This window comes from Micromonospora sp. NPDC092111, from assembly GCF_044755745.1.
Classification (GTDB): Bacteria; Actinomycetota; Actinomycetes; order Mycobacteriales; family Micromonosporaceae; genus Micromonospora.
On sequence record NZ_JBIVRQ010000004.1, the window covers coordinates 187,111 to 281,974 of the forward strand.

The 94,864-nt window shown below is 73.4% G+C and carries 90 protein-coding genes, 3 tRNA genes, 2 pseudogenes and 2 riboswitches (1 of these 97 cut by a window edge); of the genes and pseudogenes, 47 read left to right on the top strand and 48 right to left on the bottom strand.

Going from position 1 to position 94,864, the window contains the following annotated elements:
* The 6 genes from ACIQG9_RS11460 to ACIQG9_RS11485 form a co-directional block, all read left to right on the top strand.
* Positions 1–391, top strand: partial view of a type II secretion system F family protein gene (locus ACIQG9_RS11460; protein WP_400400954.1) — the 3' portion only. 470 nt of this gene lie to the left of the window's left edge; only the last 391 of its 861 coding nucleotides appear in the window; its start codon lies beyond the left edge, outside the window; the stop codon is at positions 389–391.
* Positions 392–418: 27 nt separating this feature from the next.
* Entirely contained in the window at positions 419–610 is a 192-nt protein-coding gene (locus ACIQG9_RS11465; RefSeq protein ID WP_400400479.1) for a hypothetical protein, read from the top strand.
* 143 nt (positions 611–753) lie between these two features.
* Complete coding sequence (locus tag ACIQG9_RS11470) at positions 754–1,152, top strand: TadE family protein (protein ID WP_400400956.1); 399 nt, start codon at positions 754–756, stop codon at positions 1,150–1,152.
* Between the two features lie 152 nt (positions 1,153–1,304).
* A complete protein-coding gene (locus ACIQG9_RS11475; RefSeq protein ID WP_400400958.1) occupies positions 1,305–1,778 on the top strand; it encodes a TadE family protein in 474 nt (157 codons plus the stop codon).
* Positions 1,779–1,831: 53 nt separating this feature from the next.
* Positions 1,832–2,206, top strand: coding sequence for a hypothetical protein (locus ACIQG9_RS11480; protein ID WP_400400960.1), 375 nt, complete (start codon positions 1,832–1,834; stop codon positions 2,204–2,206).
* Positions 2,207–2,220: 14 nt separating this feature from the next.
* Positions 2,221–3,681 (top strand): LysM peptidoglycan-binding domain-containing protein, encoded by a 1,461-nt coding sequence (locus ACIQG9_RS11485; RefSeq protein WP_400400481.1) that lies wholly within the window; start codon positions 2,221–2,223, stop codon positions 3,679–3,681.
* Between the two features lie 568 nt (positions 3,682–4,249).
* On the opposite strand, the gene ACIQG9_RS11490 is transcribed toward ACIQG9_RS11485, so the two are convergent.
* Positions 4,250–5,101, bottom strand: coding sequence for a Rieske 2Fe-2S domain-containing protein (locus ACIQG9_RS11490; protein WP_400400484.1), 852 nt, complete (start codon positions 5,099–5,101; stop codon positions 4,250–4,252).
* Positions 5,102–5,593: 492 nt separating this feature from the next.
* A riboswitch (cobalamin riboswitch) is annotated at positions 5,594–5,742 on the top strand.
* 192 nt (positions 5,743–5,934) lie between these two features.
* On the opposite strand from ACIQG9_RS11490, the gene ACIQG9_RS11495 reads away from it, so the two are divergent.
* Genes ACIQG9_RS11495 through ACIQG9_RS11505 form a run of 3 tightly spaced genes read left to right on the top strand, consistent with a single transcriptional unit; the run spans position 5,935 to position 10,539 of the window.
* Positions 5,935–8,466 (top strand): ribonucleoside-diphosphate reductase subunit alpha, encoded by a 2,532-nt coding sequence (locus ACIQG9_RS11495; protein WP_400400962.1) that lies wholly within the window; start codon positions 5,935–5,937, stop codon positions 8,464–8,466.
* A gap of 41 nt (positions 8,467–8,507) precedes the next feature.
* A complete protein-coding gene (locus tag ACIQG9_RS11500) occupies positions 8,508–9,464 on the top strand; it encodes a ribonucleotide-diphosphate reductase subunit beta (RefSeq protein WP_400400487.1) in 957 nt (318 codons plus the stop codon).
* 13 nt (positions 9,465–9,477) lie between these two features.
* Positions 9,478–10,539 carry a DNA glycosylase AlkZ-like family protein gene (locus ACIQG9_RS11505; RefSeq protein WP_400400489.1) on the top strand — a complete coding sequence of 354 codons (1,062 nt, stop codon included), beginning with the start codon at positions 9,478–9,480 and terminating at the stop codon, positions 10,537–10,539.
* Positions 10,540–10,820: 281 nt separating this feature from the next.
* Here ACIQG9_RS11505 and ACIQG9_RS11510 read toward each other — a convergent pair whose 3' ends face one another.
* Complete coding sequence (locus ACIQG9_RS11510) at positions 10,821–11,054, bottom strand: flavin reductase (protein ID WP_400400491.1); 234 nt, start codon at positions 11,052–11,054, stop codon at positions 10,821–10,823.
* A 563-nt stretch (positions 11,055–11,617) separates the two neighbouring features.
* Between ACIQG9_RS11510 and ACIQG9_RS11515 the strand changes: the two genes are divergently transcribed.
* Together ACIQG9_RS11515 and ACIQG9_RS11520 are read left to right on the top strand one after the other, a co-directional pair.
* Positions 11,618–12,385, top strand: a complete 768-nt coding sequence (locus ACIQG9_RS11515; RefSeq protein ID WP_400400493.1) for a Scr1 family TA system antitoxin-like transcriptional regulator — start codon at positions 11,618–11,620, stop codon at positions 12,383–12,385.
* Complete coding sequence (locus ACIQG9_RS11520) at positions 12,376–12,567, top strand: DUF397 domain-containing protein (protein WP_400400496.1); 192 nt, start codon at positions 12,376–12,378, stop codon at positions 12,565–12,567. The genes ACIQG9_RS11515 and ACIQG9_RS11520 overlap by 10 nt, the downstream gene beginning before the upstream one ends.
* A gap of 1,116 nt (positions 12,568–13,683) precedes the next feature.
* Here ACIQG9_RS11520 and bluB read toward each other — a convergent pair.
* Positions 13,684–14,310: a 5,6-dimethylbenzimidazole synthase gene (gene bluB, locus ACIQG9_RS11525; RefSeq protein ID WP_400400499.1), complete on the bottom strand. Its 627-nt coding sequence runs from the start codon at positions 14,308–14,310 to the stop codon at positions 13,684–13,686.
* Positions 14,311–14,343: 33 nt separating this feature from the next.
* Positions 14,344–14,543: riboswitch (cobalamin riboswitch) on the bottom strand.
* An 86-nt stretch (positions 14,544–14,629) separates the two neighbouring features.
* On the opposite strand from bluB, the gene ACIQG9_RS11530 reads away from it, so the two are divergent.
* Positions 14,630–15,385 (top strand): crotonase/enoyl-CoA hydratase family protein, encoded by a 756-nt coding sequence (locus ACIQG9_RS11530; protein ID WP_400400502.1) that lies wholly within the window; start codon positions 14,630–14,632, stop codon positions 15,383–15,385.
* 25 nt (positions 15,386–15,410) lie between these two features.
* On the opposite strand, the gene ACIQG9_RS11535 is transcribed toward ACIQG9_RS11530, so the two are convergent.
* Complete coding sequence (locus ACIQG9_RS11535; RefSeq protein WP_400400504.1) at positions 15,411–16,895, bottom strand: dihydrolipoyl dehydrogenase family protein; 1,485 nt, start codon at positions 16,893–16,895, stop codon at positions 15,411–15,413.
* A 139-nt stretch (positions 16,896–17,034) separates the two neighbouring features.
* Entirely contained in the window at positions 17,035–17,946 is a 912-nt protein-coding gene (locus ACIQG9_RS11540; protein ID WP_400400507.1) for a phytoene/squalene synthase family protein, read from the bottom strand.
* A 65-nt stretch (positions 17,947–18,011) separates the two neighbouring features.
* Between ACIQG9_RS11540 and ACIQG9_RS11545 the strand changes: the two genes are divergently transcribed.
* From ACIQG9_RS11545 to ACIQG9_RS11585, 9 genes are all read left to right on the top strand, one after another.
* Entirely contained in the window at positions 18,012–19,166 is a 1,155-nt protein-coding gene (locus ACIQG9_RS11545; RefSeq protein WP_400400509.1) for a polyprenyl synthetase family protein, read from the top strand.
* Between the two features lie 28 nt (positions 19,167–19,194).
* Positions 19,195–20,676: a phytoene desaturase family protein gene (gene crtI / locus ACIQG9_RS11550; RefSeq protein WP_400400512.1), complete on the top strand. Its 1,482-nt coding sequence runs from the start codon at positions 19,195–19,197 to the stop codon at positions 20,674–20,676.
* Between the two features lie 4 nt (positions 20,677–20,680).
* A complete protein-coding gene (gene idi, locus ACIQG9_RS11555) occupies positions 20,681–21,301 on the top strand; it encodes an isopentenyl-diphosphate Delta-isomerase (RefSeq protein WP_400400514.1) in 621 nt (206 codons plus the stop codon).
* Positions 21,291–22,232 (top strand): MerR family transcriptional regulator, encoded by a 942-nt coding sequence (locus ACIQG9_RS11560; protein ID WP_400400517.1) that lies wholly within the window; start codon positions 21,291–21,293, stop codon positions 22,230–22,232. Before idi ends, ACIQG9_RS11560 begins: the two co-directional genes overlap by 11 nt.
* A gap of 73 nt (positions 22,233–22,305) precedes the next feature.
* Positions 22,306–23,094, top strand: coding sequence for a polysaccharide deacetylase family protein (locus tag ACIQG9_RS11565; RefSeq protein WP_400400519.1), 789 nt, complete (start codon positions 22,306–22,308; stop codon positions 23,092–23,094).
* A gap of 143 nt (positions 23,095–23,237) precedes the next feature.
* A tRNA-Glu gene (locus ACIQG9_RS11570) sits at positions 23,238–23,310 on the top strand.
* Positions 23,311–23,342: 32 nt separating this feature from the next.
* Positions 23,343–23,419 (top strand) — tRNA-Asp (locus ACIQG9_RS11575).
* A gap of 104 nt (positions 23,420–23,523) precedes the next feature.
* Positions 23,524–23,597, top strand: a tRNA-Phe gene (locus ACIQG9_RS11580).
* A 354-nt stretch (positions 23,598–23,951) separates the two neighbouring features.
* Positions 23,952–24,476 carry an SRPBCC family protein gene (locus ACIQG9_RS11585; protein ID WP_400400521.1) on the top strand — a complete coding sequence of 175 codons (525 nt, stop codon included), beginning with the start codon at positions 23,952–23,954 and terminating at the stop codon, positions 24,474–24,476.
* Between the two features lie 9 nt (positions 24,477–24,485).
* On the opposite strand, the gene ACIQG9_RS11590 is transcribed toward ACIQG9_RS11585, so the two are convergent.
* Positions 24,486–25,193, bottom strand: coding sequence for a DUF2786 domain-containing protein (locus ACIQG9_RS11590; RefSeq protein ID WP_400400524.1), 708 nt, complete (start codon positions 25,191–25,193; stop codon positions 24,486–24,488).
* 127 nt (positions 25,194–25,320) lie between these two features.
* Between ACIQG9_RS11590 and ACIQG9_RS11595 the strand changes: the two genes are divergently transcribed.
* Positions 25,321–25,734 carry a hypothetical protein gene (locus tag ACIQG9_RS11595; protein ID WP_400400527.1) on the top strand — a complete coding sequence of 138 codons (414 nt, stop codon included), beginning with the start codon at positions 25,321–25,323 and terminating at the stop codon, positions 25,732–25,734.
* Between the two features lie 29 nt (positions 25,735–25,763).
* Here the strand turns inward: ACIQG9_RS11595 and ACIQG9_RS11600 are convergent, their stop codons facing one another.
* The gene (locus tag ACIQG9_RS11600; protein ID WP_400400530.1) at positions 25,764–26,153 is read right to left on the bottom strand and encodes a hypothetical protein; all 390 of its coding nucleotides are present in this window, start codon (positions 26,151–26,153) and stop codon (positions 25,764–25,766) included.
* A 182-nt stretch (positions 26,154–26,335) separates the two neighbouring features.
* On the opposite strand from ACIQG9_RS11600, the gene ACIQG9_RS11605 reads away from it, so the two are divergent.
* On the top strand, positions 26,336–27,688 hold the full coding sequence (locus ACIQG9_RS11605) for an ABC transporter substrate-binding protein (protein ID WP_400400532.1): 1,353 nt from the start codon (positions 26,336–26,338) through the stop codon (positions 27,686–27,688).
* A gap of 58 nt (positions 27,689–27,746) precedes the next feature.
* Here ACIQG9_RS11605 and ACIQG9_RS11610 read toward each other — a convergent pair whose 3' ends face one another.
* Together ACIQG9_RS11610 and ACIQG9_RS11615 are read right to left on the bottom strand one after the other, a co-directional pair.
* Entirely contained in the window at positions 27,747–28,490 is a 744-nt protein-coding gene (locus ACIQG9_RS11610) for an enoyl-CoA hydratase/isomerase family protein (RefSeq protein WP_400400535.1), read from the bottom strand.
* Between the two features lie 52 nt (positions 28,491–28,542).
* On the bottom strand, positions 28,543–29,463 hold the full coding sequence (locus ACIQG9_RS11615; protein WP_400400538.1) for a 3-hydroxyacyl-CoA dehydrogenase family protein: 921 nt from the start codon (positions 29,461–29,463) through the stop codon (positions 28,543–28,545).
* A 168-nt stretch (positions 29,464–29,631) separates the two neighbouring features.
* On the opposite strand from ACIQG9_RS11615, the gene ACIQG9_RS11620 reads away from it, so the two are divergent.
* Positions 29,632–29,937, top strand: a complete 306-nt coding sequence (locus ACIQG9_RS11620; RefSeq protein WP_400400541.1) for a hypothetical protein — start codon at positions 29,632–29,634, stop codon at positions 29,935–29,937.
* 202 nt (positions 29,938–30,139) lie between these two features.
* Here the strand turns inward: ACIQG9_RS11620 and ACIQG9_RS11625 are convergent, their stop codons facing one another.
* Positions 30,140–30,919, bottom strand: coding sequence for a class I SAM-dependent methyltransferase (locus ACIQG9_RS11625; RefSeq protein WP_400400544.1), 780 nt, complete (start codon positions 30,917–30,919; stop codon positions 30,140–30,142).
* 43 nt (positions 30,920–30,962) lie between these two features.
* On the opposite strand from ACIQG9_RS11625, the gene ACIQG9_RS11630 reads away from it, so the two are divergent.
* On the top strand, positions 30,963–31,343 hold the full coding sequence (locus ACIQG9_RS11630) for a PPOX class F420-dependent oxidoreductase (RefSeq protein WP_400400546.1): 381 nt from the start codon (positions 30,963–30,965) through the stop codon (positions 31,341–31,343).
* Between the two features lie 82 nt (positions 31,344–31,425).
* On the opposite strand, the gene ACIQG9_RS11635 is transcribed toward ACIQG9_RS11630, so the two are convergent.
* A complete protein-coding gene (locus tag ACIQG9_RS11635; RefSeq protein WP_007073996.1) occupies positions 31,426–31,635 on the bottom strand; it encodes a BldC family transcriptional regulator in 210 nt (69 codons plus the stop codon).
* Between the two features lie 250 nt (positions 31,636–31,885).
* Positions 31,886–32,725, bottom strand: coding sequence for a hypothetical protein (locus ACIQG9_RS11640; protein WP_400400549.1), 840 nt, complete (start codon positions 32,723–32,725; stop codon positions 31,886–31,888).
* Between the two features lie 295 nt (positions 32,726–33,020).
* Here ACIQG9_RS11640 and ACIQG9_RS11645 point away from each other — a divergent pair, with 295 nt between their 5' ends.
* The gene (locus tag ACIQG9_RS11645) at positions 33,021–34,103 is read left to right on the top strand and encodes a Glu/Leu/Phe/Val dehydrogenase (protein WP_400400552.1); all 1,083 of its coding nucleotides are present in this window, start codon (positions 33,021–33,023) and stop codon (positions 34,101–34,103) included.
* 291 nt (positions 34,104–34,394) lie between these two features.
* Complete coding sequence (locus ACIQG9_RS11650; RefSeq protein WP_088976875.1) at positions 34,395–34,610, top strand: DUF3073 domain-containing protein; 216 nt, start codon at positions 34,395–34,397, stop codon at positions 34,608–34,610.
* 199 nt (positions 34,611–34,809) lie between these two features.
* On the opposite strand, the gene amcA is transcribed toward ACIQG9_RS11650, so the two are convergent.
* The 5 genes from amcA to ACIQG9_RS11675 all read right to left on the bottom strand — a co-directional run bounded on the left by amcA (position 34,810) and on the right by ACIQG9_RS11675 (position 39,489).
* Positions 34,810–35,043, bottom strand: coding sequence for a multiple cyclophane-containing RiPP AmcA (gene amcA, locus ACIQG9_RS11655; RefSeq protein ID WP_400400554.1), 234 nt, complete (start codon positions 35,041–35,043; stop codon positions 34,810–34,812).
* Positions 35,012–36,115, bottom strand: coding sequence for a cyclophane-forming radical SAM peptide maturase AmcB (amcB, locus tag ACIQG9_RS11660; protein ID WP_400400964.1), 1,104 nt, complete (start codon positions 36,113–36,115; stop codon positions 35,012–35,014). The genes amcA and amcB overlap by 32 nt, the downstream gene beginning before the upstream one ends.
* A gap of 130 nt (positions 36,116–36,245) precedes the next feature.
* On the bottom strand, positions 36,246–37,400 hold the full coding sequence (purM, locus tag ACIQG9_RS11665; protein WP_400400557.1) for a phosphoribosylformylglycinamidine cyclo-ligase: 1,155 nt from the start codon (positions 37,398–37,400) through the stop codon (positions 36,246–36,248).
* Between the two features lie 59 nt (positions 37,401–37,459).
* On the bottom strand, positions 37,460–38,998 hold the full coding sequence (gene purF, locus ACIQG9_RS11670; RefSeq protein WP_400400560.1) for an amidophosphoribosyltransferase: 1,539 nt from the start codon (positions 38,996–38,998) through the stop codon (positions 37,460–37,462).
* 167 nt (positions 38,999–39,165) lie between these two features.
* Positions 39,166–39,489 carry a sterol carrier family protein gene (locus tag ACIQG9_RS11675; RefSeq protein ID WP_400400966.1) on the bottom strand — a complete coding sequence of 108 codons (324 nt, stop codon included), beginning with the start codon at positions 39,487–39,489 and terminating at the stop codon, positions 39,166–39,168.
* Positions 39,490–39,671: 182 nt separating this feature from the next.
* Between ACIQG9_RS11675 and ACIQG9_RS11680 the strand changes: the two genes are divergently transcribed.
* Positions 39,672–41,936 (top strand): carboxypeptidase-like regulatory domain-containing protein, encoded by a 2,265-nt coding sequence (locus ACIQG9_RS11680; RefSeq protein ID WP_400400563.1) that lies wholly within the window; start codon positions 39,672–39,674, stop codon positions 41,934–41,936.
* A 70-nt stretch (positions 41,937–42,006) separates the two neighbouring features.
* On the opposite strand, the gene ACIQG9_RS11685 is transcribed toward ACIQG9_RS11680, so the two are convergent.
* The 4 genes from ACIQG9_RS11685 to purS form a co-directional block, all read right to left on the bottom strand.
* On the bottom strand, positions 42,007–42,762 hold the full coding sequence (locus ACIQG9_RS11685; protein WP_400400566.1) for a 2-phosphosulfolactate phosphatase: 756 nt from the start codon (positions 42,760–42,762) through the stop codon (positions 42,007–42,009).
* A 4-nt stretch (positions 42,763–42,766) separates the two neighbouring features.
* Positions 42,767–45,556, bottom strand: a complete 2,790-nt coding sequence (gene purL, locus ACIQG9_RS11690) for a phosphoribosylformylglycinamidine synthase subunit PurL (RefSeq protein ID WP_400400569.1) — start codon at positions 45,554–45,556, stop codon at positions 42,767–42,769.
* Positions 45,557–45,626: 70 nt separating this feature from the next.
* Positions 45,627–46,310, bottom strand: a complete 684-nt coding sequence (gene purQ / locus ACIQG9_RS11695) for a phosphoribosylformylglycinamidine synthase subunit PurQ (protein WP_400400572.1) — start codon at positions 46,308–46,310, stop codon at positions 45,627–45,629.
* Positions 46,307–46,570: a phosphoribosylformylglycinamidine synthase subunit PurS gene (gene purS / locus ACIQG9_RS11700; protein WP_400400575.1), complete on the bottom strand. Its 264-nt coding sequence runs from the start codon at positions 46,568–46,570 to the stop codon at positions 46,307–46,309. The genes purQ and purS overlap by 4 nt, the downstream gene beginning before the upstream one ends.
* A 469-nt stretch (positions 46,571–47,039) precedes the next feature.
* Here purS and ACIQG9_RS11705 point away from each other — a divergent pair, with 469 nt between their 5' ends.
* Together ACIQG9_RS11705 and ACIQG9_RS11710 are read left to right on the top strand one after the other, a co-directional pair.
* Entirely contained in the window at positions 47,040–47,723 is a 684-nt protein-coding gene (locus ACIQG9_RS11705) for a S1 family peptidase (RefSeq protein WP_400400577.1), read from the top strand.
* Positions 47,724–47,746: 23 nt separating this feature from the next.
* Positions 47,747–48,313: pseudogene (locus ACIQG9_RS11710) on the top strand (YbjQ family protein).
* A gap of 527 nt (positions 48,314–48,840) precedes the next feature.
* Here ACIQG9_RS11710 and purB read toward each other — a convergent pair.
* From purB to ACIQG9_RS11735, 5 genes are all read right to left on the bottom strand, one after another.
* On the bottom strand, positions 48,841–50,265 hold the full coding sequence (gene purB / locus ACIQG9_RS11715; RefSeq protein WP_400400580.1) for an adenylosuccinate lyase: 1,425 nt from the start codon (positions 50,263–50,265) through the stop codon (positions 48,841–48,843).
* An 85-nt stretch (positions 50,266–50,350) separates the two neighbouring features.
* A complete protein-coding gene (locus ACIQG9_RS11720) occupies positions 50,351–51,001 on the bottom strand; it encodes a hypothetical protein (protein WP_400400583.1) in 651 nt (216 codons plus the stop codon).
* A gap of 101 nt (positions 51,002–51,102) precedes the next feature.
* The gene (locus ACIQG9_RS11725) at positions 51,103–51,354 is read right to left on the bottom strand and encodes a hypothetical protein (protein WP_400400586.1); all 252 of its coding nucleotides are present in this window, start codon (positions 51,352–51,354) and stop codon (positions 51,103–51,105) included.
* Between the two features lie 92 nt (positions 51,355–51,446).
* Positions 51,447–52,337: a TNT domain-containing protein gene (locus ACIQG9_RS11730; RefSeq protein WP_400400589.1), complete on the bottom strand. Its 891-nt coding sequence runs from the start codon at positions 52,335–52,337 to the stop codon at positions 51,447–51,449.
* A 115-nt stretch (positions 52,338–52,452) separates the two neighbouring features.
* Positions 52,453–53,745 (bottom strand): acetyl-CoA C-acetyltransferase, encoded by a 1,293-nt coding sequence (locus tag ACIQG9_RS11735; RefSeq protein WP_400400592.1) that lies wholly within the window; start codon positions 53,743–53,745, stop codon positions 52,453–52,455.
* A gap of 56 nt (positions 53,746–53,801) precedes the next feature.
* Here ACIQG9_RS11735 and ACIQG9_RS11740 point away from each other — a divergent pair, with 56 nt between their 5' ends.
* The 6 genes from ACIQG9_RS11740 (at position 53,802) to ACIQG9_RS11765 (ending at position 60,405) form a co-directional block, all read left to right on the top strand.
* On the top strand, positions 53,802–55,256 hold the full coding sequence (locus ACIQG9_RS11740) for a 3-oxoacyl-ACP reductase (protein WP_400400595.1): 1,455 nt from the start codon (positions 53,802–53,804) through the stop codon (positions 55,254–55,256).
* Entirely contained in the window at positions 55,256–56,209 is a 954-nt protein-coding gene (locus ACIQG9_RS11745; protein ID WP_400400598.1) for a MaoC/PaaZ C-terminal domain-containing protein, read from the top strand. The genes ACIQG9_RS11740 and ACIQG9_RS11745 overlap by 1 nt, the downstream gene beginning before the upstream one ends.
* A gap of 81 nt (positions 56,210–56,290) precedes the next feature.
* Complete coding sequence (locus tag ACIQG9_RS11750; protein ID WP_400400601.1) at positions 56,291–57,043, top strand: NUDIX hydrolase; 753 nt, start codon at positions 56,291–56,293, stop codon at positions 57,041–57,043.
* On the top strand, positions 57,040–58,047 hold the full coding sequence (locus ACIQG9_RS11755) for a serine/threonine protein kinase (RefSeq protein ID WP_400400603.1): 1,008 nt from the start codon (positions 57,040–57,042) through the stop codon (positions 58,045–58,047). Before ACIQG9_RS11750 ends, ACIQG9_RS11755 begins: the two co-directional genes overlap by 4 nt.
* Positions 58,048–58,057: 10 nt before the next feature.
* A complete protein-coding gene (locus tag ACIQG9_RS11760) occupies positions 58,058–59,026 on the top strand; it encodes a hypothetical protein (RefSeq protein WP_400400606.1) in 969 nt (322 codons plus the stop codon).
* A 65-nt stretch (positions 59,027–59,091) separates the two neighbouring features.
* Positions 59,092–60,405: an adenylosuccinate synthetase gene (locus tag ACIQG9_RS11765; RefSeq protein ID WP_400400968.1), complete on the top strand. Its 1,314-nt coding sequence runs from the start codon at positions 59,092–59,094 to the stop codon at positions 60,403–60,405.
* A 72-nt stretch (positions 60,406–60,477) separates the two neighbouring features.
* Here ACIQG9_RS11765 and ACIQG9_RS11770 read toward each other — a convergent pair whose 3' ends face one another.
* Positions 60,478–61,116, bottom strand: coding sequence for a TetR/AcrR family transcriptional regulator (locus ACIQG9_RS11770; RefSeq protein ID WP_400400609.1), 639 nt, complete (start codon positions 61,114–61,116; stop codon positions 60,478–60,480).
* A 77-nt stretch (positions 61,117–61,193) separates the two neighbouring features.
* Here ACIQG9_RS11770 and ACIQG9_RS11775 point away from each other — a divergent pair, with 77 nt between their 5' ends.
* From ACIQG9_RS11775 to ACIQG9_RS11785, 3 genes are all read left to right on the top strand, one after another.
* A complete protein-coding gene (locus ACIQG9_RS11775; RefSeq protein ID WP_400400612.1) occupies positions 61,194–61,646 on the top strand; it encodes an SCP2 sterol-binding domain-containing protein in 453 nt (150 codons plus the stop codon).
* Position 61,647: 1 nt separating this feature from the next.
* On the top strand, positions 61,648–62,862 hold the full coding sequence (locus ACIQG9_RS11780) for an acyl-CoA dehydrogenase family protein (protein WP_400400615.1): 1,215 nt from the start codon (positions 61,648–61,650) through the stop codon (positions 62,860–62,862).
* A 161-nt stretch (positions 62,863–63,023) separates the two neighbouring features.
* Positions 63,024–64,589, top strand: a complete 1,566-nt coding sequence (locus ACIQG9_RS11785) for an AMP-binding protein (RefSeq protein ID WP_400400618.1) — start codon at positions 63,024–63,026, stop codon at positions 64,587–64,589.
* A gap of 120 nt (positions 64,590–64,709) precedes the next feature.
* Here ACIQG9_RS11785 and purD read toward each other — a convergent pair whose 3' ends face one another.
* The 3 genes from purD to ACIQG9_RS11800 all read right to left on the bottom strand — a co-directional run bounded on the left by purD (position 64,710) and on the right by ACIQG9_RS11800 (position 68,763).
* Positions 64,710–65,960, bottom strand: a complete 1,251-nt coding sequence (gene purD / locus ACIQG9_RS11790; RefSeq protein ID WP_400400621.1) for a phosphoribosylamine--glycine ligase — start codon at positions 65,958–65,960, stop codon at positions 64,710–64,712.
* Between the two features lie 391 nt (positions 65,961–66,351).
* Positions 66,352–67,272: a type IV toxin-antitoxin system AbiEi family antitoxin domain-containing protein gene (locus ACIQG9_RS11795; RefSeq protein WP_400400624.1), complete on the bottom strand. Its 921-nt coding sequence runs from the start codon at positions 67,270–67,272 to the stop codon at positions 66,352–66,354.
* A gap of 201 nt (positions 67,273–67,473) precedes the next feature.
* Positions 67,474–68,763 (bottom strand): adenylosuccinate synthase, encoded by a 1,290-nt coding sequence (locus ACIQG9_RS11800; RefSeq protein ID WP_400400627.1) that lies wholly within the window; start codon positions 68,761–68,763, stop codon positions 67,474–67,476.
* 123 nt (positions 68,764–68,886) lie between these two features.
* Here ACIQG9_RS11800 and ACIQG9_RS11805 point away from each other — a divergent pair, with 123 nt between their 5' ends.
* On the top strand, positions 68,887–69,978 hold the full coding sequence (locus tag ACIQG9_RS11805) for a hypothetical protein (protein ID WP_400400630.1): 1,092 nt from the start codon (positions 68,887–68,889) through the stop codon (positions 69,976–69,978).
* Positions 69,979–70,703: 725 nt separating this feature from the next.
* Positions 70,704–72,668 (top strand): chromosome partitioning protein, encoded by a 1,965-nt coding sequence (locus tag ACIQG9_RS11810; RefSeq protein WP_400400633.1) that lies wholly within the window; start codon positions 70,704–70,706, stop codon positions 72,666–72,668.
* A gap of 50 nt (positions 72,669–72,718) precedes the next feature.
* Here the strand turns inward: ACIQG9_RS11810 and ACIQG9_RS11815 are convergent, their stop codons facing one another.
* A complete protein-coding gene (locus tag ACIQG9_RS11815) occupies positions 72,719–73,147 on the bottom strand; it encodes a DUF3151 domain-containing protein (RefSeq protein WP_400400636.1) in 429 nt (142 codons plus the stop codon).
* A gap of 348 nt (positions 73,148–73,495) precedes the next feature.
* On the opposite strand from ACIQG9_RS11815, the gene ACIQG9_RS11820 reads away from it, so the two are divergent.
* Positions 73,496–74,701, top strand: a complete 1,206-nt coding sequence (locus ACIQG9_RS11820; protein ID WP_400400638.1) for an LOG family protein — start codon at positions 73,496–73,498, stop codon at positions 74,699–74,701.
* Between the two features lie 85 nt (positions 74,702–74,786).
* Here the strand turns inward: ACIQG9_RS11820 and fbaA are convergent, their stop codons facing one another.
* Entirely contained in the window at positions 74,787–75,809 is a 1,023-nt protein-coding gene (gene fbaA, locus ACIQG9_RS11825) for a class II fructose-bisphosphate aldolase (protein WP_400400641.1), read from the bottom strand.
* A 145-nt stretch (positions 75,810–75,954) separates the two neighbouring features.
* A complete protein-coding gene (locus ACIQG9_RS11830) occupies positions 75,955–76,338 on the bottom strand; it encodes a phage holin family protein (RefSeq protein WP_400400644.1) in 384 nt (127 codons plus the stop codon).
* Positions 76,339–76,466: 128 nt separating this feature from the next.
* Between ACIQG9_RS11830 and ACIQG9_RS11835 the strand changes: the two genes are divergently transcribed.
* Complete coding sequence (locus ACIQG9_RS11835) at positions 76,467–76,679, top strand: hypothetical protein (RefSeq protein WP_400400647.1); 213 nt, start codon at positions 76,467–76,469, stop codon at positions 76,677–76,679.
* 9 nt (positions 76,680–76,688) lie between these two features.
* Here the strand turns inward: ACIQG9_RS11835 and ACIQG9_RS11840 are convergent, their stop codons facing one another.
* Entirely contained in the window at positions 76,689–77,759 is a 1,071-nt protein-coding gene (locus ACIQG9_RS11840) for an LCP family protein (RefSeq protein ID WP_400400650.1), read from the bottom strand.
* A complete protein-coding gene (locus ACIQG9_RS11845) occupies positions 77,759–78,241 on the bottom strand; it encodes a SigE family RNA polymerase sigma factor (RefSeq protein WP_400400653.1) in 483 nt (160 codons plus the stop codon). The genes ACIQG9_RS11840 and ACIQG9_RS11845 overlap by 1 nt, the downstream gene beginning before the upstream one ends.
* A gap of 178 nt (positions 78,242–78,419) precedes the next feature.
* On the opposite strand from ACIQG9_RS11845, the gene ACIQG9_RS11850 reads away from it, so the two are divergent.
* Both ACIQG9_RS11850 and ACIQG9_RS11855 read left to right on the top strand, forming a co-directional pair.
* Complete coding sequence (locus ACIQG9_RS11850) at positions 78,420–79,949, top strand: LPXTG cell wall anchor domain-containing protein (protein WP_400400656.1); 1,530 nt, start codon at positions 78,420–78,422, stop codon at positions 79,947–79,949.
* 309 nt (positions 79,950–80,258) lie between these two features.
* Positions 80,259–81,065, top strand: a pseudogene (locus ACIQG9_RS11855) (DedA family protein); the annotation flags it as partial.
* Between the two features lie 309 nt (positions 81,066–81,374).
* Here ACIQG9_RS11855 and ACIQG9_RS11860 read toward each other — a convergent pair.
* The 13 genes from ACIQG9_RS11860 to clpB all read right to left on the bottom strand — a co-directional run bounded on the left by ACIQG9_RS11860 (position 81,375) and on the right by clpB (position 92,735).
* Complete coding sequence (locus tag ACIQG9_RS11860) at positions 81,375–81,752, bottom strand: helix-turn-helix transcriptional regulator (protein WP_007454255.1); 378 nt, start codon at positions 81,750–81,752, stop codon at positions 81,375–81,377.
* Positions 81,753–81,809: 57 nt separating this feature from the next.
* Complete coding sequence (gene pyrE, locus ACIQG9_RS11865) at positions 81,810–82,349, bottom strand: orotate phosphoribosyltransferase (RefSeq protein ID WP_400400659.1); 540 nt, start codon at positions 82,347–82,349, stop codon at positions 81,810–81,812.
* A gap of 167 nt (positions 82,350–82,516) precedes the next feature.
* The gene (locus tag ACIQG9_RS11870) at positions 82,517–83,326 is read right to left on the bottom strand and encodes an SDR family NAD(P)-dependent oxidoreductase (protein ID WP_400400662.1); all 810 of its coding nucleotides are present in this window, start codon (positions 83,324–83,326) and stop codon (positions 82,517–82,519) included.
* 9 nt (positions 83,327–83,335) lie between these two features.
* A complete protein-coding gene (locus tag ACIQG9_RS11875; RefSeq protein WP_400400664.1) occupies positions 83,336–83,971 on the bottom strand; it encodes a hypothetical protein in 636 nt (211 codons plus the stop codon).
* A 72-nt stretch (positions 83,972–84,043) separates the two neighbouring features.
* Entirely contained in the window at positions 84,044–85,003 is a 960-nt protein-coding gene (locus ACIQG9_RS11880; protein WP_400400667.1) for a hypothetical protein, read from the bottom strand.
* A gap of 153 nt (positions 85,004–85,156) precedes the next feature.
* Positions 85,157–86,725, bottom strand: a complete 1,569-nt coding sequence (locus ACIQG9_RS11885) for a polyamine aminopropyltransferase (RefSeq protein WP_400400670.1) — start codon at positions 86,723–86,725, stop codon at positions 85,157–85,159.
* A complete protein-coding gene (locus ACIQG9_RS11890; RefSeq protein ID WP_400400674.1) occupies positions 86,722–87,498 on the bottom strand; it encodes a hypothetical protein in 777 nt (258 codons plus the stop codon). Before ACIQG9_RS11890 ends, ACIQG9_RS11885 begins: the two co-directional genes overlap by 4 nt.
* Positions 87,498–87,920, bottom strand: coding sequence for a DUF350 domain-containing protein (locus ACIQG9_RS11895; protein ID WP_400400677.1), 423 nt, complete (start codon positions 87,918–87,920; stop codon positions 87,498–87,500). Before ACIQG9_RS11895 ends, ACIQG9_RS11890 begins: the two co-directional genes overlap by 1 nt.
* Before the next feature lie 40 nt (positions 87,921–87,960).
* The gene (locus ACIQG9_RS11900) at positions 87,961–88,386 is read right to left on the bottom strand and encodes a DUF4247 domain-containing protein (protein WP_400400679.1); all 426 of its coding nucleotides are present in this window, start codon (positions 88,384–88,386) and stop codon (positions 87,961–87,963) included.
* Positions 88,383–88,904, bottom strand: coding sequence for a DUF2617 family protein (locus ACIQG9_RS11905; RefSeq protein WP_400400681.1), 522 nt, complete (start codon positions 88,902–88,904; stop codon positions 88,383–88,385). Before ACIQG9_RS11905 ends, ACIQG9_RS11900 begins: the two co-directional genes overlap by 4 nt.
* A 2-nt stretch (positions 88,905–88,906) precedes the next feature.
* Positions 88,907–89,533, bottom strand: coding sequence for a DUF4178 domain-containing protein (locus ACIQG9_RS11910; protein ID WP_400400683.1), 627 nt, complete (start codon positions 89,531–89,533; stop codon positions 88,907–88,909).
* A gap of 87 nt (positions 89,534–89,620) precedes the next feature.
* The gene (locus tag ACIQG9_RS11915) at positions 89,621–90,004 is read right to left on the bottom strand and encodes a hypothetical protein (protein ID WP_400400685.1); all 384 of its coding nucleotides are present in this window, start codon (positions 90,002–90,004) and stop codon (positions 89,621–89,623) included.
* Positions 90,005–90,143: 139 nt separating this feature from the next.
* Positions 90,144–92,735: an ATP-dependent chaperone ClpB gene (gene clpB, locus ACIQG9_RS11920; protein ID WP_400400687.1), complete on the bottom strand. Its 2,592-nt coding sequence runs from the start codon at positions 92,733–92,735 to the stop codon at positions 90,144–90,146.
* Positions 92,736–93,031: 296 nt separating this feature from the next.
* Here clpB and ACIQG9_RS11925 point away from each other — a divergent pair, with 296 nt between their 5' ends.
* Entirely contained in the window at positions 93,032–93,532 is a 501-nt protein-coding gene (locus ACIQG9_RS11925) for a cation:proton antiporter regulatory subunit (RefSeq protein ID WP_088641912.1), read from the top strand.
* A 5-nt stretch (positions 93,533–93,537) separates the two neighbouring features.
* Positions 93,538–94,743 carry a cation:proton antiporter gene (locus tag ACIQG9_RS11930; protein ID WP_400400689.1) on the top strand — a complete coding sequence of 402 codons (1,206 nt, stop codon included), beginning with the start codon at positions 93,538–93,540 and terminating at the stop codon, positions 94,741–94,743.
* Positions 94,744–94,864: the final 121 nt, after the last annotated feature.

Consider the following 94,864-nt stretch of genomic DNA (forward strand, 5'->3'; position numbering starts at 1 on the left):
GGCCCTGCAGTTGTCGGCGGCGCACGGTCCGGTGCAGTCGCTGGAGCGCGCGGCGGCGGTCTGCGACGGTTGGGTCTTCGAGCGGATCCGCGAGTCCCTGCGGATCGCCCAGATGCAGATGCACTCACCCTGGGACGAGCTTCAGGAGCTGGCCGAGAAGATCGGCATCCCGGAGCTGGGCGACGTCGGCGCGATCATGCGGTCCTCCGGCAGCGAGGGCGCCCAGGTGCACGAGACGCTACGCAGCCGCGCCGAGTCGCTGCGGGACCAGATCCGCACCGACAACCTGGCCCGCGCCGAGGGGATCACCAGCCGGCTGGACATTCCCGGTTCGCTGCTGGTCTTCGTCCTGCTCGCGTTCGTCCTCTATCCGTTCGTCGCCCGCCTCTGAACAGTCTGTCCGAGAAGGAGCCCGGCCATGCAACTTGTCACATTCCTCTACGTCGCCACGGTGACCCGCCTGTCGGAGCTGCGCCGGGAATCGGAGCGCGGCGACAGCCCGGTGCCGACCGCGGTGATCATCGCCGGCCTGGTGGCGGCCGGGATCGCGGTCACCGCCCTGGTCACGACCAAGGCCAAGGCCTGGATGAACGGCATCCCGACCAAGTGATCCACACCCGCCCGGCAGAGACGTCCCGGGACCGGGCGGCCCCCACCGCCCGGTCCCGGGGCACCGTCCCGGCCACGCCCCCACCGGCGCGGCGGGCCGACCCTGGCCGGGCGGCGCACCCCGCGTCCCGGGTCCGCGCCCACCTGCGGGCCGTCCACCGCCGGCTCACCGCCGGGGGTACGGACCGGGGCGCCAACCCGGTTGAGCTGGCCGTCGTGATGCCGGCGGTGCTGGTGCTGCTCTTCGCCTCCGTCCAGGTCGCCGTCTGGTTCGTGGCCCGGTCGACCGCGTTGAACGCCGCGCAGAGCGGGGTGAACGCGCAGCGGGTGCTCCAGGCGCCGGCCGGGGCGGGCGAGGCCCGGGCCAACCGCTTCCTGCGCACGGCCGGGGACTGGCTGGTCGGCGCGAGGACCCAGTGCGCCGCCACCGCCACCCAGGTGACCTGCACGGTCACCGGACGGTCGCTGACCGTTGTCCCCGGCGTCCGGTTCCAGGTACGGCAGACCGCGCACGGCACGGCCGAACGCTGGACGACCCCATGACCGCCCACCCGGCCCGGCCCGCCTGGCCCGACCTGATGACCGCCGACGTCGACCGGCGGGCCCGGCCCGACCTGGTGGCCGCACGCACGGACCGGCAGGCCCGGCCCGACCCGGTGACCGCACGCACGGACCGGCAGGCCCGGCCCGACCCGATGAACGCCAGCCCGGCCCGGCGTACCCGGGGGTCGGTTTCGGTGGAGGTGGCCGTGCTGGCCCCGGCGTTCCTCACGCTGGTGGTGCTGGCCGGGGTGGTCGGCCGGGTCGCGGTGGCCGACCAGGCGGTGGAGGCCGCCGCCCACGACGCCGCCCGCGCCGCCTCGATCTCCCGCAACGCCAGCACGGCGGAGAGCGCCGCCCGGAACGCGGCCCGGCAACAACTCGACTGGCGGGGCCTGAACTGCACGGGCGCGCCGCAGGTCTCGGTGTGGGGGTCGACCCTGAGCAGCGACCACACGTCGCTGGGCACGGCGTTCGGCCGCCCACTGGGCGAGCCGGTCAGCGTCTGGGTCAGGGTGACCTGCACGGTCTCCTTCGCCGACATCCGCTTCCCCGGGCTGTCCCCGGGCACCAAGCGGGTCGAGGCGACCTTCGCCTCTCCGCTGGACCGCTACCGGAGCCGGCCGTGACCGCCCGCCGGGTACGCGACGAGGGCCGGATCAGCCTCTTCCTGGCCGTCACCATGCTCGGCGTACTGGCGATCATCGGCGTCGCGTACGACGGCGCGGGCCAGCTACGCACCCTGCAACGGGCCGACGACCTCGCCGCCGAGGCGGCCCGCAGCGGCGGGCAGGTGATCGACCGGGCCGCCGCGATCGCGGGTCGCCCCAAGGTGATCGACGAGCGGGGTGCCCGTACCGCCGTCGCGCACTACCTCGACGACAACCCCGACGTGACCCGCTACGCGGTGAGCTTCCCCGTGGTGGCCGGCGAGAAGCAGATCCGGGTCAGTGTCACCGTCGTCTACCGCCGGCACATGCTCGGCCTGATCGGCATGGCTCGCACCGTCACCGTCTCGGGCGAGGCCACCGCGCGCACGCTCACCGACAGACCGTAGGAAGGAAGGCCGCCATGACCGTACGGCGTGGTTCCGCCGCCCGACGTACCGGGCAGTTGCTCACCGGCTTCGGGTCGCTGGTCGTCCTGGTCGCCCTGCTGGCCGGCGCGCCGGTGGCGCTGCTGGCCTTCGCCGGTAACCCGCTGCCGGACCACCTGCCCACCCTCGCCGAGGTGGGCACCACGCTGACCAGCCGGGACGACGGTCAACTCTTCCTGCGGGCGCTGGCGGTGCTGGGCTGGTTCGGCTGGGCGACGTTCGCCATCTCCGTACTGGTGGAGTTGGGTGCCCAGGCGACGCGCCGGTCGACGCCCCGGCTGCCCGGGATGAGCCGGCAGCAGCGCGCCGCGGCGGCCCTGGTCGGCTCGGTCGCCCTGATCATCGCGGCGAGCCCGGCGGCGAGCGCGGCCGCGGCGCTGACCCAGCCACTGCCGGCCGCCGCCGGTACCGGCGTGGCGACCACGCTGACGGCACCGCACGCCTCCGGCCCCGCCCTCGCCGCTGGTCCTGTCCTCGCCACCGGTTCCACCCTCGCCGCTGGTCCTGCCCTCGCCGCTGGTTCCGCGCTCGGTGCCGGTCCCGCCGTCGCCGCTGGTCCCGCCCTCGCCGCCGGTTCCGCGCTCGGTGCTGGTCCCGCCGTCGCCGCTGGGCCCGCTCTCGGTTCGGCTCCTGGTGCCGGTCCCGCTCGTGGTGCTGCCCCCGACGCCGAACAGCCGGCGGCGAAGCCGGTGTACAAGGTGGCCCGGGGCGACTACCTGGGTGAGGTGGCGGAACGCTACCTGGACGACTTCGACCGCTACCAGGAGGTGGCCCGGCTCAACCACCTGCGCGACGCCGACCGGATCCGGCCGGGCCAGCTCATCAAGCTGCCCGCCGAGGCGGACGACGCGGGTGCCCGCCGGCACGCCACCGGGCACCTGGTGCCGACCACCCCCCGGAAGCCGTCCCCGCACCCCCCGGCGGCGACGCCCGGGACGCCGACGCCGGGCGGCCAGGCCGGGGTGCCGCAGCCGGGCGGCCAGCCCGGTCCGCAACAACCGGGCGGGACGGTCGCCTCGCCCACGCCGGGTAAGCCGACGCCGACCGGCAAGGTCGGGCCGGCCACGCCGCAGACCGCACGGCCGCAGACCGCCCAGCCGCCCGCGCACCCGCCCGCCGAGCGGCCGGCCGGGGTGCCGCCGGCGATGGCTGCCGGGGCCTCCCGGGCCGGTCAGGACAACGGGATCAACCGCCCGCTGGCCGTCTCGGCGGTACTGGCGGTGGCCAGCATCGTCGGCGCGCAGATCGGTGCGGTGCTCGGCCTACGCCGCCGGCCGGTCCAGGTGGTGGCCGGACGTACGTCGGCCGCCCGGATGTCCGCCGCCCGCACCTCCGGCGGTCGGCCCTCCGGCGGTCGGACGTCGACGGGGCGGACCATGGGCAGCCGAGCCTCCGCCGCCCGGGACCTGGTCACCGGCCGCCACCGCCGCGACTGACCTGGGGGTACGCGAGCAGCATGCGCAGCGCCCGACTCATCGACCCCGCGCCGACCAGCCGGGCGTGAGGACGCAGCAATCGCCCCGACCCGCCCCGGCCCGGCCCGGCCCGAGCGGCAGCTAGCCGGCCCGCTGCCCCTGACGCTCGACCTGCGTCGGGCGGCCCGGTCCAGTAGTGCCCGGACACCGCCGGGCGTCGCACCGCCAAGATCGTGCTCGATCCAGGATGTAGTGGCCTCCACGGCCCGGGATGCCACTACATCCACGTTCGAGCACGATCTTGCGGGCAAGCGGGCGGGCGACAGGCGGGCGGGCATCCGAACGAGGGGAGCGGGCTGGCGGGCGTCCCGGCGAACAGGCAGGCGGGCGGGCGAGGGAGCGGGCTGGCGTCCCGGCGAGCGGGCGTCCCGGCGAGCGGGCAACCGTCCCGACGAGCGAGCGGGCATCCCGGCGGGCGAGCGGGCGGGCGTCCTGACGAGCGAGCGGGCATCCCGACGAGCGAGCGGGCGTCCCGGCGGGCGAGCGGGCATCCCGGCGGGCGAGCGGGCGGGCGCGTGGGCGGGGCGGGTCAGGGCAGGCGGGTCTGGAGGATGTTGTCGACCACGCGGGTGGGCAGGATCTGCTGGTCGGTACCGGACGGCCCGTGCATGACCTCGCCGCCGTTGAGCCGGAACGCGGAGCCGTGCCAGGGACAGACCACGCACGCGTGCCCGTCGATCTCCTGCACCTCGCCCTCGCCGAGCGGGCCGCTCTGGTGCGGGCAGCGCTCCAGCATCACGGTGACCTCGTCGCCGTGCCGGTAGAGGATCACCGAGACGTCGTCCACCTCGCGGGTGATCAGCTTCCGCTGCGGGAGTTCGGCCAGGTCGGCCACCGGCTGCCACTGGTCACCCATCCGGTGCAGCTCGGAGACGCTCTGGCTGGCCTGTGCCCCCTGCTTGTACGCCAGGTGCCCACCGAGGTACGCCCCCGCGCTCGCCGCGCTCAACCCGAGGTACGCCAGTGCTCTACCGGTGCCGTGCCGGCCGCGCAGCCGGGCGGCGAGGGAGCCGGCGTACAGGGTCAGGCCGATGGTGTTGGCGGCGGCGTGGACCAGCCCGACCCGGCGCTGGTCACGGGAGAGCTCGGCCCAGTCGTTGAGCCCGGCGACGGCGGCCGGCACCGCGCTGACGGTACCGAGCGCGACCAGGGTGGTGGCCGCGCGCCGTTGACCGGGGAGCAGGTCGACCACCGCCGCGCTGAGCCAGGCACCCACCGGCACCTGCACCATCGCCGGGTGCAGCGGGTGGCCCAGGAAGACGCCGTGCAGCAGGTCACGGACCCGCTGGGGGCGCAGCGTCGCCTGCACGGCGCGTTGCAACCGGTCGCTCACCCGGTCCAGCGCGGTGGTCTGTTCCAGTTTCGTCATCAGCGCTCGCACGTTCCCCGACTTCCCGGCATGAGCGGCGGCAAACCGGGCGGCGGGGACGAATCCGTCGCGCCGCCGACCATCCCGGTGACCGGACGGCAACGGACGGCAACGGACGGCAACGGATGGCAACGGCTGGCACGGGAGGGCATCCATCGGGACCAGCGGGGCGTCCGTGTTCCTCGGGTTGGCCGCCGCCGTGCCGGTGACCTCCACGATCGGGCTCGGCTCGTGACCCAGCCAGGTCCGGACCAGCCCTTGCCCGCAAGACGCCGGGGTGGCCGGAAGGAAACCGCGCGCTGGTCGGCCGGGCGGTGGCCTGACGACGCCCAGCGACGGGTACGACCCGGCCGACTCCTGCCCGCAGGACGCGCCCGGCGGAGGTGACACGCCCACAGCATGTGGTGTGTTGGCTTTTTGCGACCCACTACATCTAGGATCACTGGCACTGCTGGTGCGACACGTGTGTCCGCCAGGCTCCGGCGTCCGCCAGGCGTCGGGCCGAACAGGGAACCCGGTGCGAGTCCGGGACTGCCCCGCAGCGGTGAGCGGGAACGACCGCCGTCATTCGAGCACTGGGCCCGACGGGGCCCGGGAAGCGACGGCCAGTAGGCCAAGCGCGGAGACGCGCCTGCCCGTGAGTCCGAAGACCTGCCAGCAGGGCGCGCCCGACCGGGTGCGCGTACCACCTCGGGGTCCCGTGGGAGGGCCGTCGAGCCGTACGGAGCACCGCCGGCACACCGACCGGCGGGGATCCGGCGTGCCGTCGTGCCCTCCTGCGGTCCCACACCGACGACCCAGGAGAGCACGTGACGGCGTCATCCACCCTCGCCCCCGTCGGGGCGCTGCGGGACCTGCTGCACCGGCACCACCACGACCTGCCCGACACCGACCCGGGGCGGATCCTCGCCCTGGTCGAGTCGGGGCGGACCGCCGACGCCGACCCCGGCGAGCTGACCGAGCTGGCCATCGCGGCGGCGGCCGGGCTGACCGCCGAGGAGCCGGCGTACGCGACGCTCGCCGCGCGCCTGCTCGCCGGGCGGATCGCCGACGAGACCACCGGCCAGGGCATCACCACGTTCGGCGACAGCGTCGCGGCAGCGTACGCGGAAGGGTTGCTGGACCCGGGCTTCGCCGGCTTCGTCGCGGCGCACACCGCCACCCTCGAAGCCCTGGTCGACCATGCCCACGACGACGCGTTCGAGTACTTCGGCCTGCGCACGTTGCACGACCGCTATCTGCTGCGCCACCCGCACACCCGGGCGGTGCTGGAACGGCCGCAGCACTTCTGGCTGCGGGTGGCGGCCGGCCTGTCGGACACCGTCGCGGAGGTTGGCGAGCTGTACCGGGCGATGGCCCGGCTGGCCTACCTGCCCAGCTCGCCGACCCTGTTCAACGCCGGGGCGCGGCACCAGCAGCTCTCCTCCTGTTTCCTGGTCGACTCGCCCCGGGACGAGCTGGACTCGATCTACGAGCGTTACGCGCAGGTGGCGAAGCTGTCCAAGTTCGCCGGCGGGATCGGCATCTCGTTCTCCCGGGTGCGCTCGCGGGGGTCGCTGATCCGGGGCACCAACGGCCGTTCCAACGGGATCGTGCCGTGGCTGCGCACCCTGGACGCCAGCGTGGCGGCGGTCAACCAGGGCGGCCGGCGCAAGGGCGCGGCCTGCGTCTACCTGGACACCTGGCACGCCGACATCGAGGAGTTCCTGGAGCTGCGGGACAACACCGGCGACGAGGCCCGGCGTACGCACAACCTGAACCTGGCCAACTGGGTGCCGGACGAGTTCATGCGCCGGGTCGAGGCGGACGCCGACTGGTCGCTGTTCGACCCGAAGGAGGTGCCGGAGCTGGTCGACCTGTGGGGCGACGAGTTCGACGCCGCGTACCGGGCGGCGGAGGCGGCCGGCCGGGCCGTCCGGACCCTGCCGGCCCGCACGTTGTACGGCCGGATGATGCGCACCCTGGCGCAGACCGGCAACGGCTGGCTGACGTTCGCCGACGCGGCGAACCGCACCTGTAACCAGGTCGGCAACGGCGGCGGGGTGGTGCACCACTCCAACCTGTGCACCGAGATCCTGGAGGTGACCAGCGACGACGAGACGGCGGTCTGCACCCTCGGCTCGATCAACCTGGCCGCCCACCTGATCCCGACGCCGACCGGCGCCCGCACCGACCCCGCCGCGCCCCACCCAGTCGCCGGAACCGGCGTCGACCCGGCGGGCCTGACCCCCGGAACCGGCCCCGACCAGGCGGAATCCGCCGCCGGAACCGGCTTCGACCGGGCGCAACCGGCCGCTTCGACCGGTGTCGACCGGCCGGGCCTGGCCGTGGACTTCGTCGGGCTGGCCGCGACGGTCCGGCTGGCGGTGGGGGCACTGGACCGGGCGATCGACCGGAACTGGTTCCCCACCGAACAGGCGCGCACCGCGCACCGGCGCTGGCGTCCGCTGGGGCTGGGCGTGATGGGGCTGGCCGACGTGCTCGCCTCGCTGCGACTGCCGTTCGACTCGCCGGAGGCGCTGGCGCTGTCCACCCGGATCGCCGAGGAGATCGCCCTCGCCGCGTACGACGCCTCCGCCGACCTGGCGGCGGCAGGTGGGCCGCACCCGGCGTACCCGCTGACCCGGGCCGCCGGCGGGGTGCTGCACCCGGACCACTGGCCGGCCGTCCGGCCGACCCGACCCGAGGCGTGGGCCGCCGTACGGGACAAGGTCGCCCGGTACGGGCTGCGCAACTCGCTGCTGGTGGCGATCGCCCCGACCGCCACCATCGCCTCGATCGCCGGCTGCGCCGAGTGCGTCGAACCGCTGGTCTCCAACGTCTTCAAGCGGGAGACGCTGTCCGGGGAGTTCCTCCAGGTCAACCGGCACCTGGTTGCCGACCTGAAGCGGCTGGGCCGGTGGGACGCGGCCACCCGGGACGCGATCAAGCGGGCGGACGGCTCGGTGCAGGGGCTGGACCTGCCGGCGGCCCTGAAGGCGCTGCACCGCACCGCGTGGGAGTTGCCGCAGAAGGCGCTGATCGACCTGGCCGCCGCCCGCGCGCCGTACGTGGACCAGTCGCAGTCGCTGAACCTGTTCCAGGCCAGCCCGACCATCGGCCGGCTCTCCTCGATGTACGCGTACGCCTGGCGGGCCGGGCTGAAGACCACCTACTACCTGCGCTCCCGCCCGGCGACCCGGATCGCCCAGACCACGGTCGCGGCGACACCGGCCACCGCCCCGATCCCGGCCGACCTTACCGGCCCGGCCGACCTGACCGGCCCGGACGGCGTTTCGGCGCGGGCCACGTCCGCCCTGCTCACCCTGTCCGTCGGCGAGAGCGACGCGGTCGCCTGCTCGCTGGAGAACCCCGAGATCTGTGAGGCCTGCCAGTGACGACGCTGCTCGACCCCGGTATGGATCTGACCCTGCGACCGATGCGCTACCCCGACTTCTACGAGCGGTTCCGGGCCGCGATCCGCAACACCTGGACGGTGGAGGAGGTGGACCTGGCTTCCGACGTACCCGATCTGGCGAAGCTGTCGGACGGCGAGCGGCACCTGGTGCACCGCCTGGTGGCGTTCTTCGCCACCGGCGACTCGATCGTGGCGAACAACCTGGTGCTCAACCTCTACCAGCACGTCAACGCCCCGGAGGCCCGGCTGTACCTGTCCCGCCAGCTCTACGAGGAGGCGGTGCACGTCCAGTTCTACCTGACCCTGCTCGACACCTACCTGCCCGACCACGACGAGCGGGTGAAGGCGTTCGCGGCGGTGGAGCACATCCCGTCGATCCGCGACAAGGCGGAGTTCTGCTTCCGCTGGATCGACTCGATCGGGGCGCTGCACCGGCTGGAGAGCCGGGCGCACCGGCGGGCGTTCCTGCTCAACCTGATCTGCTTCGCCGCCTGCGTGGAGGGGCTGTTCTTCTACGGCGCCTTCGCGTACGTCTACTGGCTGCGCTCCCGGGGGTTGCTCTCCGGGCTGGCCACCGGCACCAACTGGGTGTTCCGCGACGAGTCGATGCACATGGAGTTCGCCTTCTCGGTGGTGGACACCGTCCGCGCCGAGGAGCCGGCACTGTTCGACGACGAGATGGCCGACGAGGTACGGCGGATGCTGGACGAGGCGGTGGCGGCGGAGCTGGCCTTCGCCCGGGACCTGTGCGGCGACGGCCTTCCCGGGATGAACACCGCCGACATGCGCCGCTACCTGGAGTACGTCGCGGACGCCCGGCTCGCCCGACTCGGCCTGCCCCCGGCGTACGGGTCGACGAACCCGTTCCCGTTCATGGAACTCCAGGACGTACAGGAGCTGACGAACTTCTTCGAGCGGCGGGTGTCGGCGTACCAGGTGGCGGTCGGCGGGGAGGTCAGCCTGGACGACGACTTCTGAGTAGCCTTCCGGGATGCCTGCCCATCGGCTCACCCGGGACGAGGCCCGACGCATCGCGGTCCGGGCCCAACTGCTGGACGTACACCGGCCGGCGGACCTGGCGACGGTCCTGGACCGGTTGACGTTCCTCCAGTTGGACCCGACGGCGGCGGTGGCGCCCAGCGCCGACCTGGTGGCGTGGAGCCGGCTGGGTGCCGGGTACCACCCGGACCAGCTCCGCCTGGCGGTGGAGCGGGACCGGACGGCGTTCGAGCACCGGGCGATGGTGCGGCCGATGGCCGATCTGCGGCTCCACCTGGCCGAGATGGCGGCGTGGCCGGCGGACGCGCGGCGGCGGGACTGGCTGGCGGCGAACGACTCGTTCCGCCGGTACGTGCTCGACCTGCTGCGCGACTCCGGCCCGCTGCTCTCCCGGGACGTACCGGACCGCAGCGTGATGCCGTGGCCGTCGACCGGCTGGACGAACAACCGCAACGTCACCCAGATGCTGGAGTTCCTCGCCGCCCGGGGCGAGATCGCCATCGCCGACCGGATCGGCCGGCAACGCCGCTGGGACCTGGCCGAGCGGGTCTACCCCGCCGGCACCCCGGTCGTCTCGGCGGACGAGGCGCGCCGGCTGCGGGACGAGCGGTGGCTGCGAGCGCTGGGCATCGCCCGCCCGTCGGTGGTCGGGGAGGCCGGCGAGCCCGCCGAGGTCGACGGCACGTCGGGCAGGTGGCGGGTCGACCCGGCCGCGCCGCACCAGCCGTTCGCCGGGCGTACCGCGCTGCTGTCGCCGTTCGACCGGCTGATCCACGACCGCAGGCGGACCCTGGAGCTGTTCGACTTCGAGTACGTCCTGGAGATGTACGTACCGAAGGCGAAGCGGCGCTGGGGCTACTTCGCCCTCCCCGTACTGCACCACGACCGGCTGATCGGCAAGGTCGACGCGACTGCGGACCGCAGGGATGCGGTGCTGCGGGTGACCGCCGTCCACCGGGACGTCCCGTTCACCCCGGCGATCGCCGAGGCGGTCGACGCCGAACTGTCGGCGTTGGCGTCCTGGCTCGGCCTGGCCGAGGTACGCCCCACCTGACGCGTGGTCGTCGCCGAGTCCCCACCCGCTCCGGAGTGGGCAACTCCGGCCGGTCCGTGCCGGCGACGTCCAAGCGGTCCCGGCGGTCCCGGGGTGCCGAGGTGCCGGTCGTCCCGGGGTGCTGGCGTCCCGGCGGTGCTGGCGGTCCCGGGGGTGCTGGCGTCCCGGCGGTGCTGGCGGTCCCGGGATTCCGGGGGTTCCAGGGGGTGCCGGGGGTGCCGGAGTCCGTGTTGGACACGCCCCCGTTGGCTTGCCGTGACAGGCCGCCCGGCCTGCCGTCGTCACCTGTCCCCCGACCACCGCGCCCGCGCCCAGGTGAGGAAGCGCCTGGTCAGTTCCTCGGGGACGACGTGCCCGTTGAGCTGGGATAGCTGCGCGCCGGCCTCCGCCATCAGGGTGCTCAGGTAGACCAGCAGGGCGGTCCGGTCCTCGCGGTACTCGACCAGCAGGGCGAGCCGGGCCGGCTGGCACGGCCACTCCGCGCCGCAGCCCCGGCACCGCCACAGTGGGCGCATCGGCAGATGCGGTCGGGCGGCCCGGTTCACGCCGTCACCCCGTGGTCGAGGTAATGCGGCTGGCGGTGCTGCCGTGGGTGAGCCGGCTCAGGCTCACGGCGCAGTAAGCGGATCCGCACTGCGGGTCTCCCTTCACATCAGGGCCGGGGCACCCCCAACCTGGGCCGGGAGGATCCCGACCTGGTCAGCCGCCCCAATCTGGGCCGGACCACCCCGACCTGAGCCGGGCCACCCCGACCTGAGCCGGGCCACCCCGACCTGGGCCAGGGAACTCCCGACCCGAGCCGGGGAACTCCCGACCCGAGCCGGGGAACTCCCGACCCGAGCCGGGGAACTCCCGACCTGGGCCGGGGAACTCCCGACCTGGGCGGGAATCCCCACTGGGGGCCGGGGCCACCCCGACGTCGTCGGCGGGGCAGCCCTGGTACTGACGCCGACCGCCGGGCTCGCTCACCTCCACCGGCCGCGCCGTCCTCTGCGGACCACCCTGCCGTGAGTGGTCGGACAGATACACGCCGTAAGGGTATGGTCGACAGATATTTGGGACGTCCGATGGAGGGGCCGTGAACGATGCGCTGCGCTCAGCGCTCAACGAGACCGGATACACCACCGAATCCCTCGCCGAGCGAGTCGGAGTCGACCCGAAGACGGTCGGTCGCTGGTTGAGCGAAGGGCGGATCCCCCACGCCCGGCACCGGGTCGCAGCGGCGGACGCCCTCCGCCGGGACATTGCAGACATCTGGCCGGACACTTCAAGACGTCGTGAGCCGGTGTGGTTCCGCCCCTGGCAGGAGATCGAACGTGAGGCGGTGTCGCTGCGGTCGTTCGAGTCTGTCGTGCTCCCCGGCCTGCTCCAGACCGAGTCCTACGCCCGAGCGGTCCTCATCGGCGCCGGCACCCTGCCTCGGGGCGATGTCGAGCGGCACCTCGCCGCCCGGCTCGCCCGCCAGGCCATCCTGAAGCGGGAAGATCCGCCCCAGCTCACGGCCGTCGTCGACGAGGCGGTCCTGCGCCGACCGGTCGGCGGACGCGGAACGATGCACGAGCAGTTGCGCGCCCTCATCGAAGCCTGCCGCGAACCGCACGTCAGGGTGCACGTCGTGCCCTCCACAGTGGGCTCGTACGCCGGCCTGAACGGCCCCTTCGTGGTCGCCACCTGCCCGGACCACCGGCTGGCCGGCTACCTCGACAACCAGCTCCAGGGACAAGTGGTTAGCGATGTCGATGACCTCGCGGCGATAATGGCGGCGTGGGAGAACGTGCGTGGCGAGGCGCTGTCCCACTGGCAGTCAGTCGACCTCATCAGGGAAGTGGCGGAGACATGGAGCTGAGAGACGCGCGGTGGCGGAAGAGCAGCCGCAGCAGCGGCAACGGCGGCAACTGCGTCGAGGTCGCCGACAACCTGCCCGGCATCGTCGCCGTCCGCGACTCCAAGGACCCCGACGGCCCAGCCCTCACCTTCGCCCCCGTCGCCTGGCACACCTTCATCACCCAGGTCACCCGCCGGGCCTGACGTCCCGTCCAGCACCCACCGGGCCCACCTCCCCCACGGCGCCAACCCCACGGGGCTCACGTCCCGCACAGCGCCAACCACCCGGCGGGCGTCGCGCGCTGTCGTGGTACCTGGGTATGCGCGATCCGTTGACGTCATCAGCTCTATAGCGTCCGCATCCGTCCACCCGAAGACGGGAGACGTACCCGGAGATCCAGGGGCGGTCGGCGGCCCACCCCCAACGTCCTTTCGGCCGGCCCAACCCCAACCGCCCCGCTCCGCTCCGCCCCGCCCGCACCGTCGTGACCCGCTCCCGGCTCGCTCGCAGAATCCACACCGCAATCGGCGCCCCGCCCCGGCCCCGCCCCGACCCGACCCGCCCCGACCCGCCCCGACCCGCCCCGACCCGCTCCGTTCCGGCCCGACCCGACCCGCTCCGTTCCGGCCCGACCCGCCCCGACCCGCTCCGGCCCGCCCCGACCCGCCCCGACCCGCTCCGTTCCGGCCCGACCCGCCCCGACCCGCTCCGTTCCGGCCCGACCCGCCCCGACCCGCTCCGTTCCGGCCCGACCCGCCCCGACCCGCTCCGTTCCGGCCCGACCCGCTCCGTTCCGGCCCGACCCGCCCCGTTCCGGCCCGCCCTACCCCGACCGGCGGCTTGATCAACTCCATGCCGGGGATATGGCGGCATCCGGGCCACGCAGACACCACCACATCGCCGAAACGGCGTCGGCCGCACCAGCCCAGGGCCACGAGACGCGCGGGGCTCCCGGGGGCGGGGACACGGGAGCACGGGCACGGGGAAACGGGGCACGGGGAAGCGGGCACGGGGAAACGGGGCACGGGGAAGCGGGCACAGGGACACGGGCGCGGGAGCACGGGCACGGGGAAACGGGGCACGGGGAAGCGGGCACAGGGACACGGGCGCGGGAGCACGGGCACGGGGAAACGGGGCACGGGGACGACGGCCGATGCTGACGAACCAGAGCTCGCTCGCTACGCACGGTCGGCGAACCGTAGCTCCGCCGCCACGGGAGCACCGGGCACGGGAGCACCGGGCGCAGGGACGGGGACGGGATGGGACGGGGACGGGACGGGGACGGGACGGGGACGGGGACGGGAGGCGGGACGGGGGCGTTAGGGGGTGGTGGTCCAGCGGTCGGTGTGCAGGGCTGCGGCCAGGGGGCGCTTCTGTCGCCAGCCGTGCCGGGCCAGGTCGGGTACGGATTCCAGGTGCGTCACCGGGCCGACGCAGAGCCAGGCGACCGGCCGGACGCCCGGGGGGATGCCGAGCAGGTCGGCCAGGAACGGCTCCCGGTAGAAGGAGACCCAGCCGACGCCGAGACGTTCGGCGGTGGCGGCCAGCCAGAGGTTCTGGATGGCCAGGCAGACCGAGTAGAGGCCGGCGTCGGCGATGGCGTGTCGGCCGAGTACGGCCGGCCCGCCCCGGGACTCGTCGTAGGTGACCACGATCGACAGGGTCGACTCCAGCACCCCATCGATCTTGATACGGGCGAACCGCTCGGCCGCCACCCCGGTCAGGGTGGCGGCGAAGACGTCCCGTTCCCGCTGGACGTGCTGGTGGAAGCGTCGGCGCAGGTCGCCGTCCCGGACCAGGACGAAGTCCCACGGCTGGGTGTAACCGACACTGGGCGCGGCGTGCGCCGCGTCGAGGATCCGGTGCAGGGTCCCGTCCGGCACCGGTTCCCCGGTGAACTCGGCCCGGACGTCCCGGCGGCGGTGGATGGCGGTGTACAGGTCCACGGCAGGCTCCCGCTGCGCTCGGCCCACCACGCGGGTGGGCGGTCGACGCGAGGCCGGTCTTCGGACTCCCGGATCGACGCCGCACCGTCCGCCTTCCCAGCCGTACGGCCAGTGGCTGCGCTGTCGCGCGTGGACGGTGGCTCCCCGGTCACCGCGGCGGGCCCGTGCCGGAGTCGCACCGGCTTCCCAGATTCTCCCCGCTCGCGCGGGGCACCTCGCATGGTCGTTGCCGACGCAGATGCTAACGGTGCCCCGTCGGGCCGGCGTTCCGGCGTCGACACCCTGGCGTCGCCGCGCGGGCAGCGGGCATGCTGTCCGGATGGCCGTACACGTCACGCACGACGGACCGGTGACCACGGTGATCCTCGACCGGGCGGCGTCGCGCAACGCCGTCGACGGCCCGACCGCGCGGGCCCTCGCCGACGCGTTCCGCGCCTTCGAGGCCGACCCGGACGCCCGGGTCGCGGTGCTCTGGGGTGCCGGCGGCACGTTCTGCGCGGGCGCCGACCTCAAGGCCATCGGTACGCCCAGCGGCAACCGGGTCGAGCCCGAGGGCGACGGCCCGATGGGCCCCACCCGGATGTCGCTGTCCAAGCCGGTCATCGCCGCGATCTCCGGGTACGCCGTGGCCGGCGGCCTGGAGTTGGCGCTCTGGTGCGACCTGCGGGTCGCCGAGTCCGACGCGGTGCTCGGGGTGTTCTGCCGACGGTGGGGGGTGCCGCTGATCGACGGTGGCACGGTACGGCTGCCCCGGCTGATCGGTGAGAGCCGGGCGATGGACCTGATCCTCACCGGGCGGCCGGTGCCGGCCGCCGAGGCGTACGCGATGGGGTTGGTCAACCGGCTGGTCGAGCCGGGTGCGGCGCGGACGGCGGCCGAGCGGCTGGCCGCCGAGATCGCCCGCCACCCGCAGACCTGCCTGCGCAACGACCGCGCGTCGATGCTGGCCGGCGGCGGCCTCGCCGAGTCCGACGCGCTCGCCACCGAACTGGCGTACGGGATGGACTCGTTGGCGGCGGACGCCCTGGCCGGCGCGGCCCGGTTCGCCGCCGGCGCCGGCCGGCACGGCGGGTGAACCGGGCCGGGCGGGCCGGGGTGGCTCAGCTCAGGTCGGCCAGGGCGCTCTCGATGGCCCGGTGGAACGTCGGGTACGCGTAGATCATGTGCCGGAGCTGGCTGACCGGGACGGCCGCGTGCACCGCCACGACCAGCGCGGACAGCACCTCGCCACCGGCCGGGCCGACCGATGTCGCACCGATCAGCACGCCCTGGTCGGCGTCGGCCACCAGTTTGATGAAGCCCCCGGCGTCGGTCTTGTGGATCCAGCCCCGGGTGGACGACGACAGCGGGGTGAACCCGACCTGCACGTTGATGCCCCGCTCACGGGCCTGCTTCTCGGTGAGCCCCACCGCGCCCACCTCCGGATCGGTGAAGGTGACCCGGGGCAGCGCCCGGTAGTCGGCGCGCGGAACGGTGCCGGCGGCACCGCTCGGGCCGGCCGCCCCCATCGCGCCCCCGACCGCGCTGGCCGCGCCCATCGCACCGCCCACCACGCTGGCCGTGCCGCTGGCGTCCGGGCCGCCCTCGGCCCGCCGGGCGTGGTCGAGCACGTCGGCGACCACGATCGCCGCCTGGTACATGGCGATGTGGGTGAACGCGCCCTCGCCGGTCACGTCGCCGACCGCCCAGACCCCGTCGGTGACCCGCAGCCGGTCGTCCACCGGCAGGTAGCGCTGGGCGGCGTCCACCCCGATCGTCTCCAACCCCAGTTCCGCCAGGTGTGCCCGGCGGCCGGTGACCACCAGCAGCCGTTCGGCGCTGAACGACCGCTCGCCACCGTGCAGGGTGAACGTGGTGCCGTCGTGGCTGACCCGCTCGGCCTTGACCCCGGTCCGGATCTCCACCCCGTCGGCGCGCAGCGCGGCGGCGGCCACCTCGGACGCCTCCGGCTCCTCGACGGCGAGCACCCGGTCGGCCGCCTCGACCACGGTCACCCGGACCCCGAACCGGGCGAAGACCTGTGCGAGTTCCAGCCCGATCGCCCCACCGCCGAGGACCAGCAGGCGCTCCGGCAGCTCCGCCACCTCGATCGCCTGGTGGTTGGTCCAGTAGGGGGTGTCGGCCAGCCCGTCGATCGGCGGGATCGACGGGCGGGTGCCGGTGCCGATGACCACGCCGTACCGGGCCTGGAAGACCTGCTCGCCGACGCGGACCCGGCCGGGGCCGTCGAGCCGTCCGCTGCCGCGCAGGAACCTGCCGCCCTTGCCGGTGAACCGGTCCACCGCGGCCTGGTCGTTCCAGGTGTCGGTGGCCTCCTCCCGGATCCGCCTGGCCACCGGCGCCCAGTCCGGCTGGACCTGCGCCGACCCGGCCAGCTCGTTGACCCGCCGCGCCTCGGCCAGGGCGTTCGCCGCCCTGATCATCATCTTGCTCGGGATGCAGCCCCAGTAGGGGCATTCCCCGCCGACCAGGTCCCGTTCGACGCCGACCACCGTGAGGCCGGCCTCGGCGAGTCGCCCGGCCACCTCCTCGCCCCCGACGCCGAGCCCGACCACGACCACGTCCACCAGTTCCGGCTCCGCCATCCCGCCAGCATTCCGCACCGACCGGGGCACGGCCACCGGTCCGCGCCGGATTTACCGCACCGGGAGGCCACCGACGGGGTACCCCACCCCGGACCGCCCCCGCTTCGTGCTCGGCGACGGCGAGCCTCGGCGCGGCCGGTCAGCGCAGCGCCGGTCCGGGCACCACGACCGGGGTGCCGGTGGGGGTGAGCAGGGCGCGGGCGGCCACCGCCAGCCGGCGACGCTGCGGCACCAGGGCCCGCCGGACGAACACGTCGTACCCCCGGGCGGCGACCTCGTCGAGGATGCCGCCGTAGAGCGCGTACGCGGTGCGCATGCACGCCTGGGAGGCCGGGGCGAGCAGGGTGATGCCGGGCGCGGCGGCTTCGTAGTGGGCCTGGGCGCGGGTCACCTCGTACTCGATCAGCTCGCGGATCCTCGGGCCGGCCCGGCCGGCCGCCCGGGCGGCGAGCAGGTCCGCGCGGGTGAGGTTGAACTTGGCCAGGTCCTCGTCGGGCAGGTAGGTGCGGCCCCGGTCGAGGTCCTCGGCGACGTCCCGGATGAAGTTGGTGAGCTGGAAGGCGAAGCCGAGCTGGCGGGCCGGTTCGCGGGCCGCCGCCGGGTCGGAGCTGCCGAGGATGGGCAGCATCATCGTGCCGATGACCGCCGCCGACCCCTCCATGTAGTCGAGCAGGTCGTCGTAGCTCGGGTACGACCTGACGGTCAGGTCCATCGCCATGCTGCGCAGGAACGACGCGAAGTCGGCCCGGTCCAGGTCGAAGATGGCGATGGTGTGCAGCACCGCCGGGAGCAGCGGGTCGTCGACCGGCTCGCCGTGCAGACCGGCCACGAAACGGGACCCCCAGGCGTCGAGCCGGGCGGCGCGTTCGGCCGCCGGCAGGTCCTCGGTGCGGTCCACGATCTCGTCGGCGTACCGGGTGAATCCGTACAGGGCATGCACATGCCGCCGTTTCCACCCGGGCAGCAGCCGGGTGGCGAGATAGTAGGTACGCCCGTGTCGTCGGTGCAGGTCCTGGCAGCGGGCATAGGCAGCGGTGAGATCGGTGTCCACCGGACCTCCTCAGGATTCGACGCAGAAATCGACGCAACTCGCAACCCTAGGGTACGCTCGCCCTCATGGCCAACGACGCAGTTGCGGGTAATACGCTCCGCGTCGCGCCGGCACAGCCGGGAGCGACGGACGATCCGGTCCGGGGCGTACTGGCCGCGTTCACCACGGACCTGACCACCGCGGTCGACGAGACCCTGGCTGCCTTCCTGGCCAGCGAGGTCGACTCGCTGACCGAGATCGACGCGGCGATGGGCGGCTTCGCCGCGACGGCGCGCGACTGCGTGCTGGCCGGCGGCAAGCGGGTCCGCCCCACCTTCGCGTACTGGGGCTGGCGCGGCGTGGTCGGCGGCGACGGGCCACTGCCCTCGGTGCTGCCGGCACTCGCCGCCCTGGAACTGCTGCACACCTTCGCACTGGTGCACGACGACGTGATGGACGCCTCGGACACCCGGCGCGGCCTGCCCACGGCACACCGGGCCGCCGCCGCCCGGCACGTCGCGGCCGGGCACACCGGCGACCCGGACCGGTTCGGCGAGACGGTCGCCGTGCTCGTCGGCGACCTCTGCATGGTCTGGGCCGACCGGCTGCTCGGCCACGCCACCGTGCCGCCGTCCCGGCTGCTCGACGTACGGCGCTGCTACGACCAGATGCGCGTCGAGACGATCGCCGGGCAGTACCTCGACGTGCTCGGCGAGAACGACGCGGCGAACTGGTCGGTGGACCGGGCCCTGCGGGTGGCCCGCTACAAGACCGCCAGCTACACCGTCCAGCGTCCGCTGCTGTTCGGCGGCTGCCTGGCCGGCGTCGACGCCGACGCCCCGCAGATCGCCGCGTACACCCGCTACGGCCTGGCCGTCGGCGAGGCGTTCCAGCTCCGCGACGACCTGCTCGGCGTCTACGGCGACCCGGCGACCACCGGCAAGCCGGCCGGGGACGACCTGCGTACCGGCAAGCCGACCGCGCTGCTGATGCTGGCCCGCCAACTCGCCGGCCCGACCCAGCGGCGGGCGCTGGACCGGGCCGGCACCGCGACCGGCGACCGGGAGGTGGCCCGGCTGGCCGAACTGGTCGCCGACACCGGGGCCGTCGCCCGGATCGAACGCATGATCTCCGACCGGGTCGCCGAGGCGCTGACCGCGCTGGAGACCGCGTCGATCGACCAGCCGGCACGCACCGCGTTGACCGTGCTCGCCACCGCCGCCACGATGCGACGGGCATGATGGGCAACTTCGCGAAGGAGGTGGTCACGTGCGGACCGTGAACGGACGTACGGACCGGGTGGTGGTCGTCGGCGCGGGCCTGGGCGGGCTGGCGTGCGCGCTGCACCTGGCCGGCAGCGGACGGCAGGTGACCGTGCTGGAGCGCGAGCCGGTGCCGGGCGGCCGGGCCGGCCGGCTGGGCGTCGACGGGTACGAGTTCGACACCGGCCCCACCGTGCTCACCATGCCCGACCTGATCGCCGAGGCGCTGGACGCGGTCGGCGAGGAACTGGCCGACTGGCTCGACCTGACCCCGCTCGACCCCGCCTACCGGGCCCACTACCCGGACGGCTCGACGCTGGACGTGATCACCGACACCACCCGGATGGCGGCCGAGATCTCCCGGGTCTGCGGCCCCCGCGAGGCCGACGGCTACCTGCGGTTCGTGGACTACGCGCGGAACCTGTGGCGCTGGGAGCGGGCCGACTTCATCGACCGCAACCTGGACGCGCCGACCGACCTGCTCACCGGCAACCTGTTGAAGCTGCTGGCCAACGGGGCGTTCCGGCGGCTCCAGACGAAGATCAACCAGTTCTTCGCCGACCCGCGTACCCAGCGGATCTTCTCCTTCCAGGCGATGTACGCCGGCCTCGCGCCGCACGACGCGCTGGCCATCTACAGCGTCATCGCGTACCTCGACTCGGTGGCCGGGGTCTACTTCCCGCGCGGCGGCATCCACGCGGTCTCCCGAGGGATGGCCGGCGCCGCCGAGAAGCACGGCGTGCAGATCCGGTACGGCACCACGGTGACCCGGGTGGAGACCGCCAACGGCCGGGCCACCGGGGTGGTCACCGCCGACGGCGAACTGGTCCCGGCCGACGTGGTGGTGCTCAACCCGGACCTGCCGGTCGCCTACCGCGACCTGCTGCCCGCCGGCCGGCAGCGGAAACTCACCTACTCGCCCTCCTGCGTGGTCCTGCACGTCGGATCGACGCAGGGGTATGAGAAGATCGCCCACCACAACATCCACTTCGGGCGGGCGTGGAAGGGCACCTTCGACGAGGTGATCGGGCGCGGTGAGCTGATGAGCGACCCGTCGCTGCTGGTCACCAACCCGAGCCGGACCGACCCGTCGGTCGCCCCGGCGGGCCGGCACACCTACTACGTGCTCGCCCCCGTGCCCAACCTCGACCGCGCCCCGTTCGACTGGCGGGGCGACCTCGGCCGCCGCTACGCCGACCAGCTCGTCGGGACGCTGGAGGAACGCGGGTACGTCGGCTTCGGTGCCGGCATCGAGGTGTTGCGTACGATCACCCCCGCCGAATGGGAGGAACAGGGTATGGCCGCCGGTACGCCGTTCGCCGCCGCGCACAGCCTCTTCCAGACCGGGCCGTTCCGCCCGTCGAACCTGCACCGGAGCCTGTCCAACGTGGTCTTCACCGGATCCGGCACCCAGCCCGGAGTGGGAGTGCCGATGGTGCTGATCTCCGGCAAGCTGGCCGCCGGCCGCATCACCGGCCTCGGCCGGTGATCGCGTGAAGTCCCGGGAAGCTCACCTGGTCGAACTGGTCGACGACGCCGGTCAGGTGCTCGGCGAGGCCACCGTCGCCGCCGCACACCAGTCGCCGGGCCGGCTGCACCGCGCCTTCTCGGTGCTGCTGGTCGCCCCGGACGGCCGGGTGCTCCTGCAACGACGGGCCGCGGTGAAGACCCGGTTCCCCCGGCGCTGGGCCAACTCCTGCTGCGGCCACCCGCAGCCGGCCGAGTCGCTGGCGGAGGCCGCCAACCGGCGGCTCGCCGAGGAGCTGGGCGCCGACCCGGTGACGCTGACCGAGGTCGGCGTCTACCTCTACTACGCCGAGGACCCGGTCACCGGCCGGGTCGAGTTCGAGTACGACCACGTGCTGCGGGCCGACGTGCCGGCGGACCTCACCCTGCGACCGGACCCGGACGAGGTGTCCGAGCTGCGCTGGGCGGACCCGACCCGGCTGATGGCCGAGATCGACGCCGACCCCGGCACGTACGCGCCCTGGCTCGGCGGGGTGGTGAGCCGACTGCTGCGCCCGACACGGCCGACCGGCGACGCCCCCGCCGGCACCGACCTCCCGTCCGACCCCAGGGCGGACGACGCGTCGGAGCGGTCGGGTGGCCAATGAGGCGCTGAGCGCGGGGGCCGTGGCACGCCGACTGGGCGTGGCGGTCACCACGCTGCGCACCTGGCACCAGCGCTACGGCCTCGGTCCCAGCCAGCACGTCCCCGGTCACCACCGGCGCTACACGCCGGCCGACCTGGCCCGTCTGGAGATCATGCGCAGGCTCACCGCCGAGGGGGTCACCCCGGCCGAGGCGGCCCGCTGGGCGAGGCAGAGCCCGACCGCCGGCCCCGGCGTGGGGCTGCGGCTGCGTACCGGAGCCGGCCGGGACGGCGGCGGACAGACCATCCCGGTCGGCCGGGCCGGGCCGGTGGCCCGGGGGCTGGCCCGCGCGGCGATGCGGCTGGACGCCGCCGGAATCGGCGAGACGATCTCCCACGCGCTGGCCGCCGACGGGGTGGTGGCCACCTGGGACGGGCTGCTCCGGCCGGTGCTCGCCGGCATCGGCGAGCGGCACGCCGCCACCGCCGGGCTGATCGAGGTGGAGCACCTGATGTCCCGGTGCGTCTCCGAGGCGTTCGCCACCGTCGCCCGGTCCGGCCGGCCCACCGGCCCGGCCCGGATCCTGCTCTCCTGCGCCGACGAGGAGCAGCACACCCTGCCGCTGGAGGCGCTGGCCGCCGCGCTCGCCGAGGCGGGCGTGGCGTACCGGATGCTCGGCGCGCGGGTGCCGGTGGCGGCACTGGTCGAGGCCGTGAACCGGACCGGGCCGGCCGCCGTGGTGGTCTGGTCGCACCTGCGCGCCACCGCCGACCCGGGACAGCTCGCCGCCCTGCTGGCGGTGCCGCGCCGGCCACTGCTGGTACTCGCCGCCGGGCCGGGCTGGCGGGCCGACACGCTGCCCGCCGGGGTGGTCCGACCGGTCGACCTGGCCGAGGCGGTCTCGCTGGCGCTGGCCGTCCGGGACTCGTTGGACCAGTCGACGGGGGACTGACCGGGCCTGACGAAACGGGACAACATGAACTACCGTCGGGTCCGTCCGCGTACCCCCACCCCCCGGAGTGACGATGCGTTCACGCCCCGTCCTGGCGGTTCTCCTCGGCCTGCTCCTGCTGGTCGCCGGCTGCGGTGACCAGCACCGGACCACCCGGCCTGCGGCGGCACCCGCCCCGACGGCCAGCACACCGGAGCCGGCCCACACACCGGCACCGACGCCGTCGCCCACCAGCAAGCCCAAGCCCCGGCTGCGGCCGAAGCCGAAGACCCTCCCCGCCGGCCTGCGCCGGGCGACCGGGGTACGCGCGGTGGCGCTGACCTTCGACGACGGCCCCGACCCGACCTGGACGCCGAAGGTCCTCGACCAGCTCCGGGCGGCCCACGTCAAGGCGACCTTCTGCGTGGTCGGCACCCAGGTGCGCAAGCACCCGGAGCTGGTGGCCCGGATCGTCCGGGAGGGGCACCAGCTCTGCAACCACAGCTGGCGGCACGACTTCGACCTGGGTCGCCGGCCGGAGGCCGAGATCCGGGCCGACCTGGTCCGCACCAACCAGGCCATCCGGAAGGCCGCCCCGGGAGCCAAGGTGCCGTTCTACCGCCAGCCCGGCGGCCGGTGGACGCCGGAGGTGGTGGCGGTGGCCAAGCAGCTCGGCATGCGGGCGCTGCACTGGACCGTCGACCCGCAGGACTGGGCGAAGCCCAGCTCGGCCACGCTCACCAAGCGGGTCGAGCGCGCCGCCCGCCCCGGCGCGATCGTGCTGATGCACGACGGCGGCGGTGACCGGAGCCGTACGCTGGATGCCGTGCCGCACGTCATCCCCGACCTGAAGCGGCGCTTCGGCATCGCACCACCGCGCTGAGCTGGCCTTTTGCGCGCGAGTGTGCCGGCGGCCATACCGGTTTGGTCGACCGACGGGGGATGACATATGCTTCTCATGCCTCCGGCGGGGCCGGATGGGAGCAAGTCCGCTTGAAGTTGCGAGTGTGCAATGATGGCGGGGCCGCCCTCATCGTCTAGCGGCCCAGGACGCCGCCCTTTCAAGGCGGTAGCACGGGTTCGAATCCCGTTGGGGGCACGGTCCGGCTCTGCCGGATGCAACATCAGCTAGGTCCTGTGGAGCAGTTGGAGTGCTCGCCGCCCTGTCAAGGCGGAGGTCGCGGGTTCAAGTCCCGTCAGGACCGCCAGCGCCGACGCCGCGTGCACCATTGCGCGGCGTTCTGCGTATGGGGGGCGTGTCACCCCGTCGGCGGAGAACCCGTCCGGCGGGTAACATGTCCCGAAGCACCACGGCCAGGTAGCTCAGTTGGTACGAGCGTCCGACTGAAAATCGGAAGGTCGGCGGTTCGACCCCGCCCCTGGCCACATAGCCTTTCGCCGGGCTACAGAAAGCGGTGACCTGCGGAAACGCGGTCACCGTTTTCGTGTGTCCGGACTCTCCCAGCCCGGCCACCGAAAGCCGACGGCCTGGCGGACCCCTGAGGCCCAGACCGACCGGACGACGTCGACCCCCGGCACTGAGATCCACACCAGGTCGCCGACGTGGCGGCTTGCGGGCCGCGCCGACCCCGCCACGTCGGCGATCTGGCGTCGAGCCCGGCGGCCACCCGTCCCGGCGGCGTTGCCCGCTGCCGCCCCGGTCGGTGCGGGATCGACTGTCTGGAAGCAGCCTGTACGCGAAGCTGCACACCGATGCATCAGCCGGTATGGTCCGGGCCTATGGGGCAGGAGATGGCGGATCCGGAGGGCGTCCGTCAGGACGTCGACCGGTACTCGCTGCGCTGCGCGCTCCTCGCCCCGGCCACCGCGGAGCAGGCGTTCGCGGTCTTCACTGGCGCGCTGGCCGACTGGTGGGTACGCGAGTACACCTGGTCCGGGCCGGCGGCGCTGGCCGAGCTCGGGATGGAGCCACGGGCCGGCGGCATGCTCTACGAGATCGGACCGTACGGCTTCCGGGGCGACTGGGGTCGGGTGCTCACCTGGGACCCGCCCCGCCGGCTCGTCTTCACCTGGCAGCTCGGCCCCGACCGGGTGCCGGTGCCCGATCCGGCCCGCGCCAGCGAGGTGGAGGTGCTGTTCCTGCCGGACGAGTCGGGGCAGGTCCGCGTCGAGTTGGAACACCGGCACTTCGACCGGCACGGCGAGGCCGCCGAGGGTTACCGTGCCGCGCTGACCGCCGGCTGGCACGAGCTGCTCGGCCGCTACCTCGGCACGCTCACCCGCCGCGTCACCGGCGCGAGCTGAGCCGGCCGGTCAGCGGGCGATCCCGCGTTCCTTGGCCGGCCCACCCACCACACCGGACCCGCCCAGGTCCGCCCGCTGGCCGGCCGCCGCGCCCGCGTGGAAGCCGGAACCGGCGAGGCGGCGGGTCGGGGCGGTCCGCAGCCGGGGGTAGACCTCGGCGACCCGGCGGGCCACCCGGTCCGAACGGTCGGCCAGCACCAGGGCCACCGAGGAGGCGTCCCGTTCGGCCGCCGCGACCGTCTCGGCGGTCCGCAGCCGCTCCCCGACCACCCGGGCGAAGCCGGCCAGCCAGGACCGGCGGAACGCCGCCGGGTGCTCGCCGGGCGGGACCACCGTGCCGGCGAGCCCGTGCGCGGCCTGCACCAGCAGCGAGGTGAAGAGCAGGTCGACCCGCTCCAGGTCGCTGGCGAAGCCGAAGAGGTGCATCGCGAAGCCGCTGCCCTCGTGCCGGCGTACGCAGCGGCAGCGCAGTGGGTCGGCCACCGCCGCGAGCAGCCCGGCCTTGTCCCGGGCGTACGGGGCGACGACGTCAACCACCCGGTCGCCGACCGGGTCGGTGGCCGGGTCGCGGGCGGCCAGCAGCGCCCGGTCCACGCCGTACCGGGCGATCAACTCGGTGGCCTTGGCGGTGAAGGCGGCTGCCTCGGCGGGCGTGCAGGCCGGGTCCTCGGCCTGGGCCAGCAGCTTGCGCACCTTGCTGAGCATCGCCTCGGACATCCGTCACAGGTACCACAGCAGCTTCCCGGGTCTGTCACAGCGGGGCCAGAGATCGACGGCTATCATCGCCACCCATGGTGCCCTGTACGCACCCCAGGTCCGTCCCCTCTTCCCCCGGAGGCTCCGCATGACATCACCGGTCGCCCGGCTGACGGCAACCACGGCCGCCCTGTCCCTGCTCTGGTACGGCACCCCCGCCCAGGCCGCCCCGGAGACGAATCTGGCCGGGTCCACCGCCACCTGTTACGGCGGCGCGGTCCGCTCCTACTTCCAGACCGGCGGCTGGGGCGGCGACGCCGGCCCCTACCAGGCGAGCACCCGGTGCCGGGACGTCAACGTCCGCAACGCCAGCGAGTTCGGCACCGAGGCGTGCGTGGTCTTCATCGACCGCACCAACGCGTGCAACTACCTGACCTACCTGCCGGCGAAGTCGAACTGGATCACCATCGCCACCGACGTGCGCGACGGCGCGAACTTCAAGGTCCGCTTCTCCAACCTGCGCTACGAGTACGAGCCGTTGGTGGCGTACCACGCGTTCTGAGTCCGGTCGGCGCGGCGGACGCCGGGACGTCAGGCGGACCGGCTGCGCAGGGTGGCCACGGTCGAGCCGGCGAGGGTGAGCAGGCAGTCCGGTAGCTGGCCGTCGGCGACGGCCGCCCCGAAGAGCGCCTCGCCGGTGTCGGCGTCGTGGTTGGCGTACGCGCTGACGAAGCGGGCCACCCAGCGGGTGTCGTACCCCGCCTCGTCGATGCCCGGGAAGTCCAGCGCGCAGGCGCCGGACGGGGGAGCGTCGCCGACCATGGCGGCGGCGAGCGTCCAGGCGACCGTGTACGCCCCGGCGAGGCCGGACCGGTCCACCACGGCGTCGAAGGTCCCCACCACCGCGTCACCGTCCCCGGCCAGCGCCGAATGGAGCACGGCGGTCGCGTCGGCGAGCGTCTGGTCCCCTACGTCGGTCACCTGGGGCACAGTAGGGGGCCAGGTCAAGCGACGGACCGCCGAAACGGTGACCACCTGCCGAGACGTCGTGACGGAGCGTACCGGCGACTGTCGGGCCGACGACGAGGGCCGCCTCCACGGTCACACGGTTCCCTTCGGCACGCTATGGTGCGCACCGGACCTTCGCCGGAGGAAGGACGACCATGCTCGTTACACGCGGCCCGCGCGCAGCCATCCTGGCGGCCTGCGCGTCGTTCCTGCTCGTCACCAGCGCATGCGGGACGACCGACAAGCCCGAGGAGTCGGCCACCACGCAGGTGCGCCTGTACGGCACCGACGGCAACATGCTCAACTCCTTCGCCACTGAGCTGAAGGACCGGGCCGACCTCGTCGACGGCATGAAGGGCACGACCCCGCTCACGCCGCTCACCGAGGACTTCAAGCAGCGGCTACGCTCCGTCGACCCGAAGCTGAGTGACTTCCTCTACTCGGCGGAGTCGTACGACGCGGTCATGATCAGTGCACTGGCCGCCCAGCTCGCTGGCAGCACCGACCCGGCGGACATCGCCAAGCAGATCGTCGCGGTGACCACCAGCGGGCAGCGCTGCATGGACGCGGCGACCTGCCTGGCCCTGGCCCGCAACGGGCAGGACATCGAGTACCGTGGCCCGTCGCTGTCCCGGGCCGGCTTCACCGACGTCGGCGAGCCGGCCACCGCCAGCTACGCCACGATGCACTTCGACAATCAGAAGATCAACGACGCGAAGACCGAGTTCGTCGGCGCCGGGGACGAGTCCGGGGCCAGCACGAAGGCCGCGCCGAAGCCGAAGAAGCAGCGGGGCGGGCGGGGCGACCGTAGCGACGGCTCCCCGCTGATCCTCGGTGGCCTGCTGCCGAAGACCGGTGACCTGGCCATGGCCAACCCGCCGCTGGTGGCCGGCGCGGCACTGGCGGTCAAGGAGATCAACGCCGCGGGCGGCGTGCTCGGCGATCCGGTGGTCTGGTTCGACGGTGACGACGGCACCAACCCGGACGTCGCCAAGGCCACGGTGGCCTCGCACATCAGGAACAAGGTGCAGGTCATCATCGGGGCGGGCGCGTCGGGCATCTCCCGCGCGGTGCTGCCGGACGTGGTGGCGGCCGGGCGGATCCTCTTCTCGCCGTCCAACACCGACTCGGGGCTGAGCCAGGCCGACGACAACGGCCTGTACTTCCGCACCGCCCCGCCGGACAGTCTCCAGGGCCGGGCGCTGGCCGACGTGATCCTCCGCGACGGGCCGCACAAGATCGCGGTGGTGGCCCGCAAGGACTCGTACGGCGAGGGTCTCCAGGAGACCGTCCGCGCCGAACTGGAGCGGGCCGGGTTCGGCGACGACCGGGTGAAGCTGTTCACCTACGAGCCCCCGGCCGACGCCAAGGCCCCACCGGTGGACTTCGCCGGCCTGGCCGGCGACATCAAGGGCTACCACCCGGAGGCCGTGCTGGTGATCGGCTTCGCCGAATCCGCCGGGCTGATCAAGGCCCTGGCCGACGCGGACGTACCGATCCGACACTGACCCACCACCAGGGCCGCACCGGAACCCGGTGCGGCCCTGGTCCCGTTTCCAGGGGCGTTCAGCGCGGCCGGCGACGCTCCAGGAACTCGGTCATCCGCCGCCGCTTCTCCTCGTCCTCGAACAGCACCGCCTGGCTGACCAGGTCGAGGTGCGGGTGGGCGGCCGGTGGCGCGTCCACCGCCAGCTTGGTCAGCCGCAGTGCCAGCGCCGAACCCTTCGCCATCTCGTCGAGCAGCCCGTGTGCGGTGGGCAGCAGCTCCACCGGCTCGGCCACCACCCGGTTCACCAGCCCGATCCGCAGCGCCTCGTCGGCGTCGACCCGGCGACCGGTGAAGAGCAGCTCCTTGGCCCGGCCCTCGCCGACCAGCGCCGGCAGCCGGTGGGTCGCCCCCGCGCCGGCCAGGATGCCCAGCCGCACCTCCGGCTGACCGAAGACGGCCCGGGCCGTGCACACCCGCAGATCGCAGGCGTACGCCAGCTCCGCGCCGCCGCCCAGCGCCGGACCGTCCACGGCGGCCACGGTCGGCATCGGCAGGGCCCGGATCCGGGCGAAGGCCGCCGAGTTGATCGCGGCGAGGGCGTCCAGCCGGCCCCGCTCGCGGAGCTGGCCGATGTCGGCGCCCCCGGCGAAGACACCGTCCGCGCCGCCGGTGAGCAGCAGCAGCCGGGGCCGGGCCTCCAGCTCGGCGCAGACGTCGTGCAGCTCGCCGATCAGGTCGGCGTCGATGGCGTTGCGCTTCTCCGGCCGGTCCAGCGTCACCACCAGCCGGTCGGGCAGCTCCTCGACCCGCAGCCCGGTCACCGGGTCGGCCTTCCGGTCGCGGCGGCGGGGCTCGCCGGCGCAGTCCCGGCGCTCACCGGGACAGCCCTTCCCCGGCGGTGGTCGGCGCGTCCTCGTCCCGGCCGGCGCCCTCCAGCTCGACCCGCCGGCCGTCCACCCAGCGGTAGAAGCCCTGGCCGGACTTCTTGCCCAGCTTCCCGGCGGCGACCATCTCGACCAGCAGCGGCGGCGGCGCGAACCGCTCGCCGTACGCGGCCTGGAGGGTGCGGGCGATGTCCAGCCGGACGTCCAGCCCGACCAGGTCGGTCAGCTCCAGCGGGCCGACCGGATGCCGGTAGCCGAGCACCATCGCCTTGTCGACGTCGGCCGGGTCGGCCACCCCGTCGGCGACCATCCGGATCGCCTCCAGACCGAGGGTGACGCCGAGCCGGGAGGTGGCGAAGCCGGGCAGGTCGCGTACCACGACGGGGTCCTTGCCGAGCCGGCCGGCGAGCGCGACGGCGGCCTGCGTGGTCTCCGGCGCGGTGGCCGCGCCGACCACGACCTCCAGCAGGGCCATCGCCCAGACCGGGTTGAAGAAGTGCAGCCCGAGGAAGGACTCCGGGCGGGCCAGCCCCTCGGCCAGCTCGCCGATCGGGATGCTGGAGGTGTTGCTGCCCAGCAGTGCCGGACGCAGCCGCTCGGCCGCGCCGAGCACCGCCCGCTTCAGGTCCGGCCGCTCCGGCACCGCCTCGACGACCACCTCGGGTTCCGGCGCCACCTCGCCGAGCGCGGCGCGCAGGGTGACCCGCGCCCGGTGTGCGGCGGCCTCGTCGGCGCCGAGCTTCCCGCGCCGTACCGCCCGCTCCCACAGCTCGTCGAGGCGCGCGGCGGCGGCCTCGGCCCGACCCCGGTCCACCTCGACCAGCTCGACCGCATAGCCCGCGCCGGCGGCCACGTAGGCGATGCCGAGCCCCATCGTGCCGGCCCCGACGACGACAAAACGACTCATCACGCTCCCTCGCTGCGGGCGGTGGCGCACGGGGTCTCCGTCCTGCCGTGCCGCTCGCTTCGCTCGCTCATGGGTGCGACCCTATGCAGCACCGTCGCGGCCGGTATGCGTGGGGGATCACCGGACCGGGTACAGACGGCCCACAACGTCAACGGAAGGAAACGAGTCGACATGAGCCAGGCACCGCAGACCGTGGACGGCACCGGCGGCACCGACGACCCGGTGGTCGTGGAGACCCGCGGCGACGAGCGCGTCGACCTGCTCCGCGCCGACACCAACAACGACGGCAAGACCGACGTGTGGGTGGTGGACACCGACGGCGACGGCCGGGCCGACCTGTTCCAGTTCGACACCGACGGCGACGGCAAGGTCGACATCACCATGGTCGACATCGACGAGGACGGCACCCCGGACGAGGTGGTCGACGGTGACGGCGGCCTGCCGCCGGAGCAGCTCCCCCCGACCGTCCAGGTCTAGCCGTAGGGACCGGCACCGTCGTCGTCGCGGGTGCCCTCGCCGGATCCGCGCGCCCGGCCGAGCGCGCGCTCGGAACGGGCACCCGGCCGGCGAAGATCGCCACCGCACGCGGGAGGCGACCAGTCTCGAAACGGGTATGCCGCTGCGTCATATTCATGCCGGAGCGGCATACCGGTCTTCGGGATGATCCCTACGAGCGGCGTCAGCCGGCCAGTCGCAGGGTGGCCAGATAGTACGGGGCGTCGCGGTCGTCCACGTCGGTCAGCCGCCAGCCGGTGCCCCGGACCAGTTCGGCCAGTTCGTCGGCCGAACAGACCAGGTAGTCGAACCATTCGGTGCCGAGTTCGCGGTAGCGCAGCCGCAGTCGTAGCTGCCCGCCGAGCCGCCCCCGTCGCCGGTTGAGTTCGTGGTAGCCGGTGTGCAGCGGGTCCGTCGTGCCGTACGGGTCGGTGCCGTGTGCGATGACCTGCGCCCCGGGCCTGGCGAGGGCGGCCAGCGCGGCGAGGAACGCCGGGGCCCGGTCCCGCCCCTCGAAGAGTCCCAGGTTGTTGCCGAGCAGCAGGAACGTGTCGTACCGCCGGCCGTCGGCGACGTGCTCGTCGACCGTGCCGAGGACGAGGTCACGCACCCCCCGGTGGCGGCAGACCCGCAGCGCCCCGGGCGAGGTGTCCAGCCCGGTGACCGGTACGCCGCGTTCCTGGAGCACCAGCGCGATCCGGCCGCCGCCGACGCCGACGTCCAGGGTGGCGCCCCGGGCCCGGTCCACCGCCCGGTGGTCGTACGGCTGCCAGTGTTCCGGACCCTCCAGGTAGTGCGCGGCGGGCGCCCCGTTGACCAGCCCGTCGTCCCGCTCGATGATCTCGATGACCGGCCGGGGCAGCCGGCCGCCGACCAGCGGCCGGGGGCCGATTCCGGTGTGCACCGCGTAGGCGTCGCGCAGCAGCTCCCCGAACACGTCGCCGAGCTGCGGTTCTCCTGTCACGACGTGCACGCTATCGGGGGGCCGCCGCCGTATCCTGGGCGACGTGACCGAGTTGGACCGCCTGGCGGCGGAGAAGTACGTCCTGCTGACGACGTTCCGCAGGGATGGTCGCGCGGTGCCGACCCCGGTGTGGTCGGTCCGTGACGGCGACACGCTGGCGATCTGGACGGCCGCCGACTCGGGGAAGGTCAAGCGGATCCGACGGGACGGCACCGTGACGGTGGCCCCGTGCGACGTGCGTGGCCGGCCACACGGCGAGGCGGTGCCCGGCCACGCGGTCCTGTGCGGGCCGGCGGAGAGCCACCGGGTGCGTGACCTGATCAAACGGAAGTACCGGCTGCTGGGCCGGCTGAGCCTGCTCGGCAGCCGGCTGCGCCGGGGCGAGGCGGGGACGATCGGGATCCGGGTCACCGTTCAGGAGTGAGCACCCCGGACATGGTTCAGGGGCGGTGGATCGTCGCCACCGCGACGCCCGTCCGCCCCTGACACCGGAACTCGCTGACCGGTCAGTCTCCCTGTCGCTGCTGGGGAATCTGTCCCTGCAACAGGGCCCGCACCTCCGACTCGCGGTACCGACGGTGGCCGCCCAGAGTCCGGATCGCGCTGAGCTTCCCCGCCTTTGCCCACCGGGTCACCGTCTTCGGGTCGACACGGAACATCGACGCCACCTCGGCCGGCGTGAGTAGCGGCTCTGGTTCGTGCGTTCGCGATGCCATCGGTCACTCCTCCACATGTATAGACATCGGCCGGGGTCCCGCCGGCCGACGCGTCTCCCATGGTCCGGCTAGTCCCCGATGTCCGACATGGGCCGAACGGCCGAAGGTCCCTAGACGGACGGATGAACCATGCCCGATTTATCTGACTTTTACACGGCAGAAACTACCTTATTCGGACTCATGGTCACGGTTCGTGATGCGTCAAATACGAGACTGTCTCATGGCTGACACCTCGTTGGGCGCTTCGTGGTCAGTTGCACCGCTCCAGCAACTGCACCGCCCGCCACCGGGCGACCAGCCGGTCGTACGCCGCCGACGCCTCGTCCGCCTCACCCCGGGAGAGCCCGGCCAGCCCCGTCGCGACCAGCTCCGGCGAGTCGTCCCCGGCCAGCGTCTCGTCGGAGAGCAGCGCCACCAGGCCGCCGTAGTCCAGCTCGACCACCGAACGCGGGTGGAACTCCTCCAGCCAGCGGGCGGCCTCCTCGACCGCCTCGGTGATCGGCGCCTCGCCGATCGACTTGCGCAGCACCGACAGCGCCCGGGAGGCCCGCCGACGGGCCTTGGAGATCTCCGTCCGGTAGCGCAGCGCCCGCCGCTCCGGCTGGGTCACCAGGTCCCGCTCGCCCGGCTCGAAGAGCACGAACCAGCGCAGCGGGACGCCCCAGGTGGAGATCTGCTCGTGCAGCCGGGGCACCCCGTGCTCCAGCACCCGGGCACCGCTGCGCCAGTCCTCCACCACCGCCTTGGCCTGCCCGGCCAGGACCGGCGGCACGAACGCGTCGGCGATCACCGACGGCACGCCGTCGCGGGCGCTCAGCGCCGCCTCGGCCACCCGGATTCGCAGGTTCCACGGGCAGACCAGCAGGGTGTCGTCGAACTCCAGCACGTACGCCTCGTCCGGCAGGTCGGGCAGTCGGGTCCACCCGGCGCCGAGCGCCTCGATGACCGAGGTGCGCTGCCGGCCCGGCCCCTCCAGCGGGGCCACCGCCCGCCCCTCCCGCACGTAGCGCCGCCAGTACGACTGGCGGTCCCGGTCGAAGGCGGTCAGCGGCTCGTACACGCGCAGATAAGAAGCGAAGAGCGACGGCACGGCGCGATCCTCCCACGAAACCGCGCACCAGCGCCGCTGCCGGTCGTGCGGGGCCGTGCCGCGGATCGCACGGGCGGACGCGACGCGGGGCCGCGACGGTGGCCACCCCGGCCGGCCGCGACCGGGGCCCGTGACGTGGACCCTTACGCAGCCGTGACGTGGACCGTAGCCAGCCGTGACGTGGACGACAGCACGTCCCCCGGACGATATTAGGCTCAGCAGGCCGGCAGCATCCCCGCCGGCAACCAGCCAGGTCCGCGCCCCACAAGGACGCACACCGACACAGGAGCAAGTCATGGGCGTATTCGCCAGCACCGACGACCCGGGATCCACCGGTCACGAACAGGTCGTCTTCTGCCAGGACAAGCAGACCGGCCTCCGGGCGATCATCGGCATCTACTCGACCGCGCTGGGCCCCGCCCTCGGCGGCACCCGGTTCTACCCGTACGCCAGCGAGGAGGCGGCGCTGGCCGACGTGCTCGACCTGTCCCGTGGCATGGCCTACAAGAACGCCCTCGCCGGGCTGGACCTGGGCGGCGGCAAGGCGGTCATCTGGGGTGACCCGGAGCAGATCAAGGGCGAGGCGCTGCTGCGCGCGTACGGCCGGTTCGTGGAGACCCTGGGTGGGCGCTACTACACCGCCTGCGACGTCGGCACCTACGTGACGGACATGGACGTGATCGCCCGCGAGACCCGCTACGTCACCGGCCGCAGCGTGGAGCACGGCGGCGCGGGCGACTCGTCGGTCCTGACCGCCTGGGGCGTCTTCCAGGGCATGCGGGCCGCCGCCGAGCACGTCTGGGGCTCCCCGACGCTGAGTGGTCGCCGGGTCGGGGTGGCCGGCCTGGGCAAGGTCGGCAAGTACCTCGTCGGCCACCTGATCGCCGACGGCGCCGAGGTGGTGGCGACCGACCTCAACCCGAAGGCGCTGGAGTGGGTACGGGCCAACCACCCGCAGGTCGAGCTGGTCGAGGACGCCTCCGCGCTGGTCGCCGCCGACATCGACGTGTACGCCCCGTGCGCCCTGGGCGGCGCGCTGAACGACGACACCGTGCCGGCGCTGCGCGCCCGGGTGGTCACCGGCGCGGCCAACAACCAGCTCGCCCACCCGGGCATCGAGAAGCTGCTGGCCGACCGGGGCATCCTCTACGCCCCCGACTACGTGGTGAACGCCGGCGGTGTGATCCAGGTCGCGGACGAGATCGAGGGCTTCAACTTCGACCGGGCCAAGCTGCGGGCCACCCGGATCTACGACACCACCCGCGAGATCCTCCGGCTCGCCGACGACGACGGCGTGCCCCCGGCGGTGGCGGCGGACCGGCTGGCCGAGCGCCGGATGGCCGAGATCGGCCGGCTGCGCTCCATCCGACTGCGCTGACCGACCGTCCCGGGGTGCGGAGCTGTCCGCATCCCGGGACACCCGCGCGGTAGCATGCACTCAACGCGGCTTTCGTGGCGTTCTGCCCGGTGTCACGGCCGGACCTGGCAACCGCTCCTTACCGGGTACACTCGGTGACGTCCGGATGACTGCGACGCGCAGGGCCGGCAGACGGTAACCCGAGGTGCCGAACGGTGGCATCCCCATGTACCGTAAGAGCCACGAGAGATGCCTGACGTCATCGGGGCCCGCCTTCGGGCTGCCCCGCATTCTGTGCGAGGGGGTCGAGCCATGGGGCGCGGCCGTGCTAAGGCCAAGCAGACAAAGGTGGCCCGGGAGTTGAAGTACCACTCCCCGAACACCGACCTCACCGCCTTGCAGCGCGAACTGGCAGGTGCTGGTAAGTCTGAGCACAACTTCGACGACGACTACAAAGAGTATGTCGACGACGATGATGAGGATCACGCGGACGACGACCCGGACACCTGGGTTCCTCCGACCCGTTGACCTCCGGTCACATCTGAGCACGCGGCAACTCCCCGCGTGCTCACGCATGTGCCCGACCAAAGCGGCGCCACCACCGACGATCAGGGACCTCGCCATCCCGGAGCCTGCTCCGGCCGGCCGGCAGGGTCCCTGATCTCGGCGTGTTCAGCTCGGTGTCATCCATCGCCCTGGGTCGGGCCCGCCCGCCCTGGGCGTCCGCCTAGCGCGGGCGGTTGTTCCAGTTGTAGAAGGTCGGGATGTTCTCGAAGTGGTTCCACGCGCACACCGCGCTGGTGCCGTCGCCACCCGACACCTCCGCCCGGGAACGACGCGCGGCCTCGGCCTCGTGGAGCAGGGCGGCGAGTCCCGGGGCGGCCTCACGCACCCGGTCGGCGACCGGGTCCGTGCCTCCCCCGACGCGCTCAGGCTGCCGGTGACTGGTGGTCTCGGGCATGCTCCAACACTCCCTCCAGTAGGCGGATCTTGCTGTTGCGGCAGTGCTCGGTCTCCGTACCGTCGAACCTTCCCTGCTCGAAGTAGCGGTTCGCCGCGTGGCCGCCACCGCAGAAGCCGAAGTAGGCGCAGGACGAGCGACACGCCTCGACCCCGGCGAGGAACTCCCCCACCCAGGGCGTGCCGGCCGCACCGGCCAGGATCTCGGCCAGCGGGGTGGCCAGCACGTTGCCGCTGCTGAAGTCGCCGTACCGGGGGTCGGTGAAGCCGGCCAGCTCCGGGGAGAGCACGGTCACCGAGCCGTCGTACCCGATCGTGGGGATCGGATCGAGCTGCCGGGGCAGCAGGTCGCCCTCCGCGCCGGTCAGCACCGCCGCCGCGTAGCGCAGCGACCACTCCACCTCGCGCAGGTGGATCCGGGGTGCCCGACGCCAGGCCGCCACCAGCTCCGCCCAGAACGCGGTCACCACGGCCGGGTCGTGCGCGTTGCTGCGGGTGTTGATCCCCTCGGTCTCCTCGATGTTCACGCCGAGCACGTCGCAGCCCAGCTCAAGGAAGTAGTCGTACAGCTCGGTGGCGAGCCCCGGGGCCGGCCGGCCCACCACGGCCAGCGCCGAGAACGGCAGGCCGTGCCGGCGCAGCGCCTCGACCCCCCGGACGATCCGGTCGTACGCGGGCCGGCCGGCCCGGGTCACCCGGTCACCGTTGCGCCCCCGGGGGCCGTCCACGCTGACGCTCACCCGCACCCCGTGCTCGACGAAGAACGCGCACCAGGCGTCGTCGACCAACGTGGCGTTGGTCTGCACGTGGTGCTCCACCTCGGCGCCGAACGGGGCGATCAGCGCCGCCAGGTGCTCCCGGCCGGCGGCGAGCGGCTCCCCACCGTGCCAGACCACCGAGAACCGGCCCCGCGCCGCCCACGGGTTCACCGCGGCGGCGACCGCCTCGGCCACCGCCACCGGCATCCGCCGGTCGGCCGCCCGGTGCGGCAGGTAGCAGTACGCGCAGTCCAGGTTGCACAGCGTCGTCGGTTGCATCACCACGTACGACGGGACCGTGGCGATGCCCCGCATTCCCGTCACGGACTGTGCCCGAGCAGCCATCGGCCCTCCTCCCCGTGCCCGAAGTGTCCTTCAGGCTAGGCGGCGATGGCTATCCGGGTGAACCCCCGATCAGGTGTCCGGCTGATCACCAGGAATGTGCTCAACCGCGGGTGTGCTGACCGATCATCTGGACGTTGCCGGTGCCCTCGATGATCTCGCCGGCCTGCCAGGCGTCGACACCCCGGCCGGCCAGGGTGGCCAGCGCGCGGTCGGCGTCCTCGGCGGAGACGATGGCGAACATGCCGACACCCATGTTGAAGGTCGACTCCATCTCCGGGTCCTCGATCCGGCCCTTCGACTGGATCAGGTCGAAGATCGGCTGCGGCTTCCAGGTGGACCGGTTGACCACCGCGTCGACGTGCTCGGGCAGGACCCGGACCAGGTTGCCCGGGATGCCGCCGCCGGTGACGTGGGCGATCGAGCGCACCTCCGCCTCGGTGATCAGCTTGAGGCAGTCCTGCGCGTAGATCTTGGTCGGGGTGAGCAGTTCCTCGCCGAGGGTGCGCTGCCGGCCGAAGTCGTCGATCACCACGTCCAGCCGCATCCGACCGGCGCCCAGCAGCACGTGCCGGACCAGCGAGTAGCCGTTGGAGTGCAGGCCCGAGGAGCGCATCGCGATCACCACGTCGCCCACCTCCACCCGGTCCGGGCTGAGGATCTCGCTCTCCTCGACCACGCCGACGCCGGTGGCGGAGACGTCGTACTCGTCCGGACGCAGCACGCCCGGGTGCTCGGCGGTCTCGCCGCCGAGCAGCGCGCAGCCGGCGTACCGGCAACCGTCGGCGATGCCGGCGCCGATCTCGGCGACCCGGTCCGGCACGACCTCGCCGGTGGCGATGTAGTCGAGCAGGAAGAGCGGCTCGGCGCCGCAGGCCACCAGGTCGTCGACGACCATCGCGACCAGGTCGATGCCGATGGTGTCGTGGATGTCGAGCTGCTGGGCGATCACCAGCTTGGTGCCGACGCCGTCGGTGGAGGAGGCCAGGATCGGATTCTTGTACTTCTTGGTGTCCAGCCGGAACAGGCCGGCGAAGCCGCCCAGGTCACCCATGACCTCGGGGCGTCGGGTCTGCTTGACCTTCGACTTCAGCAGCTCGACCGCGCGGTCGCCCGCCTCGATCGACACCCCGGCGTCGGCGTACGAGACCGAGCGCTTGCGCGTGCTGCGACCGGTACCCGCGGTCCAGGGCTGCCGGTCGCCGCCGGCACCGGTCGGGCTGCTTCCTGCGCCGTTGCGCTCGGACACGTGCGTCACGGTTCTCCCCTTTGTGGTTCTCGGCACCGTGCCGGCGGTGGCCGGACGGCCCCGGTGTACTACGGGCGGTGGACGGTAGCGCCGCCCGGAGTGGCGACGAGCGGTGTGGCGGTGTGCCCCGGGACGTCCGGGGCGCCGGCGACCCGCCGCCCCACTCCTTCGAGCACGTGCTTACCGATCAGGTTCCCGGCCGGCAGGTCGATCGGGTACTCCCCGTCGAAACAGGCTCGGCACAGTCGGGTCTTGGGCTGCTCGGTCGCGGCGATGAGACCGGGAAGCGAGACGTAGCCGAGGGTGTCCGCACCGATCGAACGCCGGATGCCCTCGTTGTCCAACCCGTTGGCCAGGAGTTCGGCCCGGGTGGCGAAGTCGATGCCGTAGAAGCACGGCCAGTTGACCGGCGGGGAGGAGATCCGGACGTGGACCTCCAGCGCGCCCGCCTCGCGCAGCATCCGGACGATCGCCCGCTGGGTGTTGCCCCGCACGATCGAGTCGTCGACCACGACCAGCCGCTTGCCCCGGACGTTCTGCCGCAGCGGGTTCAGCTTGAGCCGGATGCCGAGCTGACGCAGGGTCTGCGACGGCTGGATGAAGGTGCGCCCGACGTACGGGTTCTTCATCAGGCCGGCGCCGTAGGTGATGCCGGACGCCTCGGCGTAGCCGATCGCGGCCGGGGTGCCCGACTCCGGCACCGGGATCACCAGGTCGGCCTCGACCGGGTGCTCCTTGGCGAGCTGACGACCGATCTGCACCCGGGCGGCGTGCACGTTGCGGCCCGCGATGGTGGCGTCCGGGCGGGCGATGTAGACGTACTCGAAGAGGCAGCCCTTCGGCTCCGGCGCGGCGAACCGGCTGGACCGCAGGCCGTTCTCGTCGATCGCGATCAGCTCGCCCGGCTCGACCTCGCGGACCACGCTGGCCCCGACGATGTCCAGGGCGGCGGTCTCGCTGGCCACCACCCAGCCGCGCTCAAGCCGGCCGAGCACCAGCGGGCGGACCCCGTGCGGGTCGCGGGCGGCGTAGAGGGTCGACTCGTCCATGAAGACGAAGCTGAACGCGCCCCGGAGCTGCGGCAGCACCTCCAGCGCGGCGGCCTCCACCGACAGGTCGGGGCGGCTGGCCAGCAGCATCGTCACCAGCGAGGTGTCGTTGGTCGCGCCGTCGGCGACCAGGCCCCGCCCGGCGACCTCCTTCTGGAGCTCGGCGGTGTTGACCAGGTTGCCGTTGTGCGCCAGGGCGATGGTGGTGCCGGAGGTGGTCGACCGGATGGTCGGCTGGGCGTTCTCCCAGGTCGAGCCGCCGGTCGTGGAGTAACGCGCATGGCCGATCGCCAGGTGGCCACGGAGGCTGGCCAGGGTCGGCTCGTCGAACACCTGGGCCACCAGGCCGAGATCCTTGTAGACCACCACGCCGGACCCGTCACTCACCGCGATGCCGGCGGCCTCCTGGCCGCGGTGCTGGAGTGCGTAGAGACCGAAGTAGGTGAGATTGGCGACCTCCTCGCCAGGGGCCCAGACGCCGAAGACGCCGCAGGCGTCCTGTGGGCCGGGTCGCTGGGGGTCAAGGTCGTGGCTCAGCCGGCCATCGCCTCGGGGCACTGCCGCTCCCTCATGCTGGTCTGGACTGGCCTGGCGGAACCGGGGGGCTGCTCCACGCTTGTCGGCCGGGGACCACTGTCGTCACCTGACAGTGTACGCGAATCGCAGTCGATACAGAAAGTCACGATTCCGCTCCAGCTAGTCACCATTCTGAGCGAAACGTGCAGCTAGAGCGGCAGATGACCGGAGAGATCCGCCCGATTTCCGCTCACCTGTACGCGACCGTCCGTGACCGCCTCCGTCCAGGAAAGTCGGCCGGTGGCCAGCGCCAGCCAGGTGGCCGGATCGGTCTCCACCACGTTCGCCGGGGTGCCCCGGGTGTGTCGAGGACCCGGAACGCACTGAACTGCACCGTAAGGTGGGACACGCACCTCCACCGATCGGCCGGGGGCACGCTCCGCGAGGGCGGTCAGAAGGGTACGGACCGCCTCCCGGTACACCGGCCGTTCGGGCGTACGCCCCTCATCGAGCGCCGTCAGCGCGGCCACCACCGCCGAGGACTTAATGTACGGAGAGGACACGACGGGACGATACGACCCGAGCCCACCGGGTGCCACGCTGGCCCCTGGGTCGCGCCGATCCGGTCAGACAAGGCATAGTTGCCGACGGCGTATTCGTACCGTGATGATCCCTGGCCCAACCACCGGGGAAGTCAGACCGGAAGGCGGTGGACGTGTCAACACACCGACGTGCCTGGAAGCAGCGGGCCGGTGTGGTCGTAGCGCTGGTGGCCGGCGCCCTGCTCACCGCCCCCGCCACACCCGCCCTGGCAGCCACCGCCTCCGTCCAGCCCGGATCGGTGACCGTCAACGCCGGCAGCGACACCACCGTGACCGTACAGGTCACTCCGGGTGACGGTGACCAGAACGCCCAGATCAGCCTGACCGGCCTCCCCTCCGGGGTGAGCTGCTCCGGTTGCGGCCAGATCAACCTCAACGGCAACCAGACGAAGTCGCAACTGCTGACGCTGCGGGCCAACGACAACGCCGGGGACGCCAACGCGAGCGTCACCGTGCAGGTCCGGCCGGACCAGTCCAACCCGACCACCGCCAGCTTCCAACTCACCGTCAAGGGCAAGGCGGCCCCCGCTCCCACCGAGCCGCAGGACAAGCCGACGGTCAAGTCGGTCTCCGGCAAGGTGGTCGTGACGGCCACCGGCGACCCGGTGCCGAACGCGGTGGTGGGGCTGGAGGATCCGACCGGTCGCCAGTTCAGCACCACCAGCGACGGCAGCGGCAACTTCCGGATCACCGGATCCAGCTCGAACCCGATCGCCCCCGGCACCCTGGTCCTCGGTGCCAGCAAGGACGGCATCGTCTCGACCAAGACGGTCAGCGCGAGCGCCGGGCAGAGCCTGAGCGGCCAGCGGGTCAGCCTGGCGCTGAAGGTCGAGGTCAGCCCGAGCGCCACCCCGTCGACCTCCGCGGAGGCCACGCCGACGGACGAGGCGACCGACGAGGCGACCGACGAGAGCGCCGAACCGACGACCGCCGGGCAGCAGCAGGCCGCGTCGAAGGACGACGACAGCGGCTTCGGTTCCTTCCTGATCATCCTGCTCGGCGGCCTGCTGGTCGCCGCCGGTGTCGGCACCATCGTGCTGCTCTGGATCCGGCGCAAGAACGCCGACGACGGGGACGGACCGGGCGGCGCCGCTGCGGCGGGTGCCGCCGCCGGCCCCCGGGGTCCGCGCGGCACCGACGACCAGACCCGGGTGGTGAACCGGGTCGGTGCCGGGCCGGACCCGACGATGGTCGGCAGCTCCGCGCTGAGCGACGCGCCGACGATGATGCACCGGCCGGTCGTCGACGACGTCCCGCCGGACCCGTACGGCGCCCCGCCACAGTCGTACGGCGCGGCGCAGGGCGGCGGCTGGGCCGGCAGCGGCTACGGCGACGAGCCCCCCGCCCAGGGTGGGTACGGCCAGCCGGGCGGCTACGGCAACGCCCCCTCCTCCGGCGGCGGGTACGGCGCAGCGGGTGCGGCAGGTGCGGCAGGTGGCTACGGTGCCGCCGCCTCCCCGGCCGGCGGCTACGGCAACGCCCCCGCCTCCGGGGCCGGCTACGGCAACGCCCCCGCCTCCGGTGGCGGCTACGGTGCCGCCGCCTCCCCGGCCGGCGGCTACGGCAACGCCCCGGCCTCCGGGGCCGGCTACGGCGGCCGGGACTACGGCGCGACCGCGGCCGGCGGCTACCCGCAGCAGGAGCAGGGCGGCTACGGCGAGCGCTACGACGAGCCCACCGGCCGGTACACCGGCGACAGCACCCAGTACGCCCCGGCGGCCGACCCGTACCCGACCAGCACCTACCAGCCCGAACCGGAGCCGTACGGCCAGGCCGGCGGCGCGGGCGGCTACGGCCAGTCCGAGCCCGCCGGGTACGGCCAGTCCGAGCCCGCCGGCTACGGCCAGTCCGAGCCCGCCGGGTACGGCCAGTCCGAGCCGGCCGGGTACGGCCGGGGCCAGGAGCCGACCGGCGGCTACGGCGGCAGCAGCGGCAGCGGCTACGGCCAGCAGGGCGGCGGCTACGAGCAACCGGCCGGCGCCCACCAGAGCGGCGGCTACGACGCCACCGGCCAGCAGGGCTACGGCAGCCAGCACGGCGGGTACGACCAGCGCGGTGGTTACGACCAGCCGGCCGGGGGTTACGACCAGCCGGCCGGCGCCCACCAGGGCGGCTACGACCAGCGTGGTGGCTACGACCAGCAGGGTGGCTACGACCAGCCGGCCGGCGGCTACGGCTCCCCACCGGGCGGGTACGGCCAGCAGGGTGGCTACGGCCAGGAACCGCCGCAGCAGCGCACCGGCGGGTACGACCAGCAGCAGGGCTACGACCAGCAGCAGGGTGGCTACTACGGCGACCCGGCCCAGCCCGGCCGGGGTCGTCCCGACAGCCCGCCCCAGGAGCGTGGCGGACGCCGCCTCGACTGGCTGGACGACTGACCCACAGCGATACACCGACGGGCCGCCCGGATCACCGGACGGCCCGTCGCGTTCTGCTCGGGAATCCGGGTCAGGCCGGGGAGAAGACGCCCTGGCGCAGCACCGGCACCACGTCCGAGACGCCCACCTGTACGGCGACGTCGACGTCCCCGGCGAAGCCGCCCTCGATCAGCTCCCGGCCGGAGACGCAGCCCCGTACCGCCGCCGGCACGTCGGGGGTGCTGGCCAGCGCGGCCAGCGCCATCGCCGCCTCCACCGAGAGCCCGCCCGGCACCCCGGAGATCGCGTCCAGCACGCAGGCCGCACCCAACTGGTCCTCCACCGACGGGCGCAGCGTGCCGTCCGGCCAGCGTTCCCCGGCGGCGACCACGCCCACCGGGGCGTCCCTCGCGCCGTACCCGTGGCGGCGCAGCCAACGTCCGACGGCGCGGGCGTTACGCAGACAGGCCGCGACCACCGGTAGGCCGGTGGCGCTGGCGGCGGCGCTGATCGCGGAACCGTTCGGCGACGGCAGCACCAGGTCGGCGACGACCGGCGCGGTGGCCAGTGCCGCCGGGGAGAGCGACCACGGATGTTCCGGGGTCGTCTGCCGGCGGCCCACCGCGGCGACCGCGCCGACCCGCAGCGCGTAGTCGGCCGCCTGTTCCCCCCAGGGGAACGGGTGCACCCGCATACCTCGGCCGACCGCCACCTCGACGGCGGTGGTGAACGAGAGGACGTCCACCACCACCAGGACGGCGCAGACCCGACCGAGTTCCGCCGCCCCGGTCAGCCCCCAGTCGAACCGGGCACCGGATCCGGGCTGGACGTGGACGGCCGCAGCCAACGCCTCAGCGCTGATCGGGAGCGGAGGACTGCTCGTCGCCGCCGTCGGCCTGGGCCGCCGGAGCGTCGGGAGCCGTCGCATCTGCGCTGACCTCCGTGGTCGGCTCCCGCTCGGCGGCCGGCTCGCCGGCACCGGTCGGCCCGGCCGCCGGGGCGGCGTCGGGCGTGGCCTGCTGGATCGGGGCACTCGGCACGGACGCGGCGGCGACCGGGGCGGCCACCACCTCACCGGCCGGGTCGTCCGCGTCGGCCGGCTGTTCGCCGGTCGGCACGTCCACCGGCTGCGCGGCGGTGGCCGGCGCGACGGTGTTGGTGCCGGTCCGGGTCGCCTCGACCTCGACCCGGGCCGCTTCCAGGCCACCGAAGAGCCGGGGCAGGGTCGCGGTGTGCACGGCCCGCAACTCGTCCAGGTCAATCCGGAACTGGCCCTGCACCTCCAGGGCGCCGCTCGCCGGGTCGGTCACGCCGATCCGCTCCCACGGCACGCCGCGCTCGGCGCACAGCGCGGTGAACGCCTTCTCGTGCCCGCGCGGGACGGAGACCAGCGCCCGGCCGGCCGACTCGCTGAACAGGAAGACGAACGGCAGTGAGCCGTCGGCGAACCGCTCCGGCAACCCGATCCGGGCGCCGACGCCCTTGCGCAGGCAGGACTCGACCAGGCTCTGGGCCAGGCCGCCGTCGGACAGGTCGTGCGCGGAGCTGAGGTGCCCCACCCGGGCCGCCTCGGCCATCAGCTCGGCGAGCTGGCGCTCCCGGCCCAGGTCGACCTGCGGCGGCATGCCGCCCAGGTGCTCGTGGGTCACCCAGGCCCACTCGGAGCCGGAGAGCTCCACGTGCGTGTCGCCGAGCAGGTAGAGCTGGTCGTGGTCGCCGCCGGCACGCGGCACGAAGCCCATCGGCACCCGGTCGGCCACGTCGTCCAGCACGCCCAGCACGCCGACCACCGGGGTCGGGTGGATCGCCGCCGCACCGGTCTGGTTGTAGAAGCTGACGTTGCCGCCGGTCACCGGGATGCCCAGCTCCAGGCAGCCGTCCGCCAGGCCGCGCACGGCCTCGGCGAACTGCCACATCACGCCCGGGTCCTCCGGCGAGCCGAAGTTGAGGCAGTTGGTCACGGCGATCGGCTTCGCGCCGGTCACCGCCACGTTCCGGTACGCCTCGGCGAGCGCCAGCTTCGTCCCCTGGTACGGGTCGAGGCGGGCGTACCGGCCGTTGCCGTCGACGGACAGGGCGACCCCGAGGCCGGTCCGCTCGTCGATCCGGATCACGCCGGAGTCCTCCGGCTGGGCCAGCACGGTGTTGCCCAGCACGTACCGGTCGTACTGCTCGGTCACCCAGGTCTTGTCGGCCAGGTTCGGCGAGGCGATCATGCGGAGCAGGGTCTCCCGCAGCGCCTCGGGCGTGTTCGGCCGGGGCAGCGTCTCGGCCCGGTCGGCCTGGAGCAGGATCAGGTCGGCCGGCTCGCGCATCGGGCGGGCGTAGACCGGGCCGTCGTCCACCAGCGAACCCGGCGGCACGTCGACCACGGTGTGACCGTTCCAGGTAACCAGGAGCCGTCCCGGCCGGCCGTCCTCCGCCGGCGCGGTGACCTCACCGATCGCGGTGGCCAGCACCCCCCACTTCTCGGCGGTCTTGAGCACCGCCTCCAGCTTCTCCGGGGTCACCACCAGCAGCATCCGCTCCTGGGACTCGCTGGCCAGGATCTCGTGCGGCTCCATCGACGGCTCGCGGAGCGGGACCCGCTCCAGCCAGACCCGCATGCCGGTGCCGGCCGACGCCGCAGTCTCGGTGAGCGCGCAGGTCAGGCCGGCGCCACCGAGATCCTGGATGCCGACGACCAGCTCGGCGTCGTACAGCTCCAGGCACGCCTCGATCAGCAGCTTCTCGATGAACGGGTCGCCCACCTGCACCGACGGGCGGCGCTGCTCGCTGCTCTCGTCGAAGGTGGCGCTGGCCAGCACCGACACACCGCCGATGCCGTCCCGGCCGGTCTTGGCGCCGAGCAGCACCACCACGTTGCCCGGCCCGGCGGCGTCCTTCTTCTGCAGCCGGTCGACCGGCAGCACGCCGAGGCAGAGCGCGTTGAGCAGCGGGTTGCCCTGGTAGCAGGGGTCGAAGACCAGCTCGCCACCGATGTTGGGCAGGCCCAGGCAGTTGCCGTAGCCGCCGACACCGGCGACCACACCGGGCAGCACCCGGGCGGTGTCCGGGTGGTCGGCCGCGCCGAACCGCAGCGGGTCCATCACCGCGACCGGACGGGCGCCCATCGCCAGGATGTCCCGGACGATGCCGCCGACCCCGGTCGCCGCGCCCTGGTACGGCTCGACGAAGCTCGGGTGGTTGTGCGACTCGACCTTGAAGGTCACCGCCAGCTCGTCGGAGACCCGGACCACGCCGGCGTTCTCCCCGATGCCGGCGAGCAGCCGGTCGCTCGGCGGGGCCTTCTCACCGAACTGGCGCAGGTGCACCTTGCTCGACTTGTAGGAGCAGTGCTCGCTCCACATGATCGAGTACATGGCCAGCTCGGCCTGGGTGGGACGGCGGCCGAGGATGTGCCGGATCCGGTCGTACTCGTCGTCGCGGAGGCCCAGCTCGGCGTACGGCTGGAGCTCGTCGGCGGTGCCGGCGGCCTGCTGCACGGTGTCCACGCCGTCGACCCACGCGGGCGCCGGACCGTCGTTCCGGCCGGCCTCAGCCGGGCCGCCCGGCGGCGTCACGGCCGCACGCGGCTCCGTCGGGTCCGCCGGGAAGTGGCCCGGTGTCTCCCGTACGGCCGGGTCCTGATGGGTGGTCATGACCTCTCCTCGCTGCGCTCGTACCCGCCCGTGGGGCGGTGGAGCCGACCGATGATCCTGCCGCGCACCGTCACGCCGGCGTCCCCACCAGGTGCTTGAGCACCGAGGTGAAGAAGCTGAGGCCGTCCAGGGAGGGGCCGGTGAGCGCCTCGACCGCGTGCTCCGGGTGGGGCATGATGCCGACCACGTTGCCGGCGGCGTTGGTGATCGCCGCGATGTCCCGCTGCGAGCCGTTGGGGTTGCCGCCGACGTAGCGGGCGACGACCCGGCCCTCGGCCTCCAGCTCGTCGAGGGTCGCGGTGTCCGCGACGTAGCAGCCCTCACCGTTCTTGACCGGGATGAGGATCTCCTGGCCGGCCTGGAAGGCGTTCGTCCAGGCGGTGCCGGCCGACTCCACGCGCAGGACCTGGTCCCGGTTGCGGAAGTGCAGGTGCTGGTTGCGGGTGAGCGCGCCGGGGAGCAGGTGGGCCTCGCAGAGGATCTGGAAGCCGTTGCAGATGCCGAGCACCGGCAGGCCGCCCCGGGCGGCGTCGACGATCGTCTCCATCACCGGGGCGAACCGGGCGATGGCGCCGCAGCGCAGGTAGTCGCCGTAGGAGAAGCCACCCGGGAGGACGACCGCGTCCACCCCGTGCAGCTCCGCGTCGCCGTGCCAGAGCCGGACCGGCTCGGCACCGGCGATCCGGACGGCCCGCGCCGCGTCCCCGTCGTCGAGCGAACCCGGGAAGGTCACCACACCGACGCGGGCGGTCACGAGTGCGTGCCCACGGTCTCGTCGGCGTCGACGACGCGGACGGTGAAGTCCTCGATGACGGGATTGGCGAGCAGCTTGTCGGCGATCTCCCGGGCCCGGTCCAGGTCCGGTTCGCCGGTGAACTCGATCTCGATCCGCCTGCCGATCCGGACGGAGGCGACGTCACTGACGCCGAGCCGCGGCAGCGCGTTTGCGACGGCCTGGCCCTGAGGATCGAGGATCTCGGGCTTGAGCATGACGTCGACGACGACGCGAGGCACTGGGCACTCCTGACTGTGTACGCAGTTGGGTGCCGGCCCACTACGGGCGAGCGCAGCCAGCGTACCTGGCAGATTCCGCTACGGACGCACCGGCCGGGGGCAGTTCAGGCAGTGATCAACATAACCGACCGTCCGGACGGACGGCCGGTTACCGGTTCGTTGCCGGTCCGATGCGAATTCGTTGCCTGACACCGCCACGCCGACTCGACACAGCCCATCTGAGCAGGGAATTCGTCGTCCGACAGCGGGACTGAGACCAGTATCCGACAAACACCGGCGAGCCCGCTGCGAGCCACCCCTGTCACATTGGCTCACCTCGATCACACTCTTGTGAACCGGGCTCCCGCCCCCTAGCGTGAATCGCCAGACGTCGATGTCTTGTCGGCGTTCTCGGCGGGCCACCCCCGCCCGCCGACGGCCGGTTCCGCCCGGCGACCCCGGGCCAACCCCGCGTAAGGAGTCCCCCGACATGCGTCTCCGTTCCGCGCTCGCGGTACTGACCACCGCCCTCGCCGGCGTCCTCGTCGCCTCCTCCGGCGCCACCGCCGCCCCGGCCGGCCCGCAACCGATCATCGGCGGCAGCACCGTCTCCTCCGCCCCGTGGGCCGCCGCGGTCTTCAGCAACGGGTCGTTCACCTGCTCCGGCAGCGTCATCGCCGCCCAGTGGGTGCTCACCGCCCGGCACTGCGTCAGCGGCACCATGTCCGTCCGGGTCGGCAGCGTCTACTACGCCTCGGGCGGCACCACCCGCACCGTGAGCGCCTCCTACACCCGCTACGACCTCGCCCTGCTACGGCTCTCCAGCTCGGTCACCAACAGCCCGGTCAGCCTGGCCAACAGCAACCCGCCGGTCGGCTCCACCAACTCGATCTACGGCTGGGGCATGACCTGCTACAGCGGCTGCGGGGCGTCCAGCCAGCTCAAGACCGCCTCGGTGCAGGTCACCAGCACCAACGTCACCGACGCGTACGGCGGCCAGGCGATCCGGAGCACCCGGATCAACGGCAACGCCTGGCGCGGCGACTCGGGCGGCCCGCAGTTCTACAACGGCCTACAGGTCGGGGTCGCCTCCACCGCCGACGGGTCGAGCATCCAGAACTACGGCAGTGTCGCGTACAACCGGGCCTGGATCACCTCGACGGCCGGTGTCTGACGATTCGCGTCATCGCGGCGCGGATGGCCGGCAGAGCGCCGACCGTCCGCGCCGCCTCGATTTGCAGCATCCGCTCGGCTGAACACGGCACGCGTTGACGCCGCGCGGCGACTGACAGCATCGGAACCGTGCTGGTCGTGACGACGGATCAACTGCCCGGCTACGAGATCCGCCAGATCCTCGGCGAAGTGGTGTCGTCGATGGCGCGGACCCGAAACCCGTACCGCGAGGGGGTCAAGAACCTGCGGGGCGGCGCGTACGACCCGATGGCGCCGGACAACCTCACCCGCTGGCGTACCGACTCGGTGGCCCGGCTCGGCGAGGAGGCCCTCCGGATCGGCGCGAACGCCGTGGTGGGGATGCGCTTCGACAGCCGGGACTGCGGCGAGATGTGGATGGAGATCTGCGCCTACGGCACGGCGGTCATCGTGGTACCCAAGGTCCCCGACGTCATGCCGCACGACCAGCCGCTGGTCGCGGCCGAGACCGCGCAGGAACCCAGCTTCACCGAGGCCCCCGGCGGCATCGCCGAACCGGCGAGCGCCCCCAACCTCTCCTCCGCCGCCGAAACCCCCACCCGCGACTCCTGACACCACCGTTTCCCACCGTCCCACCGGCCCCACCGGCCCCACCCGGCGGCTGGCCGGACGGCCAGGCGGGCCGAGCAGGCCGGCAGGCATTGGCCCGGTGATCAAGAGGTTTGCGTCATTTCGATCTCCAACGGTGACGCAAACCTCTTGATCACCGCGAGAGTGCAGGAAAGGCGGGAAGGCGAGGGGCAGGAAAGGCGGGCAGGCGGGCGGACGGCACCGGGCCGGGCCGGTGGGCCTGGACGGGCGGACGGGCAGGCAGGCAGGCCCGCCGGCCGGCGGCCGTGATCAAGAGGTTTGCGTCATTTTCGATCACCAATGTTGACGCAAATCTCTTGATCAACGCGACCCAGGGCATCGCCGCGACCCTGGCCATCGCCGGGAGAGGGGCATCGCCGCGAGAGGGCATCACCGCGAGAGGGCGCGAGAGGGCGGGGAACGCGAGAGGGCGGGGAGGGGGCCGGGCCAGGTCGTTGCGGGTTGCCGTCCAGCCGGGTGGGAGTGCGCCGGTTGGGGTGGGCTCGCGGTTAGAGGATGGGGGGTGGGGAGTAGGTGGCGGCCTCGGGGTGGGCGGTCACGACTGCGGTGATGCGCCTGGTGATCGCGTCGACCTGGGCCTGGGCGGCGCCGGTGAAGGTGGTCGGGTCGGCCACCAGGGTGTCGATCTCGCTGCGGGTGAGTCCCAGGCGGGCGTCGGCGGCGAGGCGGTCGAAGAGGTCGTTGTCGGGGGCGCCCTTCTCCCGCATGGCCAGTGCCACGGCGACCGCGTGCTCCTTGATCACTTCGTGCGCGACCTCCCGGCCGACGCCCCGGCGTACGGCCGCGACCAGGATCTTCGTGGTGGCCAGGAAGGGCAGGAAGCGCTCCAGCTCCCGGCTGATCACCGCCGGGTACGCCCCGAACTCGTCGAGCACGGTGAGGAAGGTCTGGAACAGCCCGTCGGCGGCGAAGAAGGCGTCCGGCAGGGCGACCCGGCGGACCACCGAGCAGGAGACGTCCCCCTCGTTCCACTGGTCGCCGGCCAGCTCGCCGACCATCGACAGGTACCCCCGGATGATCACCGCGAAGCCGTTCACCCGTTCCGACGAACGGGTGTTCATCTTGTGCGGCATGGCGCTGGAGCCGACCTGGCCCGGCTTGAAGCCCTCGGTCGCCAACTCCTGACCGACCATCAGCCGGATCGTGGTGGCCAGCGACGACGGCGCGGCGGCCACCTGCGCCAGCGCGGCGAGCACCGCCATGTCGATCGAGCGCGGATAGACCTGGCCGACGCTGTCCAGCACCCGGGAGAAGCCCAGGTGCTCGGCGACCCGGCGCTCCAGCTCGGCGACCTTCGCGGCGTCGCCGTCGAAGAGGTCGAGCTGGTCGGCGGCGGTGCCCACCGGCCCCTTGATCCCGCGCAGGGGATACCAGTTGATCAGGTCTTCCAGCCGCTCGTACGCGATCAGCAGCTCTTCCGCCGCCGAGGCGAAGCGCTTGCCCAGCGTGGTGGCCTGCGCGGCGACGTTGTGCGACCGGCCGGTCAGCACCAGGCCGGAGTGCTCGTGGGCGAGCCGGGCCAGCCGGGCCAGCGCGGCGACCACCCGGTCCCGGATCAGCTCCAGCGAGGCCCGCACCTGGAGCTGCTCGACGTTCTCGGTGAGGTCGCGGGAGGTCATCCCCTTGTGCACGTGCTCGTGCCCGGCGAGCGCGCTGAACTCCTCGATCCGGGCCTTCACGTCGTGCCGGGTGACCCGCTCGCGCTCCGCGATCGAGGCCAGGTCGACGTCGTCGACCACCCGCTCGTACGCCTCGACCACCCCGTCGGGGACGGCCACGCCGAGGTCACGCTGGGCCCGGAGGACGGCGAGCCAGAGCCGCCGCTCCATCCGTACCTTCTCCTCCGGGGACCAGAGGGCGACCAGCTCGGGTGAGGCGTACCGGTGGGCGAGCACGTTCGGGATCGTCGTCACGTACCTCATCCTCCCGCACCCGGAGACCGCCACCCGAGCCAGGTCACCTCGGGATCCACGGACCCGTGCGGGTGCCGGCGGAGGGTCACACCCTCGGGATGTCGTGCACCGGGGCGCTGACCGAGATGGTCTTGGACTGCTTGCCGTGGGCGTTGCGCACGGTCAGCGTGTACGTGTGCTTCTGGATGTCACCCTCGCCGCCCGAGCAGGGGAAGTTGAAGCTCTCGCTGCCCGCCGCCGGGTAGTCGTCGGCGTAGATGCCGGGGCCGTCGACCGAGAGGGCGACGGAGTCGACGTTGCCGGCCTTCCACTCCACCAGGACCGGGCTGCCGGCGATCGGGTTGGCGCTGGTCCCGGCCGGGCAGGACGGCTTGTCGGCGACCCGGAAGTAGCTGATGGTGGGACCGCTCGACTTCGTGCCGGACTGGCCGCCGCTGCTGCCGGTGCCGCCGCCGGTCGACCCGCCGCCGGTCGAGCCGGTCGACCCGCCGCCCTTCGACCCGCCGCCCGGCGCGCCGGCGCCGGTGGTCGCGCCGGCACCGGCGCTGCCGTCGTCGAAACCGCCGCCGGCGGGGGCCGTCGCGGCGGCCGAGCCCAGTACGTCGGACGGCTTCTCGCTGATCGTGTCCGCCGCGCCGGGCTGCTGGGAACCCGTGCCGGTGGGGGTGCAACCACTGGCCGCGAGCGCGGCGGCCAGGACGACGACGGTGATTCGGAGCGCGGCTCGACCGGGCATGACCACTCCTAGCGGGGGCGCCGGCACCGGCACGTCCGGGCGGGCTGACGTCCACGGTAGGTAGGTCCGACAACACCGTTGCGACCTGCGCGGACAGTGCGTCAGTGGGGAGCGGGGCGGCCGGTGAGCGCCCGCCACAGCCCGGCGGATGCCTCCGCCTCGGTGTCGAGGACCTGGCGTACGTCGTACACCCCGCGCTCGTAGGCGCCGATCTCCCAGCGCCCGTCCGGGGACCGGCGGAGGAACCAGAAGTCGGGCGGGACGGGCACGTGCTCGTGCACCCCCTCGATCTCGAAGGCGTCCGGCGACAGTCCGGTCGTCAGCAGGGCGTTGCGCACCTCGTGCCGGTCCATTCCCGACCTCCACTTCTCGTCCGGTCGGGCCGGCCGTCGCCCGGGGGGAGCGACCGCCGGCCCGGCTCACTGCCGTCCCGGTCTACCGGGGATCAGCAGACCTGCCCGGCGGACACGCCGCCACCACGCTGACCCGGCGCGGTGTCCACCGCGCACGGAGCGGCCAGGTACTCCTCGACGAGGTAGTCGTGGTCGATCAGCCACTGGACGTTCAGCGTCGACCCGGCCTGCGGCAGGTACGCCGGGTTGAGCTGGAACTGGGTGCCCAGGCCGGGCTGGGCGAACCACGGCGCGATGGGGCCGGAGTCGACGTCGAACGGCTTGAGCACGCAGTAGGTGTGGTAGTTGGCCAGCGGCGCGGCCGACGGGACACCCGGCGGGGGCGGCGGGAGCGGCGGCGTGTTCAGGCTCTGCGGGGCCAGCGAACGGGAGCTGAACGGGGTGCCGAGCGGGGCCAGGAAGGCACCCCCCGGAAAGCCGAACCGGTCGAGCCGGTACCCGGTCAGCATGGTCTGCCGCTGCTTGATCGGCTCGCCGTGCGGGCCGAGGAGGTAGCCGCTCTCCGGCGGGAAGAGCAGCGTGGCCGGGTTGCCGGTGGTGTAGTTCACCAGCCACCGGCTCGCGGTCTGCGCGCCGAACCGCTGGTAGCCGGCGAGCAGCGGGCCGACCGGTGACTCCTGCGGAAGCTGGGCCGGGCCGAGCAGCCGGTTGTTGTCGTGGAACTGGGTGGTCGCCGGCGCGTTCGGCGGCAGGCCGGGACGGCAGAGGCTCCGCGGCGGCTCCGGCTGCGGAGCCCGGCCGCCACCGGCGAGGCCGGGCTGGCCACCCGGCGGGCCGGGGTCGCCGCCTGGTGGGCGCGGACCGTTCTCGGTGAGGGCGACGGCCTGGGCCGCCGCGACCGGGGCGGACTGCTGGGCGGCACCGGGGAACAGGACCAGGGTGGCGCCGGAGATGACGGCGAGCAGCCAGCGTCTGCGTTTCACTACAAACCTCCCGACGAAGGACGATCAGCGCCTTCATCGTCGGGAGATCAGTAGATGAAAAGGAGGTTTTGTACGTTTCGTCCCCCGAAGGGGGCGGCGCGCGGGTAGGCCGGAATCAGCGTTCCAGGATGGCCGTGACGCCCTGCCCACCGGCCGCGCAGATCGAGATCAGCCCCCGGCCGCCGCCCTTCTCGGCGAGCAGCTTCGCCAGGGTGGCCACGATCCGGCCGCCGGTGGCCGCGAACGGGTGGCCGGCGGCGAGCGACGAGCCGTTGACGTTGAGCCGGTCCCGGTCGATCGAGCCGGGCGGGGCGTCCAGCCCGAGCCGGTCCTTGCCGAACTCCGGCGACTCCCACGCGGCCAGGGTGGCCAGCACCTGCGAGGCGAACGCCTCGTGGATCTCGTAGAAGTCGAAGTCCTGGAGGGTCAGCCCGGCCCGGCCCAGCATCCGGGGCACCGCGTACACGGCAGCCGTCAGCAACCCCTCGTCACCGTGCACGAAGTCGACGGCCGCCGTCTCGGACCAGGAGAACCAGGCCAGCACGGGCAGGCTGTGCTCGCGCGCCCACTGCTCGGAGGCGAGCAGCACGGTGGACGCGCCGTCGGTCAGCGGGGACGAGTTGCCGGCGGTCATGGTGGCCTGGTCGGCGTCCGGCCCCCGGGTACCGAAGACCGGCCTGAGCGAGCCGAGCTTCTCCAGGCTGGTGTCCGGCCGGAGGTTCTGGTCCCGGGTCAGCCCCAGGTACGGCGTCATCAGGTCGTCGAAGAAACCCCGGTCGTACGCGGCGGCGAGGCGCTGGTGCGAGCGGAGCGCCAACTCGTCCTGGGCCGACCGGTCGATCTGCCAGTACGCGGCGGTGCGGGCGGCGTGCTCGCCCATCGACAGCCCGGTCCGCGGCTCGGCGTTGCGCGGGATCTCCGGCTTGAACGGCTGGTGCGGGCGGAGCTTCGCGGCGATCTTCAGCCGCTCGCCGAGACTCCGGGCGCTGTTGAGCCTCAGCAGGGTGCGGCGCAGGTCCTCGTTGACCGCCAGCGGCGCGTCGGAGGTGGTGTCCACGCCACCGGCGATGCCCACCTCGAGCTGCCCGAGGGCGATCTTGTTGGCGACCAGGATGGCCGCCTCCAGGCCGGTGCCGCACGCCTGCTGGATGTCGTACGCGGGGGTGTGCGGGTCGAGCCGGGAGCCGAGCACCACCTCACGGGTGAGGTTGAAGTCCTTCGAGTGCTTGAGCACCGCGCCGGCCACCACCTCGCCGACCCGCTGGCCGGCCAGCCCGAACCGGGCGACCAGCCCGTCCAGCGCCGCGCCGAGCAGGTCGGCGTTGGACGCGCTGGCGTACCGGGAGTTGGACCGGGCGAAGGGGATGCGGTTGCCGCCGATGACCGCCACCCGCCGGATGCTCTGCACGATCCCGCCTCCGTTTCAGGACTTGCCCACAACCTACTGGCCAGTAGGCTACGCCTATGACCGACAGGTACGCGAGCTTCGTCCGAACGGGGGCCGGCCGCGCGCTGGTCAAGCGCCTCGGGCTGCCCGACCCGCCGCGACTGCGCCGGCACACCCCCGGCGACCCGCTGCTCCCCGGCCCGGCGCTGCTCGGCGCGGCCACCGGCGGCCGGCTCGCCGAGCCGGTCGGCAGGATCCTCACCGCAGCCGGGGTCGAACTACGCGACCAGACCGGCACCGTTCCACCCGACCCCACCGCCGGCGGCGAGCAGCGCACCCCCGCCGCCGGGGCCGGGCAGGGCCGGGAGGCCGTCGACACACCGGCCGGCGACGCGCCCACCCGGCCGGCCCGGTTCGGCGCCCTGGTGTACGACGCCACCGGCATCACCGACTCCACCCAGCTCCGCCAGCTCTACGACTTCTTCCACCCACCGGCCCGCGCGGTGCTGCCCGGCGGCCGGGTGATCGTGCTGGGCACCCCGCCCGCCGAGTGCGGCTCGCCCCGCGAGGCGACCGCCCAGCGGGCCCTGGAGGGGCTCACCCGCAGCATCGGCAAGGAGTTCGGCCGGGGCGTCACCGCCCAACTCGTGTACGTCACCTCCGCCGGGGACGCCGGCACCCTGACCGGCCTGGAGTCGACCCTCCGGTTCCTGCTCTCCGGCCGCTCCGCGTACGTCTCCGGGCAGGTGGTCCGGATCGGTGCCGGCGGCCCCGGCACCCCGGTCGGCTGGGATCGGCCGCTGGACGGGCAGGTCGTCCTGGTCACCGGCGCGGCCCGGGGCATCGGCGCGGCCGTGGCCCGGGTACTGGCCCGGGACGGCGCGCAGGTCGTCGCCCTGGACGTCCCGGCGGCCGGGGACGCCCTCGCGGCGGTCGCCAACGAGATCGGCGGCACCGCCGTGCAGCTCGACCTCACCGCCCCGGACGCCCCCACCCGGCTCGCCGACCACCTGGCCGACCGGCACCGCCGGGTCGACGTGGTGGTCCACAACGCCGGCATCACCCGGGACCGGACCCTCGGCCGGATGGACGCCGACCGGTGGGACTCGGTGATCGACGTCAACCTCTCCAGCCAGGAGCGGATCAACGACGTACTGCTGGAGCGGGGGCTGATCCCGGACGGCGGCCGGCTCGTCTCCGTCTCGTCGATCGCCGGGATCGCCGGCAACCGGGGCCAGACCAACTACGCCACCAGCAAGGCCGGGGTGATCGGTCTGGTCGACTCGCTCGCCCCGGCGCTGGCCGCACGCGGGATCAGCGTCAACGCGGTCGCCCCCGGGTTCATCGAGACCCGGCTGACCGCACGGATCCCGCTGGTGATCCGCGAGGCGGGTCGCCGGATGAACAGCATGTCGCAGGGCGGCCTGCCGGAGGACGTCGCCGAGACGATCGGCTGGCTGGCCTGGCCGGCGTCCGGTGCGGTCGGCGGCAACGTGGTCCGGGTCTGCGGCCAGAGCCTGCTGGGGGCGTGATGGCCCGGCGGAGGGAACGACCGGAGGAGACCCCGGCCGGGGAACTCTCGGTGCACGACCTGATCGACGGCCCGACCGGGGACGGGTCAGCGCAGCCCGGCCGGACCCGGGTGGAGCTGCCCCGGCTGCCGGCTCCGGGCGCGCTCTACCGGCGGGCACTGCGCGACGCGGTGCCCGGCATCGGCCGGTCCCGCCGCCCGGACGCCGTGCCGGAGGTCGAACTGGCCGTCGCCGGGGTCACCGTCGACCGGGCCCACCTGGCCGACTACGACCGGGTCTGCGGCTTCCGGCTCGCCGACACCCTGCCGGCGACGTACCCGCACGTGCGGGGCTTCCCGCTGGCGCTGCGACTGATGACCGCGCCGGAGTTCCCGATCCCGCTGACCGGGGTGGTGCACGTGGGCAACCGGATCACCGTGCACCGTCCGATCTCGGCCGACGAGACGCTGGACTTCGTCGCGTACGCGGAGAACCTGCGACCGCACGAGCGGGGGCGGCAGGTCGACGTCGTGCTGGTCGGCTCGGTGGACGGCGCGGAGGTGTGGCGCGGGGTCTCGACGTACCTGGGGAGGCGGCGCGCGGCGGGCGGCGGTGCCCGGCGGGACCCGGGTGAGCGGCCTGCCGCGCCGGCCGCCAGCGCGCAGTGGAGGGTCACCCCCCGGGTCGGTACGGACTACGCCCGGGTCTCCGGCGACCACAACCCGATCCACACCTCCCGGCTGGGGGCGCGGTTGTTCGGCTTCCCCCGGCCGATCGCGCACGGGATGTGGAGCAAGGCCCGCTGCCTGGCCGCACTGGCGGGCCGGCTGCCGGAGGCGTACACGGTGGAGGTGGCGTTCAAGCTGCCGGTGCCGCTGCCCTCGACGGTGGCGTTCAGTGCCGTCCCGGGCTGGGACTTCGCCCTGCACGACGCGCGGACCGGCCGTCCGCACCTGGTGGGTGCCGTCCGCTGACCGGAGCGGAGGGTTGCCCACCGCTCCGCCGTGAGCTAGGTTGTTCTCAGCTTGAGTTATTCTCGGATTGAGAGGGATGCCGTGAACGAGCAGGACTTCCTCGCCGCGTACGACCCCACCGCCTACCCCGCGATCGCGGTCACCGTCGACGTGGTCGCGCTGACCATCCGCGACGGCGCGCTGCACCTGCTGCTCATCCGGCGGGGCCGACCCCCCTACGAGGGGCACTGGGCGCTACCCGGCGGCTTCGTCCGCCCCGACGAGGACCTGGCCACCGGCGCCCGCCGGGAACTGGCCGAGGAGACCGGCCTCGGCGGCGAACGGCTGCGCCGCGTCCATCTCGAACAGCTCGCCAGCTACGGCACCCCCGACCGGGACCCCCGGATGCGGATCGTCTCCGTCGCCCACCTCGCCTTCGCCCCCGACCTGCCCGACCCGGTCGCCGACACCGACGCCGACGACGCGATCTGGCTGCCGGTCACCGCGCTGAGCAGCCGGCAGCTCGCCTTCGACCACGCCCGGATCATCGACGACGGGCTGGAACGGGCCCGGTCCAAGCTGGAGTACACCCCGCTGGCCACCCGCTTCCTCGAACCCGAGTTCACCATCAGCGAGCTGCGCGGCGTCTACGAGACGGTCTGGGGACACCCGCTGCACGCCGGCAACTTCCACCGCAAGGTGCTCTCCGTCCCCGGCTTCGTGGAGGGCACCGGCGCCAGCACCGAGCGCGGCGGCGCCCGTGGCGGTCCCCGCGCCAAGCTCTACCGGGCCGGCGACGCCCGGCTGCTCCACCCGGCGCTGCTGCGCCCCGCCCGGGAGGAGACCGTCCGGTGAGGACCGACGAGGCGATCGGCCTGGTCGCGGCGGCCCGCACCGACGCCGAACTGTTCGGCGTCGACGCGCCGGCCCACCGCTACCGGGAGCTGGTCGCGGCCCTGCACCCCGACCGGCTGGGCGCGCTCGACGCCCGGGTACGCGCCGACGCCACCGACGCCTTCGTCCGGGTCACCACCCGGTGGCGGGCCGCCCGAATGCCGTCGTCCGGGCCGGCCACCGAGGGGTCGGTGGTGGTCCTCGGCGGGTACCGGCTCGGGCCGCTCGCGTACACCGGGGACCTGGCCGACCTCTACGACGTCGGGGCGGACCGGCTGCTCAAGCTGCCCCGCGACCCGGCCGACAACGACCTGATGGCCCGCGAGGCGCACGCCCTGCGGGTGATCGAGGAGCGGGGCGACCCGCGCCACCTGCCGTACGTGCCCCGGCTGGTCGACACCCTCCGGCACCGGGATCCGGCCAGCGGCGCGGAACGGCGGATCACCGTGCTGGCCGCCGTACCCGGCCTGCACAGTCTCGACGCGGTACGCCGGGCGTACCCGGACGGGCTGGACGCCCGGGACGCGGCCTGGATGTGGCGGCGGCTGCTGGTCGCCCTCGGCCTGGCCCACCGGGCCGGCGTGGTGCACGGCGCGGTGCTCCCCCGGCACGTGCTGATCGAGCCGGACGGCCACGGCCTGGTGCTCGTCGACTGGTGCTTCTCGGCGGTCGACGGCGGGACCGTGCCGGCGCTGGTCCCCGGCCACGAGGACTGGTACCCGCCGGAGGTCACCGCCCGGCGGCCCTGCGGCCCCGGCACCGACCTGGCCATGGCCGCCCGCTGCATGACCTGGCTGATGGGCGACCGCGCCCCGCGCGAACTGCGCGTCTTCGCCGACGGCTGCCGCCGTCCGGCCCTGAACGCCCGTCCCGACGACGCCTGGCGACTGCTCGGCGAACTGGACGAGGTGCTGCACCGGCGCTACGGGCCGCGCACCTTCCGACCCTTCACCCTCAACCCCTAGGGAGGCTGCCATGGGCAGCGGAATCTGGTCCACCGACGTGTACGACGCCGCCGACCGCTACCGCCGGGCCACCGGCACCAGCGCGTTCTCCTACAGCGACAGCGGGGCGAGCACCGTACACCCCGCGCTCGACCCGCGCGGCGCGGTACGGGAGAGCCGCGACTCCGCCGAGCACCCGCAGTCGACGGCCATCTCGGTGCTGTTCGACGTGACCGGCTCGATGGGGCACGTGCCGCGCACCCTCCAGACCAAGCTGCCGCAGCTCCTCGGGCTGCTGCTGCGCCAGGGGTACGCCCGCGACCCGCAGCTCATGTTCGGCGCGATCGGCGACGCCACCTGCGACCGGACGCCGTTGCAGGTGGGGCAGTTCGAGTCGGACAACCGGATGGACGACGACCTCGGCCGGATCGTGTTGGAGGGCGGCGGTGGCGGCCAGATGACGGAGTCGTACGAGCTGGCCATGTACTTCATGGCCCGGCACACCGTCACCGACTGCTGGGAGAAGCGGGGCCGGCGCGGCTACCTGTTCATCATCGGCGACGAGCTGGCGTACCCCCGGGTGAGCCGGCGGGAGGTGAGCCGGCTGATCGGCGACGACCTCGGCGAGGACGTGCCGCTGCGGCAGGTCGTCGACGAGGTGACCCGGCGCTGGGACACCTACTACCTGCTCCCCGCCGGCAGCCACTACGCCGGCAACGCGAAGGTGCTGGACTTCTGGCGCGGCCTGCTCGGGCAGAACGCCGTCGTCCTGGACGACCTGGACGCGGTCTGCGAGACCATCGCGCTCGCCGTCGGCCTCGGCGAACAGGCCATCGACCTGGACGAGGGGCTGCGCGACCTGGACCGGGCCGGTTCCACGGCCACCGGCACGGTGTCGAAGGCGCTGGCCCGGCTCGGCGGCGGACGACGGACCGAGGTGTCGACGCTGCCGACCGGCACCGGGCCGGCACGCCGGAGCCGTGGGGTGACCCGGCTGTGAACGCGACCCCCGGCCCCGCCACCGGGCGGCCCGAGCCGGTGCCGTCGGGGCCGGGGCGGCACGTGATCGTGGTCGACCTCGGCTACGGCGACGCCGGCAAGGGCACCGTCGTGGACTGGCTCTGCGCGACCCGCCCCGTGCACACGGTGGTGCGCTTCAACGGGGGCGCGCAGGCCGCCCACAATGTCGTCCTGCCGGACGGTCGGCACCACACGTTCGCGCAGTTCGGGGCGGGGACCTTCCGGCCCGGGGTGCGGACCCACCTGGCCCGGCAGGTGGTGGTGGACCCGCTGGCGCTGGCTGCCGAGGCAAACCACCTCGCCTCGGTGGGGGTGCTCGACGCGCTCGACCGGCTCACCGTCGACGGGGAGGCGCTGCTGGCCACCCCGTACCACCGGGCCGCCAACCGGGCCCGGGAGATCGCCCGGGGAGCTGACCGGCACGGCTCCTGCGGGCTGGGGGTGGGTGAGGCGGTCGCGTACGGCCTCACCCACCCCGACGTCGCGCCCCGGGTGGCCGACTGCCGCACCCCGGAGGTGCTGCGTCGGCGGCTCACCGCGCTGCGCGACCGGCTCACCGCCGAGCTGGGCCCGCTGGACGCGCCGCCGGTGGCGGACTGTCTACCGGCGTTCACCGGCTTCGCCGACCGGGTCTCGATCGTGGACCGCTCGTACCTGGCCGGGGTGCTGCGGACGGGGACCTGCGTCTTCGAGGGGGCGCAGGGGGTGCTGCTGGACGAGTGGCACGGCTTCCACCCGTACACCACCTGGAGCACCACCACGTTCGCCAACGCCGACGCGTTGCTCGCCGAGGCGGGGCTGGCCGGGCAGGCGCGGCGGCTGGGCGTACTGCGCACGGTGACCACCCGACACGGACCGGGTCCACTGGTCACCGAGGATCCGGCGCTACGGCTGGCCGACCCGCGCAACCCGACCAACCCGTGGCAGGGCAGCTTCCGGTTCGGCCACTTCGACGCCGTCGCCCACCGGTACGCCCTCGACGTGGCCGGCGGGGTGGACGGCCTCGCCCTGACCCACCTCGACCTGGTCGGCCCGGACCCGGCCGGCTCCGGCCTGCGGCTCTGCCGCCGCTACGCCGACGTCGACCGGCTGGTGCCCGGCCCGCCCGGCGACCTGGACCGGCAGGCGGCGCTCACCGCCCGCCTGCGGCGGTCCCGCCCGGTCTACGACGACCCGCCGGCCGACTGGCCGTCGGCGGTGGCCGGGGCGCTCGACGCCCCGGTGGTCCTCACCTCGCACGGTCCGACCGCCGCAGACAAGACGGCGCACGGGCACTGCCATCGGCGTGGCGATTCCTCACGGACCTTTCCGCCCCATCGATACAGCACCCGCTCGGAGCGGTATGCCAATCTGGCATGAAGATGCCGGATTGGCATACCGCTCGCCGCCACCACCGGTGCGAGGCTGTCCTGCCGGATGAGGTCGACCCGGTCAGTCCACCCGGGGTCGCCAGGTGGCACCGGCGAGGAGCTGGCCGGCACCGAGCCAGGCGACGTTCATCATCCGGGTGGCGGTCTTCTCCGGGTCGGCCTCGGGGTGATCGGCGAGCCAGTCCGCGAGCGACTCGGAGGCACCGACCAGGGCGTACGCGACGACCTCCAGTTCGGTCTCGGCGACCTCACGGCCCTCGGCGCGCAGCGCGTGGTCGAACATTCCGGCGACCACCTCGACCAGCCGGGCGCGCATGGCGGCCAGCTCACCGGCGAACGGCTGGGAGCCCCGGGCCTGCCGGTAGAGGACGGCCCAGCCGTCGCGGTGCGCGCCGACGAAGCCGAAGAAGGCCCGCAGCCCTCGCCAGAGCCGCTGGTCGGCGGGGAGGTCGGGGTCGGCGGCCCCGGCGATGGCCTCCACCATCCGGGCGGTCTCCCGGTGCAGGCAGGCGATGAAGAGCTCCTCCTTGGTGCCGAGGTACGCGTAGACCATCGGCTTGGAGATGCCCGCGTCCTCGGCGATCTCGTCCATGCTGGCGGCGTGGAAGCCGCGCCGGGAGAAGACCCGGACGGCCGCGTCGAGCATCTGCTGCTCGCGGACGGCCCGGGGGAGACGCTTGAAGGAGGGTGTGCTGGACACTCTTGCAAGCATACCTACTCGTGCGTAAGGTTACGCTAGAGTAACCAAAACGGCTCGCCCCGAGAGGTGCATCCCTGATGTCTGACTTCGACCCGGCCAACTTCGCCAACGTCGGCCCCAAGGAGTTCGCCCAGTTGGTCAAGTCCACCCCGGACGACAAGATCGCCGAGGTGATGTCCGGCGACCTGCGCGGCAAGGTGCTCGGCGAGGTCTTCGGGCGGATGCCGCAACTGTTCCGCGCCGACCGGGCCGGCTCCACCAACGCCGTGATCCACTGGAACATCACCGGCCGCCCCGACGGGGGCACCGACACCTACGAGGTGGCCATCGCCGACGGCGCCTGCACCGTCAACGAGCCCCCGCAGCACGACCCGAAGCTCAGCCTGACCATGGGCCCGGTCGAGTTCCTGAAGATCGTCTCCGGTGGCGCCAACCCGGTGATGATGTTCATGACCGGCAAGCTGAAGGCCAAGGGCGACCTGGGCCTGGCCGCCAACATCGCCAACCTGTTCGACATCCCCAAGGGCTGACATGGCTGAGTTCTCGCTCGACCTGAACGAGGAACAGCGGGATCTGCGGGACTGGGTGCACGGCTTCGCCGCCGACGTCGTGCGCCCGGCCGCAGCCGAGTGGGACGACCGGGAGGAGACTCCCTGGCCGGTCATCCAGGAGGCGGCGAAGGTCGGCCTGTACGGCTTCGAGTTCCTCGCCACCTGCTGGGCCGACCCCACCGGCCTCTCCCTGCCCATCGCCAGCGAGGAACTCTTCTGGGGTGACGCCGGCATCGGCCTGGGCATCTTCGGCACCTCCCTCGCGGTCGCCGCGATCTACGGCACCGGCACCCCCGACCAGCTCGTCGAATGGGTGCCGCAGTGCTACGGCACCGTCGACGAGCCGGCCGTCGGCGCGTTCTGCACCACCGAACCGGAGGCCGGCTCCGACGTCGCGGCGATGCGCACCCGCGCCGTCTACGACGAGGCCACCGACGAGTGGGTACTACGCGGGCAGAAGGCGTACGCGACCAACGGCGGGATCGCCGGGGTGCACGTGGTCACCGCCTCGGTCGAGCCCGAACTGGGCTCGCGCGGGCAGGCCGCGTTCGTCGTACCGCCGGGGACCGCCGGGCTCACCGCCACCCGCAAGCTGCGCAAGCTGGGGCTGCGCGCCTCGCACACCGCCGACGTCTTCCTCGACGACGTACGGGTGCCGGGCCGCTGCCTGCTCGGCGGGCGGGACGCCCTGCTGGAACGGCTCGACCGGGCCCGCTCCGGGCAGCGCGCCTCCGGACAGGCCGCGATGCGCACCTTCGAGCTGTCCCGGCCCACCGTCGGCGCGCAGGCGCTGGGCGTGGCGCGGGCCGCCTACGAGTACGCCCTCGACTACGCCAGGGACCGGGTCCAGTTCGGCCGGCCGATCATCACCAACCAGGCGGTCGCGTTCGCCCTCGCGGACATGAAGATGGAGATCGACGCCGCCCGACTGCTGGTCTGGCGGGCCTCCTGGATGGGCCGCAACAACCGGCCCTTCACCGCCGGGGAGGGCTCGATGTCCAAGCTCAAGGCGGGCGAGGTGGCCGTCGCGGTGACCGAGAAGGCGGTCCAGTTGCTCGGCGGCGCGGGCTTCCTCCGCGATCACCCGGTCGAACGCTGGTACCGGGACGCCAAGATCTACACCATCTTCGAGGGCACCTCGGAGATCCAGCGGCTGGTCATCTCCCGGGCCATCTCCGGCGTCCAGATCCGCTGACCGTCCCGGCCGGCCGACCGGCCGGTCGTCCCACGTACCCGTCGGCGGCCCCGCCAAGCACCGGCCGGGCCGTCCGACGGGGACGGGCACATGATCGAAAGGTGGACCCCTGGTGAGGGGCCCCGAGTGGGCCCCCACGCACCCCGAAGGAGGCTCGCCGGATGGACCTGCCGTTCATCGTCGCCACGTTGACCAAGCGGGGACTGCTCACCCCCGGCCACCCCGTCCGGGTCGCCGCGCAGCTCGGCGCGCTGCGCAGGTGGGGCTGGGGAATGGCCGGCGAGCTGCGACAGGCCGCCGCCCGGGACCCCGACCGGGTGGTCGTCGTCGACGAGCACGGCACCACACTCACCTACCAGGAGCTGCTCGGCCGGGCCGAGCGGCTGGCCCGCTCACTGCGCGCCGGGCTCGGCGTACGGGCCGGCGACCGGGTCGGGCTGCTCTGCCGCAACCACCACGGGCTGATCGAGGGAATCGTCGCCGCCACCCTGCTCGGCGCGGACGCGGTGCTGGTCAACACCGGCCTGTCCGCCGCGCAGCTCGCCACGGTGGCCGAGGAGCAGCGGCTGCGGGTGCTGGTGCACGACGCCGAGTTCGCCGAACGCGTGCTCGGTGTCCCCGCCGAGGTGCGGCGGGTCGACGAACGCGGCCTAGCGGAGCTGATCGCCGCCGCGCTCCCCGGCGACCGGCTCACACCGCCCGAGCAGGACGGCCGGACCATCGTGCTGACCTCCGGCACCACCGGCACCCCCAAGGGTGCCCGCCGGCCCGTCCCGGGCGGCTTCGGCCCGCTGGTGTCCATCATCGACCGCATCCCGCTGCACGCCCGGGACACCGTGCTGATCGCCGCCCCGATCTTCCACACCTGGGGGTACGCGGCCCTCCAGGTCGCCTTCGCGCTGCGCGCCACCATCGTGCTGCACCGCCGGTTCGAGCCGGCCGCCACGCTGGCCGCGCTGGTGACGCACCGGTGCCAGGCGCTCTTCGCCGTACCGGTGATGCTGCAACGCCTGCTCGACGTGCCGCCACCGGACCCACGGCCGGCGCTGAAGGTGGTCGCGGTCAGCGGCTCGGCGCTGCCCGGCGGCCTCGCCACCCGGTTCATGGACGCCTACGGCGACGTCATCTACAACCTGTACGGCTCGACGGAGGTCTCCTGGGCCTCCATCGCCGGCCCGGCCGAGCTGCGGGCGGCACCCAGCACCGCCGGTCGGCCACCGCACGGCACCCGGCTGGAGATCCTCGACCCTGACGGCAGCCCGGTGCCGGCCGGGCAGGTCGGCCGGATCTTCGTGGGCAACGAGATGCTCTTCGAGGGCTACACCTCGGGCGCGAAGCGGGAGACGCAGGACGGGCTGCTCGACACCGGCGACCTGGGCCGGATCAACGCCGAGGGGCTGCTCTTCGTCGACGGCCGGGCCGACGACATGATCGTCTCCGGTGGGGAGAACGTCTTCCCGTCCGAGGTGGAGGACCTGATCGCCCGGCTGCCCCAGGTCCGCGAGGCCGCCGTGGTCGGCGTCCCCGACCCGGAGTACGGGCAGCGGCTCGCCGCCTTCCTCGCCCTGCACCCCGGGGAGACGCTCGACCCGGAAGCCGTCCGCGAGTACGTCCGGCACTACCTGGCCCGGTTCTCCGTACCCCGGGACGTGGTCTTCGTGAAGTACCTGCCGCGCAACGCCACCGGCAAGGTGCTCACCCGGGAGTTGCACCGCTACTACGGCTGAGCTGGGGGGAGCCCCGGAGTCGACGACGGGGGCACGCCGGGGGCTCTCCCGGATGCCTGCGAACCACCGGCCGACAGGCTCGACGCCGCACTCGGGCTGCTCTGACCCGTCAGTGGTCCGTCAGTCGGGGACGGTGATCCGGCCGTCGATCGCGGCGGCGGCGATGTCGGTGCGATGGTGGGAACCGGCCAGCTCGATACCGCGTACCAGGGCGTAGGCGGCGTCCCGGGCGGCGGTCAGGTCCGGGCCGGTGGCCGTACCGCAGAGGACCCGGCCGCCGGCGGAGAGCAGGGCGCCGTCGGCGGCCCGGCGGGTGGTGCCGGCGTGGATGACGCCCGGGTGGTCGGCACCGGTGATCACGTCACCGGTACGCGGCGCGGCCGGGTAGCCCTCGGCCGCGACCACGACGGTGACGGCGGCACCGGCACGCCAACGCAGCGGCGGGTGCGCGGCCAGCGTGCCGGTCGCGGCGGCGTGCAGCAGACCGGCGAGCGGGGTCTCCAGCAGCGCGAGCACGACCTGGGTCTCCGGGTCGCCGAAGCGGGCATTGAACTCGATCACCCGGGGGCCGGCGGCGGTGAGCGCCAGCCCGACGTAGAGCAGCCCGGCGAACGGGGTGCCCCGGCGGCGCATCTCGGCCAGCGTCGGGTGGACCACGTCGGCCATCACCTCGTCGACCAGGCCGGGCAGCGCCCACGGCAGCGGCGCGTACGCCCCCATGCCCCCGGTGTTCGGGCCGGCGTCGCCGTCACCGACCCGCTTGAAATCCTGGGCCGGCAACAGCGGGACGGCGGCCTCGCCGTCGGTCACCACGAAGAGGGAGACCTCGGGCCCGGCCAGGTACTCCTCGACCACCACCCGGCCGCACTCCTCGGCGTGCGCCAGCGCGACGGCCCGGTCGTCGGTGACCACCACACCCTTGCCGGCGGCCAGCCCGTCGTTCTTCACCACGTACGGCGCACCGAACTCGTCGAGCGCCCTGGCGGTGCTCTCCCCATCGGCACAGGTGTACGCGCGGGCGGTCGGCACCCCCGCCGCCGTCATGATCTCCTTGGCGAAGGTCTTGGAACCCTCCAGCCGGGCCGCCTCGGCCGACGGCCCGAACGCGGGGATGCCCTTGGCCCGTACCGCATCGGCCACCCCGGCGACCAGCGGCGCCTCCGGACCGATCACCACCAGGTCCGCCCCGGTCTCCACGGCCAACGCCGCGACCGCGGCCGGGTCATTGGCGTCGACCTGCCGCACCTCGGCCACCTTCGCGATCCCCGGGTTGCCGGGTGCCGCGAGCAGAGCCTCGACCGACGGATCCTCGACAAGCCCGAGGGCGAGCGCATGCTCCCGCCCGCCACCACCCAGAAGAAGTACGCGCACGGCGACGAATCCTACCCACCCGCACCCGCACCCTCCCGTCAACACCCAACCGACCCACCCCCGGAACACCCGCCGCGCGCCTCCGGGCGTGCCGTCGCGCCGTCGCGCCTACGGGCGCGCCCGTCGCGCCTACGGTCGCGCCGTCGCGCCTACGGGCGCGTTGATCAAGAGGTTTGCGTCAGAGTTGATCTCCGGGTTGACATAAAGCTCTTGATCAACACGTGGGGAGACGCTCCTGAACCATTCGCGCGGTCAGCGCCGGCGACCGGGAGGGGACGGGGGTGGGGGCGGGAGGGGGTGCGGGCGGGGGTGGGGGTGGGGTGGAGTGCGGGAGGGAGTGCGGGAGGGGGTGCGGGAGGGGGTGCGGGAGGGGGTGCGGGAGGGGGTGGGGTCAGGGGTTGGCGGCCAGGGCCTGGCGGATCGTCCAGGGGATGTGGTCCGGGCGGAGGGCGTCGGGCCAGGTGAATCGAAGTATCCGCCAACCCGCGTTGACCAGGCGGTTCTGCCGGCGGCGGTCGGCGAAGAGGGCCTCCGGCGTACGGTGCGGGCCGCTGCCGTCGGCCTCGGCGATCAGCCGCGCGGAGCGCCAGCCCAGGTCACCGACGCCGAGGAGGTGGCCGTCCTGGTCACGGACTTCCAGTTGCAGCACGTCGGGCGGGACACCGCCGTCGACACATCTCAGCCGCGCCAACGTCTCCAGCGGGGACTGGGCCCGCCCGTCCGCCTCGGCGAGATGGTCCCGCGCGGCCGGGGCACCTCGTCGACCTCGGATGAGCGTCGGCGCCATCGCCAGATCCTCCGGTGTGACGAGTCCGCGGTTCAACGCCGAGTCGAGCACGGACACGGCCGGGTACCGGCCCTGCCGGAGAATCACATCCGTCACGGTACGCAACGGTGACGTGGTGGGAATGCCGGCCACCTCGACGATGTCGCCGACCGCCGTGGTCAGTTGGTGGACCACGAGAGTGGGATCAGTGTGTCGCTGCGGCCTGGGCCGGTCCACCGGCACGGATACATGGATGGCGGAGCTTCGGCGCAGCCCGGCGATGCCGTGCAACTCCAGTGCGGTGTCGAAGGCGGCGAAGGCTCCCGGGCCGAGGCTGGCCACCGCGGCCCGGACGCGGGCCCGGGTGGCAGCCGCACCGTGCAACTCCCCGACCGGCGCGAAACAACCGCGAGCCAGCCGCGTCCACCGGCCGGAGCGCCAGAGTTGCCGGATCTGGTCCCGGGTCAGCCCGGCCGCCAGCGCCTGTTTGGTGGTGATCATCCCGTCCTGCCCGGCAGCGACACGACGGACGAGCTCGAGCGGCATCACCGCCCCACCCTCACCCAGCACCCCCAAAACCCTCGACCCCTGTGGACAACCCTGTGGATATCCGGGGAGAGCTGTGTGGTGATCAAGAGGTTTACGTCAACCTGGAGCGAGCTCGTGACGCAAACCTCTTGATCACCGCGCGGAGGGGCGGGAGGCGGGAGGCGGGGGGCGGGAGGTGGGGGTGGGGGCGGGGTGGGGTTAGGGGAGGAGGGGGTGGCGGAGGACGTTTTCCTCGCGGCCGGGGCCTACGCCGACGACGCTGACCCGGGTGCCGGTGATCTCCTCGATGCGGGCGATGTAGTGGCGCGCGTTCTCGGGGAGTTCGTCCTCGGTCCTCGCCTTGGTGATGTCCTCCCACCAGCCGTCCAGCTCTTCGTAGATCGGGGTGGCGTGGTGGAAGTCGGTCTGGGTCATCGGCATGTCGTCGAAACGCTCGCCGTTGATCTCGTAGCCGACGCAGATCGGCACCTTGGCCATGCCGGTGAGCACGTCCAGCTTGGTGATGACGAGGTCGGTGACCCCGTTGAGCCGGCAGGCGTACCGGGCGACGACGGCGTCGAACCAGCCGCAGCGGCGCTCCCTGCCGGTGGTGGTGCCGTACTCGTGGCCGACCTTGCGCAGGTGCTGGCCGTTGTCGTCGAACAGCTCGGTCGGGAACGGACCGGAGCCCACCCGGGTGGTGTACGCCTTGCTCACCGCGATGACCTTGGTGATCGCGGTCGGCGGGATGCCCGCGCCCACGCACGCCCCGCCGGCCGTCGGGTTCGACGAGGTGACGAACGGGTACGTGCCGTGGTCCATGTCGAGCATGGTGGCCTGGGCGCCCTCCAGCAGCACCGTCTCGCCCCGGTCCAGGGCGTCCCAGAGCATCACCCGGGTCTCCGCGATGTACGGCTTCAGCCGCTCCGCGTACTCCAGGTACTCCTCGATCGTCGCGTCGACGTCGATCGCCTTGCGGTTGTAGACCTTGAACAGGAGCTGGTTCTTCTCACGCAACGCGAGTTCCAGCTTCTTGCGCAGAATGCCCGGGTCGAGCAGGTCCTGGAGCCGGATGCCCATCCGGGCGACCTTGTCGCCGTACGCCGGGCCGATGCCCCGACCGGTGGTGCCGATCCGGGACGAGCCGAGGTAGCGCTCGACCACCCGGTCCAGCGCCCGGTGGTGCGGCATGATCAGGTGCGCGTCGCCGGAGATCCGCAGCCGGGAGACGTCCACGCCGCGCTCGGCGAGCCCGTCGATCTCGGCGAGCAGCACCTTCGGGTCGACCACCACGCCGTTGCCGATGACGATCATCGCGCTCGGCGAGAGCGCACCCGACGGCATCAGGTGCAGCGCGTACTTCTGCCCGTCCGGGGTGATCACCGTGTGGCCGGCGTTGTTGCCGCCGGAGTAGCGCACGACGTAGTCGACCCGCTCACCCAGCAGGTCGGTAACCTTGCCCTTGCCCTCGTCGCCCCACTGAGCACCGATGAGCACGATCGCTGGCATCTCTTCCGCCTCCAGAAGGCTCGGGTGCCAGGTGGCGACCGGTTGGCGAGCCCGGGGTGTCAGGCTAACAAGTAGTGACGGCGCAGCCGGCAGGGGTTCGCGTCGAGAGGCAGGAGGCCCGGAGTGTACGACGTGGTGCTGCTCACCCTCGGCTCGGAGCGGGACGCTCCCGGTGGGGGCTGCGGCAGCGGCGGATCCTGCTGCGGCGGCACCTCCGAGGCAGCCGGAGAGGCAGCCGGAGAGGCAGCCGGAGCAACCGCCGGAGGGGCCTCCAGACAGACAGCCGGAGGAGCCGCCGGCGAGGCGGCCGGGGCAGCGAGGGAACAGTCCGACGAAGGCTGCGATAGGCCGCGCGTACCCGTGCTGGCCTGCGCGGACGCGCTGACCGCCCGGGGTGCCCGGGTGGAGACCGTGACCGCCCGCTCGGACGCCGAGGTCGACGAGGTGCTGGCCCGGCTGGACGGCCCGCCCCGCCCCGACGGCCTCACCTGGCCCGACCCGGACGGCAAGACCCGGCTGGTCGTCGCCACGGCCAGCGACGCCCAGTTGCGCGCCGTCGTACGCCGGCTGGTCCGCCGGTACGCCCCGCCGCCCAGCCGCCGCCCGGCGGACCTGGCCGGCGATCGTACGGTGCCGGACCTGCCGCCGATCGGCGTACTGCCGCTCGACCCGGCCCGCAGTGGGACGCCCCGCGACCTGGCCGGGCAGCTCGGCCTGCCCCGTGACCCGGCGGCGGTGGCGGCGGCGGTGCTCGACGGCGACGTACGCCGGCTCGACCTGCTGCGCAACGACGCCGGCTCGGTGACCCTGGACGGCGCGCTGGTCGGCGCGGCCGACGACGCGGGCCGGCCGCTGCACTGGCGGGGCCGGGTCGAGGTGGACGACGCGGTGCTCTCCGACGGCGCGGACCCGATCCTGGCCTGCGCGATCGGCAACGCCGGCGGGTACGCGACCCTCGACTCGCTGCCGCTGCTCACCGCCCCCGACCCGGCGGACGGGTTGGTGGAGGTCGCGGTGGCCGTTCCCGTGGTGACCCGCTCGGCGTTGGGCAGGAAGAAGATCCGGTTCGAGGTCCGCCGGGCCCGGGGCCGGGCGGTGGCCGTGATCCCCCGCGACGAGAGGGTGCCCTTCCTCGACGACGGTGTCGAGGGCGAGCTGAGCCGCAAGCGGTCCTGGTGGACCGAGCCGGCCGCCTGGGCGGTCTTCACGGGCTGACCACCGACCCCGGTTCCGTTACGCTCCGTCACTGGAACGGGACGGCCTATCCTCGGCGGGAGGAATGGGGAGGAACCGTGGTGGACGAGAACGCCGACCGGGCCCGACTACCCGGGCAGCAGCCGGTGCCGGAACGGGACATCGAACCGCTCTGGCCACCCGACCCGGTGCCCCACCGGGCCGGTGAGCCGGCACCGGTGTACCCGCCGACGGCTTACCCGTCGCTGGCCGCCGAGGTCGCCTCGACGCCGGCCGACAACGGCTGGGCCCCGCCCGGCGACGGCTGGACGCCCGACCGGCCGGACCCCACGCCGCCCACCCACCCGGGCAGCCCGCACGGGTACGACGATCCGTACGGCGCGTCGTACCGCCACCCGGCGCCGGCCGGCCCTCAGCCGGCCACGTACCCACCTGCGGCATCCAGGCCGGCCGCCCATCCCGTACCGACCGCCACCGGGGACGGGGTGCGGCCGGCACCTGGACCCTTCCCCGTGTCCACCCCGGCCGGTCCGCCCCCCGTCGGCCCCCCGCCCGTACCGACGGACCACCCGGTCCGCGCCGACCGCACGACGCCGACGCAGCACCCGACACCGACGGAACGTCCAGCGTCGACGGAGCGCGTGGCACCGACGGAGCACCCGGCGTCGACGGAGCACCCGGCACCGGAACGCCCAGGGCCGGCGGAACGCGCGGCACCGGGTCCCCGACCGGGCCAGTCCGCTCCGGTGGACCTCGATCTGCCCTTCACCCTGGACCAGTCGCTCGCCGGACCGGCGCCGACGGCGACCGGGCCCGACCGGTCGCCCGGGGTGCCCGCCCGGCCCGCCGGGCCCGCCGACCGGCAGCACGGCGGCGATCCACGACAGCCGCTACCGGACCCACGGAACGGCACCCGGCCCGCCCCGGCGAGCCCGTCGACCACCCTGCACGAACCGACCCACCCCGACGCCCCGCCCCACCCGGCCGACCGGGGCAACGCGGACACCCCGGCCCACCCGACCGAACGAGGCAACGCGGACACCCCGGCCCACCCGACCGACCCCGACCGGACGGGTAGCCCACCCGTGATACCGGTCCAGAACGGTGGGCGGGGCGAGTCGCCGTGGGCGCTGCCGCCCCAGCGGCCCTCGGCCGGGATCGAGGAGGCCACGGGCGGCACCGCCGACGACAGCCCACCAGCCCCGAGACTCGGGCCCTTCCCGCCCGCCCCGGGAAACCCGGCGACGCCACCCGGGCCGCAGCCGCCGACGGAGTACCCACCCGGCCCCGCGCTCGCGGTCCCGCCGGCCCGGACCGGTCCGCCGCCGGCCGCACCCGACCCGACACCGTCCGTGCCGTCGGCACGGACCGGCCTCGACCCGACGGCGGGGGTAGCGCCGGGACGGACCGGCCCCGACCCGACGGCGGCGGTAGCGCCGGGACGGACCGGCCCCGGACCGGACCAGACCGGCGCGCAGCCGCCGGTGGCGTACCCGCCGGGGCCGGGCGGGACGGCGGTGCCTCCGCAGTCGGCACCCGTACCGACGCAGTTCCCGCCCGCCCCGGAACCGTTCCCCACCGGGCCGGGCCCGATGGGGTCCGGGCCGGTGCCACCCGAGACCGGGCCGGTGCCGTCGGGACCGCAGACGTGGGGGCCGCAGCAGTCCCCGGCCGGCTGGTACGGCCCACCCTGGCCGGAACAGCCGGGGCCGGCCGGGGTGCCGCCGGCGGACCGACCGGCCCCGGTCGGCTACCCGGATCCGGTCTGGTCGCCGGAGGGCGGGATCGCGCCGACCGCCGAGGACTTCGCCCGCCGCCGGCAGATCCGGCCGGCCGACCCGATCGCCACGATGGGCGTCCGGGCGGTGGTCAACAAGATGGGGCTGGTGAAGCTGCCACCCGGCCGGCACGAGCAGGAACTCAAGCGGGACATCGAGATGGTCCGCCGCAACTTCGGTGGGCTGCGCCAGGTGACCGTGGTCAACCCGAAGGGCGGAGCCGGCAAGACGGTGGCCATCCTGCTGCTCGCGATGACCTTCGGCCAGAAACGCGGCGGGTACGTGCTGGCCTGGGACAACAACGAGACCCAGGGCACCCTGGGGATGCGGGCGCAGCAGGACTTTCACTCCCGTACGGTCCGGGACATGCTGCGCGACCTCGGCCAGTTCCAGGGCGCGCACGGCCGGATCGGGGACCTGTCGCAGTACGTCCGGTCGCAGGGCGAGGGGATGTTCGACGTGCTCGCCTCGGACGAGTCGGCCACCGGCGGCGAGATGCTGACCGCGGCGGCGTTCGCCGAGATCCGCGAGGTGGTCAGCCGGTTCTACAAGCTGATCTTCGTGGACACCGGCAACAACGTCCGGGCACAGAACTGGCAGGCCGCGATGGACGCCACCGACCAGCTCGTGGTCACCATGTCGGCCCGCAACGACTCGGCGGAGACGGCCGCCCGGATGCTCGACCACCTGGAGCAGAGTGGCCGGCAGCGGCTCGTCCGGCAGGCGGTGACGGTGGTGTCGATGCCGCCCTCCCGCAAGGAGATCGACCTGCCGGCGATCCAGGAGCACTTCGCCGCCCGGACCCGGGCGGTGCTGCTCGCGCCGTACGAGCGGTTGATCGACACCGGCGAGCCGATCCGGTACGGCGGGCTCACCTCGGCCACCCGGGACGCCTGGCTGAAGATCGCCGCAGCGGTCGCCGAAGGGCTCTGAGCTGGCCCGACGGCCGGCCCGGCGGGTACCCGGGCCGGCCGTCGACGGGGTCAGGCGCCGGCGAGGGCGTCCCCGGCGGCCGGGTCGCAGTCGCGCAGGAACTGGGCGCAGCGGGCCGCCTCGTCCGCCTCACCGATCTCACCGGCGGCCCGGGACAGGACGTACAGGCAACGGAGGAAGCCCTGGTTGGGGGTGTGCGCCCACGGCACCGGCCCGTGCCCCTTCCAGCCGCTGCGCCGGAGCTGGTCCAGGCCACGGTGGTAGCCGGTGCGGGCGTAGGCGTACGCCGAAACGACCTGGCCGGCGTCGAAGGCCCGGCTGGCCAGCGCCGCCCAGGCCGCGCTGTGGGTGGGAAAACGGGCCGCGACCTCGGCGTACGCCTCGTCGGTGCCCTGCTCGGTGGCGGCGGTCAGGGCGTTGTCCGCGTCGTCGTGCGCGGGCAGGAGGGTGGCCGGAGGCTCCGGCAACAGGTTCTGCATCGCCCCATTCAACCCGCTTCGCCCAGCGACACGCGAGGGGGTCGGACCGGTACGGTGGCTGAACGGTGGAGGCGTCCGTCACGCCTGCGGCTCGGCCAGGCGGCCCTGCGGTTCGGGTGACGAGCCCTGCGGTTCGGACGGGCGGACCCTGCGGCCCCACCGCCGGACCCTGCGGCCCATGCCGGCGGCAGTTGATTTCCACTACAACTATTGGTCCGGAGCCTCCCCAGGACCCGGTTACGCAGGAGCCCGGTGCCTCGGCCCCGGGCTCCTGTCGTGTCCGGAACCACCACCGGGCCGCGCCGGGCCTGCTTCCGGCGGGTTGCCCGGCCGGGGCAGGATGGCGGGGTGCCGACCCCACCTCCCGCGGACGTCATCGCGCCGCACGACACCAGCCCCGACGAGATCGAGACCCGGGCCGAGTTCGACCGGCACCTGGCCGGCGGCAGCCTGGCCGGGCTGACCGTGCAGGGGCTCCGCCTCGACCTCGACCCGGTCCCCGACCTGACCGCCGCCGAGGTGGCGGGCACCCTCTTCGTGGGCTGCCGGTTCGCCGACCGGGAGGTCGGCGCGGACCTGGTCCGGCGCGGCGCGAACGTGGTGCCACCCTTCTCCGGCCTGCCGTACCCGACCCAACCGGCCCATCTCTACACGCCGGAGGACCTGGCCGCCGGGTTCACCGGGGCCGGCTTCACCGGGATGTACGACACCCGGGTGTACGAGCACTTCCGCGCCCACGGCGGCGCCCTGCCCGACGTGAAGGAGGCGCTCGGCCAGCGGCTGCACGACCACGGCGTGGACAACGCGCTGGCCGACGCGACCCGGACCTGGCTGGCCGCCCACGGGCCGCAGTCGGTGGTGGGCGTGATGGGCGGGCACGCGGTGCCGCGCGGCAGCGTGCCGTACCGGATGGCGGCGGTGCTGGGCTGGGAGCTGGCCCGGGCCGACCGGCTGGTGGTGACCGGTGGCGGCCCCGGCGTGATGGAGGCGGCCAACCTGGGCGCGTTCCTGTCCGCCTGGCCGGCCGACGAGCTGAACACGGCGATCGACCTGCTGGCCGGGGCCCCCGACTTCACCGACCACGACCGGTACACGGCCGCCGCGCTGTCGGTGCGCGAACGCTATGCCGCCGCCGTCCCGCAGCAGCGCGCGCCCGGCCTGGACTGGGCCCGCTCCGGCGGGCTGGCCATCCCCACCTGGCTGTACGGGCACGAACCAGCGAACCTGTTCGCCGGGCGGATCGCCAAGTACTTCTCCAACGCCATCCGGGAGGACACCATCCTGCGGCTGGCCCGGGGCGGGATCGTCTTCGCACCGGGTCGCGCCGGCACCGTGCAGGAGGTGTTCCAGGCGGCCACGAAGACGTACTACGGCACGGACGGGGCGAGCGGGGCGTACGTCTTCCTGGACCGGGCGTACTGGACCCGGGAACTGCCCATCGAGTCGCTGCTGCGACCGCTCTTCGCCGGCTCGCCGTTCGGTGACCTCTCCGGCAGCGTGCACCTCACCGACGACGTCCACGAGGCCGTCCGGGTGCTCACCGCGACGGTCTGACGACCCGCCCGGCCACCGCCGTGGTCGGGCCGCGACGGCGACGGCCGGCCCCCGATCCGGGGGCCGGCCGTCGGGGTAGGTGCCGTTACTTCATCTTGGTGCCGGCGGCGCGCAGGTGCTCGCACGCCTCCACGACGCGGGCGGCCAGGCCGGCCTCGGCCAGCTTGCCCCAGGTACGCGGGTCGTACTGCTTCTTGTTGCCGACCTCGCCGTCGATCTTGAGCACGCCGTCGTAGTTGCGGAACATGTGGTCGGCCACCGGACGGGTGAAGGCGTACTGGGTGTCGGTGTCGATGTTCATCTTCACCACGCCGTAGTCCAGCGCCTCGCGGATCTCCGACAGCAGCGAGCCGGAACCGCCGTGGAAGACCAGGCTGAGCGGCTTCTCCTTGCCGTACTTGGCGCCCACCGCCTCCTGGATCTGGTTGAGGATCTCCGGACGGAGCTTGACGTTGCCCGGCTTGTAGACGCCGTGCACGTTGCCGAAGGTCAGCGCCGCCATGTAGCGGCCCTTCTCACCCAGGCCGAGCGCCTCGACCATGGCCAGACCGTCCTCGACGGTGGTGTAGAGCTTGTCGTTGATGGCGTTCTCGACGCCGTCCTCCTCGCCACCGACGACGCCGACCTCGATCTCCAGCACGATCTTGGCCTTGGCGGCCTCGTCGAGGAGCTGCGCGGCGATCTCCAGGTTCTCCGCCACCGGCACGGCCGAACCGTCCCACATGTGCGACTGGAACAGCGGCTCCTCGCCGCGCTTCACCCGCTCCTGCGAGATGCCCATCAGCGGCCGGACGAACTTGTCCAGCTTGTCCTTCGGGCAGTGGTCGGTGTGCAGAGCGATGTTGACCGGGTACTGCCTGGCCACCTCGTGCGCGTACGCGGCGAACGCCACCGCGCCGGTGACCATGTCCTTCACCGACGGACCGGAGAGGTACTCCGCGCCACCGGTGGAAACCTGGATGATGCCGTCGCTCTCCGCGTCGGCGAAGCCCTTCAGCGCCGCGTTGAGGGTCTGCGAGGACGTCACGTTGATGGCGGGGTACGCGTACCGGCCGGCCTTGGCCCGGTCCAGCATCTCCGCGTAGACCTCGGGGGAAGCGATGGGCATGTCGAACGCTCCTTACTTACCGCTCTCGGCCGTCACCGGCCGCTGTCTTCCATGGGTGCGCCGGACCGCGCTGTCCACCGCGGGCAGTATCCCGTAGGAGGCGGCGACGGGCACAACCGACCCGGGCGGCGTCCACCGCCGTGGCTCACCGGTCCGCCCGGCGGTCCGGCACGACGACGCTGATCAGCCAGGTCACCACCGCCATCACGATGGCGCCCCAGAAGGCGGCCCAAAAACCGTCCACCCGGAACGGCAGGTCGAGCGCCCGGGCGATCCAGTCGGTCAGCAGGAACAGCAGCGCGTTCACCACCAGCGCGAACAGGCCGAGGGTGAGCAGGTAGAACACGCAGCCGACCACCTTGATGACCGGCTTGAGCACCGCGTTGACCAGCCCGAAGATCAGCGCCACCACGAGCAGGGTGAGCGCCGTGGTGGCACCGTTGCGGCCGGAGACGTCGACCCCCGGCACGATCAGCGTGGTGACCCACAGCGCGATCGCCGTGATCACCAACCGGATCAGGAAGCCCACGTCCCCATCCTGGCACCGCGGGGCACCCCCGGTGGGGCGATCCACCGACTCCGCTTCCGCGCCCACCCGGCGACGGCCCCCACCAGCCCGTACGGTGGGGTGGTATCCGCCGGAACCAGGGAGGGACGATGGGTCAGCCCGACGAGGACTTCACCCCGAGCGACCACCTCGACCCGGAGGAGCGGGAGCTGGAGGCCGAGCCGGCCGACACGGTCGAGCAGGCTGCCGTGGTCGGCCCCGGCGAGACCGACGCCGAGCCGCACCGGGGCCTGGAGGTCGACGACTGGGACGCGATGGAGCAGGCCCGGGTGGTCACCGCCGACGAGGACGACTACCGCTGACCGGCCCGGTCAGCGCAGCCGGGTGACCCGGTCGGGGTGCGCCGCCACCCACCGGTCCAGCCGGTCCTCCCGCAACGCGGCGAGGAACTCCGGCGTCGCCGCCGGGTCCGGCCGCAACGACCGGTCCAGCCCCATCGGTACGCCGACGGGCAGGCTGAGCCCGACCGGCTCGGCGCTGTCCAGTTCCGGGACGACCCGCAGCAGTGTGAGCAGCGACGTCCCGTTGCCGGCGACGGCGGCGTCCGAGCCGATCGTGCCCCACAGCCGGGACAGCCGCACCGGGTCGTGCAGCACCCCCTGCTCACCGGCCCGACGGATCAGCCCGGCGGCGAACAGTTGCGCGTTGCGGTCCCGGTCGAGGCCGCCGTCGGGCAGCCCGACCCGCTGGCGGAGCAGGTCGACCGAGGCCGCACCGCCGAGGTGCTGGCAGCCGGCCCGGAAGACCCGGCCGCTGTGCGCCGAGCGGACCTCACCGGGCAGGCAGACCTCCACCCCGTCCAGCGTGTCGGTCAGCTCGCGCAGCACCGGGTAGGTGAGCACCGCGCCGGCGTCCGGGCGCAGGCCGGTCAGCCCGGTGACGGTCCGGCTGGTGAGTTCCAGGCCGCGCCCGAGGTCGGGGCGTTCGACGCCGGCACCGAACAGGAAGGCCGCGTTCAGCTTGTCGGTGCCGTGCCCGGGGATGGACACCTCCAGGTCGCGGGGGAACGACACCAGGTAGAGCCGGCTGCGGTCGGCGGGGACGTGCACCAGCAGCACCGAGTAGGCCCGCCGGGCCGGTTCCCGCGCGGTGCCGTCGACGCCGAGCAGCAGCACGTTCAGCGCCCCGCCCGGTACGGCCTCGGGGGTGCCGCCGGTCAGCGCGCCGGTGACGGCACGTCCCCCCGGGGTGGGCACGACCTGCGGCACCGTGACCGCCAGCAACCCCAGCACCGCCAGTGCGGTCGCGCCGACCGTGAGTCGGCGCCGACGGCGGCGACGGCGGACCACCAGCCGGTCGATGGCCGCGCGCAGCGGGCCGACCGGCGGGGCCAGCGCCTCGTGCCGGGCGAAGGCGTCCCGCAGTTCCTCCTCGACGGTCATCAGCAGACCTCCACGTGTTCGGCGCGCAGGGTGGCCAGCGCCCGAGAGATGGACGAGCGGACGGTGCCGACGGCGCAGCCGAGGATCTCCGCGATCTCCGCGTCGGGCAGATCCTCGTAGTAGCGGAGCACCAGGCTGGCGCGTTGCCGGCGGGGCAGCCGGGCCAGCCAGGACCAGACCTGGTCCCGGTCCACGGCGTCCTGGGCGTGGTCGGCGCGCACCGGTACGGAGTCCTCCGGTTCGCCGCGCAACAGCACCCGGCGTACCCAGGAGCCGCGCCGCCAGTCGACGTACTGGTTGGTGAGCATCCGGCGGACGTACCGCTCCGGGGAGTCCGCGCGGGCGACCCTGCGCCAGTTGAGCTGGACCCGCACCATGGTGTCCTGCACCAGGTCCTGTGCCTGGTGCGGATCGCCGGTCAGCATGACGGCGTACCGCAGCAGCGCGGCCAGCCGCGAGTCGGCGAACTCCTCGTACGTCACTGCACCTCCCGGTGTCCCGCCTCTGATGACGGGGGCGGCCGGCCGGAACGTTGCGGTGGAGCCGGTCAACCTTTCGGCTCGTTTCCCGGCCCGGCGCCGGCCCGGGGCAGCGGCGGTCACCGTCGGGTCCCTAAGCTCCGCTGGCTCCACCTGGACACCCCCACGGGAGGACCCGGTCATGTTCCACCACTCCACCCGGCGTTGGCTCGCCGGATTCGGCGTCGCGGGCGCGCTCGTAGCCGTCGCCCCGGCTCCCGCCCAGGCGTCCATCCCGCTGGAGATCTTCACCTGGGATGTCCTGGTCGCGCCGGACCACGCGGTGTACAACTCCATCATCGTGAATGGTCCGGGTGAGGACGATCCGCCGAAGACGACCCTGGACATCGACTTCTCGCAGGTCGACGCCATCGCCTACGTCGAGTTCGCCCCCTCGGACTGGGCCTGCGTGCCGGTCGGCAAGGGGCTGCACTGCGAGTACACGGCCGACGAATACGGCGTGCCGAGCCTGGACTACCAGCTCACCGGCAAGCCGGACGCGAAGCCCGGCACGAAGGCGAAGCTGGCGGTGAAGGCCACCAACGGCGGCCGGACCGCCAGCGCCGACGTGACGGTCACCATGGCCGAGGGCGTGGACCTGCGGTCCGAGCCGGAGGCCGAGCTGGACATCCTCCCGGGCGCCACCGCCGGCCTGCCCGCCGACGTGGTCCGCAACGCCGGCGACAACACCGCGCACGGGGCGGTGCTCCGCCTCCAGGCCGACTACCTGAGCCCGGACGTCGGCAACTTCAGCAACTGCGAGTACCTCGACGGCGTCGCCACGATCTGCACCTTCGACACCGACCTGGAGCCGGGCCGGAGCTACCGGCTCTCCACGAGGATCCCGGTCACCCTGGACAAGCGCGCCCGGTCCGGCAGCAAGATCGAGAACTACGTCGACTGGTGGACCAGGGACGACTGGGCGTTGGTCACCGACAACCCCACCTTCCCGCTCCCGTCGGGCAAGCCGGGCACCGGCGGCAAGCTGGAGCTGGTCGAGGTGCGAGCGGCCCGGCAGGGGTCCGTCCCGCAGACCGACGTGGACCAGTGGAACAACTTCACCATCGTCAACCTGACCGTCGGCGGCGACAACACGGCCGACGTGACCGCCGACGGCGCCAGCGTCACCGGCAAGGTGGGCGACAAGGTCGAGGTGCGGGTCGGCTGGACCAACCTCGGTCCGGCCACCGTGGAGGTGTGGCGGCTCACCGGACCGTTCGTGACGGTGGAGATCCCGAAGGGCACCGAGGCGGTCGAGGTCTCCGAGGAGTGCGCCCCGTACGACAAGAACGACGAGGACTCGTGGAACCCGTGGGAGAACGGCGGTGAGCCGGGGGCGGACCACTACGGCTGCCTCGCCGCCGGCGACCCGGAGGCGGGGGTGAGTGGTTCGTACCCCTTCACCCTGCGGATCGACAAGCTGGACGGGGAGACCTCCGGCAAGGTCGTCACCGACCTGGACGGTGACCCGAACACCGCCAACGACCAGGCCGCGCTCGTCGTCAAGCCCGGTGCCGCCGGGTCGGGTGGGGGTGGCGGCGGTGACGATGGCACCCTGCCGATCACCGGCCAGTCCGTCGCCCTGATCGCCGGCGTCGGCGGTCTGCTGGTCGCGGCGGGCGTCGCCGGCTTCGTGGTGACCCGCCGCCGCCGGACCCGCTTCACGGCCTGACCTCACTCCCCACCACCGGCGCCCCGCCGACCCCCGTGGTCGGCGGGGCGCCGCCGTCGGGGAATCCGGGCGACGCCGTGTCGCACACCCGCCGACGCCCCGCTGTGGCGGCGGCACGAACTCTCTTCGCCATCCTCGTCTGTGGGTCGGAGCCGGTCGACCCCCGGCTCTGACCCCTCCAGCGATCCCCTGCACCGGTGGCCCCCTAGCCCTACAAAAGGGTCAAAAGAGGGGCCACCAGTGCATGCTCGCGGCCAATGAGCCGCGTCCGGGACGGCGACCGACCGGGGTTCGGTAGCCTGTGTGGCCGTGGACACAGGTGAGAAGACACGGGTGGTCGCCGAGACGGTCGCGCTGAACCCGCTCGACCCCAAGGATCTGCTCCAGACCTTCGGTCTGATCGGCGTGTGGGTGATTCTCTTCGCCGAGACCGGGTTGCTGGTGGGCTTCTTCTTCCCGGGCGACTCGCTGCTGTTCCTGGCCGGTGTCGCCGCCTCGCCGGTGGCCGACGCCATCTTCGGCAGCGGCACCCGGCTCTCGCTGGTCGGGTTGCTGATCGGCGGGCCGATCTGCGCGATCGCCGGCGCCCAGCTCGGGCACTGGCTCGGCGCCCGGTACGGCCGGCGGATGTTCGACCGCCCCAACTCCCGACTCTTCAAGAAGGAGTACGTGGAGAAGGCGGAGTTCTACTTCCAGAAGTTCGGCCCGGCGAAGGCCGTGGTGCTGGCCCGCTTCATCCCGATCGTGCGGACCTTCCTCAACCCGGTGGCGGGCGTGCTCGGCATGCCGGCGAAGCAGTTCTTCCTCTGGAACGTCGTCGGCGCGATCCTCTGGGTGGACGGCATCCTGCTGATCGGCTACCTGCTGGCCGACCAGATCTACAACGCCATCGGCGACAAGATCGACCGGTACATCCTGCCGGTGGTCGCGCTGATCATCCTGATCTCGGTGCTGCCGATCTTCTTCGAGTTCCTCCGCGACCGGAAGGCCCGCCGGCGCGGCGAGGCAGTCGCCGTGGTGGCCGCCGCCAGCGCGGCCGGCGCGGTGGACGCGGTCCGGGACGCGGTCGACCGCCACCACGACCAGCCGCAGCAGCCGTACGGCGGTCCGCAGCACCCCGGGCAGCCCTACGGTCGCCAGGAGTCGCACGGCGGCCAGCCGTACGACCAGCAGTTCCCGCCGCAGACGTACGGGCAGCAGCCGCCGCAGGGTGGCGGACGGTATCCGGAGCACGGCCAGGGCCACTGACCGACGGACGACGAACGGCCGGACCCCGGGTTGGGGACCGGCCGTTCCTCGACGTGCGCCACCGCGGGCACGGTGACTGATCAGCTAACTGACCGGTGACGGACAGCCGTCACCACCCGATGACGCCACCCCTGGTACGCCACCGGACGTCGTCCCTGGCCGGGACGACGGGTGCAGTCAGCGGGCCTTCTTGGTGGCCCGCTTGCGCGGCGGAGTGAGGAGGTCGGCGATCGTGGCGATCGCCGACGGCACCAGTCGGTAGTAGGCCCACACACCACGCTTCTCCCGCTCCAGCAAGCCGGCCTCGGTGAGGATGCGGAGGTGGTGGCTGACCGTCGGCTGCGAGAGGCCGAGCGGCGCGGTGAGGTCACACACGCACGCTTCGCCCTCGGGCGCCGACTGGATCAGGCTGAGCAGCCGCAGCCGGGCGGGGTCGGCGAGGGCCTTGAGGACCCCCGCCAGCCGCTCGGCGTCGGCACGTTCGATCGGCTCGCCGGCAAGCGGCGAGATCTGAGGCATGGTCATTTCAGCCAACGCAGTTCCCACGTATTCCATCCTTCCACCAGCAGCATCGATCCGCCTGCATATCAGCAGATCCGAATCGGCAAATTTTTACGCCAGAAGGCCGAGGTCAGCCAACGTATAGGCCGCCCGATACGGCAATCCGGCGGCTCGCACCGCGTCGCCGGCGCCACGATCAACAATAACCGCAACGCCCACGACCTCAGCCCCGGCCTCACGAAGAGCCTCGACGGCTGTCAACACACTGCCGCCCGTCGTCGAGGTGTCCTCCACCGCCAGCACCCGCCGACCGGCGACGTCAGGCCCCTCGATCCGTCGCTGGAGACCGTGCGCCTTGCCGGCCTTGCGGACCACGAAGGCATCCAGGGGTCGGTCGGTCTCCGCGGCGGCGTGCAGCATCGAGATGCCGATCGGATCGGCACCCAGGGTCAGTCCGCCGACCGCGTCGTAGTCCCAGTCGGCGGTCAGCTCGCGCATCACCCGACCGACCAGCGGAGCGGCCCGGTGATGGAGAGTCACGCGACGCAGATCGACGTACCAGTCGGCTTCCCGGCCGGAGGAGAGCACCACCCGGCCATGCACCACAGCCAGATCAGTGATGAATTTACGCAGGTCGTCGTGGTCCCCCATGCCGATAGAGGGTACTGCGCGTGTCTGTGCGCCGTGTCCGGGGCCTACCCGGATCAGCCTCGCGGGCGACCGATGACTGGCGATGGACGGCTACGCTGCGCGACCGTGCCGGGTGGACGCCGGCCCGGCGACGGGCCGCCCGGGTGTCCACCGGAGCGGACGGCGGCTCACTCGCCGGCCGGATCGACCCGGCCGCGACGATCCCGGGTCGCGCCCCGGAGCAGCCGGCGCGGCGCGTGCCGCAGCCCGGCCACGGCCAGCTTGTACTTCCAGTCGGGAACGCTGACCACTTTGCCTTTCCGCAGGTCACGCAGGGCTTCGGCGACCACGTCGTCGGCCCGCAGCCACGCCCAGCGGGGCATGCCGGACAGGTCGATGCCGTTGCGCTCGTGGTACCCGGTGCGGGTGTAGCCGGGGCAGAGCGCCATCACCCGTACGCCCAACGGACGCACCGACTGCCCGACCGACTCGGTGAAGCTGGTCACCCACGCCTTGCTGGCCGGGTACGTCGAACCCGGCATGACCGGGCCGAACCCGGCAACGGAAGAGACATTTATCACTGCCCCGTCGCGTCGTTCGGTCATCGGGCCGAGCGCCGCGAGGGTCAGCCGCAGCACCGCGTGCACGTTGAGCCGCAGCAGCCGGGCCTCGTCGGCGACGCTGGACCGCAGGAACGGCCGGTTGAGACTGGTCCCGGCGTTGTTGACCAGAAGATGCACCGGGTCACCCGTGGTGAGTCGCCGCTCCACCAGCGCGCAACCGTCGTCGGTGGACAGATCGGCCGGGACGCTCTCCACCCGGTGGCCGTACCGGCCGGTCAGCTCGGCGGCGGTCGCGTCGAGCCGGGTGACGTCCCGGGCCACCAACACCAGGTCCCAACCGTCGGCGGCGAGCCGGTGGGCGAACGCCGCACCGATGCCGGCGGTCGCGCCGGTGATCAACGCGCGTCGGTCGGGAGCCGGTCGGTCGGCGGTCACGGGCGCTCCTCAGCGGGGCGGCGGCACCTGCGGGGCGGCGCCGTAGGCGAAGGCCGGCGCGGACGCGGGCGGCACCGGACGGCGGCGGCCGAACCAGGCGTTCGCCGTCGGCAGGGCCAGCAGCACGGCCACCACAAGGTAACCGAGGGCCTGACCCACCGAAAGCCCCGCGTTCACCGGGATCCACCAGGACGGGTACGCGTCGCCGAGCGTCCCGAACAACTCGGCGACACCCCGGTCGGCGGCACCCAGCCGCAGTGCGGTGGACCGCTGGCCGACCAGCGCGGCCAGCCCGCCGCAGCCGGCGAGCAGCCCCAGCCCGCTGACCACCCAGGCGGCGATCCGGGCACCCCGGCGGCGGGCGAGCAGCCCACCGGCGAGGCCGACCAGCAGCAGCCCCACCACGACGGTCAGCAGCGCGGCACCGACCGTGCTGATGCGCAGCACCCGGACCAGGCCGTCGACGTCGCCCGGGTTCGCGGCCGTGCCGGCGGCGGCGGACCGGAACCGGTCGACCGTGCCACCCAGGGCGAGCAGGGCCACGGTGGCATACACCCCGGCGGTGAGGGCCATCAGCGCGAGCGCCGCCGCCGCCGCGGTGACGGCTGCCGGCCGACGGGTCGGCACCTGATCCGGGTACGACACGACGATTCCCTCCGGTAGGTGTGGTCTGCAACCTACTCGGAGGGAATCGTCGGTGTCGCTCGTACGCGCCCGTCAGCTACCGGCGGGGCGCTGCGGGTCGTCCGGCCCGGAGCCCTCGGCGGGCCGGTCCGGGCCCGACGGGCCGGTCGGTGGCGTGGTCGGCTGCTGCCACGACGACCCGTCCGACGGCTGCGGCTGGTCCGGGCCACCCTGGCTGGGCGGATACCCGGGCTCACCCGGATACCCGGGCTGACCCGGAGCACCGGGCTGACCCGGAGCACCGGGCTGACCCGGAGCACCGGGCTGACCCGGAGCACCGGGCTGACCCGGAGCACCGGGCTGGCCGGGAGCACCGGGCTGGCCGGGAGCACCGGGCTGCGGGTAGCCGGGCGTGGCCGGGTAGCCCGGGGTGGCCGGGTATCCCGGGTAGGCGGCACCGGGGATCGGGGGCTCCCAGGCCGCCTTGGGCTTGCGGAAGAACCCGTTGGCCTGCGGCAGCGCCAGCAGGATCAGCGCCACGAGCAGCGCCAGCAGGCCGAGCAAGCCGATCGCCGTGCTCAGCGGGGTGTACCAGGACGGCAGCGCGTCGGCCAGCCGCTGCTGCACCTCGTCGGAGCTGGGCATGTCGCCGGAGGTGCTGGTGCCGCTGGTGCCGAAACCACCGGCGGCGTTGCTGACCAGGCCACCACCGGTGCAGCAGAACAGGATGCCGCCGAGCACCCAGGTGGTGATCCGGGCGCCGTTCTTGCCCCGGTTGTTGAGCAGGGCGAGGACGACCAGCCCGATCGCCAGCAGCAGGGCGAGGACGCCCGCCCCGATGGTGAAGGCGACGGCGACGTCGGCGACGTTCTGCGCGCCGTTGCCCGCGGTGCCGCGGTACGCCTCGTCGAGCACGCGCCGGACGGTGCCGATGGTGGAGAGCGAGATGATCAGGCTGATCACCTGTAGGACAGCGAAGAGGATCAGCAGGTAGCTGGAAATCGTCACCACGCCTGGGCGGGTGCGGGCCGGGGTGTGCTGGGAATCGACCACGGTTCTCCCTTCCTAGATCGTGCTCACCGTATCGACTTCCGACCAGTACGGCGCGCCACGCGGGCAGGCGATCCGCCCCGGGACAGCGGATCACCCGTCGTCGCGGAGCAGCCGACGGTGCTCGGCGGGGGCGATGGTGACACCCGTCCGACGCTAATAGCCGCGCCATTCGGTACGGGCATAGTCCAGCACCCTGGGCTGCAACAACGTGGAGGCGGGCAGGTCCAGCCGGCCCCGGTCGGCGGGGAAGGCCGACGCGGCCCGCAGCACCGCCGGGTCGAGGAATCGCAGCCGGGGCGCGTCGGCGGGCAGCTCCAGCACCGGCGGGGTGGCCCCCGGGACGGCGAGCACGAAGCCCCAGTCGCCGAACGACGGCACGTCGACGTGGTACGGCACGGTGGCGAAGCCGGCCGCGCGGATCGACGCCTCGATCGACCAGTACGACCGGGGCGCGAAGTACGGCGACCCGGACTGCACCACCAGCCGGCCCCCCTCGGCGAGCACCGACCGGATCAGCGCGTAGAACTCGACGGTGTAGAGCTTCGCGGTGGCCGTCTCGTCCGGGTCGGGCAGGTCGGCGACCACCACGTCGAAGCGTTCGGTGGCGGTACGCAGCCAGCCGAAGGCGTCGGCGTGGCGCACCCGTACCCGGGGGTCGTCGAGCGAACCGCCGTTGAGCTTCCGTAGCTGCGGCTCGGTGCGGGCCAGCGTCACCACCGCCGGGTCGAGGTCGACCACGGTCACCCGCCGGACGTCCGGGTAGCGCAGGATCTCCCGTACCGCGAGGCCGTCCCCGGCGCCGAGCACCAGCACCTCGCCGCGCGGGCCGCGCATCGCCGGGTGCACCAGCGCCTCGTGGTAGCGGTACTCGTCGACCGAGCTGAACTGGAGGTCACCGTTGAGGAACAGCCGCAGGTCGGTGTCCGGGTGGCCGACCTCGCGGACCGAGCGGGTCAGCACGATCTCCTGGTAGCGGCTGCGTTCGGCGTGCACCACCGGGTCCCGGTAGAGCTGCTGCCGTGCGGTGACCTCGAAGTCGGCGGCGGTGATCCAGGCGTACCCCAGGCAGAGGGCGACCACCACGGAGCCGGCGCCGAGGACCAGCCGGGCCCGGCGGCTCAGCTCCGCCCGGAACACCGTGCAGACCAGCGCGAGACCGGCCACCGCGTTCACCGCGCCGACCACCAGGGCACCCTTGAGCTGGCCGAAGACCGGGATCAGCAGGAACGGGAAGGCCAGCCCGCCGAGCAGCGCGCCCACGTAGTCGGCGGCGAACAGGTCGGCGACCGCGCTGCCGGCGGCCTGCTCGCGGATGCGTTGCAGCAGCACCATCAGCAGCGGGATCTCCGCGCCGATCAGCAGGCCGAGCACGAAGGCGGTGCCGACCAGCGCCGGGCCGTACAGGTCGAGCCAGGCGAAGGCGGCGTAGAGGCCGAGCACCGACAGGCCGCCGAGCAGGGCGAGGGTCAGCTCGATCAGCGCGAACGCGGCGGCGGCCCGGGGCTGCAACGGCTTGGCGACCAGCGCGCCGACGCCCATCGCGAAGACCATCACGCCGAGCACGATCGACGCCTGGCCGACCGTGTCGCCGATCAGGTAGCTGCCGAGCGCGACCAGGGCCAGCTCGTACACCAGGCCACAGGCCGCGCAGACGAAGACCGCGACCAGCACCGCCGCCCGGGCGAGCCGCCAGTGCGGCCGGGCCGGCGCGTCGGTGGTCACGCCGTCTCCCCGGTACGTGACGACGCCGCGCCCGCCCCGGCGCGCCGCGCGGATCCGGTTCCCCGGCGCTGCCGGCGGCGCTGTACCACCCCGACCGTGATCAGCAACGCGGTGACCAGCAGCAACCCGGCGGCGGCGGCGAAGTAGACCCAGCGGTCCCGCCACAGGTCGCTGCCGGCGTCGGGCAGCGGGCCCGGCCCGGCCGGCTCGGGCGTCGGAGTGGCGGCCGGCCCGGCCAGCCCCACCTCGACGGCGAGCAGCGGCAGCATGACGGCGGCCCGGGTGACCCCCCAGCCGGGATCGTCGACGAAGACCCGCTCGGTGATCCCGAGTCGTTCCAGGCCGCTCTCGATGGCGAAGGCGTCCGACAGGCTGACGTCCTCGGACGCCGTCACCCGGACCGAGGCGTAGTCGTCGCTCTCGCTGCTCTCGGAGGTGTAGGTGACGTCGGCGGTCACCTGCACCCAGCGTGGGCAGCCCGGGTTGTCCTCGACCGGCACCCCGTCGCCCAGGTTGGAGCCGACGCTGACGGTGTCGTGATCGTCGTCGAGCCGCCATCCGTAGCAGATGCCCTGGCTGGCACTGGACCGCTGGAGGATGGGCACGGTGTCGGCCCGCTCCGTGGTGGCCGGCGGGGACACGGCGGTGCCGTCGGAGTCGCCGAGGGCCCCGGCCACCAGGAAGCCCACCACGACCAGCCCGAGGGTCAGCCAGCCGGCCCAGGCGACGCCCTTCGACGGCGTCTTCTTGGCCGGTCGCCCAACGACGGCCATCAGCTGATGGCGGCGGCGATGATCGCGCCGGTGGCGAGGTGGACCACGGCCGACACCCAGACGGCCGGGTGCGGCTCCGGGTCGACCAGCAGCTCGCCCAGCTTGCCCGGGGTCAGGGCGTCGAGCAGCAGGAACGCCAGCGCCATGATGACCAGGCCGACGATCCCGTACGCGGCGGCGCCGACCAGACCGAGGACGAAGTCGTCCTCGCCGGCGGCGATCGCGGCGACCACGATGGTGCCGACACCGGCCAGGTTGGAGGCGAGCAGCAGCGCCGCGTTGCGGTTGCGTTCGGTCCAGATCAGCTCGTGGAGCCGGCCCGGGGTGGCCAGGTCCACCAGCACGTAGCCGACGGCCATCAGGGCGACGCCGACCACGCCGTAGGCGAGGGTGACCAGCAGATCGGTGACCAGGGTCTGCACAGAGGGCTCCAGGGGTTCGTCGGTCGGGGTGGGGTGCTGACTACTTGCCGGCGCCGGGGCCGCCACCGCGCACGGTGCTGCCCCGCCCCCAGCCCCAGTGGTTGCCCACCGTCGAGTGGTAACGCGGGTACGCGGTCCGCATCCGTTCCAGCAGGATCACCGAGCCGGCGGCGATCGGCAGGATCACCAGTGAGTCGTCGTCGTAACGCAGGTAGACGCCGCTGCCGTCGACGTACTGGTCGGCTGGTTTCCAGGCGTCGGTGACGTCCTTCGCCACCTGGCTCGGGGTCCGGTCCGAGGTGTACGCGACGGCGTCCCGCCCGATGTCCCGGCTGGTCACCCGGGTGTACCGGTCCTCGACGTAGCCGCGCGGCGAGAAGTTGCCGTAGAAGACCGCGAAGGCGGCGACCAGCGCGCCGATGACCGCGAAGGCCACCCCCACCACGAACCAGCGTCGGTACGTCATCGCAGTGCCACCACCGTCTCGGTCAGGACCAGTTCGTTGGTCTGGGGGTACGCGTGCCAGGTGCGCCAGCCGACCGACCCGTCCGGCGGGTCGGGCCGGACGGCGAGCGCGGTGACCGCGTCCGGGTCGCCGGGAAAGACCCCGACCAGGGCGTACGGGTCGTCGGCCAGGTCGGCGCGGAGCGCGACGATCCGGGTGTGCAGCTCACCGGCGGCCGGACGCAGGACGGTGGCGGTGAACCGGTAGCCGCCCGCCTCGTCGTGCAGGGTGCCGGGCAGGTGCGGCGACCGGCCGGGCAGGCAGGCGACCGTCTCGGTGAGCCCGGTGCCGGTGGGTCCACCGCCGGGGGTGGCCAGCACGACCTGGTGGGACGCGCCGAGCAGGCGCAGCCGGAGCCGGACGTCACCGGGCAGCGTCAGGTCGCGGACGTGCAGCGCGGGGCGTTCCGGGCCGCCCAGCGCCAGGCTCAGGTCGGCGGCGCAGGTGTCCACGTACGGGGTGTCGAGGCTGACCAGCACGTTCAGTCCGCCTTCGGCCCGGCCTGCGGGTACACCATCAGGTCGGCGCGGTGGAGCTGCTCGCCCCGGGCCACCTCCCAGCCGGCCTCCCCGTACGCCTCGAAGGCGAGCCGGTCGCCACCCTGGCCCCGGTAGTCGTGGTAGCGGACCGTGCCGCTCGGGTCGAGGCCGGTGCTGCCGGTGGCCGAGTAGCGGGCCTGGCCGGACTCCTCCCAGGAGTAGCGACGGCCGGCGTAGTCGAGGGTGGGGGCGCCCGGGGTGATCGTCGCGGCCGGTTCGGCCGTCCAGAACACCAGCTCCAGGTCCGGGTCCTCCTCGACGGAGAGCCAGCGCTTGTCGCCGTCGACGGTGTCCAGCAGGTGCTCGGCCCAGCTCCAGCCGCCCTCGACCAGGTGCACCGAGCCGCGCACCGCGTACGACACCTGGCGGATCTCGACGATGTCGCCGGGCTTGAGGGTCCGGGGGTCACCGCGCAGCGCGTCGGCGTCGGTGTCGCGGAACGGGTCGCCGGGTGCCGCCGGCCGGCCGGTCTTCTTGCCCCGCCGGAGGGCGACCACCGCCACCACGATCCCGGCCACCCCGACCAGACACCCCAGCGTCGCCACCAGGTACGCCACCGAACCGTTCACCCCGACCGCCTCCCCACGTGCGTCGGCGGAGACGGTAACAACCCCACGCACCTGGGGAAACACGTCCACTTCTGAGTGAACGATCAGCTACTGAGGGTCCAGCCGCTCGGCGGCGTACCAGCGCAGGGAGGCGGTGCCCATCACGCAGCCGGTGAAGGTGGTGAACTCGGCGTCGTCGTCGCGCAGCGCCGTCCAGGCGTCCCGGGCCGCCGCCGGGTCGACCGCCTCCAGCAGCGTCGCCGCGTACGCCCGACCGGCCGGCGAGCCGTGCCGCAGCAGCCAGTCGACCTGCCGGCGAGCCTGCTCGGGACGGGCCGCGAACGCCTCCTCGACCCGCCGGTACGCCTCGGTGACCGGCAGCAGCGTCCCGGCGAACCCCACCCCGCCGAAGGCCACCGTGTCCGCCCCGGCGAGTTCCGCTATGGCGGCGTCCAGTTCCCGGTCCCCGCTCCTCTTCCCCATCCCGAACATGCCCCCATCCTTTCCCCGTCCCGCCACCTCCCACCCTGTCGATCACCAGGTCACCACTGCGGACCGGGCGGGACCAGGGCGGAGCCGGACCGGGCCGGTCCCCGCCGGTGCTGGCGGGGCCGGCCGATGGTGCGACGGATCAGGCGGCGGTGACGGTCAGCGCGTTCTTGCCGTCGGCCAGGTCGACCCGGACGGTGTCGCCGTCCCGGATCACGCCGGCCAGCAGGGCCTTGGCGAGTTGGTCGCCGATGGCCGACTGGACCAGGCGGCGCAGCGGGCGGGCCCCGTAGATCGGGTCGTACCCGTGCTCGGCGAGCCACCCACGCGCGGCGTCGGCGACGTCCAGTGCCAACCGACGGTCGGCGAGCCGCTTGCGCAGCCGGCCGAGCTGGATGTCGACGATGGAGCGCAGGTCGTCCCCGCGCAGCGCGGCGAAGACCACGATGTCATCGAGCCGGTTGAGGAACTCCGGCTTGAAGTGCGACCGGACCACCGCGAGGACGCCCTCCCGGCGCTGCTCCTCGGCCAGCGTCAGGTCGCCGATCACCGACGACCCGAGGTTGGAGGTGAGGATCAGGATGGCGTTGCGGAAGTCCACCGTACGACCCTGGCCGTCGGTGAGCCGGCCGTCGTCGAGCACCTGGAGCAGCACGTCGAAGACGTCCGGGTGGGCCTTCTCCACCTCGTCCAGCAGGATCACCGAGTACGGCCGGCGGCGCACCGCCTCGGTGAGCTGGCCGCCCTCCTCGTAGCCGACGTACCCGGGCGGGGCACCGACCAGGCGGGCCACGGAGTGCTTCTCGCCGTACTCGCTCATGTCGATGCGGACCATGGCCCGCTCGTCGTCGAAGAGGAACTCCGCCAGGGCCTTGGCCAGCTCGGTCTTGCCGACACCCGTCGGGCCGAGGAAGAGGAAGCTGCCGGTCGGGCGGTCCGGATCGGCGACACCGGCCCGGGCGCGACGCACCGCGTCGGAGACGGCCCCGACGGCCTCGGCCTGGCCGACCACCCGGGAGCCCAGCGACTCCTCCATCCGGAGCAGCTTGGCGGTCTCGCCTTCGAGGAGCCGGCCGGCGGGGATGCCGGTCCAGGCGGCGACCACGGCGGCGATGTCGTCCGCGCCGACCTCCTCCTTGAGCATCGCGCCGTCGGCCTGGAGCCGGGCCAGCTCCTCCTCGGCCCTGGCCAGGTCGGCCTTGAGCGCCGGGATACGGCCGTAACGCAGCTCGGCGGCGCGCTCCAGCTCGCCGTCGCGTTCGGCCCGCTCGGCCTCGCCGCCCAGCCGCTCCAACTCCTCCTTGGCGGTGGACAGCTTGGTGATGTGGCTCTTCTCGGTCTGCCAGCGCTCCGACAGGGCGGTGAGCTGCTCGCGCTTGTCGGCCAGCTCCTTGCGCAGCCGGTCCAGCCGCTCGGCGGAGGCGGCGTCCGGCTCCTTGGCCAGGGCCATCTCCTCGATCTCCAGCCGGCGTACGGCCCGCTCGATCTCGTCCACCTCGACCGGCCGGGAGTCGATCTCCATCCGGAGCCGGGACGCGGACTCGTCGACCAGGTCGATCGCCTTGTCCGGCAGGAACCGGTCGGTGATGTAGCGGTCGGACAGCGCGGCGGCGGCGACCAGGGCGGCGTCGGTGATCCGTACGCCGTGGTGCACCTCGTAGCGCTCCTTGAGGCCGCGCAGGATGCCGATGGTGTCCTCGATGGTGGGCTCGCCGACCAGCACCGGCTGGAAGCGGCGCTCCAGCGCCGGGTCCTTCTCGATGTGCTCGCGGTACTCGTCCAGCGTGGTCGCGCCGACCATCCGCAGCTCACCACGGGCCAGCATCGGCTTGAGCATGTTGCCGGCGTCCATCGAGCCCTCGCCCTTGCCGGCGCCGACCACGGTGTGCAGCTCGTCGAGGAAGGTGATGACCTGGCCGTCGGAGTTCTTGATCTCCTCCAGGACGGACTTGAGCCGCTCCTCGAACTGGCCCCGGTACTGCGCGCCGGCGACCATCGCGCCGAGGTCGAGCGAGACGAGCTTCTTGTCCCGCAGCGACTCGGGCACGTCGCCCGCCACGATCCGCTGGGCCAGGCCCTCGACGATGGCGGTCTTGCCGACGCCCGGCTCGCCGATCAGCACCGGGTTGTTCTTGGTACGCCGGGACAGCACCTGGATGACCCGGCGGATCTCGGAGTCCCGGCCGATCACCGGGTCGATCTTGCCGTCCCGAGCGCTGGCGGTGAGGTCGACGCCGTACTTGGCCAGCGCCTGGTAGGTCTGCTCGGGGTCGGCGGTGGTGACCCGCCGGTCCCCGCCCCGCACGGTCGGGAAGGCGGCGACCAGGTTCTCCTCGGTGGCGCCGGCCGACTTCAGCGCGGCGGAGACCACGCCGCCCACCCGGGCCAGGCCGGCGAGCAGGTGCTCGGTGGAGGTGTACTCGTCACCCAACGGCCGGGCGATCTGCTCGGCGGCACCGATGGCGTTGACGAACTCGCGGGCCAGGGTGGGCTCGGCGAGGCTGGAACCCCGGGCGGCGGGCAGCGCGTCGACCGACCGCTGGGCGGCCCGGCGCAGCTCGGCGGGGTCCGCCCCGACGGCGCGCAGCAGGCCGGCGGCGGTGGAGCCGGCGGTGTCCAGCAGTGACAGCAGCAGGTGCCAGGGTTCCACGGTGGCGTGACCGCGCTGGTTCGCCAGCGCGACGGCACCGGTGATGGTCTCGCGACTCTTGGTGGTCAGGCGTTCGGTGTTCATGGGCTCCCCCGGGATCGGCGTGTCCACTAGGACAGACACAACCAGAGTTGAGCGCATTCCGCTCAACTCTGGTTGTGTAACACGGGTCACACTCAGCCGCGTCCTCCGGAGGTGGAACCCGGTAGGAGACGGCCCCGGAGGGCCGAGAGTCACCACGCCTCAGCGGCGGCGGAGCGGGGCCGGGTGTCACCGATCGCCGAGCGGGCGACCACGGCTGGTGCCAGCGGCAATGCGCCCCGAGCCGGCCGGACGTCCCTTCCGGGCGACTGCGGCGGAGGGGGTATAGCCTCTCGTTCGTGCGAGTACGTGTCGAACAGACTGCCTTACCGGGAATCGGCGTACGTCACGATCTGATGACGGAATCCGGCCGCCGGCTCGGCGTGGTCTCCCACCGCAATGGCCGCCGCGACCTGGTCCTCTACGACCCGGACGATCCCGACTCCTGCCAGCACGACATACCGCTCACCGACGACGAGGCGGAAGCCCTCGCCGACATCCTCGGTGCGTCGCTGATGCTCGGCCAGCTCTCCGGCCTACGCGAGCAGGCGGCCGGGCTGCTCACCGAGCAGATCGCCATCCCGGCAGGGTCGAAGTACGTCAACAAGCGGCTCGGTGACACCAAGGCGCGTACCCGCACCAGTGCCTCGATCGTCGCGGTGCTGCGCCAGGGCGAGGTCAACGTCTCGCCCGATCCCACCTTCCGCTTCGCGGCCGGTGACGTGGTGGTCGTGGTCGGCACCCGGCAGGGTCTCGACGGGGTGACAGCCATCCTCGCCGACAGTGACCCGGACGGCTGAGGCGGATGCACGAGACGACCACCCTACTCGTCGAGGTCGGCGCGCTCCTGCTGCTACTCGGGCTGCTCGGCCGGCTCAGCCGCCGGTTCGGCGTCTCCCCCATCCCGCTCTACCTGATCGCCGGTCTCGCCTTCGGCCACGGCGGCCTGCTGCCACTGGCCGCCAGCGAGGAGTTCTTCGCGGTCGGCGCCGAGATCGGCGTCATCCTGCTGCTGGTCATGCTCGGCCTGGAGTACAGCGCCAACGAACTGGTCGGCAACCTCCGCTCGGCGGCACCGGCCGGTGTGATCGACGCGGTGCTCAACGCCCTGCCCGGCTTCGCCTTCGCGCTGCTGCTCGGCTGGAGCTGGGTGGCCGCCGTGGTGCTCGGCGGCATCACCTGGATCTCCTCCTCCGGTGTAATCGCCAAGGTGCTCGGCGACCTCGGCCGGGTGGGTAACCGGGAGACCCCGGTGATCCTCTCCGTGCTGGTCATCGAGGACCTGGCGATGGCGCTCTACCTGCCGCTGGTCACCGCGCTGCTGGCCGGTGTCGGCCTGGTCAAGGGCGGGATCGCGCTGGGCGTCGCGGTGCTCACCGTGGTCGTCGTGCTGGTGGTCGCCATCCGGTACGGCCACCTGATCTCCGCCGCCCTGTCGGCGAAGGACCCGGAGGCGCTGCTGCTCGGGGTACTCGGCCTGACCCTGCTGGTCGCCGGCGTCGCCGCCAAGCTCCAGGTCTCCGCCGCCGTCGGGGCGTTCCTCGTCGGCATCGCCCTCTCCGGGCCGGTGGCGCACCACGCCACCGAACTGCTCTCCCCGCTACGGGACCTCTTCGCCGCGGTCTTCTTCGTCTTCTTCGGCCTGGTCACCGACCCCCGGGACATGCCACCGGTGCTGCTGCCGGCGCTGGCCCTGGCCGTGGTCACCATGGGGACGAAGCTGCTCACCGGCTACCTGGCGGCCCGCCGGGCCGGCATCGCCGAACCCGGACGCTGGCGGGCCGGCTTCGCGTTGATGCCGCGCGGCGAGTTCTCCATCGTCATCGCCGGTCTGGCGGTCGCCGCCGGCACCGTCGAACCCCGACTGGCCGCGCTCGCCACCGCGTACGTGCTGATCACCGTGGTGACCGGCCCGATGCTCGCCCGACTGCCCGACATGGCCTGGTTCAAGCAGCGGCTACGGCGGCGCGCCGCCGCCCGCCGGCCGGAACCGGTGCCCGCCACGGACTGAGAGCGGTGGGGGGGGGGGGGCGGGCGGGGGGGCCCCCCCCCCCCCCCGGGGCGACAAGGGACCCCCCCGGGGGGGCCCCCCCCCCGGCCCGGCGGGCGCCCGGGCGCCCCCCCCCACCACC

Coding starts and splice junctions, on each gene's coding strand:
- ACIQG9_RS11465 (WP_400400479.1), top strand. CDS start 419: ATGCAACTTGTCACATTCCTCTACGTCGCCACGGTGACCCGCCTGTCG.
- ACIQG9_RS11475 (WP_400400958.1), top strand. CDS start 1,305: ATGAACGCCAGCCCGGCCCGGCGTACCCGGGGGTCGGTTTCGGTGGAG.
- ACIQG9_RS11480 (WP_400400960.1), top strand. CDS start 1,832: ATGCTCGGCGTACTGGCGATCATCGGCGTCGCGTACGACGGCGCGGGC.
- ACIQG9_RS11485 (WP_400400481.1), top strand. CDS start 2,221: ATGACCGTACGGCGTGGTTCCGCCGCCCGACGTACCGGGCAGTTGCTC.
- ACIQG9_RS11500 (WP_400400487.1), top strand. CDS start 8,508: ATGCGCTACCCCGACTTCTACGAGCGGTTCCGGGCCGCGATCCGCAAC.
- ACIQG9_RS11505 (WP_400400489.1), top strand. CDS start 9,478: ATGCCTGCCCATCGGCTCACCCGGGACGAGGCCCGACGCATCGCGGTC.
- ACIQG9_RS11510 (WP_400400491.1), bottom strand. CDS start 11,054: ATGCGCCCACTGTGGCGGTGCCGGGGCTGCGGCGCGGAGTGGCCGTGC.
- ACIQG9_RS11520 (WP_400400496.1), top strand. CDS start 12,376: ATGGAGCTGAGAGACGCGCGGTGGCGGAAGAGCAGCCGCAGCAGCGGC.
- ACIQG9_RS11530 (WP_400400502.1), top strand. CDS start 14,630: ATGGCCGTACACGTCACGCACGACGGACCGGTGACCACGGTGATCCTC.
- ACIQG9_RS11535 (WP_400400504.1), bottom strand. CDS start 16,895: ATGGCGGAGCCGGAACTGGTGGACGTGGTCGTGGTCGGGCTCGGCGTC.
- ACIQG9_RS11545 (WP_400400509.1), top strand. CDS start 18,012: ATGGCCAACGACGCAGTTGCGGGTAATACGCTCCGCGTCGCGCCGGCA.
- ACIQG9_RS11565 (WP_400400519.1), top strand. CDS start 22,306: ATGCGTTCACGCCCCGTCCTGGCGGTTCTCCTCGGCCTGCTCCTGCTG.
- ACIQG9_RS11585 (WP_400400521.1), top strand. CDS start 23,952: ATGGGGCAGGAGATGGCGGATCCGGAGGGCGTCCGTCAGGACGTCGAC.
- ACIQG9_RS11590 (WP_400400524.1), bottom strand. CDS start 25,193: ATGTCCGAGGCGATGCTCAGCAAGGTGCGCAAGCTGCTGGCCCAGGCC.
- ACIQG9_RS11595 (WP_400400527.1), top strand. CDS start 25,321: ATGACATCACCGGTCGCCCGGCTGACGGCAACCACGGCCGCCCTGTCC.
- ACIQG9_RS11605 (WP_400400532.1), top strand. CDS start 26,336: ATGCTCGTTACACGCGGCCCGCGCGCAGCCATCCTGGCGGCCTGCGCG.
- ACIQG9_RS11620 (WP_400400541.1), top strand. CDS start 29,632: ATGAGCCAGGCACCGCAGACCGTGGACGGCACCGGCGGCACCGACGAC.
- ACIQG9_RS11635 (WP_007073996.1), bottom strand. CDS start 31,635: ATGGCATCGCGAACGCACGAACCAGAGCCGCTACTCACGCCGGCCGAG.
- ACIQG9_RS11645 (WP_400400552.1), top strand. CDS start 33,021: ATGGGCGTATTCGCCAGCACCGACGACCCGGGATCCACCGGTCACGAA.
- ACIQG9_RS11650 (WP_088976875.1), top strand. CDS start 34,395: ATGGGGCGCGGCCGTGCTAAGGCCAAGCAGACAAAGGTGGCCCGGGAG.
- amcA (WP_400400554.1), bottom strand. CDS start 35,043: ATGCCCGAGACCACCAGTCACCGGCAGCCTGAGCGCGTCGGGGGAGGC.
- amcB (WP_400400964.1), bottom strand. CDS start 36,115: ATGCGGGGCATCGCCACGGTCCCGTCGTACGTGGTGATGCAACCGACG.
- purL (WP_400400569.1), bottom strand. CDS start 45,556: ATGACCACCCATCAGGACCCGGCCGTACGGGAGACACCGGGCCACTTC.
- ACIQG9_RS11705 (WP_400400577.1), top strand. CDS start 47,040: ATGCGTCTCCGTTCCGCGCTCGCGGTACTGACCACCGCCCTCGCCGGC.
- ACIQG9_RS11720 (WP_400400583.1), bottom strand. CDS start 51,001: ATGCCCGGTCGAGCCGCGCTCCGAATCACCGTCGTCGTCCTGGCCGCC.
- ACIQG9_RS11725 (WP_400400586.1), bottom strand. CDS start 51,354: ATGGACCGGCACGAGGTGCGCAACGCCCTGCTGACGACCGGACTGTCG.
- ACIQG9_RS11740 (WP_400400595.1), top strand. CDS start 53,802: ATGACCGACAGGTACGCGAGCTTCGTCCGAACGGGGGCCGGCCGCGCG.
- ACIQG9_RS11745 (WP_400400598.1), top strand. CDS start 55,256: ATGGCCCGGCGGAGGGAACGACCGGAGGAGACCCCGGCCGGGGAACTC.
- ACIQG9_RS11760 (WP_400400606.1), top strand. CDS start 58,058: ATGGGCAGCGGAATCTGGTCCACCGACGTGTACGACGCCGCCGACCGC.
- ACIQG9_RS11775 (WP_400400612.1), top strand. CDS start 61,194: ATGTCTGACTTCGACCCGGCCAACTTCGCCAACGTCGGCCCCAAGGAG.
- ACIQG9_RS11780 (WP_400400615.1), top strand. CDS start 61,648: ATGGCTGAGTTCTCGCTCGACCTGAACGAGGAACAGCGGGATCTGCGG.
- ACIQG9_RS11785 (WP_400400618.1), top strand. CDS start 63,024: ATGGACCTGCCGTTCATCGTCGCCACGTTGACCAAGCGGGGACTGCTC.
- ACIQG9_RS11795 (WP_400400624.1), bottom strand. CDS start 67,272: ATGCCGCTCGAGCTCGTCCGTCGTGTCGCTGCCGGGCAGGACGGGATG.
- ACIQG9_RS11800 (WP_400400627.1), bottom strand. CDS start 68,763: ATGCCAGCGATCGTGCTCATCGGTGCTCAGTGGGGCGACGAGGGCAAG.
- ACIQG9_RS11815 (WP_400400636.1), bottom strand. CDS start 73,147: ATGCAGAACCTGTTGCCGGAGCCTCCGGCCACCCTCCTGCCCGCGCAC.
- fbaA (WP_400400641.1), bottom strand. CDS start 75,809: ATGCCCATCGCTTCCCCCGAGGTCTACGCGGAGATGCTGGACCGGGCC.
- ACIQG9_RS11835 (WP_400400647.1), top strand. CDS start 76,467: ATGGGTCAGCCCGACGAGGACTTCACCCCGAGCGACCACCTCGACCCG.
- ACIQG9_RS11840 (WP_400400650.1), bottom strand. CDS start 77,759: ATGACCGTCGAGGAGGAACTGCGGGACGCCTTCGCCCGGCACGAGGCG.
- ACIQG9_RS11850 (WP_400400656.1), top strand. CDS start 78,420: ATGTTCCACCACTCCACCCGGCGTTGGCTCGCCGGATTCGGCGTCGCG.
- ACIQG9_RS11860 (WP_007454255.1), bottom strand. CDS start 81,752: ATGGAATACGTGGGAACTGCGTTGGCTGAAATGACCATGCCTCAGATC.
- pyrE (WP_400400659.1), bottom strand. CDS start 82,349: ATGGGGGACCACGACGACCTGCGTAAATTCATCACTGATCTGGCTGTG.
- ACIQG9_RS11890 (WP_400400674.1), bottom strand. CDS start 87,498: ATGGCCGTCGTTGGGCGACCGGCCAAGAAGACGCCGTCGAAGGGCGTC.
- ACIQG9_RS11900 (WP_400400679.1), bottom strand. CDS start 88,386: ATGACGTACCGACGCTGGTTCGTGGTGGGGGTGGCCTTCGCGGTCATC.
- ACIQG9_RS11915 (WP_400400685.1), bottom strand. CDS start 90,004: ATGTTCGGGATGGGGAAGAGGAGCGGGGACCGGGAACTGGACGCCGCC.
- clpB (WP_400400687.1), bottom strand. CDS start 92,735: ATGAACACCGAACGCCTGACCACCAAGAGTCGCGAGACCATCACCGGT.
- ACIQG9_RS11930 (WP_400400689.1), top strand. CDS start 93,538: ATGCACGAGACGACCACCCTACTCGTCGAGGTCGGCGCGCTCCTGCTG.